The organism is Pseudomonas sp. PMCC200344, from assembly GCF_030053095.1.
Taxonomy (GTDB): Bacteria; Pseudomonadota; Gammaproteobacteria; order Pseudomonadales; family Pseudomonadaceae; genus Aquipseudomonas; species Aquipseudomonas svalbardensis.
Genome location: NZ_CP125618.1, coordinates 5466716 through 5581424 on the forward strand (window position 1 = coordinate 5466716; position 114709 = coordinate 5581424).

The window sequence follows — 114709 nt, forward strand, 5'->3', positions numbered from 1 at the left end:
TGCCCGCACCGTGGCGTCGGGCTGGAATGGAAGCCCGACCAGTTTCTCGACCCCAGCAACAGCCTGATCCAGTGCGCGACCCACGGCGCACTGTTTCTGATCGAAGACGGGGAATGCGTTGCCGGCCCTTGCGCTGGACAGTCCCTGACCACGGTCGTCTGCCGCGAAGACGAGCAAGGGATCTGGGTCAATCTTTAGCCGTTCAGCAACACATCCAGACGCCGATCCACCACCATTTCTTCGTGGGTCAAGTGCACGCCATAGGCCAGCACCTCGACCCCGCACGACACCGCCTCACGCAAGGCGGCGGCGTAGGCCGAATCGATTTCTTCTGCAGGACGCACGGCGTCGATGCCGGTGAGATTGACGCAATACAACTGCACCGCACGAATTCCGTCCCGGGCCAGATGCGCCAATTCGCGCAAATGCTTGGCCCCGCGCTGGGTCACCGCATCGGGAAACGCTGCCACCGAAGAACCATCGAAGCCCAAAGTGACGCTTTTGACTTCCACATAAGCCGGCCCGCTCGGGTAATCGAGGCGAAAATCGATGCGGCTGCTTTCCTGACCGTAGGCCACTTCGCGCTTCAGCTCGGTAAAGCCGTTCAACTCGGTGATGACACCGGCTCGCAGTGCCTCGTCGATCAAGCCGTTGGCCCGCCCGGTGTTCACACAGAACAAGCGCCCCTGCGGCGTTTCGCCGATTTCCCAGGTACCGGGCAACTTGCGCTTGGGGTCGTTGGAACGGCTGAACCAGACCTGCCCGCCCTCAACTTGGCAATTGAGCATCGAGCCGGTGTTCGGGCAGTGAATGGTCAGCAACTCGCCGCTAACGGTTTCGATATCGGCGAGAAAGCGCTTGTAACGACGAATCAAACGGCCTTCTTCGAGTGGAGGATGAAAACGCATCAGCTTTGCCAGCTCTTCAAGCCGCGCGCAATCCGCTCGACCGCTTCCTGTAGGCGCGGAAGACTTTGGGTGTAGGCAAACCGCACATGGTGACCGGCCTGATAACGACCGAAGTCCAGACCCGGAGTAATCGCAACGTGTTCGGTTTCGAGGAAATGTCGGCAGAATGCGAAGGCATCGCCGCCGAACTTGCTGATATCGGCATACAAGTAGAACGCGCCTTCAGGCTCAACGGCGATACCAAAGCCCAACTCTCGCAGGGCTGGCAGCAGGAAATCCCGACGACGGCCGAATTCGGCGCGACGCTCTTCCAGAATGCTGATCGTGGCCGGTTCGAAGCAGGCCAGAGCGGCGTGCTGAGCCATGCTCGGGGCGCTGATGTAGAGGTTCTGCGCGAGCTTTTCCAGCTCACCGACCGCCGCTTCAGGCGCCACCAGCCAACCAAGTCGCCATCCCGTCATGCCGAAATACTTGGAAAAACTATTCAGTACAAAGGCACTGTCATCGACTTCCAGCACGCTGGCCGCATCAGTGCCGTAGGTCAGACCGTGATAGATCTCATCCACCACCAGATGACCGTGACGCTCCTTGATCGCGGCCGACAGACCCGCCAGCTCATCGCGGGTCAGGATCGTCCCGGTCGGATTGGCTGGCGAAGCCACGAGGGCACCGACGCTGTCGTGATCCCAATGGCGCGCAATCAGGTCCGGCGTCAGTTGATAGCGCACGTCCGGACCTACAGGAACAAGCTGCGCCGCGCCTTCCACCAGCCGCAAAAAGTGCCGGTTGCACGGGTATCCCGGGTCCGCCAGCAGCCAGTGCTTGCCCGGATCCACCAACAAGGCGCTGGCCAGCAGCAGCGCACCAGAACCGCCAGGCGTGATGAGGATTCGCTGCGGGTCGATGTTCAAACCGTAACGCTGCTGATAAAAGCCGGAAATGGCCTCACGCAACTCGGGAATGCCGCGCGCGGCGGTGTAACGGGTCTTCCCCGCCGTCAATGCGGCCTGGCCGGCCTGAATGATCGGCTCGGCGGTGGTGAAGTCAGGTTCGCCGATTTCCAGGTGGATCACGTCGTGGCCAGCGGCTTGCAGTTCATTGGCCCGCGCCAGCAGCGCCATGACATGGAAAGGTTCGATCGCGCGACTGCGGGCACTGTAGGACTGAGCCATTAGCCTTCCTTCTACGGGGAAAAAAACTGATTCTACCCAAGCGCAGGAACGAGCGAGAACCTAAAGCGGTCAGACCGTTATAACGCTGGTCTCAAACGACTCAAGCGTGTGCCCCAGGTTTGACTAAAATCAATAATTGATCAGGTCTCCAGCGCCACCAGACAAGGCTTTGCAATCATTTGCAAGCACAGCGGGCCACTACCTCGACATCCGGGAGTAGCGCGGCCCGATTTGATCTGGTAAGTTCGCCCGCTTGCAGCCGCAGGGCCGGCAGGTGTCGGTGATGGAGCAATCCTGCGCAATGGATTACAAGAGTAGAGGCGGTCCATTTCATGCCCACCCAAGCAAAGCAGCAAAACCAGTCGATCAGCGGCTTCGAACCCTACAAAGAAGTAAAGGGCGAGGAATACATGGGCAAGCCCATGCGCGCTCACTTCACCAAGATCCTGAATAAGTGGAAACAGGACTTGATGCAGGAAGTCGACCGTACGGTTGATCACATGAAAGACGAAGCGGCCAACTTCCCGGACCCGGCAGACCGTGCCAGCCAGGAAGAAGAATTCAGCCTCGAGCTGCGTGCCCGCGACCGCGAGCGCAAGTTGATCAAAAAGATCGACAAGACGCTGCAACTGATCGAAGACGAAGAGTATGGCTGGTGCGAGTCCTGCGGCGTCGAAATTGGCGTCAAGCGACTGGAAGCCCGCCCTACCGCCGATATGTGCGTTGACTGCAAGACCCTGGCGGAAATCAAGGAAAAGCAAGTCGGCAAGTAATCTCGACTTGAACGAAAAACGGAGCGTGCGAACGCTCCGTTTTTGTTTCTGATATTTGCCTCGGCAACAAACCTGTGGGAGCGAGCCTGCTCGCGAAGGGGGCCATCAGTTTCAACAATAATGTTGCCTGACACACCGCTTTCGCGAGCAGGCTGGCTCCCAAAGGGACTTGCGCATGACCAGACAAAGTAAACTTGCCCCATGACCGCCATCGTTTCCCCCACCTACATCGGGCGCTTCGCCCCCACGCCCAGCGGGCATCTGCATTTCGGTTCGCTGGTCGCAGCGCTGGCCTCGTACCTCGACGCGCGCTCGGTGGGTGGCCGTTGGCTGATGCGCATGGAGGATCTCGATCCACCACGGGAGGAGCCCGGCGCTCAAGCGGCCATTCTCAAGGCGCTGGAAAGCTACGGCTTCGAGTGGGATGGCGAAATGGTCCGACAGAGTGACCGGCACGATGCCTACGCCGAAGTCCTCAATCGACTGTTCAATCACGGCCTGGCCTACGCTTGCACCTGCTCACGCAAAACACTTGCGCCCTATCACGGGATTTATCCAGGGCTGTGCCGCAACGCCGGTCATGACACTGAAGATGCTGCGATTCGCCTGCGTGTCCCCGAGCTGGAATATTACTTCATCGACCGGGTGCAAGGCGAATACCGCCAACACCTGGGCCGGGAGGTCGGTGATTTCGTGATTCGTCGCCGCGACGGGCTCTACGCCTATCAACTGGCGGTGGTGCTGGACGACGCCTGGCAAGGCATTACCGATATCGTCCGTGGTGCCGACCTGCTCGACTCCACACCGCGCCAGCTCTACCTGCAAGAACTGCTTGGCCTGCCGCAACCGCGTTATCTGCATATCCCGCTGATCACCCAGCCCGATGGCAACAAGCTCGGGAAGTCCTATCGTTCGCCGCCGTTGACCGAAGATCAGGCAACCCCCTTGTTGCTGCGTGCGTTGCGCGCACTGGGGCACAATCCCGGTGCCGAACTGGCTTACGCCACCCCACGGGAAGTGTTGAACTGGGGCATCGCCCACTGGGATGCAGTGTTGATCCCGCGCACACTCAACCTGCCCGAAGCACAACTACAGTGATCACACTTGCAGTGGCGCGCCCATCCGTTACCATCGCCGCACGTTTTCGGGCACGCGCATAAAAAAGAGAGGCCGGGATGTACATCTATCGCTTGGTCCTGCTCCTGGTAGTGGGGATTTATCTGTTCTCCCCGGCCATCATGGATTGGTGGATCGACGCCACTGGCGCCTGGTATCGCCCTTATCTGCTCTGGCTGATTCTGATCGTCGTGACCTTCATCCTGCAGAGCCAAAAAGATGCCGATGAGCTTTAGCCTGACCCAGATGATCCTGATCAGCGCCGCATACCTGGCGGTGCTGTTCGGCGTAGCCTGGGTCAGCGAACGGGGCATGATCCCCCGGGCGATCATTCGCCACCCGCTGACGTACACCCTGTCGTTGGGCGTTTACGCCAGTGCGTGGGCGTTTTACGGCACGGTGGGCCTGGCCTATCAATACGGCTACGGATTTTTGTCCAGCTATCTAGGCGTCTCCGGCGCGTTTCTGCTGGCACCGGTGCTTTTGTATCCGATCCTGAAAATCACCCGCACGTATCAGCTGTCGTCCCTGGCCGATCTGTTCGCCTTCCGCTTCCGCAGCACCTGGGCCGGCGCACTGACCACAATCTTCATGCTGATCGGCGTGCTGCCGTTGCTGGCGTTGCAAATTCAGGCGGTGGCCGACTCCATCGGCATCCTCACCCGCGAGCCGGTGCAACATCGCGTGGCCCTGAGCTTCTGCGCACTGATTACGCTGTTCACGATTTTCTTCGGCTCGCGCCACATTGCCACCCGCGAGAAACACGAAGGCCTGGTGTTCGCGATTGCCTTCGAGTCGGTGATCAAACTGATCGCCATCGGCGGCGTTGGTCTCTATGCGCTGTACGGCGTGTTCGACGGCCCGCAACAGCTGGAACTGTGGCTGCTGCAAAACCAGACCGCGCTCGCCGCTTTGCACACGCCATTGCAGGAAGGCCCGTGGCGTACGCTGCTATTGGTGTTCTTCGCTTCGGCGATCGTGATGCCGCACATGTACCACATGACGTTTACCGAAAACCTCAACCCGCGCTCGCTGGTCAGTGCGAGCTGGGGCTTGCCGCTGTTCCTGCTGTTGATGAGCCTGGCGGTACCGCTGATTCTCTGGGCCGGACTCAAACTCGGCGCCACCACCAACCCGGAATACTTCACGCTGGGCATTGGTATCGCGGCCAACAGCAAGGCTTTGGCGCTATTGGCCTATATCGGTGGATTGTCGGCGGCCAGCGGTTTGATCATCGTCACCACCCTGGCCCTGTCCGGGATGGCGCTGAACCATTTGGTACTGCCGCTCTATCAGCCGCCGGCCGAAGGCAATATCTACCGCTGGCTGAAATGGACCCGCCGGGGGCTGATCGTCGCGATCATCATGGCCGGTTACGGTTTCTACCTGCTGCTGGGCGCGGAACAGGATCTGGCGAATCTGGGCATCGTCGCCTTCGTCGCCACCCTGCAATTCCTGCCAGGTGTGCTGTCGGTACTGTACTGGCCGACCGCCAACCGCCGCGGTTTCATCGCCGGCTTGCTCGCGGGGATTCTGGTGTGGCTGGTGACCATGCTGCTGCCGCTGGTCGGCAATCTGCAGGGTTTCTACATACCGCTGCTGAACATGATCTACGTGCTGGACGACACCAGTTGGCACATGGCGGCGATCGCCTCGCTGGCGGCCAACGTGCTGATGTTCACCCTGATTTCGCTGTTCACCAACGCCAGCCCGGAAGAAGCCAGCGCCGCCGAAGCCTGCGCCGTGGACAACGTGCGTCGCCCGCAACGCCGCGAATTGCACGCCGCATCGCCTCAGGAATTCGCCACGCAGCTGGCAAAACCCTTGGGCGCCAAGGCTGCGCAGAAAGAAGTCGAACAGGCTCTGCGTGACCTCTATCTGCCTTTCGATGAGCGCCGGCCTTACGCCTTGCGCCGCTTGCGCGACCGTATCGAAGCCAACCTCTCCGGCCTGATGGGGCCGAGTGTGGCTCAGGACATGGTCGAGACATTCCTGCCTTATAAGGCCGGCGGCGAAAACTACGTCACCGAAGACATCCACTTCATCGAAAGTCGCCTCGAGGATTACCACTCGCGCCTGACCGGGCTTGCCGCCGAACTCGATGCCCTGCGCCGCTATCACCGCCAGACCTTGCAGGAGTTGCCGATGGGCGTTTGCTCGCTGGCCAAGGATCAGGAAATCCTCATGTGGAACAAGGCCATGGAGGAGCTGACCGGGATTGCCGCGCAGCGTGTGGTCGGTTCGCGGTTGAGTACTATTGCCGATCCCTGGAAAGAGCTGCTGCAAGGCTTCATCAATCTGCCGGACGAGCATTTGCACAAACAGCACCTGGCCCTCGACGGCCAGACCCGCTGGCTGAACCTGCACAAAGCGGCGATCGATGAACCGCTGGCCCCGGGTAACAGCGGCCTGGTTCTACTGGTGGAAGACCTGACCGAAACCCAGATGCTCGAAGACAAACTGGTGCACTCCGAGCGCCTGGCAAGCATTGGCCGACTCGCCGCCGGCGTGGCCCATGAAATCGGCAACCCGATCACCGGCATTGCCTGCCTGGCGCAGAACCTGCGCGAAGAGCGCGAAGAAGACAGCGAACTGAAGGAAATCAGCGGGCAGATCCTGGAGCAGACCAAACGCGTGTCGCGCATCGTTCAGTCGCTGATGAGCTTCGCCCACGCTGGCAGTCATCAGCACAGCGACGAGCCCGTCTGTCTGGCCGAAGTGGCCCAGGATGCCATCGGTTTGCTGGCCCTGAACCGACGTAATTTCGAAGTGCAGTTCTACAACCTGTGCGATCCCGATCACTGGGTCGAAGGCGACCCGCAGCGGCTTGCACAAGTACTGATCAACTTGCTCTCAAACGCCCGCGACGCCTCGCCTCCCGGCAGCGCGGTGCGGGTCAAAAGCGAAGCCGGCGAACACACGGTCGATTTGATCGTGGAGGACGAAGGCAGCGGTATTCCGAAGAACATCATGGATAGATTGTTCGAACCTTTCTTCACCACCAAGGATCCTGGCGAAGGCACCGGTCTGGGCCTTGCACTGGTCTATTCCATCGTTGAAGAGCATTATGGACAAATCACCATCGACAGCCCGGCTGATGTTCAAAGCCAACGCGGCACCCGTATCCGGGTGACCTTGCCGCGTCATGTCGAAGCGACGTCCGCTGTGAACTGAGACCGTCGAGAGTATCGAATCAATGCCGCACATTTTGATCGTCGAAGACGAAACAATTATCCGCTCCGCCTTGCGCCGCCTGCTGGAACGTAACCAGTACCAGGTCAGCGAAGCCGGTTCAGTGCAGGAAGCACAAGAACGCTTCACCATTCCCACGTTCGACCTGATCGTCAGCGACCTGCGTCTGCCTGGCGCGCCTGGCACCGAGTTGATCAAACTCGGCCAGGGCACTCCGGTGCTGATCATGACCAGCTACGCCAGCCTGCGTTCGGCGGTCGACTCGATGAAGATGGGCGCGGTGGATTACATCGCCAAGCCTTTCGATCATGACGAAATGCTCCAGGCCGTCGCGCGAATCCTGCGTGACCGTCAAGCTGTACAGGCCAGCGGTGAGCCGGTCGCCGGTAAAGCCGGTAATGGCGCCGCGAAACCGGGTGCCAGCAACAACAACGGCGAAATCGGCATCATCGGTTCCTGCCCGCCTATGCAGGATCTGTACAGCAAGATCCGCAAAGTCGCGCCAACCGACTCCAATGTCTTGATTCAGGGCGAATCCGGCACCGGTAAAGAACTGGTGGCGCGCGCCCTGCACAACCTGTCCAAACGTGCCAAGGCGCCGATGATTTCGGTGAACTGCGCGGCCATTCCAGAAAGCCTGATCGAGTCCGAACTGTTCGGCCACGAAAAAGGCGCGTTCACTGGCGCCAGCGCCGGGCGTGCCGGCCTGGTCGAAGCGGCCGACGGCGGCACCTTGTTCCTCGACGAAATCGGCGAACTGCCACTGGAAGCCCAGGCCCGCCTGCTGCGCGTGCTGCAGGAAGGCGAAATTCGTCGTGTGGGTTCGGTGCAGTCACAGAAAGTCGATGTGCGCCTGATTGCTGCGACTCACCGGGACCTCAAGAGCCTGGCGAAGATCGGCCAGTTCCGTGAAGACTTGTATTACCGCCTTCACGTGATCGCCCTGAAACTGCCAGCCCTGCGCGAGCGTGGCGCCGACGTCAACGAAATTGCCAATGCGTTCCTGGCGCGACAGAGCGCGCGGGTCAACCGCACCGACCTGAAGTTCGCCCCGGATGCCGAGCAGGCGATTCGTCATTACTCCTGGCCGGGTAACGTTCGGGAGCTGGAAAACGCCGTAGAACGTGCCGTCATCCTGTGCGAGAGCCCGGAGATTTCCGCCGAGCTGCTGGGGATCGACATCGAACTGAGCGATCTGGACGATGACGATTTCATCGGCCTGCCTCCACAACAGGGTAGCGCCGCCGGTAACAATAGCCATGAGCCGACCGAAGACCTGTCACTGGAAGACTACTTCCAACACTTCGTTCTCGAGCATCAGGACCACATGACCGAAACCGAGTTGGCGCGCAAACTCGGTGTCAGTCGCAAATGCCTGTGGGAACGCCGTCAGCGCCTGGGCATTCCGCGGCGCAAGACCGGGGTGGCCAGCGAGAGCTGAACCTCGCCTGTCTGATGCGCGGGTAACACGTGACCTTGTGAAAAAACTGTTACCTCAGCTTTTTCACGTAACAGAAGCCGGGGCTTACGGTAACGAAGCCCCGGTTTTTTTTGGCCTCTGAAAACCTCATCAGCCGGCCTAACCCCTTGTTTTACTGGGCCTCGCAAAAGTTGGCACGCACCCTGCTATATGTTTGATACAAGAACAATAACAAGCAATGCACAAGACAATAAAAATAAGACGTATCGACTCACGCACAACAAAAACAAGACGGCGAGAGGCGCAGCTAACTGATTCTTTTGGAGAGGCGTTGTATTTGGGGCTTGCCCCACGACCAGGCCGAGAACAACAAAAAACTGTCACAAGACAGAGCCTGAACTGGTTGGATCGCAAGATCACTGCAACACAGCGACCAAAGCAATCCGTTTGCTCTTGGCTCCCGATTGGGAGGGTCATGAAGGAAAAACTTCATGGCGAGGGCACTCAACAAAAACAAGAAGCCCGAATCAAAAATAAAAATAGAGCACGCAACTACTTTCTTGGGGAGCTTCGGCTCCCCTTGTAGTTTCTGCAATTCGGCTTTCACGCTGCCCCTGTAGCAGCTGCCGAGCAGCGCGAGGCTGCGTTCGATTGCGAAGCAGTCGCAATACAGGCACCCGGTTTCTTCTGACACACCGCAATCTCTGGTTTTACGACTACTGCGTAGTCGAACGCAGCCTCGCAGGCTCGGCAGCTGCTACACAAAGCCAATCCGCACCAACAAGCCCCTGCTTCAAGCGCTTGCGCAGCTTCCTACACCATCCCCCGACTAAATGCTAGAATCCCCGCCCATCATGCGGTCATTCTTCGTTTTGGCCGAACATTCCTTCAAACAGTGCATCCCATGCTGAAGAAGCTGTTCCAGTCATTCCGTTCTCCCAAGCGTCATACGCAACACATTCGCAGTACGCCTGAAGTGCTCAACAGCGGCCAACATTCGCTGCAAAAGGCCCAATTCAGTCGCTACGCGGTGAACATCGTCGAACGCCTGCAGAACGCCGGTTACCAGGCATACCTGGTCGGCGGCTGCGTGCGTGACATGCTGCTCGGCATCACGCCAAAAGACTTCGACGTCGCCACCAGTGCAACGCCTGAACAGGTTCGGGCCGAATTCCGCAACGCGCGGATCATCGGTCGTCGCTTCAAGCTGGTGCACATCCACTTTGGCCGCGAAATCATTGAAGTCGCGACCTTCCGCGCCAATCACCCGCAAAACGATGAAGAGGAAGACAGCAACCAGTCCTCGCGAAACGAGAGCGGGCGCATCCTGCGCGATAACGTCTATGGCACGCTGGAAGAAGACGCGCAACGCCGCGACTTCACCATCAACGCCTTGTATTACGATCCGGTCAGCGAGCGCATCCTTGATTACGCCAACGGCGTACACGACATCCGCAATCACCTGATCCGCCTGATCGGCGATCCGAAGCAACGCTACCAGGAAGATCCGGTACGGATGCTGCGAGCCGTGCGTTTCGCCGCCAAGCTGAATTTCGGCATCGAAAAACACAGCGCCGCGCCAATCCGCGAGCTGGCGCCGATGCTGCGCGAGATTCCATCGGCCCGCCTGTTCGAAGAAGTGCTCAAGCTGTTCCTCTCCGGCCATGCCGCGGACACCTTTGAGATGCTGGTCGACCTGCAGCTGTTCGATCCGCTGTTCCCGGCCAGTGCAGAGGCCCTGGAATACAACCCGACGTACGCTCACACGCTGATCAGCGAAGCGTTGATCAACACCGATCTGCGGATCAAACAGAACAAACCGGTGACCCCGGCGTTCCTGTTTGCGGCGCTGCTTTGGCCTGCCCTGCCGGCCCGCGTATTGCGCCTGCAAGAACGTGGCATGCCGCCGATTCCGGCGATGCAGGAAGCGGCTCATGAACTGATCGCCGAACAGTGCCAGCGCATCGCGATTCCGAAACGCTTCACCATGCCGATCCGCGAGATCTGGGACATGCAGGAGCGTCTGCCACGCCGCAGCGGCAAGCGCGCCGACCTGTTGCTGGACAACCCACGGTTCCGTGCCGGTTACGACTTCCTGCTGCTGCGCGAAAGCGCCGGCGAGCAGACCGATGACCTGGGCGAATGGTGGACGGATTATCAGGACGCCAACGACAGCGAACGTCGCGACATGATCCGCGACCTCAGCGGCAAGGATGACGGCACCGGCGCTCCACGCAAACGTCGCCGCAGCGGTGGCGCCAAGCGCAAACGCACCGCCGGCGCACCGAGCGCCACGGGCGAGTAATCCATGGAACGCATCTACATCGGCATGGGCAGCAATCTGGCTGACCCCGCCGAACAATTGCGCAGCGCCGTCGAGGCGCTGGCGCAGTTGCCGCAGACCGAACTGATCGGGGTTTCCGCGTTTTATCAGAGCGACTCGCTGCTGCCCGGCCAACCGCGTTACACCAACGCCGTTGCCGCCCTCGACAGCACACTCCCGCCGCTGGAGCTGCTTGATGCGCTGCAAGCCATCGAAAACGAACAAGGCCGCGAGCGTATTGAACGCTGGGGACCACGCACACTTGATCTCGACATCGTGCTGTTCGGTAATCGACTGATCGACGAACCTCGCCTCAAGGTGCCTCACTACCATATGCAAGAACGAGCTTTCGTTCTCTATCCTCTGGCCGAACTGGCGCCTGCGGATTTGCGTCTGGCTGATGGTCGCTGCCTCAGCGAATTGCTCGCAGCCTGCCCGTTCATCGGGTTGGAGCGCCTCTCCCACAATTGACAACCCGCTCCCACATTGGTTTTGTGTCGAACACAAGATCTACAGTTGCTGAATCGCATCAGTTACCCCGGTAACACCCCACGCGTAACAATGCGGTAACACACGCAATTGACTTCCCGAGTTCTCCTCACGACTATAGGCGTCCCGCTGCCGCCAACACGGCGCTGAAGGGCGCAATCCAGGCCTTAAAAGCACGACAACAGACCGTGCGCCTGTATTTAACGACGAATCACGCGCGTTACTCGCAGTAGTTTCCACAGCGCCTGAATGAGGAACTTTTCATGCCAGCCATCACCCTGACCACTCTGCAAGGTCTCAAGCAAAAAGGTGAAAAAATCACCATGCTGACCTGCTATGACGCGACCTTCGCCCACGCCTGCAATGAAGCGGGCGTCGAAGTGTTGCTGGTGGGCGACTCCCTTGGCATGGTGTTGCAAGGTCACGACAGCACCCTGCCGGTCACCACCGCTGAAATGGCTTACCACGTGGCGTCCGTCAAACGCGGTAACACCGATGCGTTGATCCTCGCCGACCTGCCCTTCATGGCCTACGCCACCACCGAACAAGCCATGAGCAACAGTGCCCTGTTGATGCAAGCGGGTGCGCACATGGTCAAGGTTGAAGGTGCGCTGTGGCTGGCGGACTCGATCCGTCTGCTGGCCGAACGCGGTATCCCGGTGTGCGCGCACATGGGGCTGACACCGCAATCGGTGAACATTCTGGGCGGTTACAAAGTCCAGGGTCGCAGCGAGAACCAGGCGCGGCAAATGCGTGCCGACGCCATCGCACTGGAGCAGGCCGGTGCATCCATGTTGCTGCTCGAGTGCGTACCGAGCGAACTGGCTCAGGAAATCACCCAGGCTGTGGGCATTCCGGTAATCGGCATCGGTGCCGGCAGCGGCACCGACGGCCAGGTATTGGTTCTGCACGACATGCTCGGCCTGTCGATCACTGGCCGTGTGCCGAAGTTCGTGAAGAACTTCATGGCCGGGCAACAAAACATTCAAGCGGCGATTGGCGCTTACGTCACTGAAGTCAAAGCGGCGACTTTCCCAGGTATCGAACACGGATTCTCTGCATGAACACCGTAAAAACCGTACGCGAATTGCGGGCCGCCGTGGCCCGTGCCCGTGGCGAAGGCAAGCGAATCGGCTTCGTGCCGACCATGGGCAACCTGCACAGTGGTCATGTTGCACTGGTGACCAAAGCCACCCAACGGGTGGATTTCGTGGTCGCGAGCATTTTCGTCAACCCGCTGCAGTTCGGCGCCGGCGAAGACCTCGACAAGTACCCGCGCACCCTCGCGGCCGATCAGGAGAAACTGCTCCAGGCCGGTTGCCACTTGCTGTTCGCGCCAACCGTTGAAGAAATGTATCCCGACGGCATGGTCGGCCAGACCCGCGTCAGCGTTCCGCAACTCTCCGAAGGCCTCTGCGGCGCCAGCCGTCCCGGGCATTTCGAAGGTGTGGCGACGGTAGTCACCAAGCTGTTCAACATGGTCCAGCCGGACCTGGCGATCTTCGGCCAGAAAGACTTCCAGCAACTGGCGGTGATCCGCGCCCTGGTGCATGACCTGAACATGCCGATCCAGATCATCGGCGAACCGACCGTACGTGCAGCCGATGGCCTGGCGCTGTCGTCGCGCAATGGTTTCCTCAGCGAAGAACAGCGGGCCGTTGCGCCGGTTGTGTATCGCGGTTTGAACCAGATTGCCGACGCGATCAAACAGGGTGAACGGGATTTCCCGGCGTTGATCGGTGCGCAGATCAAGCAGCTTGAAGCGGCGGGCTTGCGCCCTGACTATCTGGAGATTCGTCATGCGCTGACCTTGCGCCCGGCAACTGCGCAAGATCAGGATCTGGTGATTCTGGTGGCAGCGTTCCTGGGCACTACGCGGTTGATCGATAACCTGCATCTGAACCTCGACGCTACTGCCTGAACACCACAATCCCCCTGTAGGAGCCGAGCTTGCTCGCGAAAGCGGTGTGTCATTCAGCATTGATATCGACTGATCCACCGCTTTCGCGAGCAAGCTCCGCTCCTACAGGGTCCTGCGCTGCCTCGCCCCCTTATTGCCGCCCTTTAAGCCTTTGGGCACAATGCCCGCCGTTCGATTCCGACCTGGGGAAACACTCATGCACGCCATCATGCTCAAGGCCAAGCTGCATCGCGCCGAAGTCACCCACGCTGTACTCGATTACGAAGGTTCTTGCGCCATCGACGGCGAATGGCTGGACCTGTCCGGCATCCGTGAGTACGAACAGATCCAGATCTACAACGTCGACAATGGTGAACGCTTCACCACCTACGCGATTCGTGGCGAAGAAGGCTCGCGCATGATCTCGGTCAACGGTGCCGCCGCACACAAGGCCAAGGTCGGTGATCGCGTGATCATCTGCGCATACGCCCACTACAGCGAAGCCGAGTTGCTCAACTTCAAGCCACGCATGCTCTACATGGCGAAGGGTAATGAACTGAGCCATACCAGCAATGCCATTCCGGTTCAGGTCGCCTGATCCCGTCTTAGCCCCTCCCCCTTCCGTTTGTCGGACCGCTCACTGCTTGATGTATAAAAAAGTACCGGGAACGGGTCAGACAAAGTCAAGACAGATCGCAGCGCGAGGTTTACTGTATTCGCCCTGTGTCATGAAATCGTGTCGACGCAGTTGACCGGACGCCCACCCACAGCGCTCCGGTATTTTTAGTGTTCAAAAGGCCGTTCAAGTAAAAAGGAAACCCGCAGCGATGGCGTATTACCGCACCCCTCAAGACGTTACCGCTCTGCCCGCCTGGCAAGCGTTGAATGACCACCGCCAAGCCATGCAAGATTTCAGCATGCGCGAAGCCTTTAATGCCGATCCGCAGCGCTTTACCCAATTCACCCTCAGCAGCTGCGGCCTGTTTCTCGACTACTCGAAGAACCTGATCAACGCTCAGACCCGCGATCTGCTGGTGGGCCTGGCCAACGAAGTCGACCTTCAGGGCGCGATCAAAGCGCTGTTCGAAGGCGAAATCGTCAACTCCTCCGAAGGTCGTCCGGCCTTGCACACCGCCCTGCGCCGTCCGGTCGGCGACAAGCTGAAGGTCAACGGCGTCAACGTGATGCCGGAAGTGCACAAGGTCCTGAACCAGATCACCGACCTCGTGGGCCGTATCCACGACGGTTTGTGGCGCGGCTACTCCGAGAAGCCGATCACTGACGTGGTGAACATCGGCATCGGTGGCTCGTTCCTCGGCCCGGAGCTGGTCTCCGAAGCGCTGCTGTCCTACGCCCAGAAAGGCGTGCGCTGCCATTACCTGGCGAACATCGACGGCAGTGAATTCCACGAACTGACCATGAAGCTGCGTGCCGAAACCACGCTGTTCATCGTTTCGTCGAAATCCTTCAACACCCTCGAAACCCTGAAAAATGCTCAGGCCGCACGTGCCTGGTACCTGGCTCAGGGTGGTTCGGAAGCCGAGCTGTATCGTCACTTCATCGCCGTCTCCAGCAACAATGCAGCGGCTGTGGCCTTCGGGATCCGCGAAGAAAACATCTTCCCGATGTGGGACTGGGTCGGCGGTCGTTACTCGCTGTGGTCGGCCATCGGTTTGCCGATTGCCCTGGCCATCGGCATGTCGAACTTCAAGGAACTGCTGTCCGGTGCCTACACCATGGACCAGCATTTCCAGAGCGCACCGTTCGACCAGAACATGCCGGTGCTGCTGGCGTTGCTCGGCGTCTGGTACGGCAACTTCTGGGGTGCACAGAGCCACGCGATCCTGCCGTACGACCACTACCTGCGTAACATCACCAAGCATTTGCAACAGCTGGACATGGAATCCAACGGCAAGAGCGTGCGTCAGGACGGCACTCCAGTGTCCACCGACACGGGCCCGGTGATCTGGGGTGGCGTGGGCTGCAACGGTCAGCATGCGTATCACCAGTTGCTGCACCAGGGCACTCAACTGATCCCGGCCGACTTCATCGTGCCGATCGTCAGCTTCAACCCGGTGTCCGACCACCACCAGTGGCTGTACGCCAACTGCCTGTCGCAAAGCCAGGCGCTGATGCTGGGCAAGACCCTTGCCGAGGCCGAAGCCGAGTTGCGCGACAAAGGCATGAGCGAAGAAGAGGTGCAAAAACTCGCGCCTCACAAGGTGATCCCGGGCAACCGTCCGAGCAATACGTTGGTGGTCGAACGCATCAGCCCGCGTCGTCTCGGCGCATTGGTGGCGATGTACGAACACAAAGTCTTCGTGCAAAGCGTGATCTGGGGCATCAACGCCTTCGACCAATGGGGCGTGGAGCTGGGTAAAGAACTGGGCAAAGGCGTCTACAACCGCCTGGTCGGCAGCGAAGAAACCCCGGCTGACGATGCCTCGACCCAAGGCCTGATCAACTACTTCCGCGGTCGTCACCGCGGCTAACGCCATCCCTGTAGGAGCGAACGGTGCGGCGATCCGACTTGCTCGCGAAGAACGATAACTCGGTGTACCTGATACACCGAGCCGCCTTCTTCGCGAGCAAGCTTCGCTCCTACAGGGTTGTGTTTGTTTTCGGGTATTGAACCCGCCTCCCACTCGGCGCATCTTTATTACTTGTCGCAAAACAAGAATAAGGAACCGTCATGTTCGATATCAGCACGTTCCCCCAAGCCGATGCCGTCCGCCGGGCTGCACAATTAAGTCAAGACGACTACAAGCGCCTGTACCGCCAATCCATCGAGCACCCCAGCACCTTCTGGGCCGAACAGGCCACACGCTTTCTCGACTGGAGTAAGCCGTGGGATACCGTCCAGCGCTATAACCTGAAAACCGGTGAGGCGAGCTGGTTCGCCGGCGGAAAGTTAAATGTCAGTTACAACTGCATTGACCGTCACCTGGAAAAGCGCGGCGATCAAATCGCGATCATCTGGGAAGGCGACGACCCTGCCGAATCCGCGCAGATCAGCTACAAAAAACTTCATCACAACGTCTGTCGCCTGGCCAACGTGCTCAAAAGCCGTGGCGTGAAGAAAGGTGACCGCGTGTGCATCTACATGCCGATGATCCCCGAAGCCGCCTACGCCATGCTCGCCTGCACGCGCATTGGTGCGGTGCATTCGGTGGTGTTCGGAGGTTTCTCTCCGGACTCTGTGCGTGACCGGATTCTCGATGCCGACTGCCGCACCGTGATCACCGCCGATGAAGGCGTGCGCGGCGGTAAAGTCGTGCCGCTCAAGCAGAAGGTCGACAAGGCGCTGCACAGTTGCCCGAACGTCAGCACCGTCATCGTGGTCGAGCGCACTCAGGGCGAAGTGGACTGGGTCGAGGGCCGGGACATCTGGTATCACCAGGCGCTGCGCGACGTCAGCGACCATTGCCCGCCGGAACCGATGGACGCCGAAGACCCGCTGTTTATCCTCTACACCTCCGGTAGCACCGGCAAACCCAAAGGCGTACTGCACACCACCGGCGGCTACCTGCTGCAAGCGGCGATGACCTTCAAGTACGTGCTCGACTACCGCGACGACGAAGTCTTCTGGTGCACCGCCGATGTCGGCTGGGTCACCGGCCACAGCTACATCGTCTATGGTCCGCTAGCCAACGGCGCGACCACGCTGATCTTCGAAGGCGTGCCGAGCTACCCGAGCAGCTCGCGCTTCTGGCAGGTGATCGACAAGCACCATGTGAACATTTTCTATACCGCCCCGACCGCGCTGCGCTCCCTGATGCGTGAAGGCCCCGAACCGCTGAAGGAAACTTCCCGCGCGAGCCTCAGATTACTCGGCAGTGTCGGTGAGCCCATCAACCCGGAAGCGTGGGAGTGGTACTTCAATGCTGTCGGCGAACAGCGTTGTCCGATCGTCGATACCTGGTGGCAGACCGAAACCGGCGGCATCATGCTCAGCCCTTTGGTCAGCGCTCAACGGATCAAACCCGGCTGCGCCACGCAACCGATGTTCGGCGTGCAACCGGTGTTGCTCGATGAAGTGGGCAAGGAAATCAAAGGCGCCGGCAGCGGCGTGCTGGCGATCAAATCCAGCTGGCCGGCGCAGATCCGCAGCGTCTATGGCGACCCGCAACGAATGGTCGACACCTACTTCAAGCCCTACCCCGGTTACTACTTCACCGGCGACGGTGCCCGGCGCGATGAGGATGGTGATTACTGGATCACCGGGCGCATCGACGACGTGATCAACGTCTCCGGACACCGCATCGGCACCGCGGAAGTGGAAAGCGCGCTCGTGCTGCACGACAGCATCGCCGAAGCGGCGGTGGTCGGCTACCCGCACGACGTCAAGGGTCAGGGCATCTACGCCTTCGTCACCCCCATGAACGGCACCGAGCCCAGTGACGAACTGAAGAAAGCACTGCTCGCTCACGTCAGCGAGGAAATCGGCAGCTTCGCCAAACCGGACCTGATCCAGTGGGCGCCGGCCTTGCCGAAAACCCGTTCGGGCAAGATCATGCGGCGCATTTTGCGCAAGATCGCCTGCAACGAACTGGACAGCCTGGGCGACACCTCGACCCTGGCTGACCCGAGCGTGGTCCAGGAGTTGGTCGATAAACGCCTGAATCAGTAAGTTCATGCTTTAAACTTCCCGGCGCGGCCCATCACGGCCGCGCCTTTTTGTCGCCACTGAGTCGCCATGGAATTCATTCGAACCCGCATCGAAACCCAGATCATGAGCCTGACCGGTCTGTCTCTGGGCAAGCTCGACCTGGAAAACCCCAAGGGCGATCCCGGCCTGTTCGGCCCCGATTCGGTGAGTTGGCAAGTGCATGGCGACTTCAGCAGCATGCTGATCGGCGGCATCAGCGCCCTGATGCTGCAAGCTCTGCATCCACTGGCCCTGGCCGGGGTCTGGGACCATTCGAATTTTCGCGAGGACATGATCGGCCGACTGCGTCGCACCGGGCAGTTCATTGCCGGCACCACCTTCGGTTCGCGAAAGGACGCCGACTGGCTGATCGAGACAGTCCGCACCATCCACCTGCAAGTGACCGGCACAGCACCGGATGGCCGGCCCTACGCCGCCAGCGATCCCGATCTGTTGACCTGGGTGCACGTGGCCGAAGTCAGCAACTTCCTCGCGGCCCATTTGCGTTACCGCAATCCGAACCTTTCCCTTGCTGATCAGGACCGTTACTACGCGGAAATCGCGCTGGTCGCCGAACGGCTCGGCGCCCGTGACGTGCCGCATTCGCGGCAGGAAATTGCCGATTACCTTGAGCGCATTCGCCCACAGCTACTGTGCGATGAGCGCAGTCGAGAGGTGTTACGGCTGTTGTTGAACGCCCCGTCCCCCAGCCGTTTGGCCAGACCTTTCGGCGGTTTGATGATGAAGGCCGGGATCGACCTGCTGCCGGACTGGGCCAGTGAGATGCTTGGCGTCAGCCAGAGCCCGCTGCAACGCAAGCTGATCCGCGCCAGCGTCAATCGCAGCGTGCCGATGATGCGCTGGGCGGTGCGTAATGGCTCGGTGCACCGGGCCAAACGACGAATGGGTTTGCTGACCTGAAAACCGCTTAAAAGCTTCGCGAGCAGGCTCGCTCCCACAGGGGATTTTCGGTGCACATTTTGAGTTCGACACAAATCTAGTGTGGGAGCGAGCCTGCTCGCGATGGCAGCACCGCGGTCCCGTGCCAAGCTGTTAAACTCCCGCGCCAAATTCCCTCCTGCAAGGCGCCCAGCATGTCTTCCTTGAATCAGGCGCTGCGCGCCGCCCTCGATCGTCGTCAGGACCTGCTGGCCGAACTGCATCAGCAAGGCACCGATTGCTATCGCCTGTTCCATGGCAGCCAGGAAGGCGCCGGCGGCCTGACGATCGACCGCTACGGCCCGCAATTGCTGGTGCAAAGCTTTCACCAGTCGCTGGAACGCGATGCGCTGCTGCAACTGCACGACACCATCAATCAGCACCTGGGCCTCGAAACGCTGCTGGTCTACAACGATCGCTCCCGTGGTAATTCGCGTATCGACCGTGAAGACACCGTCTACCGCGCCGACGAGGCCGCCCTGCAAGACTTGATCGGTCACGAATGGGGCTTGAATTACCGGGTTCGCGGCCGCCACGCCGGCCAGGATCCGCTGCTGTTCCTCGACCTGCGCAACACGCGCGGCTGGGTCAAGCAGCACAGCAAAAACAAAAGCGTGCTGAACCTGTTCGCCTACACCTGTGGCGTCGGCCTGAGTGCTGCGGCCGGTGGCGCGAGCGAAGTCTGCAACCTCGACTTCGCTGAGGGCAACCTGGCTGTCGGCCGTGAGAACGGCCTGCTCAATCCGCAGCTGCCGACCATGGACTTCATCCAGTCCGACTATTTCCCGGCGATCCGCCAGTTGGCCGGCCTGCCGATCAGCCAGCGCCGCGGGCAGAAACTGCCGAGCTATCAACGTCTGGAACAGCGTCAGTACGACCTGGTGCTGTTGGATCCGCCAGCCTGGGCCAAGAGTGCTTTCGGCACCGTCGACCTGCTGCGCGACTATCAGAGCCTGCTGAAGCCGGCACTGCTGACCACCGCCGACAATGGCGTGCTGATCTGCTGCAACAACCTGGCAAAAGTCAGCATGGACGACTGGCGCGAGCAAGTTTTGCGTTGTGCAGAGAAAGCCGGCCGGCCGGTGCGCGAGTGGACAGTGATGAAACCGGGCGGCGATTTTCCGTCAATGGATGAGCAGCCGCCGCTGAAAACCCTGATTCTGCAGCTCTGAGATTCGTCCGGAAAATCAGATAAATCCTATAAAGCATGATCACTTCGGAACCGGAAACGCGTGCCATACTCCAACGCACTCCGATTCAGACAGATGAAGCCACACATGCCCAAAGGATTGATTCGCGCTATTGGCGCTCTGTTGACCGCTCTAGCCCTCTACAGCCTGCTGGGGTTTCTGATTTTGCCGGGCATCGCGTTACGAGTGGCCAACCAACAATTGGCCAACTACGCGACGACGCCCGCGACGATTTCGCGGATCGAACTCAACCCATTCAGCCTTGAAGTGACCCTGTGGGGCCTGATCATCGGCGAGCCGGGCAAGGAACAGGTCGGCTTCGAGCGCCTGTACGCCAACCTGCAGATCGACAGCCTCTGGACCAAAGCGCTGCACCTGTCCGATATAGAAATAGACAAACCCAAGACCGAAATCCTCTTCGGCAAGGACGGCAAGCTCAATCTGCTTGGCCTGTTCAAAATCCCCGCCAGTGAACCGACGCCAGCCGACCCGAACGCCAAACCGTTCCCGTTGCGCATCGAGCGGATCAAACTGGCCGGCGGTGTCGTGCACTTCCAGGATCAACGCCCCAGCGAACCCATCGAATTCCTCTACGACAAACTCGACTTCGAACTGAAAAACCTCAGTACCCTGCCTGAAGACAGTGCCGACATGACCTTGGTGGCCATCGGCCCGGCAGGTGGACAGATCGACTGGACCGGCAATTTCAGCCTGATCCCGATCGCCTCCGAAGGTAAGCTGAAGATCACCAACGGCAAGATGAAATCCTTTTGGCCCTACGTGCGTGACTCGGTGCCACTGGTACTCGAAGACGGCATCATGAGCCTCAGCACTGACTACAAACTGAACCTGTCCAAGGAAACTGAACTGCTGTTGAGCAACGTCGCCGTCAGCATCGCGCCGTTCGCGATCAAGGCACCAGACGGTCGACCGCTGGCGAAACTCGAGCGTCTGGACATTAGCGAAACCACCGTCGACCTGGCCAAGCAGCAAGTGGTCGTCGGCAAGATCCGCAGCCAGAAACTGGAAACCTGGGCCGCTCTCGAAGCCGACGGGCAACTCGATTGGCAGAAACTGTTCGCCAGCCAACCGTCCAAAGCAGCCGTCAAAGCCAAGGCCGAACCGGCCAGTACCCCGGCAGCCGCCGATTCACCGAAACCCGACCCGGCACCACCGAGCAAGCCATGGCAGGTGCTGCTCAAAGACGTGCAACTGCGCAATTACCAGGTGCATCTGGCTGACCGCAAGGCGCAACCCGCCGTCGCGTTGGACGTCGGCCCGCTGAACCTGGACCTGCAGAATTTCGACAGCCTCAATGGCTCGCCTTTTAACCTCAAGCTCGATACGGGCGTGGGCAAGCAAGGCAAGATCACGGCAGACGGTATCGTCAATCTCGCCCCGGTCAGCGCCAGGTTAAAAGTACAAACCAAGGACATCGACCTGCGCGTTGCCCAGTCCTATATCAACCCGTTCATTCGCCTGGAACTGCGCAGCGGCATGCTCGGCAGTGATCTGGCGGTCGATCTGAAAAACACCGAGCCGCTGGCATTCAGCGTCACCGGCCGTGCTCAGGTCGATCAACTGCATACCCTCGACACCCTCAAAACCCGCGACTTCCTCAAGTGGCAGCAGTTGGTGCTCGAAGGCCTGAATTATCAACACGGCGACAGCCTGTCGATCGACAAGGTCAACCTGTTCCAGCCTTATGCGCGCTTCATGATCAACGATGACCGCACCACCAACATCGATGACTTGCTGATCCCGCAACCGGCCGACTCAGGCGCCAAAACAGCTGCAGCCAAACCTGTCAGCAAGGAAAAACCGCTGGGCATTCACATTGGCGGCATTGCCATCAATGACGGCTCGGCCAACTTCGCCGACTTCAGCCTGACCCCGAATTTCGCCACGGCCGTTCAACAGCTCAATGGACAAATTGGCACCATCGACAGCCGTCAGGCGAAACCGGCCAGCGTCGATATCAAAGGCAAGGTCGACCGCTATGCACCCGTCACCATCAAGGGCTCGGTCAACCCGTTCGATCCGATGGCCAGCCTCGACATCGCCACCAGTTTCAAACGTGTTGAACTGACCACGCTCACGCCCTACTCCGGCAAGTTCGCCGGTTACCGCATCCGCAAGGGCCGGCTCAACCTCGACCTGCATTACCTGATCACCAAGGGCCAGCTCAAGGCCGAAAACAAAGTGGTGGTCGAGCAGCTGCAACTGGGTGAGAAAGTCGACAGTCCGGACGCCGTGGGCCTGCCGCTGAAACTGGCCATTGCGTTGCTCAAGGACGTCGACGGCAAGATTTCCATTGAACTGCCGGTGACCGGCGACCTGAACAACCCGCAGTTCAGCATCATGCCGATTGTCTGGCAGACCTTGCGCAACCTGATCGTCAAAGCCGCCGCGGCGCCATTCAAAATGATTGGCGGACTGGTCAGTGGTGGTGGTTCGGAAGATTTGGGCATTGTGTCGTTTGCCCCGGGTTCAAGCGACCTGAGCAAGGAGGCCGAGGGCTCGCTGGTCAAACTGTCCCAGGCCCTCAAGGAACGTCCGGCCCTGCGCCTGGAAATCGAAGGCACGGCAGCTGCAAGCAGCGATGGCCCGCTGATCGCCGAGCAACGTCTGGAGCGGGAATACCAGTACAACTACTACAAAATGCTCCAGCGTCGCGGTGACAAGGTGCCGGCTCAGGCTTCATTGCTGGAAGTACCGGATAACGAGAAAGGTCCGCTGCTGGAAGGGATCTATCGCACGCGCCTGAAGACTCAGCCACCCGCCGAGTGGAAGGATCTTGGCAAGGAAGAACGCACGGTAAAAATGCACGAAGGCGTGATCAAGTTCTGGAGTTCCAGCGACGTGCTGTTGCGTCAGTTGGGTCAGGAACGCGCCAGCAACATCAAGGACTATCTGGTCGACAAGGGTCAGTTGGCCGATGACCGCGTGTACTTCATCGACGCTAACCTCGGCGAAGCGCAAAGTGACGGTCGGGTGGTTACGCCGCTGCATCTGGACGCCGAGTGATGGGCGCGAAATGGCTGATGAGCCTGACTCTGGCGATAGCCGCCAGTCAGGCTTCGGCAGCCGATACCCTGCGCTGCGGCAGTCAACTGGTCAGTGTCGGGGACAGGTCCAGCGAAGTACTGCAGAAATGCGGTGAACCGGTCAGCCGTGATCTGTTGGGCTACAAGCGCAGCGCCAACCGACGGGAAGAGTTTCAGGTCGAGGAATGGACCTACGGGCCCAACGGCGGGATGTATCAGTACCTGCGTTTTGAAGGTAATCGTTTGAAGCAGATCACCAGCAAGCGCGGTAACTGAAGATCAAATAGAACAGGCCCCGACACGAATGCCGGGGCCTGTAATGGCCACATCCTTGTGGCCTTTCGCATGAACTCTCCTGAGGCGGCAGACGTATTGCTCGGCCCGTCTGTCGCGCCTTCTCCCAGTCCAGGCGAGAAGTCTTGCCTTACTCGGCTTTCAGGCCGTCAGCGGAGACCGCTTTGACGCCTTTGATTTTCTTGGCGATGGCCACTGCGACGTCTTTCTGAGAATCAGTCACTGCAGTGGTCGAAGACAGGGAAACTACACCTTTGTTGGTTTCAACCTTGATGTCAGTACCAGGAATGCCTTTTTCAGTCACCAGGTCTGCTTTGACTTTGGTAGTGATCCAGGTATCGGAAGTAGCTTCTTTAGCTTCGGTCACTTCACCGGCGGCCAGAACCATGGGTGCCTGGGTAGCCTGGGTTTGAGCAAATGCAGCGTTGGCCATGGTCAGGGTCAGCGCGGTAGCAGTAGCGGCAGCGATAGCGAACTTCTTCATACGAGTAACTCCTGTTTTTCATAAAGTCTGCTGCGTGTCTTGTCAGCAGGGTTACTGGAGATATTGCGAACGTTGTGCCAACTTTGAGACAGTCAATAAATACATATAAATCAACAGCTTACAGAAACACCTGATTTTCGGAATCATGCAAATTGCATGACTTCGAAATTATGTACATGCAAGTTGCGGGTTTTACCGCAGGCCTAAGGCCATGAATTGTTGGAAGTTTTCTCAATTACTCCAATTTGCCCCGAGCAGCGAACAAAAAAATGCCCCGTCAAACAGACGAGGCATCAGATCAAGCAGCCAGATTACGCGCCGCTGCCGGGACAGCCTTTTGGTGCGAAGTCAGCGTTAACATTGCTGGCACACGTCCAGGCGCCCGCCGTGTTTCCTGACGAGCGAGTCAGTGTGATGGTTTTGCCCAACACCGGTCCTGGGGCATTAACCAGCGTGCAAGTGATCGTGCCCGCACCTGTCGAAGCTGTGCCTGAAGCCGCCAACGTGCAATTGGAGGTCGTCGCCGCCGCGTTACCCGCAACCAAGAGCAATGTAGGGTCGGTGCCTTGGTTGATGGTGTCCTCGAAAGGCACTTTCAACGCGCTGATCTCAGCCAGCCCCGCCGTGACTTTGGCCCGGGCCTGGTACTTTGAATATTGTGGCAAGGCAAACGTCGCCAGAATCCCGATGATCGCCACCACGATCAGCAGTTCGATCAGGGTAAAACCTTTTTGAGTATTCATAGACAAGCTCCATGCATGAGTCGAAATCTCATGATCTGAACTAGCCACAGCACAGCCCATGCCAAGCCCTTCGCCCCCTGTTATAGGGGCACGAGGCCAACACAAAGCGCTTTCCTACCCCCAGAATCCGCACTATCTGACACTTTTTGTCACCTGAGCGGTGCTGGTTTGGTTCCTCCGCTTGACTAGGCTATAAGTCATGAACTGTCTGCGTCCGGTATCCCAATGAATGACATCGCCCTTAGCGGTCTGGCCAAGCAATTGGTCCTGGCCGAGTTGCTCACTGACAAAAGCGCGCAACAGGCGTATCAGCAAGCCCAGCGCAACAAAATCTCCCTGGTCACTTACCTGGTGCAGAACAAACTGGTGAAGAGTCGGCAGGTTGCCGAGATTGCCTCGGAACATTTCGGCATGACGCTGCTTGATCTCAGTTGCCTGGATAAGGAAACACAACCTAAAGGGCTGGTCAGCGAAAAACTGGTCCGTCAGCACCACGCCCTGCCCCTCTGGCGGCGCGGCAACAAGTTGTTCGTGGGCGTTTCCGACCCGACCAATCAGCAAGCCATCAATGACATCCAGTTCAGCACCGGGCTGAATACCGAAGCCATTCTGGTGGAGGACGACAAGCTCAGCGACGCCATCGAAAAATTCTTCGATACCCAAGGCACCGGCCTGGAAGACATGGCCGACGTTGACCTCGATGGCGTGGACATCGAGTCGATCGATGACAACAAACAAGACACCATCGCCGGCCAGGATGCCGATGACGCGCCCGTGGTGCGCTTCGTTCACAAGATGTTGCTGGACGCGATCAAAAGCGGCTCTTCCGACCTGCATTTCGAGCCCTACGAAAAAACCTACCGCGTGCGGATGCGCACCGACGGTATTTTGCGTGAAGTCGCCAAGCCACCGATTCACTTGGCCAATCGCATCGCCGCGCGGCTGAAAGTCATGGCCAGCCTCGACATCTCGGAACGGCGCCGGCCCCAGGACGGGCGGATCAAGATGCGCCTGTCCAAGAGCAAATCCATCGACTTTCGGGTCAATACGCTGCCAACTCTGTGGGGCGAGAAAGTGGTGATCCGGATCCTCGATCCGTCCAGCGCTCAAATGGGCATCGACGCCCTCGGCTACGAGCCCGACCAGAAAGAACTGTACATGGCCGCCCTCAAGCAGCCGCAGGGGATGATTCTGGTGACCGGGCCGACCGGCTCGGGCAAGACCGTATCGCTCTACACCGGGCTGAACATTCTCAACACCGTGGACATCAACATCTCCACCGCCGAAGACCCGGTGGAGATCAACATGGAAGGCATCAACCAGGTCAACGTCAATCCCAAGCAGGGAATGGACTTCGCCCAAGCGCTGCGCTCATTTCTGCGACAGGACCCGGACGTGATCATGGTCGGCGAGATCCGCGACCTTGAAACCGCCGAAATCGCCATCAAAGCCGCCCAGACCGGACACCTGGTGCTGTCGACCCTGCACACCAACAGCGCCGCCGAAACCCTGACTCGCCTGCACAACATGGGCATTCCGGGTTTCAACATTGCCACCTCGATCAGCCTGATCATTGCCCAGCGCCTGGCACGCAAGCTGTGCAGCCATTGCAAGAAACCCATAGAGATTCCCCGGGAGGCGCTGCTCAGGGAAGGCTTCCCCGAGGAACGCATCGGCTCATTCACGATCTATGAACCGGTCGGTTGCGATCAGTGCAACGGCGGTTACAAAGGACGAGTCGGGATTTATGAAGTGGTGAAGAACACACAGGACCTGCAACGGCTGATCATGGCCGAAGGCAATTCACTGGAAATCGACAGTCAGATGCGTAAAGACGGCTTCAACGACCTGCGGACGTCGGGCTTGCTCAAGGCCATGCAAGGCATCACCAGCCTTGAAGAAATCAACCGGGTCACCAAGGACTGAATATGGCGGTCAAAGCAGCAAAAATCAGCGTCTACGCCTGGGAAGGCACAGACCGCAAAGGCACCAAAATGACGGGCGAATTGAGCGGTCAAAATCCGGCGTTGATCAAGGCCCAATTGCGCAAGCAGGGCATCAACCCCGGCAAGGTACGCAAGAAGTCCACCTCGATTTTCAACCTGGGCAAGCGCATCAAGGCCCAGGACATCGCTCTGTTCACCCGGCAGATGGCTACCATGATGAAGGCCGGCGTACCGCTGTTGCAGTCCTTCGACATCATCGGTGAAGGCTTTGATAACCCGGCCATGCGCACACTGGTTGACGAGGTGAAACAGGAAGTCGCGGCGGGTAACAGCTTCGCCGCTTCCCTGCGCAAAAAGCCTCAGTATTTCGATGAGCTCTACTGCAACCTGGTCGATGCCGGCGAGCAGGCCGGTGCCCTCGATACCCTGCTGGAGAGAGTGGCGACCTATAAGGAAAAAAGCGAAAGCCTCAAAGCCAAGATCAAAAAAGCCATGACCTACCCACTGGCAGTGGTGTTCGTCGCGATCATTGTGTCCGGGATTCTGCTGGTCAAAGTGGTGCCGCAGTTCGAATCGGTGTTCAAAGGGTTTGGTGCCGAATTGCCAGCCTTCACGGTGATGGTCATCGGTCTCTCGGAATTCATGCAGGACTGGTGGTGGGCGATGCTCGGCGTGCTGATCGCGGCCATCTTCGGCGTGCGCCACGCCTTTAAAACGTCGCAAGGCTTTCGGGACCGAATGGACACCTGGCTGCTGAAATTGCCGCTGATTGGCACGCTGATGTACAAGTCCGCCGTGGCCCGTTACGCCCGCACGCTGTCGACTACCTTTGCGGCAGGTGTGCCACTGGTGGAAGCCCTGGATTCGGTGGCTGGCGCTACCGGCAACATCGTGTTCAAGCGTGCGGTGCTGCGCATCAAGCAGGACGTGTCGACCGGTATGCAGCTGAATTTTTCCATGCGCGCCTCCGGTATCTTTCCGAATATGGCGATCCAGATGACCGCGATTGGCGAAGAGTCCGGCGCGCTGGACGATATGCTCGACAAGGTCGCGAGCTTCTATGAGGACGAAGTGGACAACATGGTCGATAACCTCACCAGCCTGATGGAGCCGTTCATCATGGTGGTGCTGGGTGTTATCGTCGGTGGCCTGGTGGTTGCGATGTACCTGCCCATCTTCCAACTCGGCACAGCGATCTGACATGCCCTTGAACGACATTCTGACCCTCCACCCGCTGACCTTCGTGATCGCAGCCATGTTGGTCGGCCTGCTGATCGGCAGCTTTCTCAACGTGGTGGTCTGGCGCCTGCCAAAAATGCTTGACCGCGAATGGCGTGAGGAGGCCCGTGACGTGTTGGGCTTGCCAAGCGAAACACCACTGCCGACTTTCAATCTGCTACTGCCCCATTCCCAGTGCCCACATTGCGGCCATCGAATCCGTGCCTGGGAAAACATTCCGGTACTCAGCTATCTGTTCTTACGGGGTCGATGCTCGAACTGCACGGCAGCCATCAGCAAACGCTACCCGCTGACCGAACTGGCCTGCGGTCTGCTCTCGGCGTTCATCGCCTGGCATTTCGGTTTCGGCTGGCAGGCCTGCATGGCGCTGCTCCTGAGCTGGGGGTTGCTGACGATGAGCCTGATCGACGCCGAGCACCAACTGCTGCCGGATGTGCTGGTGCTGCCGCTGATCTGGCTGGGGCTGATCGTCAACAGCTTTGGGCTTTTCGTGTCCTTGCATGAAGCGTTGTGGGGTGCGGTGGCCGGCTACATGGCGCTGTGGTCAGTGTTCTGGCTGTTCAAGCTGATCACCGGCAAGGACGGCATGGGCCACGGTGATTTCAAGCTGTTAGCGATGTTCGGCGCCTGGGGGGGCTGGCAGATCTTGCCTCTGACCATCCTGTTATCGTCGATGGTGGGCGCCGTTGCCGGCGTGATATTGCTGCGTTTGCGCAACGCGAAAACCTCCACGCCGATCCCCTTCGGACCCTTTCTGGCAATTGCCGGCTGGATTGCCTTGCTCTGGGGTGGTCAAATAACCGACTTCTATTGGCAGTTTGTCGGTTTGAAATGAATACCCCTGTGGAAAAACCCTGGATTCTCGGCCTGACCGGCGGCATCGGCAGCGGCAAAAGCGCGGCTGCCCAGCACTTCATCGACTTTGGCGTGCACGTGGTGGACGCTGATCATGCGGCGCGTTGGGTGGTGGAACCGGGTCGCCCGGCGCTGGCCAGGATCGCCGAACACTTCGGCCCCGGCGTATTGCAAGCCGACGGGCAACTGGATCGCGCGGCGTTGCGCAAACTGATCTTCGAAGTACCAGAGGAACGCCGCTGGCTCGAAGCGTTGCTGCATCCGCTGATCGCCAAGGAAATCGCCGATCATCTGGCCAAGGCACAATCGTCTTACGCGATTCTGGTTTCACCGCTGCTGATCGAGTCCGGGCAGTACGCCATGACCCAACGAATCCTGGTGATCGATGCCCCGGAACAACTACAGATCGAGCGCACCCTGCAGCGTGACCAGACCAGCGAGCAACAGGTCCAGGCGATCCTCAAGGCCCAATCCAGCCGACAGGACCGTGTGAGCCACGCCGACGATGTGGTGGTCAACGACCGCGACCTCGCCTGGCTGCACAGCGAGGTCGAACGCCTGCATCACTTTTACCTTACTTTGCGTGGAGGCCAGTCATGAGCCAGACCCCAACCGTCAATTGCCCAACCTGTGGCGCCCCTGTCGAATGGGTCGCCAGCAACGTCAACCGGCCGTTCTGCTCGGATCGCTGCAAATTGATCGACCTCGGGGCATGGGCCTCGGAAGAACACAAGATTCCGGTCAGCCCCGATGCCGAAGACGACCTGTTCAGCGAAGACTTCGAGCCGCGTCACTGATCTTCAAGGCCGCATAAAACCGTAGTCCTGGCTGTCATCGAGGTTTTCCGCGAGAAAACGCAACTCATCGGCCAGGTCTTCGGCGCTGCGCACCGCCTTGCTCTGTTGCACCACTGCACTGAGCAAGGCGCGCAGGCTCAACCCCGGATCAAAACCCACTTCCTGCGCCCCATCCAGACTTTGACGCAACTCCTGCCTTGCCCATTCGTAGACACTCATTTCGATGCTCCTGAAGGTTTTCCAGAGCATGGATTCGTGAGCGATTTTTGCCTTTGATGTGGATCAAGATTTGGGATCGTCGTCTTTCCAGGGTGCCGAAAGGTAGCGCGTGCGATTGAACGTCTCCAGCCACTCGGGGCAAAACACCACCAGCGCGCTGACCACCATGCCGTTGATGAACGCTTCCGGAAAAATCAGCAGCCACAGATAACCGACAAAATCTTCCAGCCAGTACGGCATGGCGAAACGTTCGTTGAACCACAGCAACCACAGCGCCAGCAGCAGGCACAGCAACGCCGATAGCGCTGCGGCAAAGAAACCGGAAACGAAGATATACACAAAGGGATTACGCGGTTGCGCTCGCTCCACCAGGATCGCGCAGCACTCCGTGACCAGCACCGGCAGCAGAATCAGCAGCGCGCCGTTGACCCCCATCGCCGCCAGATCCTGCCGCCCGAGCAGCACTAGTCCCGTTTGCGCGACCAACCCGCCGACAATCGCCAGCGGCCAGTCGAGCAACAGGGTCACGGCGGTCATGCCGATAAAGTGGTAGGACACGCCGGTGTCGAAGTCTTGTCGCACCAGCCAGAGCATGAACAGCGCGAACACCGTGCCGAACAACAGATGCTGCCGGCGACTGTCGCTGAACAGTTCGACCCACGGTGCTCGCGCTACGGCCCAGATCAGCACCGGCACATAGATCAACCACCCCGCTGTGAGGGTTTCGGGTGAAAGTAACTCGGCGCCGATCATGGCTGGGCACACTCCTTTGTCTTGCCGAAAGAGAACAGGCCCTCAGTCTACACCGCCCCTCGAGCGCCCTTCGACTTCAGGCCCAATCTGTGATCGCTGCTTCATAGCAACGTCCACGTATAGCTGAGGATCAGACGGTTCTCGTCGATATCACTGCGATAGTTGGAGCGCGCCATCACGTTGCGCACACGGATCCCAAGGCCTTTGAGGCTGCCGCTCTGCAGCACATAGCCGAGATCGAGATCACGCTCGCGGTCCTTGCCCTCGAACCCTTTCCCGGTATCGACATTGTTGCCGGTGATGTAGCGCACGGTGCTGGTCAGCCCCGGCACGCCGAGGGCGGCGAAATCGTAGTCGTAACGCGCCTGCCAGGAGCGCTCATCGGTGAAGGCGAACTCGTAGGTCGGCACCTCGTTACCCAGTGGGCTGATGTTGGCAAACACTCGCGGGAAGGCGCTGTCGCCGAACATGCCCTGATAGCCGACATAGAACGTGTGGCCGCCACGCTTGGCCGACAGCAAGGAGAAGAACGCCTGGTTGTCGATGTTGCCCAGCAGTTTTTTGCCGTCTTCGCGCGAATCGTAATAACCAAGGTTGGCGCCCAGGATCCAGTTACCGAGTGGCTCGCTGTGCTTGAGGCCGAGAAAACGCTGGTTGTAGATATCTTCCAGTTGCCCGAACCAGGTGCTGACCGAGCTGCGTTTATCGTTGAAAGCGTAATCGGCGCCGGCAAAGTTGAAGCCATCACTGCTGACCTGACGCTGCGGTACATGACCGAGCATGGCTTGCATCTTTTCGTCGCCAGCCTCATTGCGCAGGCTGGTCGAGTTCAAGTGACCACCTTGCAACGTCAGGCCATTGATCTCGTTCGAGCTGATGCTCGCGCCCTGGTAGCTGGGCGGCAGCAAACGGATATCGCTGAAAGCCAGCACCGGCAGATTGGGTTGCAGCTCACCCACTTTCAGTTCGGTTTTGGAGTAACGCACCTTCAACGCGCCTTCCAGTCGGCTGTAATCATTCGCCGCGCGCCCGTCATCCTGCACCGGCAGTAAACCGGTATTGACCCGGTCCGGGCTGCTGTCGAGTTTGAGGCCGAGCAGGCCAATGACATCCACACCAAAACCGACGGGGCCTTGGGTATAACCGGATTTGACGTTGAGGATGAAGCCCTGCGCCCACTCTTCAGCCTTCGATTGTTGGTTGGCCCCGACGATGTCGGAAAAGTCCCGGCTGAAATAGTAATTGCGCGCTTGCAAGGTGGCGGTGGTGTCTTCGATGAACCCGCCCTCGGCCGCCATCGCACCGGCGGAGAAACTCGAGACGACAGCCATGGACAACACTGAACCGGTTGTTGGAAGAATCTGTTTCATCGTTTTTCTCTTATTTTTATTGATCGACAGGTTGAAGTGCTTCAGCCGCAGCGGACTCGCGGCGGGGAACGGGACGACGGACGTTTAACAACACGTGGGTGACCATGCCGAAAATCAGCGCCCAAAAGGCGGCGGACAAACCCAACAACGACATGCCCGACGCGGTGGTCAGAAAGGTCACCAACGCGGCTTCGCGATCACCCGGCACGGCCATTGCGCCGGCCAACGCCCCGGCAATCGCGGCAAACAGCGCCAGCCCGGCCAAGGCTGCGATCAGTTCTTTGGGGAACGCCGAAAACAGTGAAACCAGAGTGGCGCCGAAGATCCCCAGCACCAGGTAACACAGCCCGCCCACAACCCCGGCCACATAGCGCTTGCCGGGATCTTCATGGGCCTCGCGCCCGGTACAAATCGCCGCGGTGATGGCTGCCAGATTCAGCCCATGGCAACCGAACGGCGCCAACAGCGCCGTGCCCACCGCACTGCTGGCGATGATCGGGCCGGCCGGTGTTGCGTAACCGCTGGCGCGCAGCACCGCCATGCCGGGAACGAACTGGCCGGTCAGCGCCACCATCACCAGCGGCAAGGCGATATTCAGGGTCGCGCTCAGACTGAACGCGGGCGTGATCCACACCGGCGTGGCCAACCCGATCACCAATGCCTCGCTGTGCAAATCACCGGCGAGAAAAGCCATCGAGCAGCCCACCAGCAGCACCATCAACACCGCATAACGCGGCATCAGCCGTTTGCAGATCAGGTACGTGAGGAACATCGCCAGCACCAGCAGCGGCTTGCCCTGCAACGAGACGAATAACCCGGTACCGAAGCTGAACAGAATCCCCGCCAGCATCGCGGCCGCAATCGCCGCCGGCAGTTTGCCGATGATCCGGTCAAACGCTCCCGACACCCCGACCAGAAAAATAATCAGGCTGCTGACCAAGTAAGCACCCACCGCCTCCGACATGGAGATTCCCGGCAACAGTGCCACCAGCAACGCCGAACCCGGCGCCGACCACGCGATGATCACCGGGACGCGGTAACGCAGGCTCAGACCGATGCCGAGCACCGCGCTGCCGATGGAAATCGCCCAGACCCAGGAAGACAGCACCTCCCGCGAAAGGTGCGCGGTCTCGGCAGCCTGAAAGATAATCACCAAGGGGCCTGCGTAGGAAATCACCGTGGCGATAAATCCGGCGACTGCCGCAGACAGGGAAAAGTCCCGGACTAACGCTCTCATGAAACGTCGCCAACAGACCCGTCGAGCGAACCATGGCGCAGGCCCGACAGCGCTTGTTTAGCACTGCGCCGACTGCTAACGGCGAACACGGTCATGGCAATCGCGGCCACCGCACCGGGCAAGGCAAAGGCCATGAAGTTCAGTTGCAGCGGCAGGCTGATCCCGAGCAAGGCACCGCCCAGCAGCGGTCCGACGATGGCACCGTTGCGCCCGATGCCCGAGGCCCAGCCCAAACCGGTTGAGCGAATGGTCATGGAGTAGAACTGCGCGGCGCAGGCGTACAACAGAATCTGCGAGCCAATGGTGGTGGCGCCGGCAATGGCGATCAGCAGGTACAACAGCGGCATCGGGCTGTTGAATCCCAGCAAGGTGATCGACACCGCAGCCACGGCGAAGAACACCGCCAACACCCGCGGCAGGTTGAGTTTGTCTCCCAGCACACCGCCGCCGACCGCGCCGAAAATGGCACCGAAGTTGAGCACCAGCAGGAACGACAGACTCGAGCCCAGGCTATAACCGGCGTTGGCCATCAGTTTTGGCAGCCAGGAACTCAAGGCGTAAACCATCAGCAAGCAGCAGAAAAACGCCAGCCACAACATCAGCGTGCGCAACGCACGACCTTCGCGAAACAGTTGCAACACCGGGGTGCCAGTGCCCTTCACTTCGCTCATGTGCAGCTGATCGCCGGTTTGCGCGACGTAAGCCGGGTCAACCCGCTGCAGGATGTTGCGCGCCTCTTCATTGCGCCCCTGACGCAGCATGAAACCCACCGACTCGGGCAGGAAGTACATGATCAACGGCAATAACAGCAACGGCAGCACCGCCACGTAAAACACCGATTGCCAGCCAAAACTTGGGATCAGCACGATACCGAGCCCCGCCGAGAGCATGCCGCCCACCGAGTAGCCGCTAAACATGATCGCCACCAGCGTGCTGCGGATTTTCTTCGGCGCGTACTCGTTCATCAGCGCCACGACGTTGGGCATCACCCCGCCAATGCCAAGCCCGGCAATGAACCGGCACAGGCCGAACTCGGTGGGGTTGCGGGCAAAACCATTGAGCACGGTAAAACCGCTGAAGAGCATCACGCAGATCGTGATGGCTTTTTTGCGGCCGATCTTGTCCGACAGCGGGCCGAAGAACAGCGCGCCGAACATCATCCCGAACAGTGCATAACTGCCCAGTGCGCCCGCTTGCAGGGGACTGAGCCCCCACTCTTTCATCAGCATCGGCAACACCACGCCGTAGATCACCAAATCGTAACCGTCGAAGATGATGATCAGGGCACACCAGAACAGCACCATCCAGTGGAAGCGGTTGAATCGTGCGTTGTCGATAACCTCATGTACGTCGATCTTGCGCATGGCATCTATCTCTTGTTGTTGTTTTTAGAGCGTCGGTAAAGCGACTTACGTCCGTACAGCCGAGGGTAGAGAGGCCGGGCACGAGGAAATATCCGCTTTGCGCAGATCGCTATCCGTTTTGTGCAATGCCCTGAACCGGGCGCTGAATGAGGATTGTGGCGGGCGTGGCGCTATGAAGATCGGGCAGACTTTGACCCTCTCCGACAAATTGTCTTTTTTGCGATCGCATTTGAACGCTAAGCTTGGGCCTATGGATGACTCAGATTATTTACGCCTGCTGACCATCGCGGCCGAGCAAGCCAACGCGTTCCTGTCCAATGCCCGCAAATGGGAGCGTGAGCGTTGGGTCTGTCAGCGCCTGCTGCAAGGCCTGAACATTCCCTATCGCGCCGACGAATTTGCCCCGGCCGGGGAGCCGCCGGACGTGCTGTTTCGTGACGCCAGTTTCGAAGTGTTTTTCGTGCTCGATGAAGGCCGACGCCTCAACGACGAATGGCGCGATGAGCTGCAACGCCGGCGCAGCGCGTTTTCCCTGAGTTCGCTGGTGCGCCGCGAGGCCAAACCCCGGCGCATCCCGGCCAATGAGTTTCTGCTGAGGCTGGCGCCGACCTTGCGCAAAAAAGCGCACAACTACAAAGAACGCGGCATGGACCTGGGCGAACTGGACATCATCGCCTTCGCCAGCCTCAAGCGCGAAGTGCTGGACCTCAACAGCCACTTCCCTCCGCCGACCGAATACCTGCGTCAGGGCTGGCGCTCGTTGTCGCTGGTCGGTCCGACCTTCGCCCGTGTGCTGTTCGCGCACCCGGATGCGCCGGATTTCCTGCGCAGCAACCTGGGTCGCAGCATTGTTTTCGACGTCGGGATCAGCCTGTGAGTCCATTGCAGGAGCTGATTGCCGAAGTGCCGCAAACGGGTCGCGTTCGCTGGATCGGCGTGCGGCCGCAGTCACGTTCTCAGATGATCGAACTCGATGCCGTGGAGGCGCGGCTTGAAGCCGGTTTGACCGGTGATCACACGCGTCCCGGCATACGCAATGCGCGGCAGGTCACGCTGATTCAATGGGAGCATCTGGCGGTGATCAATTCGCTGATGGGCCGGCCGGCTAATCAGCCGGTGTTAGCGCAGGACTTGCGGCGCAACATCGTCGTCAGCGGCATCAATCTCTTCAGTCTCAAGGGCCGGCGCTTCAGGATTGGCCAGGCGATTTTCGAAACCACCGGCTGGTGCCAACCCTGCGCCCGCCTCGAGAACAACCTCGGCCCCGGGACCTTTCAGGCCGTTCGCGGACATGGCGGAATCACCGCCCGGGTGTTACAAAGTGGAATCATTCGCCTGGACGATACGGTGAGCGTCGAGCCCATTCCTGCCAGCGGCTATGCTCCGTTCAATGTGGGCTGACATGTTGCACAGCAGCCTGCTTGTAGCTTCTACACATTTAGCAACGTCTACCCCTGACGAGGCCCAATATGACCAGCCGCCTGAACCCCGACGACCAAAAGCATGTCGAAGAGTACCTGCAACTGTCCCAGCACCAAGTCGAGCGCCGGCCCTTCCGGCCGTGGATGCTCCTGGTGGTGGTATTGGCAGTGACCATTGGTTTAGGCCTGTTGAGCCGATTTATCAGTTACCTGACGCTATGAGCAGCATCGCGCTCGCTCGGGTAATTGCACCGATTTCTTTTAGCCTTGCGAGATATCCCCATGACTCATCGTATTGTCATCGTTGGCGGCGGCGCCGGCGGTCTGGAGTTGGCTACCCGTCTGGGTAAGACTCTGGGCAAGCGCGGCACGGCCAGTGTGATGCTGGTCGACGCGAACCTGACCCACATCTGGAAACCGCTGTTGCATGAAGTGGCGGCCGGGTCGCTGAACTCTTCCGAAGACGAACTCAACTATGTTGCCCAGGCGAAATGGAACCACTTCGAGTTCCAGCTGGGGCGCATGAGCGGGCTTGATCGCCCACAGAAGAAAATCCAGCTGGCCGCCACCTACGACGAAGCCGGCATTGAACTGGTCCCGGCGCGCGAAGTGGGTTATGACTCGCTGGTGATCGCGGTCGGCAGCACCACCAACGATTTCGGCACGCAAGGCGCGGCGCAACACTGCCTGTTCCTCGACACCCGCAAACAGGCCGAGCGCTTCCACCAGCAACTGCTCAACCACTACCTGCGCGCCCATGCCGGGCAGACCGACAAGGTCGAGCAGATCAGCGTGGCCATCGTCGGTGCCGGCGCCACCGGTGTCGAACTGGCTGCCGAACTGCACAACGCCGCCCATGAACTCGCGGCTTACGGCCTGGACCGGATCAAACCGGAGAACATGCACATCACGCTGATCGAAGCCGGGCCACGGGTGCTCCCGGCCCTGCCGGAACGTATCGGCGGGCCGGTGCATAAAACCCTGGAGAAACTCGGGGTCAACGTCATGACCAATGCCGCCGTCAGCGAAGTGACAGCCGACAGCCTGATTACCGCCGATGGCAAAGTCATCAACGCCAGCCTGAAAGTCTGGGCGGCCGGGATTCGTGCACCGGGCTTCCTCAAGGACATCGATGGCCTGGAGACCAACCGGATCAATCAGCTGCAAGTACTGCCGACCCTGCAAACCACCCGCGACGAGAACATCTTCGCCTTCGGTGACTGCGCGGCCTGCCCACAGCCGGGCACCGATCGCAATGTACCGCCGCGCGCCCAGGCTGCTCATCAGCAGGCTTCGTTGCTGGCCAAATCGCTGAAGTTGCGGATCGAAGGCAAACCCCTGCCTGTGTACAAATACACCGACTACGGCTCGCTGATCTCGCTGTCGCGTTTTTCGGCTGTGGGTAACTTGATGGGCAACCTCACCGGCAGCGTGATGCTTGAAGGCTGGCTGGCGCGGATGTTTTACGTGTCGCTGTACCGCATGCACCAGATGGCGCTTTATGGCGCGTTTCGTACGGCGATGTTGATGTTGGGCAGCAAGATCGGGCGCGGGACTGAGCCGCGGCTGAAGCTGCACTGATACAAAAACCTGTGGGAGCGAGCTTGCTCCCACATTTTTTAATCATTGCCCTACAGATCTGTGTCTCACTGTATCTCCCCTGTCGTTTCACCCCCTTCGCTTACAAACTCCCCCCTTGCGCGACACAGTAGCGATACACCCCGCCCGCTAAATGGCCACACCCGAGCAAGGCACCCCGCCAGCTACGGTTATCGCCGCACTTACGTGGCGTCCTTTATCGAACGGTTGTGTCGTGCAACCCAGGAGTATTGAAATGTCCCGTACCACCAAAAACACTATTGGTTTGCTCGGCGCTGTTTTGGCCGGTGGCATGATATTGACCGGCTCTGTGTTCGCCGCGCAACCTCTGACTCAGGGCTACCTGCTGGCCTCGGCCGAACAGGTCGTGAAGACGCCTGAAGGTAAATGCGGCGAAGGCAAGTGTGGCGATGCGTCGATGGCAAAAACCGACACGGATGGCGACGGCAAGGTATCCCGTGCCGAATTCCAGAAAGTCGCGCCAAAGTCCAATTTCGACAAGATCGACACCAACCATGACGGCTTCATCGACGAGCAAGAGGCTTACGACAACGTGAAAGCCAACTTCGAAGCCAATGGCAAAAAAATGCCAAAAGGCTTGTTCGAGCACTTGAAAGATCAAGACGGAGCTTAAGTTTCTGAGATCCAAGCCGCGCTTTTCCATCGAGAAGCGCGGCTTTTTTCCGTTTGGAGGTTTTACACCTCAAAGCGCTGCACCATGCCCTGCAAGGCATTTGCCAGTTTTGATAGCTCATGACTTGAAGGGAATCGCATTTCGAGCAGACAAAAAAAATCCCCGTATCTTTCGATACGAGGATTTTTAATATGGTCGGGGTAAGGGGATTCGAACTCCTGACATCCTGCTCCCAAAGCAGGCGCGCTACCGGACTGCGCTATACCCCGGTAATAAAAAGGCGACCTTTAAAAAGTCGCCTTCTTCGATCAGTGCTTTTGGCCTCTGACCTTAAGATCTGATCCCAGCATTAACTGGTTTCAAAAATGGTGGGTCGTGTGGGATTCGAACCTACGACCAATTGGTTAAAAGCCAACTGCTCTACCAACTGAGCTAACGACCCAAAAATGGTCGGGGTAAGGGGATTCGAACTCCTGACATCCTGCTCCCAAAGCAGGCGCGCTACCGGACTGCGCTATACCCCGGTTTGAAATTGGCTCCGTGACCAGGACTCGAACCTGGGACCCAATGATTAACAGTCATTTGCTCTACCGACTGAGCTATCACGGAACTACATATTTCAATTTACAACTGTGAAGCTTGCTTCACCTCTTCGACCCGTTCGCATCGCTGCGTTCGTGTGTCTGAGGCGCGCTATTCTACAATCTTAAGCACCTCTGTCAACCCCCTAAATTGCTTTCAAGTTAATGATTTGCAACTTATTTCAGATTCCTGCTTGGGGAGCTGGAACCCTTCAGGGCGACTTACTGCGGGGCGCACTTTACAAGCCTTTTCCTTTCAGTTCAACAGCCTGGCGAAAAAAAGGCCTCGCAATGCGAGGCCTCACAGGTTTTGCTGCCGCCGTGGATCAGACGAAGACGATTTCGTCGTTTTCCACGACACCCTTGGCGGTATCGCCGGGCATGAAACGACCGGACAGGATCAGCTGCGCCAGCGGGTTCTCGATCCAGCGCTGGATCGCTCGTTTGAGCGGCCGTGCGCCGTAAACCGGGTCGTAACCCACCGCGATCAGCTTATCCATGGCCTCAGGGCTGAGATCAAGCTTCAGCTCGCGCTCGGTCAGGCGACTGCGCAGGCGACCCAACTGGATCTCGGTAATGCCCGCGATCTGATCCCGAGCCAACGGCTCGAAGATCACCACTTCATCGACCCGGTTGATGAACTCCGGCCGGAAGTGCGTGGAAATCGCATCCATCACCGCCGCACGCTGCGCTTCACGATCACCGACCAGTTCCTGGATCTGCACCGAACCGAGGTTGGAGGTCATGACAATCACAGTATTTTTGAAATCCACCGTGCGGCCATGGCTGTCGGTCAGTCGGCCATCTTCCAGCACCTGCAGCAAGATGTTGAAGACGTCCGGGTGGGCCTTCTCGACCTCGTCCAGGAGGATCACCGAATAAGGTTTGCGACGCACCGCCTCGGTCAGGTAACCGCCCTCTTCATAGCCTACGTAGCCTGGTGGCGCGCCGATCAGACGAGCCACGGAATGTTTTTCCATGAACTCGGACATGTCGATCCGCACCATCGCCTCTTCCGTATCAAAGAGGAACTCGGCCAGCGCCTTGCACAGCTCGGTTTTACCGACACCGGTCGGGCCGAGGAACATGAACGAGCCGCTCGGCCGATTCGGATCGGACAACCCGGCACGGGAACGCCGCACGGCGTTGGAAACGGCAATCACCGCTTCGTCCTGGCCGATCACACGTTGGTGCAACAGGCTTTCCATCTTCATCAGCTTGTCGCGCTCGCCTTCGAGCATTTTCGACACTGGAATACCGGTCCACTTCGAAACGACTTCAGCAATCTCTTCTTCGGTCACCTTGCTGCGCAGCAACTGGTTTTCAGTTTTGCCGTGCTGGTCGACCATTTGCAGGCTGCGCTCCAGGTCCGGGATGATCCCGTACTGCAACTCGGCCATGCGGTTCAAGTCGCCTTTGCGGCGGGCAGCTTCCAGTTCCTGACGGGACTGTTCGATTTTCTGCTGTATCTGCGCAGAACCCTGAACTTCGGCTTTTTCCGCGTTCCAGATTTCCTCCAGGTCCGAGTACTCACGTTCGAGGCGGACGATTTCTTCCTGGAGTTTTTCCAGACGTTTTATCGCGGCTTCGTCGCTTTCTTTCTTCAGCGCCTGGGATTCCACCTTCAGTTGAATCAGACGACGCTCCAGACGATCGAGAACTTCGGGTTTGGAGTCGATCTCCATGCGGATGCGGCTAGCCGCTTCGTCGATCAGGTCGATGGCTTTGTCCGGCAGCTGACGATCAGTGATGTAGCGATGACTGAGCTTGGCCGCAGCGATGATCGCACCGTCAGTGATCGCCACTTTGTGGTGAACCTCGTAGCGCTCTTTCAGGCCACGCAGAATCGCGATGGTGTCTTCTTCGCTCGGCTCGTCCACCAGCACTTTCTGGAAGCGCCGCTCGAGGGCCGCATCCTTCTCTATATATTGGCGGTACTCGTTGAGCGTGGTCGCGCCGACGCAGTGCAGCTCACCGCGTGCCAAAGCTGGCTTGAGCATGTTGCCCGCGTCCATCGAACCTTCGCCTTTACCGGCGCCGACCATGGTGTGCAGTTCGTCGATGAACAGAATGATCTGCCCTTCCTGCTTCGACAGTTCGTTGAGCAGGGATTTGAGGCGCTCTTCGAACTCGCCACGGTACTTGGCACCGGCAATCAGCGACCCCATGTCCAGGGACAGCAGGCGTTTGCCTTTCAGTCCATCCGGCACTTCACCGTTGATGATGCGCTGGGCCAGGCCTTCGGCGATGGCGGTTTTACCCACGCCAGGCTCACCGATCAGCACCGGGTTGTTCTTGGTGCGGCGCTGAAGGACCTGAATGGTCCGGCGAATTTCGTCGTCACGGCCGATCACCGGATCGAGTTTGCCTTCTTCAGCGCGCTTGGTCAGGTCGACGGTGTATTTATCCAGTGCCTGGCGCGACTCTTCGTGGTTGGCGTCATTGACGGCCTCACCACCACGCAGGTTATTGATCGCGTTTTCCAGGGCTTTCTTGCTCACACCCTGGCCGAGCAACAATTTGCCGAGCTTGCTGTTCTCGTCCATGGCGGCGAGTAACACCAGTTCGCTAGAGATGAACTGGTCGCCCTTTTGCTGGGCCAGACGATCGGCCTGATTGAGCAGGCGCGCCAAATCCTGCGACATGTTGACGTCGCCGGTCGGGTTCTGGATTTTTGGCAGCTGGTCGAGCTCTTTGGTCAGCTCTTTACGCAGGCTGTTGACGTCGAAGCCAACCTGCATCAACAGGGGTTTGATCGAACCACCCTGCTGTTCAAGCATGGCTTGCATCAAGTGCGCCGGTTCAATGCCCGGATGATCGAGGCCGACGGCCAGGGATTGGGCGTCGGACAAGGCTAATTGCAACTTGCTGGTTAAACGGTCTATACGCATGGGTCACCTTCCTTTTGAGCAGGCCGGACCTATAAAACATCCTGAATGAAGAAACCTGCCAGATACCGTTATAGATGCGGTCGATTCTGGGAGTTTCAAGCGTCGTGACGTTGATGCAGGTCAGCTAAGTCTAGCGTTCGAGCCAGACCAAGGAGGCAAACCGACCGGTGCGTGGACTGCGGCGGTAAGAAAAGAAGCGAGGATCGGTCACGGTGCAGAAACCGCCACCATAAACAGCGGTGACACCGTGAGCCGCCAGACGTAAGCGCGCCAGCTCGTAAATGTCGGCCATGAATTTGCCAGCATTGGCACTCGGCTCAAAGGCTGTAGCGGCTTCGGGCAATTGCTCGACGAAGGTTTCGCGCACTTCAGGGCCGACTTCAAAGGCTTGCGGACCAATGGCCGGGCCCAACCAGACGAGCACTTCTTCTGGTGGCACGGCTAGCGTGTCCAGAGTTGCTTCCAGCACACCCGCCGCCAACCCGCGCCAACCGGCATGGGCCGCCGCTACGCGAGTGCCGGCACGGTCGCAAAACAATGCCGGCAGGCAATCCGCGGTCATCGCCGTGCAGGCAATACCGGGCGTTGACGTCCAGCTGGCATCGGCAGTGGCCGTAAGGCTTGGGTCTGCGTGGGCCACGGCGATGCCGTGAACCTGCTTTAACCAGGCCGGTTGAATAGAGAAATGATCGGTGAGGCGACGGCGGTTTTCGACAACAGCTTCGGGGCTGTCATCGACGTGATCGCCGAGGTTGAGGCTGTCGAACGGCGCCAGACTGACGCCGCCCGCACGGGTGGTAACGCAGGCTTTCACCCCGGCAGGCGCAGGCCAGTCGGGAATCAGCCAGTCACTCATCCGATGAACGCCTCGCGGTCTTGCTTGAGCAGCGTCAGCAACCAGACGAAATCGTCCGGCAGTGGCGATTCCCAGCTCATGCGTTTACCGGTGGTCGGGTGATCCAGCTCCAGGAACCGCGCATGCAGCGCCTGACGCGGGAACGCCTTCAACGATTCGATCATGGTCACACTGGCTGCCGGCGGAATACGGAAACGACCGCCGTAGGCAGGATCTCCGACCAACGGGAAGTTGATGTGAGCCATATGCACACGAATCTGGTGCGTACGACCGGTTTCCAGCTTCACCCGCACGTGAGTGTGGGAGCGGAAACGCTCGAGCACCCGGTAATGGCTGACGGCTTGCTTGCCACCTTCCATCACGGCCATGCGCTGGCGTTGCTGACCGTGACGACCGATCGGCGCGTTGATCTTGCCGCCGGCAGTCACCACACCGATCACAATGCACTCGTAGATCCGGCTTACGCTGCGACTCTGCAATTGCGTGACAAGCTGTGTCTGCGCCTGAATGGTCTTGGCCACCACCATCAGACCGGTGGTGTCCTTGTCCAGGCGATGCACGATACCGGCGCGGGGCACATTGATGATGTCCGGCACGTGGTGTAGCAGGGCGTTGAGCAAGGTGCCATCAGCGTGACCGGCGGCCGGATGCACCACCAGACCCGCGGGTTTGTTGATCACCAGGATGTCGTCGTCTTCATAGACGATGTCCAGCTCGATGTCCTGAGCGATCCATTCGCCCTGAGCTTCCTGCTCGGCAGTGAGTTCAAGAATGGCACCACCATGAACGATGTCTCGCGGGCGGATAACCGCCCCATCCACAGTCAGGCGGCCGTCTTTGATCCAGGCGGAAAGGCGCGAGCGCGAGTGCTCAGCGAATAATTGTGCGGCGACTTGATCGAGGCGTTGGCCGCCCAATTCGGACGGCACCTCTGCGCGAAGTTCAATTTTATCGGACATGCTCAGACTAGGCGTCGGCACAGCCTTTGGTTTCGGCTGCGCGCTTGTGGTTAAATACGGCGTCTTTTGCCCCGAGGCTATTCAACGGGGCGCTCATCATAACAGGACGGCCCCGCCCAAGACAGCGGCCGTCATAGGGACGCAAGCCGCCATGCAAGTGAAACACCTGCTGCTGATCGCCATCCTCGCATTGACCGCTGCTTGCTCATCGAAGGAAGTCGTAGACGAAAACCTGAGCGAAGTCGAGCTGTACCAGCAGGCTCAGCACGATCTGGACAACAATAGCTACACCGCCGCCACAGCCAAGCTGAAGGCGCTGGAGTCGCGTTATCCGTTCGGTCGCTACGCCGATCAGGCTCAACTCGAGCTCATCTATGCCAACTACAAGAACACCGAGCCTGAAGCTGCGAAGTCCGCCGCCGAGCGCTTCATTCGCCTGCACCCGCAGCACCCGAACGTGGATTACGCGTATTACCTCAAGGGTCTGACTTCTTTCGACCAGGACGTTGGCCTGTTGTCGCGCTTCCTGCCGTTGGACATGACCAAGCGTGACCCGGGCGCCGCTCGCGACTCCTACAACGAGTTCGCCCAGCTGACCAGCCGCTTCCCCAACAGCCGCTACTCGCCGGACGCCAAGCAGCGCATGATCTACCTGCGCAACCTGCTGGCGGCCTACGAGATTCACGTTGCCGACTATTACCTGACCCGTCAGGCCTATGTCGCCGCCGCGAACCGTGGTCGCTACGTGGTGGAAAACTTCCAGGAAACCCCTGCGGTCGGTGACGGCCTGGCGGTGATGACAGAGGCTTACCAGCGTCTGCACCTGGACGACCTGGCTGCCACCAGCCTCGAAACCCTGAAGCTCAACTACCCGAACCATCCAAGCCTGGTCGACGGTCAGTTCAAGCCTTCGGTGGCCGAAGCCGACAACCGTTCGTGGTTGAGCAAGGCGACCCTGGGCCTTATCGAATCCCGTCCACCGTTGCCGCCGGGCGAAACCCGCGCCAACCAGGACGTGCAGAAGCAGTTCCAGGACGCCAAGGACGCGATTCCGAACGATCTCAAGCCTAAAGATGAAAATGGCGACGTGATCGAAGAAGAGGAACACGAGTCCGAAGCCAATAACAGCGACCGCTCATGGTTCAGCTACATGACCTTCGGCGTGTTTGACTGACACATCGGGTTGTACAATAAGGAGCCTTTCGAGGCTAATGCCGATCAGTTAAGCCCTCTCGCTTGACCTTTGGCCGCAAGAAATCAAAATCCGATGCCTGTACTGGCATCGGATTTTTTTATGCGTCTCGCTCGGGCCCTGGAACTGACCCACAATATCGCCTCCACCCCTAACTCAATCGAGGGACTGGATTCTTTACTCGATCCATCTTTGGTCGAGCAGGCACTTGAACAGGCCGGCGTGGCGACCCTGCGCAAGCGGCGTTTGCCACTGGAAATGATGCTCTGGTGCGTGATCTCCATGGCCTTCTTTCGCCGCATGTCGGCGTGGGATGTGGTCAGCCGCATGAACATCATGCTGCCGGGCCAACGTCCATTGGTGGCACCCAGCGCTGTGGTTCAAGCCCGTCAGAGATTGGGCTGCGAGGCTGTACGACAAGTCTTCCATCTGACTCAGAAAAGTTGGCATGAGGCCGTGGATCACCCAACTTGGGCAGGCTTGCGTTTGCTGGGGGTCGACGGTGTCGTATGGCGAACGCCCGATACACCCGAAAATCGGGCGCGCTACGATTCCGCCAGCAACCAGCATGGCGACACCGGTTTCCCCCAGGTGCGCATGGTCTGCCAAATGGAGTTGACCAGCCACATGCTGATCGGCAGCGCGTTGGATGGCTATCGCAGCAACGAAATGAAACTGGCGGAGCAACTGATCGAAACCACGCCCGATCACTCGCTGACGCTGTTCGATCGCGGTTTTTACTCCTTGGGTTTGCTGCATCAGTGGCAGCAAGCAGGCATCGAGCGACATTGGCTGATGCCTCTGCGCAAAGGTGCGCAGTACGAAGTGATTCAGCGCTTGGGGCGCCAGGACGCTGTGGTCTCGTTGAGCACTTCGCCGCAGGCCCGCACGCAATGGCCGGGGCTGCCGGAGCGCCTGACCGCGCGATTGCTGAGCAAAACCGTCAAGGGCAAGGTTTGTCAGATCCTGACGTCGATGGCCGATCCGCTACGCTTCCCGTCCGACGAAATCGTCGACCTGTACAGCCAGCGATGGGAGATCGAATTAGGGTTTCGCGAGATGAAACAGACGCTGCTCAACAGCAGCTATACATTGCGTAGCAAGACGCCCGAGATGATCGAGCAGGAACTGTGGGGTGTGTTGCTGGGCTACAACCTGCTGCGCTACCAGATGGTGGAAATGAGCCGCCACTGTCCAGGTATTTACCCGTGCGAAATGAGCTTTGCCGCGTGTACTTGGGCAATTTTAGGGTTTATCAACAGCGTTTCGGCCGACCGTTCCGGGAACATCCCCAAATATCTGGCCGAGCTGCACGCCTCTGCCCCGCATTATGTTCTGCCGCATCGACGGGAAGAGCGCATTTATCCCCGCGCCATAAGGCTCAAATCACCGAAATATCCGATCAGAAAGAAAAATGCCAGTCAGCTTAACTGACTGGCATTAGCCTTTCGAGGCTCCTTTTTTATGGGCTCGATTATTACGCTGTGCGCTGGTCATGTCCTTGGCTAAACTGGCTCATCACTCGTCGAATAGCTGCTCATCATGCTTCGTTTACTGTTCTGGATCGCCCTGATTGCCGCTGCGGTATGGTTCTGGCGCAAGTTCAAGGGCCAGGCTTCTGTGCCCAAGTCCTCTGCCGAGCTGGAAGCGGCCCCCATGGTCCGCTGCGCCCATTGCGGCGTACACCTGCCACGCGACCGCGCGCTGAGCCTTCAACAACAGTGGTATTGCAGCCAGGCTCATCTTGAGCAAGGCCCGGGCTCCAGTGATCGCTGAGACCTCCAGTCCCGGCAGCAAACAGGCCCAGCGACTGCTGCGCCTCTATCACCTTTACCGTTTGAGCATCGGCATCACCCTGGTGCTGTTGATCTCCAGCAACATGGACAATCAGCTGCTGACGTTCAGCAATGACGACCTGCTGCGCAGTGGCAGCTGGTTTTACCTGGTGCTGAATATCCTGCTGGTGGTATTCCTCGGGAACACCCGGCGCCCGGCGCAACTGTTCAGCCTGGCGCTGTCCGACGTCCTGCTGCTGTGCGGTCTGTTCTACGCCGCCGGCGGTGTGGCCAGCGCCATCGGCAACTTGCTGATCGTATCGGTAGCCATCAGTAACACCTTGTTGCGCGGGCGCATCGGCCTGCTGATTGCCGCCGTTGGCGCGCTTGGCATCGTCGGGCTGAGCTTCCTCCTGAGTTTCAGCCATCCCGCCACCCCCAACGATTACCTGCAAGTCGGCACGCTCGGCGCCTTGTGTTTTGCTGCGGCATTGCTGGTGCAAGGGCTGATCCGACGCCTGGAGGTCAGCGAAACCCTCGCCGAACAACGGGCCAGCGAAGTCGTCGGCCTCGAAGCCCTCAACGCCCTGATTCTGCAACGCATGCGTACCGGCATCCTGGTACTCGACGACAAGCGGCGGGTTCAACTGGCCAACCACAGCGCCTTGAACCTGTTAGGCAGGGAAAATCTTGCAGGCCAGCTGATCGACGACTACTTACCCAGCCTGGTCGAACGCCTGCAACTGTGGCTCAACAATCCGACGCTGCGCCCCCAGAGCCTGAAAGTCGCCAGTAGTGGTCTGGAGCTGCAACCGAGCTTCATTGCCCTGGACCAAAGCCCTCACCACCAGACCCTGGTTTTTCTCGAAGACCTCGCGCAAATCGCTCAACAAGCCCAGCAATTGAAGCTCGCCGCCCTCGGTCGCCTGACCGCCGGTATCGCCCATGAAATCCGCAATCCACTGGGCGCCGTTAGTCATGCCGCGCAGCTATTGCAGGAATCAGAGGAACTGAACCGCGCGGATCGACGTCTGACACAGATTATTCAAGACCAATCTCAGCGAATGAATCGGGTAATCGAAAACGTCCTGCAACTGTCCCGCCGCCAGCAAACCGTAGCGCTACGGCTTGATCTGAAGCCGTGGCTGGAGCAGTTCGTCAACGAAACCCGCGAGGGGGCGACCGAGCATCAGCAGATTCATCTGCGCATTGGCTCAGGGGACTTCAAAACCCTGATGGATCCAGACCAGCTGACCCAGATTCTCGACAATCTGTTGCGCAATGCCTGGCGCCATAGCGCCTTGAATCACGAACTGGCGCAGGTCTGGCTCGAGTTGTTCGTCGACCCGGACAGCCAGCTACCGATCCTCGAGATCCTGGACGATGGCCCCGGCGTGGCACCGGAGCATCATGTGCACTTGTTCGAACCGTTCTTCACCACCAGCCCCCAAGGCACCGGCCTGGGGCTTTATCTGTCCCGTGAGCTGTGCGAAAGCAACCAGGCCCGCCTAGACTTCAAACCACGCCAAGGCGGCGGCTGCTTTCGCATCACTTTTGCTCACGGACGGAAACAAAGTTGAACATGAGCCCACGGCAAAAAGTCCTGATCGTCGACGACGAACCGGATATCCGCGAACTCCTGGAAATCACCCTGGGACGGATGAAACTCGACACCTTCAGTGCCCGCAACCTCGGCGAAGCCCAGGCCCTGCTGTCGCGAGAGACGTTCGATTTGTGCCTGACCGACATGCGCTTGCCGGACGGCACCGGCCTTGAGCTGGTGCAACACATCCAGCAACGCCACCCAAACGTACCGGTGGCAATGATCACCGCTTACGGCAGCCTGGAAACGGCGATCAACGCCCTCAAGGCCGGCGCGTTCGACTTCCTGACCAAACCGGTGGACCTCACTCGCCTGCGGGAACTGGTCAGCAGCGCACTTCGGTTGCCTGCGCCGGGCGGCACCGGCATCGCCATCGATCGCCGGCTGCTGGGCGATTCACCGCCGATGCGCGCCTTGCGCAAACACATCGACAAACTGGCCCGCAGCCAGGCGCCGGTGTACATCAGCGGCGAATCCGGCAGCGGCAAGGAATTGGTTGCGCGACTGATCCATGAGCAAGGACCGCGCGCCAGCCAACCGTTTGTCCCGGTCAATTGCGGGGCGATTCCGTCGGAATTGATGGAGAGCGAATTTTTCGGGCATCGCAAAGGCAGCTTCAGCGGTGCCATCGAAGACAAACCCGGACTGTTCCAGGCTGCCCATGGCGGCACCCTGTTCCTAGACGAAGTGGCAGATTTGCCGCTGGCGATGCAGGTCAAACTGCTACGGGCAATACAGGAAAAAGCCGTTCGCGGTGTCGGCGAGCAACAGGAAACCGTGGTCGACGTGCGTATCCTTTGCGCCACCCACAAAGACCTCGACGCCGAAGTCGCCGCCGAACGCTTTCGCCAGGATTTGTACTACCGGTTGAACGTGATTGAACTACGGGTGCCGCCCTTGCGCGAACGCCGTGACGACATCGAATCCCTCGCCAGCCATGTGCTCAAACGCTTGGCCATCAGCACTGGCCAACCCGCCGCAAAACTCCACCCCCAAGCCCTCGACGCGCTGAAAAGCTACCGCTTCCCCGGCAACGTGCGGGAACTGGAGAACATGCTCGAACGGGCGCACACGTTGTGCGAAAACAAACAGATTGAAGCCAGCGACCTGCGACTGGCCGAAGGCAACTGCAACCCGGAAGGTGGTGTGCCGGACCTGACACAGATCGACAACCTGGAAGACTACCTGGAAAACGTCGAACGCAACCTTATCCTCCAGGCCCTGGAAGAAACCCGCTGGAACCGCACTGCGGCGGCTCAGCGGTTGAATTTATCGTTTCGGTCGATGCGCTACAGGCTGAAGAAATTCGGGTTGGATTGAGGACCCCTTCGTCGGAACGCCGCCCGGAGCAAGCTCGCTCCCACAGGGTTCAGTGGTGTGGACATAATCTGAACACACCTCAGATCAATTGTGGGAGATTCTATGTTGCAGGGCAACCCCGCAACCTCAGGCCGGGTGGTATTCGCTCTGATTTTTCATCAGGGCAAATGCCACCCGGCAGAGTTTCCGGGCAAGGGCCACCAAGGCCTGGGTTTTCGAGAAGCCTCTTGCCAAATACGACTCGTAAAACGGTTTCCATTTAGCTGAGCGACAGGCTGCCATTGCGGCGTTGTAAGCCAACCGGCGGACTTCCGGATCCCCTTTTTTTGTCAGGTGCCGGGGGCCGTTCTTCTTCCCGGAGTCATCGACCGTAAGGTCCATCCCTAGAAACGCGATGAACGCATCACTATTGGCAAAATCACCGCGCATAAAGGTCGTCGCCAACCCGGTTGCAGTCAGTTCGCCAACCCCTTCGATGGCTTTGCAGCGGTCGATATTCTCTTCAATACCCGCCTCTTTGCTGACCTTGCGCAGCAGTTTCTGAATGGCCTGATCCGCTTGCTTGAAGGCCTTTTGCTGGGCGCTCTGTACTTTCTTCAACAAGGGTTCATTGGCCCAGCTCAGCATCAGACCGGCATGGTTCTGGATCAGCGTTGCACGTCTGTGGAGCAGGCTTTTCAGCGAGGTGTAGGCCTTGGGTGGTGGGCTCCAGATCCGCAGTCCGTCTTGTTCGTTCGTCAAATAACGCGCCAGCAGACGGGCATCGCAGGGATCGTTCTTGGCTCGTTGGCCGATGCCGCGGCGATAGTTGCTCACCCGATAAGCATCCACGACATAGACCTGGTGCCCCATCGCATGGGCCAGCTCGACGGTGTCCAGGTGGTAGATGTTGGTGGCTTCAACGGCGATAGCGCTTTGGGCGGGCAATGTTTTAAGCCAGCGTTTGAGGGCTGTTCGATCGTTCTTGATGGTGTCAGTGGTTAGCCGGTCGGAGCGATAGACAACTATTTCGGCCTTGGCGATATCGACGCCAACCACCGTCTGCGAAGTAAGGATTGTCATGACGAATCCTCGGAGCTAGGGTTTAAGAGCTTGTCGGGGTCTACCGTTGCGCTGGCTTGCCTCTATCGTCGGTTTTACCGATGAATTCCTTATCGGCGCTTTGGGTAGAAGGGGCGGGATGAGAAGTCTCCCACGGTCTGTACTGGTCAGAGTCAGAATCGAGCTTTTAGTCCCGCCCACCCCTTCAAGTCTAAACATACAAGCGAGCTTGCTCCGGGCGGCGTTCCGACGATGGCGATCGGGCAAGCAATCAATATCTAACGGTTAAATACGTCCAGCCGGTGCATACGGCGCCGGATCAATGATCGGCTCACGCCCCAGCATCACATCCGCAAACAACTGACACGACGCTGGCGCCAGCACCAAGCCATTACGGTAATGCCCGCAATTGAGCCAAAGCCCTTCGAACCCTGGCACCCGACCGATGTAGGGAATGCCTTCCGGTGAGCCCGGTCGCAACCCGGCCCAGTGGCCGACGACCTCGGCATCCGCCAGTGCAGGAATCAACTCCACCGCTGACGCCTTCAGGCTCTCCAGGGCAGATTCGGTCGGCGTCTTGTCGAAGCCTTGATGCTCCAGCGTACTGCCGATCAGAATGTGCCCATCGCGCCGAGGAATCGCATAACGCCCCTTGGCCAGAACCATGCTCGGCAGGAAATCCGATGCGCATTTGTAGAGAATCATCTGCCCTTTCACCGGCTCTACCGGCAGGTCCAAGCCCAGGAGTTTAAGTAAATCACCGCTCCAGGCACCCGCGGTCAGCACCACCTGATCGCCATGAATCGCTCCCGCCGAGGTCTGCACCCCGACCACCGTAGCGCCTTCACGGATAAACCCGCTGACTTCACACTGCTCATGAATCGTCACGTTCGGCAGCGCCAGCAACGCAGCCTTGAGGGACTTCACCAGCCGCGGATTACGCACATTGGCCACATCGGCCATGTAGATCGCCCGGGAAAAACCGCTCCCCAGCACCGGCACCGCGTCGTGAGCCGCCGAGATATCCACAGCCCGCAAGGGACGGTTTTCCCGCTCGGCCCATGCCAGCGCCTCGGCCTCATCATCCAGATCCAGCCAGTACAACCCGGTGGTATGCACTTCGGGATCGACACCGGTGGCGGCAAATAGTCGCTCGCCCAGCTGTGGATAAAAATCCTGGGACCAATGCGCCAACGCGGTGACCGCCGGGCTGTAGCGCCATGGGTAGAGCGGCGAGACGATGCCGCCGCCCGCCCAGGACGACTCCCGACCGACGTTCGAGCGATCCAGCAGCACAACGTTTTGCACTTCGGACGCGAGATTGAACGCTGTCAGCAGGCCAATCACGCCGCCGCCGACAATCACCACTTGCTGTTGCCTGGTCATGTTCTGATCCAACCGTTAAATAGACAGAGGGCACAAAAGGCGCCCGAAAAAGGAACTCAGCGACCCCAGCAATCTTTAGTGACGAGCCCGGACTGCGCATTGACCATGCTTCTGACACCGGTGTTTGTGATAGTGAAATCCCCACACTTGTCAGTTGCCATGGCTTTGCCAGACTTGCGCACGGCCGTCAGCAGGAAGGTCTGATCGGTCAGTGTCTGGGTAATGGTGTAAAAGTCATTGCCTGGGCTCAGGCCGGCGGCGTTGGTGTAAACATTGTTCTGCGAATAAAAACGCTCGAGGATCTGCGCCTGCTCCGAGAGCAGCCCGGCCACTTCAGTTCGACGGCCCTTTTTTACGTACTCGGTGAGGCTCGGGTAGCCAATGGTGATGACGATCCCGATGATCGCAATCACGATCATGATCTCGATCAGGGTAAAACCTCGGTTGGATCTGCGCATGCCTCAACTCTCACTTACTGTATTTGTCGCCACATGATGCGACGGCTGCCGCCGCTGCCGGGCTTTTCCACCAGGGAGCTGATGCCACCGCTGGAGTCGTTCACAATCTTGCGGGACGCATTGTTGACGATCGCGTTCAGCGTCGGAATACCACCGGTGAAAATCACCCCGCTGGAAATCGAATCCTTGATGTCGACCAGACCGTCGCCATTGGTGTCGAGCACCGCGTAGTTGAGCATCTTACCGCTGAATGCATCGAGTTCGACCAGTTTGCCGGTACCGAAACTGGCGCAAGGGTCGGTGGTGTCCACGCTGGCCGTGGTGAACACGATCCGGCCGGCCACCAGACTGGCCTGATTGATCACCCGCTCACCAGTTAGCACGTTGTTGTACACCAGCGGCAGGTACCAGCCTTTTTTCGCCGGATAGGTCACGTCGTTCTGGCTGGTGGTGATGAATTGCCCGGTGCTGCCCGAGAAAACGCCGGTCACCGCCTGCGCCTGCAAGCTGGAAGTGGTGATTTGCCCCGTGCCACCCTCCGCATCCCATACCGCGTAGAACGCCTGTAGATCCTTGTTGGTCTTGTCGGCGACCTCATTGAATTTGCCGGTGCCGAAAAACACTTCCTTGCCGCCCAATGCGTGATCGGCGAGCAATGGTTGTACGGTGATCGGCTGGGTCGCGCCGCCCGCCGTGGTGAATAACGGCTTGCCGGAAAACGCCACACCCCAGGTGTCAGTGGCGGCGCTACTCAAATCGAACTTCCACAACCGTCCTTTCAGGTCGCCACCATAGGCAGCCTGCACTACATTCTGCGAGTTGACCCGAAGTTTTACCGATGACAAGCCGTTGGTAGTTTCGGCGCTGTCGACCACTATTTTCTTGATCAGCGAGCCGTCACGAATGTCGACCACGTACAACGCTGCCACCCCGGAGTTGCTGCCATAACCGTTGGAGATGAATGCCGCCCATCGACCGTCCGCCAAGCGTGCCACTTCCGGTCGTGCGTAGGCATAACCCAGATCATTGAAAACGTTCACCGTGTTTGCTGCGGCCGGTGCGCTGATTTCCCACAACGCCTTGGTCACGTTACCGGCCGAGGCGTCGAACAACTGCAACGCGTAGAAGGTCCTGCCCCCCGCCCCTGTTCCACCCAATGCCAAGGTCTTCCAGGCGCTGTTGAATTGGGCATCGAATACCGCGACCTGACCGTCAACCAGAAACTTGTGGCTGACACCGTTGATGTAATTGGTGTCGGCGATCAAACGCAGCGAAGGCAACACACTGGAAGGCATGTAGGCATAACGCCTGGCGCCATTGGCCGCGCTGATGACATTTACAAAACCGTCGTTGGCATTCACCACCAGGCTGGCGTTCATGCTGGCCGATTTGGTTGCCAAATAGGTGCTGTAGGTGGAGTCGGACGACAGATCGGACGCGGTTTTATCCGTGGGCGATGCCAGGGCCAACGGCGAATTGATGATGTCGCCAAGCAGCACACTGCGCACTTTCAGGCCAACCTTGTTGGTGCCCTTGCTCCAGTCCACCAGATCGCTGCCGGTGATGCCGATGGGCAAACTCTGGCTGAGGGATGTTTGCTGGGCAGGGGAAAAACTGGCGTAAGCCAGCGTCACGGCCGCGTTGGTCAGGGTGTTCCAGGATTGATAGGTCGGCGCGGTGGCACCGGGCACGATGGCGGTATCGGTGGTCCATAACACCGAGGTGGTGTTGACCGCGCCAGCGGAGGTAAATCCATAGGACTTGATCGTACCGCGCCAATCCTTGGGATCGTAACTGGTCTGAAAGTAACTCGAACCGCTGGCCAGAATGGTCCCGCTGGTGACGCCACCCCCACCGGAGCCGGCCTTGGAGGTGATGTCGCCCAGCGCCGACGACAGTGCACTGTTGAGTCCTGCACTGTCGGTCGCTTGGTAATACTTGCCCTGCCCGTAAGTCGCAGCGTCCGACAACATCTGGTTCGCGATGGCGAACCCCACGGTGTAGGTGTTCATCTTCTGTTTGGGAAAATCCACTGCGTCCCAGTTTTTGCCCGCAGCATCAGTGCCGGTCGTGCGCATGTCGATGTCGAAGGCGAACTTGGCGATGTCATCCAGATAAAGGGTGTCGCCCTCATCGTCGCCACCGGGACCGTCGTTGTTTACACCGTCCCAATTGGGTAGCCGGGTATCGCCCAAGGGATCGGTAGTCGGGAAGGTCCGGTCATAGGTGGGCAGGCCATCGGTAATCACCACCCCGTAATTTTTCTGGCAACGGTACTGAATCGGACTGGTATAGGTGGCGGGCGTCGAGTTGTTGTATGGCGCCATGCCACGGAAATAGCGGGTGATTTCGTAATAGGCTTCTGCCAGCGGTGTATTGGCTTTCGCGCTCAGTTCATTGATCGCGTCGATCAGTGCGTTGTAGTTGGTATTGGCCTGAGCTTGGGTCACGGTGCCGCTGACCGCCGACATATCACTGACCGAACGGGCAATGTAACCGCCGTCATTCTTGTGGTTGCCGACCGCCAGATTGAACGTCGACAGGCCGATGCGCAACGCGCGGTTGCTGGCCACCAACATCTTGGAAACGTTGCGCGCCACGTTCATCCGGTAATCATTGGGGATCGAGCCATCAGTGAAATCCCGATCTGAATTGTTGGCCAGACTTATCAGATAGGACAAGTAATTTGCCGTATACCGCGTGTCCTCGCTCCCCACCGGATCGGGAAGCTTGAGGCAAAGCGAATCCGGACCGGAAGAACTGTTGTTATAAAAACCGTACCAATCTTTCAAACATGTTCCTCGAGTTAAACTCGACAAAGCAATATTGGTATCGGTCATATCAAGCTCGCGGCCTTTCTTGCACGTACCATTGGAGAGGCAAATAGTCACCGGGGTGCGCGCGACCGTCGGGTCAAAGCCTGCCGCCCAGATAATGTTGTTCATACTCCCCGAGTCGTCGAGTAACAGCATCACATTGGGTGCGACGGCGGCGGCGCTCAACAGCGGCGAATCCGAGGGCGTGAAGGCGTAAGTCGGCACTGCCAGAAGAAGACTCAACGCCGCGCCGTAGAGCAGCTGCAACAACCAACGGCGCCAGCCTGTGCGGGCCTCAGAACTTCGCATAAATACTCTCCACCACACTGCGCGAGTTGCCCGCGATGCCGACTGCGGTCACCCGGTACAGCGTTGTCGAGGTGTTGCTCGGCACATTCACGGCGGTCAGGGTGGTGCCGATGTTCTGCACCCCGTAAAAACCGCTGCCGGAGGCGATCCAGGTTACCCCCGAGGTGGAATGGAAGCCGGCGCCGGTGACTGTCGACGACTCGGCGGGTGGCGCGCATTGGGCGGTGCCGCTGCAGACCGGCAACGAAAAGGTCTCCAGTTGCACCGCGCTTTCACCTACGCGCAACGCCGACTCGGCGCCCTGGAACGACTGATTGCGCAAGGTCACGCTGGCGGCCATTTTTTCCTGCAGGGTGGCGTTTTGCATCGATGAAAGGCCGATCAGTGTCAGCAACAGAAGAAACACCAGGCTGACCAGCAGCGCCATGCCCCGCTGGGCGTGAGGGGTCACGGGAGAAATACTCATCGGCCCTCCCCTCATGGCAAGCGGTTGCGCAGCGCGGCAACCACGTTGAAGGTTTGATTGCCTACCCGGTTGATCGGGTCGGTGAGGGTCAACGTCAGGCGAACACTACGGATGCGCGCCGGATCAGTGGGGTTGTTGCTGTAACTGGAGGCGGCCACGTCAGTGGCGGAACTGGCGAGGCCGAAGCTCACGTTGAAGGCACTGACGTTGTTCACCAGCACCGCTTGAGCCGGCGTGCCGGTGCCGACACCCATCAGCAGTTGATTGTTGCTGAAGCTGTAGATCAAGCGCCGGATCGGAAACGCCAGCTCTCCCGCCCCCGGAACTCGGACGCTGGTGTAGGCCGTTGCATTGTTCCGACAATCGGAAACCACCGTCCAGGACGGCACCCCACCACTGCCGCCGACATCCGCTGTCACCAGGGTCAGTTTGAGGTTGGCGTTATCCCAACTGATGGGCGTTGACTGGCTGGCATTGAAGTCACCCGCCGAGCTTGAATCGGTGACCGCCCCCAGACATCCGAACATGCCGACCATGCGAATTTCCTGAATCATCTTGCTCAGCACGAACCGCGCATCTTCCTGCATGGCGGCAGCGGCGTTCTGGCTGACATAGGTGTTCTTGGCCGCGATGAAAATCTGCGCCACACCCAGAACCACGACCAAACTCAACGCCAGGGCGATCAGTAACTCGATCAGGCCGAAACCTCTGTTGGTCTGGTTCATGGCGTCGACACCGGATCGACGGTGGCGCGACTGGTCAGGACGAAACTGCGTCGCGAATTGGCGATGTTCGCAGCCCGCGAGTCATCCCAGGTGATGGTGATGGTGTACACCCGCTGATTGAGCGTAACGCTTCCGGTGGCAGTGGCGCCGCCGAAATTGACAATGTTGGTGGTGAAGTCGTAGAGGTCCTGATCCCGGGCGACGCTCAGGTTGCCGGAGGTCGGTGGCGTGACGGTGTAGTCGGCACCGGAGTTGGCGCGAATGCGGTCCATCATGTCGTAGGCGATAAAACTCGCCTGGCTGGTCATCCGGGCGCTGTCAGTGTACTTCAGCGCATTAAGCTGAATCGCTGCCGCCCCCAGCAGCCCCACGCTCAGAATCAACAACGCAACCAAGACTTCGATCAGCGTCATGCCCTCCTGTGCACGCTTGCTCCATCCCCTCATCCGCAACTTCCACCCAATAGAATTCGTCCGTTCAAACACACATTCAGCGTTCTGCTTTGTGCCCCCCGTACGTAGCTGATCACCACCGCCGTGGACGGTGCCGACAACCCGCCAAGGTTGTTGAAATCGATGGCGGTCACTCCTGAGGTTAGCGCCAGAGTCGCGCCGCTGCTCATCGCTGGAACAACCCGCAATACATTGGCCGGATTGCCAGTACCGTCAAAGACCGTTAATTCTCCGGTCCAGACGCTGCCGCCGGCCGTCGGGCGCAGCCGGGTGGTGACACCACGGTCGATGGCCTCAAGTCGGGCGAAATTCAGACCCCGTTGCAGATCGCCGATTTCGGTGTCGGCCTTGGTGATTTGCACCGAACGAGTAAACGCCGGTACGGCCAGAGTGATCAGGACCAGAAACACCGCGAGCGCGATCAGCAACTCGATCAGCGTGAAACCTTTTGTACGATGATCCATCGGTGCCCTCCGTTGCCGTCGGCTATACCTGCTTCTACACGCTAGAACATTCGACCGGCAGGTGTTCGGTTGTTTTGCCATTACTCGCGCAGGGATCGCGCGGGCCGCAGCACTCCAGGGAGGGAGATGACATGCATCAGCGAGGTTTCAGCCTGATCGAACTGCTCATGGGACTGACAATTGTCGGGATTGTTCTGCTATTGGTCAGTCCGGCGTTTGCTGCACTGACTGAATCGAACCATCGCGAGCAGGTGGCAGAGTCGCTTATCAGCGGTATACGCAACGCCAGAACCGTTGCCATCACACGCAACCAGAACGTCGTGATTCACGCCATCAACGGCGACTGGAGTCAGGGCTGGCGGATCATTCTGGATATCAGTGGCAAAGGGGCGGAGGACAACAGCAATCCGCTGCTGGTTGAGCGCGCGAGTGGCACTCGGGTGCCGATTGTCGGCAATTGGCCGGTCAGGCGATACATCCGTTTCAACAGTATTGGCGAGCCACAGATGCCCGGACGGGCCTTTCAAGCGGGGACATTGCACATTTGCGCAACCCGCGAACCGGTCACTCAGCTCCAAGTGGTACTGGCCGCGACCGGCCGCGTCAGCCTGCGCAGCCATAAGGCTGAGCAGGCGCTGTGCCCCGGAGGCAAAAGCGTTAAAGCAGGGAGCGGACGCGCAACTCTTTAGGCATGGAGAAGGTAATGTTCTCCTCGCGACCGGCCAGTTCATCGGCGCCGGTAGCGCCCCACGCCTGCAACTGCTGGATCACGCCACGCACCAGGACTTCCGGTGCTGAAGCGCCAGCGGTGATGCCGATACGCTCGACACCGTCGAACCAGCTCTTTTGCAGGTCCTCGGCGCCGTCGATCAGGTAGGCCGGGGTGGCCATGCGCTCGGCCAGTTCACGCAAGCGATTGGAGTTGGAGCTGTTCGGGCTGCCGACCACCAGTACCACGTCGCACTCGTCGGCCAGTTGCTTGACCGCATCCTGACGGTTTTGCGTGGCGTAGCAGATGTCGTCCTTGCGCGGGCCACCGATCGCAGGGAAGCGTGTACGCAGGGCGTCGATGACGCGGCTGGTATCGTCCATGGACAGGGTAGTCTGGGTCACGAACGCCAGTTTTTCAGGGTTGCTCACCTGCAAGGCGGCGACGTCTTTCTCGTCTTCGACCAGGTAGATCGCGCCACCATTGCTGCCATCGTACTGGCCCATGGTGCCTTCGACTTCCGGGTGACCGGCGTGGCCGATGAGAATGCATTCACGGCCGTCGCGGCTGTAGCGTGCAACTTCGATGTGTACCTTGGTCACCAGCGGGCAAGTGGCGTCGAACACCTTCAGGCCACGACCGGCGGCTTCGGTACGCACGGCCTGGGAAACACCGTGGGCACTGAAGATCACGATGACGTCGTCCGGCACCTGATCCAGTTCTTCGACGAAGATAGCCCCGCGAGCACGCAGGTCTTCGACGACGAATTTGTTGTGGACCACTTCGTGGCGCACGTAGATCGGCGGCCCGAAGACTTCCAGGGCGCGGTTGACGATTTCGATCGCCCGGTCCACACCGGCGCAGAAGCCACGGGGGTTGGCGAGTTTGATTTGCATGCTGTGCCTCGTGTCTTGCGCGCAAGAAGTTAGATCGTTACAACCCTGTAGGAGCAGAGCTTGCTCCTACATTGGACCGCATTCGGTCAGTTACAGCGCTACGACGTTGATGATCTCGACGTCAAAGATCAATGTCTTGCCGGCCAACGGGTGGTTGAAGTCGATGGTCACTTGCTCGTCATCGAATGTCTTCACCACGCCGGGCAACTCAGTATTGGCCGCATCGTTAAAGATCACCAGCAAGCCAGGCGACAGCTCCATGTCCTTGAACTGCGAGCGCGGGATGATCTGTACGTTCTGCGGATTGGGTTGGCCAAAAGCGTTTTCCGGCTGAATCGTCAGCGTACGCTTGTCACCAGCCTTGAAGCCGAACAGCGCAGCTTCGAAACCTGGCAACAGGTTGCCGTCACCGACCTTGAAGGTCGCCGGGGCTTTGTCGAAGGTGCTGTCGACGGTGTCGCCGTTCTCCAGGCGCAGTGCAAAGTGCAAAGTGACTTCCGTGTTCTGGCGGATGCGTTGCTCAGCCAATACCTGTTCAGTCATGGACGGCTTCTCCGGTCTTTTTGCTTTTGAACATATCCAGCGCAAGCATTACGGCACCGACAGTGATTGCACTGTCGGCAAAGTTGAACGCCGGGAAATACCAGCGATTCTGCCAATGCACCAGAATGAAATCGATCACATGACCCAGGGCAATGCGGTCATACAGATTACCCAGCGCGCCACCCAGCACCAGCGCCAAAGCGACGGCCAGCCAGGTTTCGTTGCGCCCCAGACGCTTGAGCCACACTACCAGCACCGCACTGACCACGACCGCGATCAGGGCAAACAGCCAGCGCTGCCAGCCGGAGCTGTCGGCCAGGAAGCTGAACGCCGCGCCCGTGTTGTAGGCCAGGGTCCAGCTGAACAAATCGGGGATCACCACGATCTGCTGGTACATCTCGAGCTTGCCTTCGAAGTAGAACTTGCTGGCCTGGTCGATGACCAGGACCAGCAAACTCAACCAGAGCCAGCTCAGCCGTCCGAAACGGCCAGCCGCATTAGGCATAGTGACGAACCTCGCCAGCGCCGCTGATGTTGTCGACGCAACGACCGCAGATTTCCGGATGCTCCGGGTTCACGCCGACGTCTTCACGGCAGTGCCAGCAACGGGCGCACTTGGCGTGGCTCGACTTGACCACTTGCAGTTTCAAACCGCTGACTTCGGTGACCACGGCATCGGCCGGCGCCTGAACGAACGGTGCAACGGTGGCGGTCGAGGTGATCAATACGAAGCGCAGTTCGTTGCTCAGCTTGGCCAGGTCGGCGCTCAAAGCCTCTTCGGCGTACAGCGTCACTTCGGCTTGCAGGTTGCCACCGACGGCCTTGGCCGCGCGCTGGATTTCCATTTCCTTGTTGACCGCGACCTTCACCGCCATGATCCGCTCCCAGTAGGCGCGGTCCAGCTCGACGTTTTCCGGCAGCTCGGTCAGGCCTTCGTACCAGGTGTTGAGCATTACCGATTCGTTACGCTCGCCCGGCAGGTATTCCCACAGTTCATCGGCGGTGAATGCCAGGATCGGCGCGATCCAGCGCACCAGCGCTTCGGAGATGTGGTACAGCGCGGTTTGCGCCGAACGGCGGGCCTTGCTGTTGGCGCCAGTGGTGTACTGACGGTCCTTGATGATGTCGAGGTAGAAACCGCCCAGCTCCTGCACGCAGAAGTTGTGGATTTTGGAGTAGACGTTCCAGAAGCGGTATTCACCGTAGTGCTCTTGCAGCTCGCGTTGCAGCAGCAGGGTACGGTCCACAGCCCAACGGTCCAGTGCCAGCATTTCTTCGGCCGGCAGGATGTCGGTGGCCGGGTTGAAACCGGTCAGGTTCGAGAGCAGGAAGCGCGCGGTGTTACGGATCCGCCGGTAGGCGTCCGCACTGCGCTGCAGGATCTGCTCGGAAACCGCCATTTCACCCGAGTAATCCGTAGATGCAACCCACAGACGCATGATGTCGGCGCCCAGGGTGTCGTTGACCTTTTGCGGCGCGATCACGTTGCCCAGGGACTTGGACATCTTGCGACCGGACTCATCAACGGTGAAGCCGTGAGTCAGCAGTTCGCGGTATGGCGCGTGGTTGTCGATGGCGCAACCGGTCAGCAACGACGAGTGGAACCAGCCACGGTGTTGGTCCGAACCTTCCAGGTACAGGTCGGCACGTGGACCGGTCTCGTGGCCCATCGGGTGCGAACCGCGCAGAACGTGCCAGTGCGTGGTGCCCGAATCGAACCAGACGTCCAGGGTGTCGCTGATCTTGTCGTACTGCGGCGCTTCGTCACCGAGCAGCTCGGCGGCGTCCATCTTGAACCAGGCTTCGATGCCTTCGACTTCGACGCGCTTGGCGACTTCTTCCATCAGTTCGGCAGTACGTGGGTGCAGCTCGCCGCTTTCCTTGTTCAGGAAGAACGGGATCGGCACGCCCCAGTTGCGCTGACGGGAGATGCACCAGTCCGGACGATTGGCGATCATCGAGTGCAGGCGCGCCTGACCCCAGGCCGGAACGAACTTGGTCTCTTCGATGGCTTTGATCGCCCGCTTGCGCAGGGTGTCGCCGGTCACAGGTTCTTTGTCCATGCCGATGAACCATTGCGCGGTGGCGCGGTAGATCAGCGGGGTCTTGTGACGCCAGCAGTGCATGTAGCTGTGTTCGATGATGCTGGTGTGCAGCAGCGCACCCACTTCGGTCAACTTGTCGACGATGGCCGGGTTGGCCTTCCAGATGAACTGGCCGCCGAAGAACTCCAGCGACGTTGCGTAAACGCCGTTGCTCTGTACCGGGTTGAGGATGTCGTCGTTGACCATGCCGTACTTCTTGCAGGTCACGAAGTCGTCTACGCCATAGGCCGGCGAGGAGTGAACCACGCCGGTGCCAGCGCCCAGTTCAACGTACTCGGCCAGGTAAACCGGCGACAGACGGTCGTAGAACGGGTGACGGAAGTTGATCAGTTCCAGCTCTTTACCGGTGGTGGTCGCGATGACCGAGCCTTCCAGGCTGTAACGGGCCAGGCACGACTCGACCAGCTCTTCAGCCAGCACCAGCAGTTTGTCGCCGACATCGACCAGGGCGTAGTTGAATTCCGGGTGAACGTTCAACGCCTGGTTGGCCGGGATGGTCCACGGGGTAGTGGTCCAGATCACGATCGAAGCGGGTTTGCCCAGCGACGGCAGGCCAAAAGCGGCAGCCAGCTTGGCTTCGTCGGCAATCGGGAACGCCACGTCGATGGTCGAGGACTTTTTGTTCTCGTACTCGACTTCCGCTTCAGCCAATGCCGAACCGCAGTCGAAGCACCAGTTCACAGGCTTCAGGCCCTTGAACACGAAACCGCCCTTGACGATTTCGGCCAGGGCGCGGATTTCACCGGCCTCGTTTTTGAAGTCCATGGTCTTGTACGGGTTGGCAAAGTCGCCCAACACGCCCAGACGGATGAATTCGGACTTCTGGCCTTCGATCTGCTCGGTGGCATAGGCACGGCACAGTTCGCGGGTCTTGTCCGCGCCCAGGTTTTTACCGTGGGTCACTTCGACTTTGTGCTCGATCGGCAGACCGTGGCAGTCCCAGCCCGGAACATAAGGCGCGTCGAAACCCGACAGGGTTTTCGAGCGGATGATCATGTCCTTGAGAATCTTGTTCAGCGCATGACCGATGTGAATCGTGCCGTTGGCGTAGGGAGGACCGTCGTGCAGAACGAACTTCGGACGATCCTTGCCAATCTCGCGCAACTTACCGTACAGGCCAATGCTGTCCCAGCGCTGCAGAATCTGCGGTTCGCGCTGAGGCAGGCCGGCCTTCATTGGGAAGGCGGTGTCCGGAAGGTTTAGCGTGGCTTTATAGTCGGTCATTTAAGGCTCTTCATTAGCGATTGGCGCTAGGTGCGACAGGGCACGGGCGGCGGCAACATCCGCATTGATCGCCGTCTTAAGCGCCTCCAGAGAGGCGAAACGCTGCTCTTCACGCAGCTTGTGGTGGAAAACCACCGTCAAACGCCGGTCATACAGATCGCCGGCAAAATCTAAAAGATGCACTTCGAGGTGGGCTTTGCCATCCCCTTGGACCGTTGGCCGCACGCCGATATTGGCGACGCCTGGCCAGGTCTTGCCGTCGATGTCGACGTTGACCAGGTAAACCCCGGTCAACGGCACGCGACGGCGCTTGAGTTGTATGTTGGCCGTGGGCGTACCCAACTGGCGCGCCAGCTTCTGGCCGTGCAGGACCCGCCCGGCAATCCGGAACGGACGACCGAGCAGTCGCTCGGCCAAGGCAAAATCGGCAGCGGCCAAGGCATTGCGGACCTGGGTGCTGCTGACGCGAATACCGTCCAGCTCGACGGTTTGCGCCGCTTCCACGGTAAAGCCCTGCAGAACGCCGGCCTGTTGCAGGAAATCGAAATCCCCTACCCGGTCGCAGCCGAAACGGAAATCGTCACCGACCTCAAGATGTTGAACACCGAGGCCGTCCACCAGAATGGTGTCGACGAATTCGCTGGCGCTGAGCTTGCTCAGGCGGTGGTTGAAGGCCAGGCACAGGACCCGGTCGACACCTTCCTCGGCCAGCATCTGCAGTTTATCCCGCAGCCGGGCCAGACGGGCCGGCGCCGTATCAGGGGCGAAAAACTCTCGCGGCTGCGGCTCAAAAATCACCACGCAGCTTGGCACGCCCAACTCGAGCGCACGCTCACGGAGCCTCGCCAGGATAGCCTGGTGGCCACGGTGAACACCGTCAAAGTTGCCAATAGTGGCGACACAGCCCCGATGCTGGGGGCGCAGGTTGTGGAGGCCTCGAACCAGCTGCATAACGCGCTTCTTGCTCATAAAGTGGTCGATTATAACCACACCCGGCGGCCGACGACAGGCAACACCGTAACCCAAAGTGATCGAGCCGACAAAACCGTCGATTCGCCCGTGTTTATCGAGGTCGTGACCTCAGCTCAGCGCTTTGCGATTGAAGTCGCGCAAACGGAAGCCCATCAACAGCAACATGCCGAAATAAGCCACCACGCCGGCAACGACCAATGCGCCCAGACGCAGGAACCTCTCCAGCATATGCCCCTGATCCCAGGCAGGCATGAAATGCATCCCGCCCATTAACACAGCAGACATCACCAACACTGCAATCACTAGCTTGAAGCCGAACTTCGCCCAACCCGGTTGCGGCTCATACATCTGCTGCTTGCGCAGTTGATAGAACAGTAGGCCGGCGTTAATGCACGCGCCGATGCTGATGGCCAGCGCCAGACCGGCGTGGGCCAGCGGGCCGATCAACACCAGGTTGAACAATTGGGTAACGATCAGGGTAAAAATCGCGATTTTTACCGGCGTGCGGATGTTTTGTTGCGCATAAAAGCCCGGCGCCAGCACTTTGATCACGATAATTCCGAGCAAACCGACAGAATAAGCGATCAGCGCCCGTTGGGTCATGGAGGCGTCAAATGCGCTGAACTGGCCGTACTGGAATAAAGAAACCGTCAGCGGCTCGGCGAGAATCCCCAGCGCCAGGGAGCACGGCAACACCAGCATGAAACACAGGCGCAGCCCCCAATCGAGGATCCGCGAGTATTCCTGGCGATCCTTGCTGGCGTAGGTCTTGGCCAGGGTCGGCAGGAGAATCGTACCCAGCGCCACACCCAGAACACCGGACGGCAATTCCATCAAACGGTCGGCGTAGTACATCCATGACACGGAACCGGCGACCAGGAACGAGGCGAAAATGGTATTGATGATCAGCGAAATCTGGCTCACGGACACACCGAGAATGGCCGGCAGCATTTGTTTCATGACCCGCCAGACGCCGCTGTCACGCAGGTTCAGTCGCGGCAACACCAGCATGCCGATCTTTTTCAGGTGCGGCAGCTGATAGAGCAATTGCGCCAGACCACCCACCAGTACTGCCCAGCCCAGCGCCATGACCGGCGGATCGAAGTACGGCGTCAGGAACACCGAAAAGATGATCATGCTGACGTTGAGCAGGGTCGGCACGAAGGCCGGCACCGAGAAGCGGTTATACGTGTTGAGGATCGCCCCGGCCAATGAAGACAGGGAGATCAGCAATATATAAGGAAAGGTCACGCGCAACAGGCTGGCCGTCAGCTCGAATTTTTCCGGCGTATCGGTGAAACCCGGCGCGGTCGCCCAGATGACCCACGGCGCAGCAATCATGCCCAACGCGGTGACCAACGCCAGCACCAGCGTCAGCAGACCCGAGACGTAGGCAATGAAGGTTCGCGTCGCCTCCTCGCCCTTCTGGCTTTTGTATTCGGCAAGAATCGGCACGAACGCTTGGGAAAATGCCCCCTCGGCAAAGATCCGCCGCAGCAGATTGGGCAATTTGAAGGCGATAAAGAAGGCGTCAGTCGCCATCCCGGCGCCAAATGTGCGCGCAATGAGAGTGTCACGAACGAACCCCAGAATCCGGGAAAGCATCGTGATAGAGCTGACGGCGGCCAACGATTTGAGCAGATTCATTGAAAGAGTTTGTGCCTGTCGATAAACAGCAGGCGAACAAAGCGCCTACTTATGCGATACTCCGCGCCGCAGCAGCACAGAGCCAAAGCTCGCGAGTTTACAGGTCAAGCGCCGGAAATAAATATCCCGCCTCTTTATACCTACCACTTAGCGGAACGTCTCAACCGCCCTTGACAAGACATCAACTCATCGGCATGATTCGCGGCCTATTTTGTTTGCTATTTCCTAAAAAGTCTTTCGAGGAGCTCGACGGTGGCCAACACACCTTCCGCCAAAAAACGTGCAAAACAGGCTGAGAAGCGTCGCAGCCACAACGCCAGCCTGCGTTCCATGGTTCGTACCTACATCAAGAATGTAGTTAAGGCCATCGACGCAAAAGACGCTGAAAAAGCTCAAGCTGCTTACGTTCTGGCCGTGCCAGTTATCGACCGTATGGCCGATAAAGGCATCATCCACAAGAACAAGGCTGCTCGTCATAAGAGCCGCCTGAACGGTCACGTCAAGGCTCTGAACCTTGCTGTTGCCGCATAAGCGATAAGCTTGTTAAAAAACCGACCCCAGGGTCGGTTTTTTATTGCCTGCGATTTAGTAAATCCAGCGCAAAAAAAATGGGAAGGGGCAGCCCCTAATGCCAGTCAGTTAAGCTGACTGGCATTTTTCTTTCTGATCGGATATTTCGGTGATTTGAGCCTTATGGCGCGGGGATAAATGCGCTCTTCCCGTCGATGCGGCAGAACATAATGCGGGGCAGAGGCGTGCAGCTCGGCCAGATATTTGGGGATGTTCCCGGAACGGTCGGCCGAAACGCTGTTGATAAACCCTAAAATTGCCCAAGTACACGCGGTAAAGCTCATTTCGCACGGGTAAATACCTGGACAGTGGCGGCTCATTTCCACCATCTGGTAGCGCAGCAGGTTGTAGCCCAGCAACACACCCCACAGTTCCTGCTCGATCATCTCGGGCGTCTTGCTACGCAATGTATAGCTGCTGTTGAGCAGCGTCTGTTTCATCTCGCGAAACCCTAATTCGATCTCCCATCGCTGGCTGTACAGGTCGACGATTTCGTCGGACGGGAAGCGTAGCGGATCGGCCATCGACGTCAGGATCTGACAAACCTTGCCCTTGACGGTTTTGCTCAGCAATCGCGCGGTCAGGCGCTCCGGCAGCCCCGGCCATTGCGTGCGGGCCTGCGGCGAAGTGCTCAACGAGACCACAGCGTCCTGGCGCCCCAAGCGCTGAATCACTTCGTACTGCGCACCTTTGCGCAGAGGCATCAGCCAATGTCGCTCGATGCCTGCTTGCTGCCACTGATGCAGCAAACCCAAGGAGTAAAAACCGCGATCGAACAGCGTCAGCGAGTGATCGGGCGTGGTTTCGATCAGTTGCTCCGCCAGTTTCATTTCGTTGCTGCGATAGCCATCCAACGCGCTGCCGATCAGCATGTGGCTGGTCAACTCCATTTGGCAGACCATGCGCACCTGGGGGAAACCGGTGTCGCCATGCTGGTTGCTGGCGGAATCGTAGCGCGCCCGATTTTCGGGTGTATCGGGCGTTCGCCATACGACACCGTCGACCCCCAGCAAACGCAAGCCTGCCCAAGTTGGGTGATCCACGGCCTCATGCCAACTTTTCTGAGTCAGATGGAAGACTTGTCGTACAGCTTCGCTGCCTAATCGCTGACGGGCCTGGACTACGGCGCTGGGCGCCACCAGCGGACGTTGTCCCGGCAGCATGATGTTCATGCGGCTGACCACATCCCAGGCCGACATGCGTCGAAAGAACGCCATGGAGATCACGCACCAAAGCATCATTTCCAGCGGCAAACGCCGCTTGCGCAGGGTCGCCACGCCGGCCTGTTCAAGTGCCTGCTCGACCAAAGATGGATCGAGTAAAGAATCCAGTCCCTCGATTGAGTTAGGGGTGGAGGCGATATTGTGGGTCAGTTCCAGGGCCCGAGCGAGACGCATAAAAAAATCCGATGCCAGTACAGGCATCGGATTTTGATTTCTTGCGGCCAAAGGTCAAGCGAGAGGGCTTAACTGATCGGCATTAGGGGCAGCCCCTTCCCATACTTTTGAGCTTCTTTAGATTACTGAGCCTGCGCCCACGGCAGGATAGGGATGGCGGTGACCGCATTCTGCGGACTACCTTCGATCACACGATCGCTGTAGACCAGGTACACAAGCGTATTGCGCTTCTTGTCGAGGAATCGCACCACCTGCATAGTCTTGAACACCAGCGACGTGCGCTCCTTGAATACCTCGTCACCATCCTTCAACTCGCCTTTGAAGCTGATCGGCCCGACCTGACGACAAGCGATAGACGCTTCTGCGCGATCCTCAGCCAATCCCAAACCACCCTTCACGCCACCCGTCTTGGCCCGCGACAGGTAACAGGTCACACCCTCAACCTTTGGATCATCAAACGCCTCAACGACGATGCGGTCGTTCGGGCCGACAAACTTGAACACCGTTGACACCTGACCAATCTCCTCGGCCGAGGCCAGCAGCGGCACCGCCAACAGCAGACCCAACAATCCTTTTGCCACGCGCATTCAGGTACTCCTTCAGACCAGGATCAGGTTATCGCGGTGAACCAGTTCCGGCTCCGCCATGTAACCCAACAGACCGACAATCGCCTCAGACGACTGACCGATGATTTTTTGTGCTTCCAGCGCGCTGTAGTTGGCCAGGCCTCGGGCGATCTCACGACCGTCCGGTGCCACGCAAACCACCATCTCGCCACGACGGAAGCTGCCCTGGACCAGCTTGACACCCACAGGCAGCAAACTTTTGTTGCCTGTGGACAGCGCCGTCACCGCACCAGCATCCAGCACAAGCGTGCCACGGGTTTGCAGGTGCCCGGCCAGCCATTGCTTGCGCGCCGCCAACAGACCGCGCTCAGGCGACAGCAAGGTGCCGATGCGCTCGCCTGCCTTGAGACGATCCAGCACGCGCTCAATACGTCCGCCGACGATGATGGTATGCGCACCGGAGCGAGCCGCCAGCCGCGCAGCACGCAATTTGGTCTGCATGCCGCCACGACCCAGCGCACCACCTGTACCGCCCGCCACCGCATCCAGCGCCGGATCATCGGCGCGCGCTTCGTAAATCAGGTTGGCGTTAGGGTTGTTGCGCGGATCGGCGTCGAACATGCCATCGCGATCCGTGAGGATCACCAACAGATCAGCCTCGACCAGGTTGGCCACCAGCGCCGCGAGCGTGTCGTTGTCGCCGAAACGTATTTCATCAGTGACCACGGTGTCGTTCTCGTTGATCACCGGAATAACTTTCAGCTCGACCAGCGCGCGCAAGGTGCTGCGGGCATTCAGGTAGCGCTTGCGGTCAGACAAGTCGTCGTGGGTCAGGAGAATCTGCGCGGTATGCCGGCCATGCTCGGCAAAGCTCGACTCCCAGGCCTGCACCAACCCCATCTGACCGATGGCGGCAGCGGCCTGCAACTCGTGCATCGCACTGGGTCGTACGGTCCAGCCCAAACGGCTCATGCCGGCCGCCACCGCCCCGGAGGACACCAGCACCAACTCGACGCCAGCCTCATGCAAAGCCACCATCTGCTCGACCCAAACACCCATTGCCGCGCGATCGAGGCCCTTGCCGTCCGCCGTCAGCAAAGCGCTGCCGATCTTCACAACCCAACGCTGCGCACCTGTCACCTTGCTCCGCATCATCTTCAACCTTAGCTTGAGGACAGCGCGACCCAGCGCTGCCCGTAACGTTATTCGTGACTACCGATTTCCAGATACTAAAACGCCGCTCGATTGAGCGGCGCTTAAGTTTACTGCAACGAATCAGTCACGCACGTAAATGATTTCCGGACCGTCTTCGTCATCCACATCTTCTTCGTCCCAATCATCGTCGCCGATGTCATGGACCGACTTCACGCCGCTACGGCGCAGAGCACGCTGGTCATCCAGGGCCTGCAACTGAGCACGGGCTTCGTCTTCGATGCGCTGATCGAGTTCGGCCAACTCTTCTTTGTAAACCGGGTCGTTAGCCAAGCGATCAGCACGATCTTCCATGTAACGCATGATGTCGTGGCAAAGACGCTCGGTGCCCAGCTTGGAGATGGCCGAGATCACGTAGACCGGACCGGTCCACTCCAGGCGATCAACGATTTCCTTGACGCGAGCATCATGCTCTTCTTCGAGGATCTGGTCGCACTTGTTCAGCACCAACCAACGATCACGCTCAGCCAGGGACGGGCTGAACTTGGTCAGTTCGCTGACGATCACTTCCGCAGCATCCGGGGCGCTGGCGTCATCGAGCGGCGCCATGTCCACGAGGTGCAGCAGCAGACGCGTACGCGACAAGTGCTTGAGGAAGCGAATCCCCAGGCCTGCGCCATCGGAAGCACCTTCGATCAGACCCGGAATATCCGCGACCACGAAGCTTTTCCAGCGATCAACACTGACCACACCCAGGTTCGGCACCAGCGTGGTGAACGGGTAGTCGGCGACTTTCGGCTTGGCGGCCGACACCGAACGAATGAAGGTACTTTTGCCAGCGTTCGGCAAGCCCAGCAGGCCGACGTCAGCCAACACCTTCATTTCCAGCTTCAGATCACGCGCCTCACCCGGCTTGCCCGGAGTGGTCTGACGCGGAGCACGGTTGGTACTGGACTTGAATCGGGTGTTACCCAGACCGTGCCAGCCGCCGTGAGCCACCAGCAGTTTCTGGCCAGCCTTGGTCAGGTCGCCAATCACTTCCTGAGTCGCGGAGTCGATAACCGTAGTGCCGACCGGAACACGCAGGACCAGCTCCTCACCTTTCTTGCCGGTGCAGTCGGTGCTGCCGCCATTGGAACCACGCTCGGCATCAAAGTGCCGGGTGTAACGGTAGTCCACCAGGGTGTTGAGGTTTTCGTCGGCGATCATATAGACCGAGCCGCCATCACCACCGTCACCGCCGTTCGGGCCGCCGTTTTCAATGAATTTTTCGCGACGGAAGCTCATGCAACCGTTGCCGCCGTCGCCGGCCTTTACTCGAATAGATACTTCATCAACAAACTTCATAACAAAACGCCTCTCGTCATACGGACGAGCCGAAAAACACTAAGACATAAGACTCTTGCAAAAATGAGCGTAGCGACCTCAAGCAACTACCGCAATTCCAGCTGCTTTCGCCCATCACAAACAGCTTTGCAAGAGACTCACCCCACAAACGAAAAAGCCCCGTCGCGAGACAGGGCTTTTCCAGCAACTACGTAATTATGCCGCGACGACTTCAGTCTTCGGGACAATGCTTACGTAACGGCGGTTGAAAGCGCCTTTTACTTCAAACTTGATCACGCCGTCGATTTTAGCGAACAGAGTGTGATCTTTACCCATGCCAACACCGTAACCGGCGTGGAATTGGGTGCCGCGCTGACGCACGATGATGTTGCCCGGAATGATAACCTGGCCGCCATACATCTTCACGCCAAGGCGTTTGGCTTCTGAGTCGCGACCGTTACGGGTACTACCACCAGCTTTTTTGTGTGCCATGAGTCAATTCTCCTAGTGAGGAATTAGGCTGAAATTAAGCCTGAATACCGGTGATTTTGATCTCGGTGTACCACTGGCGGTGGCCCATACGCTTCATGTGGTGCTTACGACGACGGAACTTGATGATGCGGACTTTATCGTGACGACCTTGGGAGATCACTTCAGCCACAACGGTAGCGCCGGCAACAACTGGAGCGCCGATGTTCACGTCATCGCCATTGGCGACCAACAGAACGCGATCAAAAGTAACGGATTCGCCGGTAGCGATTTCCAGTTTTTCGATCTTCAGGTATTCACCTGGGGCGACCTTGTATTGCTTGCCACCAGTAACAATTACTGCGTACGACATGGTATTTCTCCGATAATCCTGCTCACCCAGCTCTTTATAAGAAGAGGTATTGGCTGGCATGGCTGCATTGGGCTGGAAGGCCTGTTTGCAATTGCGTAAGGCAGGTGCTGCCCAGGAAGTTCAGGGTGCGCGATTGTACGCAAGCTGCCGGGGCGATGCAAGAGGCCGTCCATCGTACCTTGACACCCGCCGACGTGGGTCCTAGCATGCCGCGCAACCCTTCTGGAGCAACTGTCGCTGATGCAACCCCAAGCTTTCTACCGCGCGGTGGCGGACGATTTTAGCGCCGTCGACGGCATCATCAAGAAGCAGCTGACTTCCCGAGTGCCGTTGGTATCGAAAATCGGCGATTACATTACCTCGGCTGGCGGTAAACGCCTGCGCCCTCTATTAGTGTTGCTGTGTGGCAAGGCTCTGGGTCGCGAAGGCGATGACCTGCGCCTGCTGGCCGCGACCATCGAGTTCCTGCACACCGCCACCTTGCTGCATGACGACGTGGTCGACATGTCCGGCATGCGCCGGGGCCGCTCGACGGCCAACGCCATGTGGGGCAACGCCCCTAGCGTGCTGGTGGGCGACTTCCTGTATTCGCGGTCCTTCGAAATGATGGTCGAACTGGGCTCCATGCCGGTGATGAAAATCCTTTCGCAAGCCACGCGCATCATCGCCGAAGGCGAAGTGTTGCAGCTGTCCAAGGTTCGTGACGCCAGCACCACCGAAGAAACCTACATGGAAGTCATCCGCGGCAAGACCGCGATGCTCTTCGAAGCCTCGACACACAGTGCTGCAGCGCTCTGCGAAGCGACATCGGAACAGACAGAAGCCCTGCGTACATTCGGCGATCATCTGGGCGTGGCGTTCCAATTGGTCGACGACCTGCTGGACTACAAAGGCGACGCCGAAACCCTGGGCAAGAACGTCGGTGACGATCTTGCTGAAGGCAAACCGACCCTGCCACTGATCTACACCATGCGCGAAGGCACGCCGGAGCAGGCTGCACTGGTGCGCAAGGCGATCCAGAAAGGCGGTATCGAAGACCTGGAAAGCATCCGCGAAGCCGTGGAAGCGTCTGGTTCGCTGGATTACACCGCGAAACTGGCCCGTGACTACGTGGCCCGCGCGATCAAGTGCCTCGACGCGCTGCCCGCCAGCGAATACCGCGATGCTCTGGTCGAATTGAGCGAATTTGCGGTCGCCCGTACGCACTAACACGCCCCCTGTAGGAGCAGAGCTTGCTCGCGAAGGCGATCTACCAGTCGACACCCATCTGACTGATAGATCGCCTTCGCGGGCAAGTCGGGACGCCGCACCGCTCGCTCCTACAAATCATGCGTCGCCCCTCGCCCACCTAAAACCCTATATAATGTGCGACTTTTAGCGGTCCTGAATCCAAGGAGCTTTAGTGAGCACGTTGCCACCCTGCCCAAAATGCAATTCCGAATACACCTACGAAGACGGCGCCCAGCTGATCTGCCCTGAGTGCGCCCACGAGTGGTCCGCCAGCGGCGAAGCTGAGGCAGTGTCCGATGACACCGTGAAAAAGGATTCGGTCGGCAACGTCCTGCAGGACGGCGACACCATCACCGTGATCAAGGACCTCAAGGTCAAAGGCACGTCGCTGGTAGTCAAGGTCGGCACCAAGGTCAAGAACATCCGCCTGTGCGATGGTGATCACGACATCGACTGCAAGATCGACGGCATCGGCCCGATGAAGCTCAAATCCGAGTTCGTCAGAAAAGTCTGAGCCTGCTGTATTCCATCCCGCGTCCTGCGTGGGATGGTGCTTCGCCCTCCCCCGCTTCGCCCAACAATCCCTCGCAATAGCCAAACGCCAGCCGCTTTGACCTTACGCAATCTTTACCCTTAAAAAAACACAAACCACCAATAGGTCCTTGCTATTTGATGAATAAGAATTATTCTCATTGAAACCCATCAATGGAGATGAGACCCATGACTTATTTGATCGACGCCTGGCTGGACCGCCCACACCCTTACCTCAGGATCCTGCATCGGGAAACCGGGGAAGTCTGTGCGGTGCTTGAAGAAGAAGCCTTGAACGAGCTGCAGGATCAGGGTGATCTGGACGTCAACGGCTTGAGTTCCAGCGAGCCGGTGGTACTCAAGGAACTGGTGCGCAATCTGTTTCTGTTCTGCTATGCCCGGGCATTGCGCCCGACAAGCGAACTGCACCACAAGATCGAGGTATGAGAAACGCTGAAAAACCCTGTAGGGGCAGAGCTCCTACAGGGTTACGGTCTTACAGAACGTCGAGCAGTTCGACGTCGAATACCAGTACGCTGTGCGGCGGAATGCTGCCAACGCCTTGAGCGCCGTAAGCCAGCTCGCTCGGCACGTACAGACGCCATTTGCTGCCGGCGTTCATCAGTTGCAGGGCTTCGGTCCAGCCAGCGATCACGCCGCCAACCGGGAATTCTGCAGGTTGACCACGATCATAGGAGCTGTCGAACACAGTGCCGTCGATCAGAGTGCCGTGGTAGTGAGTGCGCACTTGATCTTCACGGGTTGGCTTGGCGCCTTCACCCTGAGTCAGCACTTCGAATTGCAGGCCGGAAGCCAGGGTGGTGATGCCATCACGCTTGGCGTTTTCAGCCAGGAATGCCAGGCCTTCGCCAGCAGCGGCTTCAGCTTTGGCAGCTGCTTCAGCTTGCATGATTTCGCGAATGACCTTGAAGCTCGCGGACATTTCTTCCTGACCCACACGGCTTTCCTTGCCGGCGAAAGCGTCGGTCAGGCCTGCCAGGATCGCGTCCAGGCTAACGCCCGGTGGCGGGTTGTCGCGCAGTTGGTCGCCCAGCTGACGGCCAATACCGTAGCTGACGCGGGTTTCGTCGGTGGACAGATTTACTTCGGACATGACACTGCTCCGCTGTGCGGACGGCCCTGGAACTTGCCGTGCGTACACAGCGCGTCCCGGAGCGCCCGGAACCAAAAGGGCCAGCAGACTAGCACAGATGCCATTGCGTTGATGAGGGGCGTCAGTGCTGACACCCGATCGGGACCTTCAGACTCTCTTCGGTGCTGGCCCCCAGCCCGCACATTTCATCATGTACCGAGGTGTGCACAAGGTTGAATGGCAAGTTGGGGAAGGAATGAAGCACTTCACGCGCATGCTCGACCGATCGCAGATGAAACGTCTCGCCGTGGGCATCACTCAATGGATACGCCGCGCCATGCATCCGCGCCTCCAACAGATAGATCCCGCCTTCCATCGAGATCAGGTTTAGTTCATCGACCTTCCCGGCGATGGCATAGGCATTCAACTCTTGCAGGTTCATGAACACACCTCACACAGTGGCGAGCCAAGATCCTTACAGGCATAGGCCTCGGCGCATCAAAGTACAAGCCACAAACGACACCGCCCGTCTGTTTCGCAACAGACGGGCGGTTGGGTATAGCGATAAAAAGCGATCAGTGCTTGGTCAGCTTATCCAGATAACCCATGGCAAACGCCGAAATCACGAAGGTCATGTGGATGATCACGTACCACTTCAAGTGCTCGGGATCGAGGTTCTGGGCGTCCATGAAAACCCGCAGCAGGTGAATGGACGAAATCGCCACGATGGAGGCTGCTACTTTCATCTTCAGCGAAGAAGAATCCATGGTGCCCAACCAGTTGAGCTTCTCCTTGCCTTCGTCGATATCCAGTTGGGAAACGAAGTTCTCGTACCCGGAGATCATCACCATCACCAGCAGGCCGCCCACCAGCGCCATGTCGATCAGCGACAGCAGCACCAAAATCAGATCCGACTCGGCCATCGAGAACACGTTAGGGATGACGTGGAAGACTTCCTGGAAGAATTTCAGCGCCAGGGCCAGCAGCCCGAGGGACAGACCAAAGTAGATCGGCGCCAGCAGCCAGCGGCTGGCGTACATTGCATTTTCGATAAAGCGTTCCATTGACTCTCACACGTGGACTGGACATGGCCGCGAGTATAACAGCCGCCTGTCTATACCCAGAAGCAGCCAGAAACCGTCGGGAAATCCGCAACCTGCGCGTGTGTGTGACAAGGTTTTTCTGCTAGTGTCCAAAGCATTGACAGCTCAGCGACATCGGATAGGAAGACGGGAAATGGATGTGCGATTGCCTTTAACGAGCGCCGGTATTTGCCTGGCCTTGCTGATGAGCGCCTGCTCACCCAGCGATGAGAAGCGCCAGGTCAGCCTCGAGGAAAAGACTGCGCAGTTCGAGAAGTCTCTGGATGCGATTCAGGATCCGAAACTCAAGGATGCCGTGGCTGAACTCGGTGGCTCACTGTTGTTGCTCGAGCGTGCGCAACTCAAGCTCGACAGCAAACCGGTGGAAACAGAATATGGCGAAGACGCCCTCGCCGTCCTCAAGCACTATCCGACGCCCCAAGCCTTGGTCGACACGTACATCAACGGTCTGTTCGTGCTGCACAAGGACTCCAGTTCCGACTACCTGACCGACCTGCAACCGGTGTTCCCCTTCAACTTCAACATTCCGGCCGCGTTTCTCTTTCCCCATGACCTTGAATGGCAATCGGTGACCCTGAGCAACAAACGCGTCATCCCGTTTCAGCCGGAATGGTCAGAAACCGATCCTGGAATTCAACTGAGCCCATCGAGTTCAAACCTGACCAACCCCGACGACCTGACGGTGACCTACCCCTTCATCGATGGCCTGGATGTCGAAAACAAAAACCAGCCACAACCGGTGAGCCTACAAGGCAAAGTGGAAGTCATCGCGCCGCGCCGGCTCTACAGCTTCGACCTGACGAAAAAGGACGTTGGCCAGACTCGCACCAACGACAACCTCAGCGTCACCCTGCTGAACCTTGCGAACAACTACGCCGAAATCGAATTCAACAACAGCGCGCCACAGGCCCCCGAGGTTGGCGAGACACCGCTGAACCCGCTGATCGTCCAAGCCAAGGACAGCACCGGACAATTTCTCTCGCGCTCAGGCTCGATCAACGAAACCTCCGCACAAATAGCCTTCTACCAAAAGCAACTGGCGAAAATGCAACAGCAGAAAACCTGGAGCGAGAGCTTCGAGAAACAGATGGATGAAGAGCAGCGCGCCTTTGAGAAGCAACAGAGCCACCATTATTCAAAGGTGTACTTCAACGGACCGATCGAAACTCTTGAGGTCAGCATACTGGACTTTTCAACCGCCACGGTGACCCGCAAGGACCTGAACCTGCCGGTACTTCGCTTTGACCCACGCACCGCGCAAAAGGCCATCCAGCCACTGACGCTGCCGGTGGTGGTGTACGACGACCAGGCCCCGATCTGGCTCAAGGGCGCCACACTTGGCGAGGAACAACTGAAAAAGAGCGTCCGCATCAGTCAGTCGGTCGAAGACCCCAGCGCCGCGCGTATCGAGTTCGATCACCCCAAAAGCTTCAATGATGAGCTACTCGGCACCTCCTTCAACCCCGGCGAAAGCCCGGTCAGTTTCTTTACCGAGGACGGTAACGGCAAACGCGATGAGCCGATCGAATTGCCGCCTGAGGCTTACCAGGTCGATCCCCTGCGCGGCACCATCACCTACGACTTGAACCTGTTTCCAGAAACTCCGGCATACGCGGTGGGCTCCATGCCGCTGTTTCTCGCCACCGTCGAAAAGAAAACCATCGACGCCCACCAGTTGCCCAAAGGGCTGGCGCTCAAAGGCAATGCGCTGGTGGTCGATCTGAAGCAGTTTCCCGCCCAGGACTGGCGTTTCTTCGCCAAGGACGACAGCGGCAATTATCTGAAGGATATTCTTTCGGTCAGCCACGATGCGAGCGCAGAAGGCCCGGCATTATTGGGGGTGCATTACTTCTACGGGCAGCCTGTCCGTCTGGAAACCTATCAACGAACCGATCTCTCCACCGTGCAATATGGCTTCGAGGTCAAACTCGACAAGGCGGACACGTCCAACCTTGCTCAATAGCCTGTTCAGTGCTCGGGCCGAAACTCGAAACCTCCAGGGTTGCGGCAGCGGCCACCATTGATTTCCCGCAGCTGAGCTTGCAGGTGCAGGCACCAGATTTGCGGATCATCGGCCAGCTCATAGCCGTGCAGGGTGAGACTTTCAACAATGGTGTCGAGGATCGACTCAGCCACAAAGGGGCCATGAAACGGGCCTTGGGCTTTGATGGCAGAAGGTTGTTCCCCGGCCATTCCGGCGGCGAAGAGTAAGGTCCACATGCCCGTATCCCCCGCCAATGGGCGGATGGCACACTCGATACGGGTCACAAGGCCCAGGCATTGACGGGTGAGGCAGAGGTTGCGCGACATGGCGGCGACCCTCGGTAGATCCGGTATTCAGCCCCCACGGGAGGGCTGTCTCGATCCAGTGATTACTGTCGATATCCTTGAGCTGAGAATAGAAGAAAAGTCTGACTAGCACGTCAGGTGAGACCAGAAGGCGCCGAATGGTCATTGTGTGAATATTGACGCCAGACTGATGGCACTTTTTAACTGAATGTGTTCGTTCCCACGCTCTGCGTGGGAACGAACACTTTAGGCAGGCTTGGTTTCCACCAAGGCTTCCTGCGCCATCTCTTTCTCGGCTTCCTTGAGGTCTTCTTCGCTGATCATTTCTGCGATGACCCGCAAGCGTTCCACCACCCGCGCGTTAACGCTGCCATCAGGGAACTGGCCATCGGCGTCCGGCGCACCGGCCGGCTCGCCGACCAACAGGCTCAGGGCTTCATCAGCCTGGCGCACGGCGTAGACGTGGAACTGCCCCGCGCGCACCGCCGTCAGCACTTTCTCGTCGAGCATCAGCGTGGCAACGTTGGCGTGGGGAATGATTGCTCCCTGCTCCCCGGTCAGCCCACGGGCTTCGCAGAGTCGGAAGAAGCCTTCGATCTTCTCGTTGACCCCACCCACCGCCTGCACTTCACCGAACTGGTTGATCGAGCCAGTGATCGCAAAGCACTGCTTGAGCGGGGTTTTCGACAGCGCCGAAATCAGCGTGCAAGCCTCGCCTAGCGATGCACTATCACCATCGACGTAACCGTAGGACTGCTCCAGGGCGATACTCGCGGAAATCGCCAGCGGGAATTCCTGGGCGTATCGGCTGCCCAGATACCCCGTGAGGATCATCACGCCTTTGGAGTGAATGGGCTGACCGAGGTTGACCTCGCGCTCGATGTCGACGATGCCGCTACCGCCCGGATAGACCGTGGCGGAAATCCGCGCCGGCACACCGAATGCCGAATCGCCAACCTCCAGTACTGTCAGCCCGTTGCATTTGCCCACCGCCGCGCCGTCCGTGTCGATCAGGATGATCCCGGCCAGCATGTCATCGAGAATCCGCGCAGAGACGCGCCCGGTACGCGTGGCCTTGGCCTTGAGCGCACGTTCGATGTGCCCGGCGTCGGTCATTTCATCACCGGCCAGTTGGCGAATGAAATCCGCCTCGCTGACCAGCTGGAACAGATCACCGATCCGCGCCGACAAACGCCCCTGGTGCTCAGCCAGGCGAGCACTGTAAGTTGCCAGACGCGCCACCGCATCAGCGGTCAGGGGCGCCATGCCTTCTTCGGAGGTGCGGGTTTTGAGCAACTGGGCGAACTGCTCCAGGCTTTCGTCGACCATCGGGATGTCTTCGTCGAAGTCCACCAGGACGCGGAACAACTCCTGGAAGTCCGGATCGAGGTCCTGCAGCGTGTAGTAGAGCTGTCGGGCGCCAATGATGACGACTTTGACCTGCAACGGAATGTGTTGCGGAGCAAGGGTCACGGTGGCGAAACGGCCCATCTCGCCCAGCGGCGATTCCATTTTCAGTTTGCGCGATTGCAGCGCGCGTTTGAGCGCATCCCACACGAATGGCTCGCTAAGCATTTTTTCCGCTTCAAGAATCAAGAAGCCGCCATTGGCGCGGTGCAGCGCACCCGGACGCAACTGTCGATACGTGGTGTAGAGCGCGCCCTGATCGGTTGTGTACTCGATGCGGCCGAACAAATTTTCGTAAGTCGGGTGCGGCTCAAAGACCACTGGCGCACCGCCGCTGAACGGATGACCGACCACCAGGCTCGGCGCGTATTGCTCTTCCAGCAGCTTGCGGGCGATGGCGTCAGTCTTGCTGTCGTCCACCAGTTGCTCGACCACGGTCTTGAGCAGATACACCTGCATGGCTTGCAGGTAACCGCAGACCGCCGCGTTTTCTGCATACTTCTCCGACAACGGAGAAAGCAAAGGCTGCAAGGCCAGAGTGATGGTTTCTTCGTTGAGCTGGCGCAGTTGATTGCTCGACTCACGCTTCCACTGCGGCAGGCTGGCGAGCTCTTCGTTCAGCCGCTCTTCCAGCCACGAAATGTCGTCGTGAAAACGCTCTCGATCGGCTTCCGGCAACTGGGCAAATTCGGCTTCGTCCACGGCTTTGCCTTCACTCATCGGGGTGAAGGCGATATTGCTGCTGTCGCGGTACAGCGCAACGTCCTTCTCCAGCGCCAGGCGCTCGATCACGTCCAGCGCCTTGTCGTAACGCTGGTTGAAGGCGCGGTCGATGGCGCTTTTCTTCTGCTGGTAGGACGGGTGCTCGAACACGGCCGGAAAAGTCGCCAGCAGGTTGTCGATCAAGCCGTTGATGTCATCGATAAAGGCGCCGGCGGTGCCCGACGGCAACTCCAGTGCGCGAGGTTCGCGAGGATCATCGAAATTGTTGACGTAGACCCAGTCCGCCGGGGTTTGCAGGCGTTTGCCTTCGGCTTTCAGGTAGCGTTTGACGAACGAAAACCGGCCAGTGCCGGGCTCACCCATGACGAATACGTTGTAACCGGGGCGTGGCATGGCCACACCGAACTGCAAGGCTTCGACCGCACGTTCCTGGCCAAGCACACCGCGGAAGGGCTCCAAATCATTAGTGGTAGAGAAGCTGAACTGTTCAGCGGAAAACGGACGGGTCAGCGCGTCGGGCGCTAAACGCAAGCTGGCAGCTACAGGATCAGGCATCGGGCTTCCTTACATCAGGCGGGGCAGATAGCGGCATTCTGGCGCTGCCCATACCTCACTTGCAAGGCGCACCTCTAGCCAAAGCATAGACAAAGCAGCATCGCTAAGCGGGCCGGGTCTAAATCAATGTTTTCAACGAATGTTATGCAAAAAATAACGGAACCTCAGGAACGTGCCTAAACTCCAAACTGCGCGGCTGGAACAATAACCGGCCCACTGGCGCCAGATCGGGCCAGACCCCTTGTCCATTGGTATGCACATAAAGAGAACAAAGCTATGAAACGGATTCTTCTCGGTACTCTCTTCACCGCTGTATCCCTCAATGCCATGGCTCAGGCGCCAGGCGGCCCGGATTGCGGTTGGGGCAACATGCTGTTCGAAGGTCAGCGTGGCACCCCGGCTCACTTCCTGGCATCCACCACCAACGGCACTTCCGGCAACGCAACGTTCGGTATGACCTCTGGTACCAACGGTTGCTCGACCAATGCGTCGCTGACCTATGGCGGCAAATCCTGGATTGCCATGAATGGCATGATGAACGAGCTGTCTGAAGACATGGCTAAAGGTCAGGGCGAAGCGCTGACCACTTACGCCGTGGTACTGGGCGTGGCGCCGGAAGACCGTGCGCATTTCGCCGCCGTCACTCATGAGCACTTCCAGCAGATCTTCAGCAAGGCTGACGTGACCGCTGACGACGTGCATACCAACACCCTGGCCGTTCTGAAGAGCGATCCTCGTCTGGCCAAGTACGCTACTCAAGCTTAAGCTCGACCCGCCCGCTCCTTTCGGGGAGCGGGTTTTATTTTTTGGACCTGTCCCTCTTTGGGTCTTTGTTTCTTTCGACTTAAGTTGCTCACTATGCTCAAACGCCTTGTCTGGCTGGCGCTCTGTGTCTGCGCCCCGCTGTCTGCCACGCCCAAAATCGACAATCAACGTTTGCAGCAATTGGCCAATGACCCCTTCTGGATTTCCCTGGGTCACTACGAAACCGCCAAACTCGGTGGCTGGCGCAGCTATGTCAGCGACAAGAAGTTCTTCCTCGCCGCCGATGGCAATGAACATCCTGACCGTGAACTGGCGGCGACCGTGCAAGCGCTGTACGCCCCGGCCAGCGCCGGTGAAAAACATGCGCAATGCGTCTACCCAGCCCGCACCCGCTGGCTGAAGGCGCAGCTCAACCTGAGCGATCTGCCGAAGCTTCCCTGCACTGAATTCAAGCAATGGTTCAAGGATGTTTCGCCCCACAGTGCGGTGATGATTTTCCCGGCAGCGTATCTGAACAGTCCGTCATCGATGTTCGGCCACACATTGCTGCGCATCGACCAGGCCAATGTACAAAGCGATCAAACCGCCCTGCTCAGTTATGCAATCAACTTCGGCGCGTACATCGAAGGCTCGGACAACAGCATCCTGTATGCATGGAAAGGCTTGATGGGCGGCTATCCCGGTTTGTTTGCCCTGGTGCCATATCAAGAAAAACTCTCGGAGTACCGCAGCCTCGAGAATCGCGATCTGTGGGAATACCGCCTGAACCTGACCCAGGCAGAAACCGAGCGCATGGTCGAGCACGTCTGGGAGCTCAAGCAGATCCAGTTCGACTATTTTTTCTTCGACGAAAACTGCTCTTATCGCCTGCTGGAATTGCTGCAAGTCGCCCGCCCGAGCCTGCGATTGACCGAACAATTCCCGCTGACCGCGATTCCTACCGACACCGTCAAAGCGGTAAAAGAAGCCGGACTGGTGGAATCCATTCAGTATCGACCGTCCCGCGAACGTGAACTGCTGAGCCGCGCCGAGCCGTTGACCCATTCAGAACAGGAATGGGTGCTGAAAGTCAGCGCCGACCAGAAGCAGTTGCAGGAACCGGCGTTCAAGGCTCAACCCAAGGATCGTCAGGCGTTGATCATCGACGCTGCCTATCGCCTGGAGCGCTACCGCGCCAACGGCCAGGAACGTGATCCGCAACGGGCGCAGCGCAGTTTCGAACTTCTGCGGGCGATCAACCAGAACCCGGCACCGGAACTGGACATCCCGCAACCTGGCCTGCCAGAGGATGGCCATGAATCGCGCACCTGGCAGGCCGGTATCGGCACTCGAGGCGACAAGGCGTTTGGCGAATATGGCCTGCGCATGGCGTATCACGACCTCAACGACAACGCCGAAAGCTTCCCCCTCGGCGCGCAGATTGAAATCCTGCAAATGAAACTGCGCCAGTACGAAGGCAATCACTGGCAGTTGCAGCAATTGGACCTGGCGACCATTCGCTCCCTGACTCCGCGCAATGAATTGCTGCAACCACTCTCGTGGCAAGTCACCGGCGGCCTGGAGCGCGTGCCGGGCAAGCATGACGACGAAACCCTGGTCAGCCACGTCAATGGCGGTGGCGGCGGGACCTGGCAACTGGGCGACGACATGCTCGGCTTTGCTTTGGGCACCGTGCGCGTTGAACACAACAACGACTTTGCCGGCTTCATCGCGCCAGCGGCGGGCTTCAACAGCGGTTTGCTGTGGAAAAACCCGCTGGGCAACTTCAGCCTGGAAGCCAAGGGCGACTTCTTCACCAACGGCGAAGTGCGCCGTAGCGTGAGTCTGAATCAGCAGTGGGAATTGTCGCGCAACCTGGGTTTACGCCTGAGTGCCCAGCGCGAATTCAGCCACCTGGCTTCGCCCGAGAATGAAGTGATGCTTGAGGTGAAGTGGTATCACTATTGACCTTTTGATCTTTCTTTCACATCCCGCTCACAAATCCACTCTTAGACTTCTCCTATAGGCCGTTGACGGTCTGGGAGTCTGAGATGTGGCGTTGCGTGGTTGTGGTGGGTTTGCTGATGTTGATCGCGGGTTGCCAGACGACCCACGAGGATCTGATCGCCAAGGGTTATCCACCGGCATTCGCCGATGGCTTCGATGACGGTTGCAGCAGTGGCCGGCAAGCGGCGGGGGCAATCACCGGAGAGTTTCGTAAAAACGTTCCGCGTTACCTCAAGGACAAGCTGTACGCCGAGGGCTGGAGCGATGGCTTCCGGCAGTGTCAGGCGATGCGCGAAAGCGAGGACCGTGAGGATTATCGCAGCCACCATTGGGACGACCGGGACAAAGCCTGGCAGCAGCAGAAGGATCAGGACGCCGCTCGTGCTTTTCGCTCGCAATAAGTCGCCCACAGATATCTGTCGAAACTAAAAGCCTGCGACCATGGCCCAAACCCTATAACGGGAGAAAACCATGAGTCGCGCCTTCGTCAATGAAGATAACGCCGCCGCGCAAGCTGATCAGCCCGTCGAACGGCAGGTCAGCACGCAGCCCAATTACGTCACGCCCGCCGGACTTACGCAGCTTCAGGCGAAAGTCGCCGAAGTGCAAAACCTGCTCAATGAACAGAGTTCGCGGGGTGAACTGGCGGACAAACAGCGTCAGGCCGATCTTGAGCGTGACTGGCGGTATTTCAATCAACGCCTGCAAAGCGCTCAGTTAGTCGTACCGGCCTCCTCGACCAACAAAGTGCAGATGGGCGCCTGGGTGACCTTTGCCGATGAACAGGGCAACGAACAACGCGTGCAGTTGGTGGGCGAAGATCAGGCGGATGCCGCGAACGGGTTGATCAACTGGGGCTCGCCGCTGGGGCGGGCGTTGCTGGGCGCGCAGGTCGGGGATGAAGTGCTGTGGAAGCGGCCGGCGGGGGACTTGTTGATTGAGGTGTTGGGCCTGGAAATCGGGTGACCCATCCCTGTGGGAGCCGAGCTTGCTCGCGATGGCCGCGCCGCGGTCTCACTGAAAAACCATAAAAAAACGGAGCCCCGAAGGCTAATTCCGATCAGTTAAGCTGACTGGCATTTTTCTTTCTGATCGAATATTTCGGTGATTTGAGCCTTATGGCGCGGGGATAAATGCGCTCTTCCCGTCGATGCGGCAGAACATAATGCGGGACAGAGGCGTGCAGCTCGGCCAGATATTTGGGGATGTTCCCGGAACGGTCGGCCGAAACGCTGTTGATAAACCCTAAAATTGCCCAAGTACACGCGGTAAAGCTCATTTCGCACGGGTAAATACCTGGACAGTGGCGGCTCATTTCCACCATCTGGTAGCGCAACAAGTTGTAGCCCCTGTGGCGAAGTGCTTAACGAAACCACCGCATCCTGGCGACCCAAGCGCTGAACCACTTCGTACTGCGCACCTTTGCGCAGTGGCATCAGCCAATGGCGCTCGGTGCCGGCTTGCTGCCACTGGTGCAGCAAACCCAGGGAATAAAAGCCGCGATCGAACAGGGTCAACGAGTGATCGGGCGTGGTTTCGATCAGTTGTTCCGCCAGCTTCATTTCGCTGCTGCGGTAGCCATCCAACGCACTGCCGATCAGCAAGTGGCTGGTCAACTCCATTTGGCAGACCATGCGCACCTGAGGAAAACCAGTGTCGCCATGCTGGTTGCTGGCGGAGTCGTAACGCGCACGGTTTTCGGGGGTATCGGGTGTTCGCCAGACGACGCCGTCGACACCCAGTAAGCGCAAACCGGCCCAAGTTGGGTGATCCACGGCCTCATGCCAACTTTTCTGAGTCAGATGGAAGACTTGTCGTACAGCTTCGCTGCCTAATCGCTGACGGGCCTGGACTACGGCGCTGGGCGCCACCAGCGGACGTTGGCCCGGCAGCATGATGTTCATGCGGCTGACCACATCCCAGGCCGACATGCGTCGAAAGAACGCCATGGAGATCACGCACCAAAGCATCATTTCCAGCGGCAAACGCCGCTTGCGCAGGGTCGCCACGCCTGCCTGCTCCAGTGCCTGTTCGACCAAAGAAGGATCGAGCAAGGAATCCAATCCCTCGATTGAATTCGGAGTGGAGGCGATGTTGTGGGTCAGTTCCAGTGCCCAAGCGAGACGCATAAAAAAATCCGATGCCAGTACAGGCATCGGATTTTGATTTCTTGCGGCCAAAGGTCAAGCAAGAGGGCTTAACTGATCGGCATTAGCCCCGAAGGCTCCGTTTTTTATGCAACCCACCCGATATCAGGCCAGTTTCTTGTGCCGTACACGATGCGGCTGAGTCGCGGCTTCGCCCAGGCGTTTGCGGCGATCGGCTTCGTACTCGGTGTAGTTGCCTTCGAAGAACACCGCTTGCGAGTCGTCTTCGTACGCCAGGATGTGAGTCGCGACGCGGTCAAGGAACCACCGATCGTGAGAGATCACAATGGCAGCGCCCGGGAAGTCCAGCAGGGCTTCTTCCAGGGAACGCAGGGTTTCAACGTCGAGGTCGTTGGACGGTTCATCGAGCAGCAGGACGTTGCCGCCTTCTTTCAGGGTCAGCGCCAGGTGCAAGCGACCGCGCTCACCACCGGACAGGTCCTTGACGAACTTCTGCTGATCGCCGCCCTTGAAGTTGAAGCGACCGACGTAGGTGCGCGACGGAATCTCGTAGTTGCCGATGCGGATCTGATCCGAACCGTCGGAGATTTGCTGGAATACAGTCTTGCTGCCGTCCAGGTCTTCGCGGCTCTGATCGACGCATGCCAGTTGCACGGTTTCGCCGACTTCGATGCTGCCCGAATCCGGCGTTTCCTTGCCCATCAGCATGCGGAACAGGGTCGATTTACCGGCACCGTTACCGCCGATCACGCCAACGATGGCGCCTTTAGGCATGGAGAACGACAGGTTGTCGATCAGCACGCGATCGCCATAACCCTTGGAAACGTTCTTGAATTCGATGACCTTGTCGCCCAGGCGTGGACCGGCCGGGATATAGATCTCGTTGGTTTCGCTGCGCTTCTGGAATTCCTGCGATTGCATTTCTTCGAAGCGTTGCAGACGAGCCTTGGATTTGGACTGACGAGCCTTGGCGCCTTTGCGAACCCACTCCAGTTCTTCCTTCATGGCTTTTTCGTGGGCCGACTGCTGCTTGGATTCGGCAGCCAGACGATCGGACTTGGCTTCGAGCCAACCCGAATAGTTACCCTCGTACGGGATACCGGCGCCGCGGTCGAGCTCGAGGATCCAACCGGCAACGTTGTCCAGGAAGTAACGGTCGTGCGTGATCGCGACCACGGTGCCCGGGAAATCGTGCAGGAAGTGCTCCAGCCAGGCGACGGAATCGGCGTCCAGGTGGTTGGTGGGTTCGTCGAGCAGCAGCATGTCCGGAGCAGACAGCAGCAGGCGGCACAGCGCCACACGACGCTTCTCACCACCGGACAGGAATTCGACCTTGGCATCCCAGGCCGGCAGACGCAGCGCATCGGCGGCGACTTCCAATTGGCGATCCAGGTTGTGACCGTCGCTGGCTTGCAGGATGGCTTCGAGTTTGGCTTGTTCAGCGGCCAGTTTGTCGAAGTCGGCATCTTCATCAGCGTAAGCCGCGTAGACCTCGTCCAGACGAGCCTGGGCGTTCTTGATCACGCTGACCGCTTCCTCAACCACTTCACGCACGGTCTTGGTCGGGTCCAGGATCGGTTCTTGCGGCAGGTAGCCGATGTTCAGGTCCGGCATCGGACGGGCTTCGCCGTCGAACTCGGTGTCGACGCCCGCCATGATTTTCAACAGCGTGGACTTACCCGAACCGTTAAGGCCGAGTACGCCAATCTTGGCGCCCGGGAAGAACGACAGCGAAATGTTTTTCAGGATTTCCCGCTTCGGCGGAACAACTTTACCCAGCCGATGCATGGTGAATACGTATTGAGCCATGGAGAACCTAGGGTCAGTGAACGATGAATGATTGGGGCGCGGGCGATGCCCGGCCAGGCCGTGCGCGTCGTCCGATTGATGGGTATCAATGCGTGCGCGCTAAAAAAGCCTAGGAGCTGGAACGCTCCCGCGTAACCGGCAAAGCTACCTGATTGACGGAAGGCAGTCCAGCCGAGCGGGACTGGCACTTTGCCACAACTCAGGGCATGCTAGCCGCCCTCCGGGCGTCCGGCTTATAGTGCACGTCGCGCCAGTCCAGCCAAACCGCAGGATTACAGTTTGTCTAATGTCACTCCCTCATCTTCCGTGAGCGCACTCAATCCTGCGACCGGCTCACCCCTGCGTGGATCCTTGAAGGGCGCGCTGGCGGCGCTCGTCCTGTTGTTGCTCGCGTTGCTGTTCTGGCAGTTGCTGGATCAGCTGCGCGATGCCCAACGACACCAGCGTCAGTACACCATCGACTACACCGCCGATCTGGCCTCGCAAGTCAGCCTGAACATGGCGCTCAACGCCCAGATCGCCCTCAACCTGCTACCGATCGTCGAACAACCGCAAAGCGCCGACGAACAGCAGGCGCTGTTGCGCAAACTGCAAAAGTCCTTGCCCGGCCTGCGCAGCCTCGCGCTGCTCAGTCCTTCCGGGAAAGTCCTCACCGACAGCGCCGACAACAGCGACGATGCCGACTACCTGAGCGAACTGGTCCGGCGCAGTCACGCCCAGGCCCATTATTTCAGCAACGCCAATGACGGCTCGGTGGTGCATCTGCTCCTGCATCAAGCCAGCGGTAGCACCCGCGGCTACTGGGTTCTGCGCCTGACGCCGACATTTTTCTCGTCGCTGACCAAACCAAACGAAACCGGTATTCGCCCGCTGTGGCTGGTGGAAAACCGTGTCAATCACCAGATCATCAGCCGCGACGATGGGGAGCCCTCGGCCACTCCGGCGGTGATGACAGCGGATGAGCTGGCCAACAGCGTGCTGACCGTGCCCCTGAGCAGCAGCGACTGGCAACTACGCGCGCTGTTCGATCGGCAACGGGTGATCGAACAGCTGCTGCCGGCGTTCATCGGCAAATGCCTTCTGGGTCTGGCCTTCTCGCTGCTGCCATTCATCGCCCTGCTGAACATGCGCCGCCGCCAACGCCAGGTGCACGAAGGCCGTCGACGCTACCAGGATATTTTCGAAGGCACCGGCGTCGCCTTGTGTGTACTCGACGTGTCCGGGCTCAAAAACTTCTTCGACAAGGCTCAGTTGCACAGCAGCGAACACCTGAAGGTCTGGCTCGAGACACCGGAACAACGCCAGCACCTGTTGCAGGAACTGCGCATCACCGAAGTCAACCTGGTCGCCCTGCAACTGCTCAACGTCAACACGTGCGATCAAGCCTGGAAACTGCTGATCGACGGTAACCCGCAGGACGGCACCGCCATCGGCATTCAAGTGCTCGACGCGGTGCTCAACCAGCAGAAACAGCTTGAACTCGAAATCAAACTGCAAGACGCCAATGGCCGTGACCAGCACTTGTGGCTGGTCCTGCGTCTGCCGGAAGACCAGGACGACTATAAAGCGGTGATCCTGAGCATCACCGACATCACCAGTCGCAAGCTTGTCGAACTGTCGCTATTGGAGCGCGAAGGATTCTGGTCCGACGTGGTACGCACCGTGCCGGATCATCTGTACGTGCAGGACGTGATCAGCCAGCGAATGATTTTCAGCAACCACCACCTGGGCCAGACGCTCGGTTACAACCGTACCGAACTGCACCAGATGGGCGAGTATTTCTGGGAAATTCTGCTGAACCCCGAAGATGCCGACTTCTACCACCGCTCGCGCCAAACCCAGCGCCAGGCCGGTTACAGACAATTGATGCAATGCCAGCTGCGCTTCCGCCACAGGGACGGCAAATGGCGGCGCTTCGACATCCGCGAACAGGCGCTGGCGCGGGACAAGCACGATCAGGTCACGCGAATCATCGGCGTGGCCAAGGACATCACCGATCAGATTGAAGCCAGTGAGTCCCTGCGCGACAGCGAGCAGCGTTACCGGATGCTCGCCGAAAGCATCAGCGACGTGATTTTCTCAACCGACAGCAAGATGGCGCTCAACTACGTCAGCCCGTCGGTGCAAGCCGTGCTGGGCTACGACGCCGACTGGATTTTCCAGAACGGCTGGCAATCGACCATCGCCAACCCGCAACAGCTAGCCGGCATTTACAGCCTGATGGACCGGGTCAGCAAAGCGCTGAATAAACCCGACCAACTGGCGCTGTTGCGCAGTCAGGTGCAGACCCAACTGTTTTTGTTCGACTGCCTGCGGGCAGACGGGCGCAAAATTCCTATCGAACTGCGGCTGGTGCTGGTCTGGGACGAACACGGTGCATTCGAAGGCGTCCTGGGCGTCGGTCGCGACATCAGCCAGCAACGCCGGGCCGAAAAAGACCTGCGCATGGCCGCGACCGTATTTGAGCACTCGACCTCGGCGATCCTGATCACCGACCCGGCCGGCTACATCGTCCAGGCTAACGAAGCCTTCAGCCGTGTCAGCGGTTATGCGGTGGAGCAGGTGCTCGACCAGTTACCGAACATGCTGACCGTCGACGATCAGCAGGAAGCCCATCTGCGTTATGTGCTCAAGCAATTGCATCAGCACAGCACGTGGGAAGGCGAAGTCTGGCTCAAACGACGCAATGGCGAGCATTACCCGGCCTGGGTCGGCATCACGGCGGTGCTGGATGACGAAGGCGATCTGGCCAGCTACGTGTGCTTCTTCAGCGACATCAGCGAACGCAAGGCCAGCGAGCAGCGGATTCACCGCCTCGCCTATTACGACGCCCTGACCCACCTGCCCAACCGCACGCTGTTCCAGGATCGCCTGCACACGGCGCTGCAATCAGCCGAACGGCAGAAGTCCTGGGTGGTGCTGATGTTCCTCGACCTGGACCGCTTCAAACCGATCAACGACTCCCTGGGCCACGCCGCCGGCGATCGCATGCTCAAGGAAATGGCCACGCGCCTGCTCGGCTGTGTCGATGATGACGACACCGTGGCGCGCATGGGCGGCGATGAATTCACCTTGCTGCTGCAACCGCGGGCCAACCGTGAAATTGCCTTGAACCGGGCGATTCACGTGGCCGAACAAATTCTCGCGAGCCTGGTGAAACCGTTCGTACTTGAAGGCCGCGAATTCTTCGTCACTGCCAGTATCGGCATCGCCCTGAGCCCTCAGGACGGTAATGAACTCAGCCAACTGATGAAAAACGCCGACACCGCGATGTATCACGCCAAGGAGCGTGGCAAGAACAACTTCCAGTTCTATCAGGCCGATATGAACGCCAGCGCCCTGGAGCGTCTGGAGCTGGAAAGCGACTTGCGTCACGCCCTGGAACAGAACGAATTCGTCCTCTACTACCAACCGCAGTTCAGCGGCGATGGCAAACGCCTGACCGGCGCCGAAGCCTTGCTGCGCTGGCGACATCCGCGACGCGGTCTGGTGCCGCCGGGAGACTTCATTCCGGTGCTCGAAGAGCTCGGTCTGGTGGTGGATGTCGGCGACTGGGTGATCAGCGAGGCCTGCCGTCAACTCAAGACCTGGCATCAGGCCAAGGTCCGGGTACCCAAGGTGTCGGTGAACATTTCGGCCCGGCAATTCTCCGATGGCCAACTCGGGACGCGGATCGCCACCATCCTCAAGGAAACCGGCCTGCCGCCGGCATGCCTGGAGCTGGAGCTGACCGAAAGTATCCTGATGCGCGAAGTCAGCGAAGCGATGCAGATTCTCGCCGGGCTGAAAAATCTCGGCCTGAGCATCGCGGTCGACGACTTCGGCACCGGTTACTCATCGCTCAACTACCTCAAGCAGTTCCCGATCGACGTGCTGAAAATCGACCGCACCTTCGTCGACGGCCTGCCGTCGGGCGAGCAGGATGCGCAGATCGCCCGCGCGATCATCGCCATGGCCCACAGCCTCAATCTGGCGGTTATCGCCGAGGGCGTGGAAACCCACGAGCAACTCGACTTCCTGCGTGAGCATGGTTGCGACGAGGTTCAGGGGTATCTGTTCGGCCGTCCGATGCCGGCGAACCGGTTTGAAGCGCAGTTCAGCAATGATGCGTTGTTCGTGTTCGACTGAAATCTTGTGGTGTTGCGGGAGACCCCTTCGACTTGCTCGCGAAGGGGCCCGCACAGGCACCGCATATCCGGTCATGAAGCCCACTTGTCTGCGACATGATGTCCTTTCATATGCCATCTAAAACCCATTGGGTTAGAATGCCCCCCTTTTCTGCCCCGATCCTTGAGGACCGCCATGTTCAGCCGTGATTTGACTATTGCCAAGTACGACGCCGATCTCTTTGCCGCCATGGAGCAAGAAGCTCAGCGCCAGGAAGAACACATCGAGCTGATCGCTTCGGAAAACTACACCAGCCCTGCGGTCATGGAAGCTCAAGGCTCGGTACTGACCAACAAGTACGCCGAAGGCTACCCGGGCAAGCGCTACTACGGTGGTTGCGAGTTCGTCGACGTGGTCGAGCAACTGGCCATCGACCGTGCAAAAGAACTGTTCGGCGCTGATTACGCCAACGTTCAGCCACACGCCGGCTCCCAAGCCAACAGCGCCGTTTATCTGGCCCTGCTGCAAGCGGGCGACACCCTCCTGGGCATGAGCCTGGCGCACGGTGGTCACCTGACCCACGGTGCCAGCGTTTCCTCCTCCGGCAAGCTGTACAACGCCGTTCAGTACGGTATCGACGGCAACGGCCTGATCGACTACGACGAAGTCGAGCGTCTGGCGGTTGAACACAAGCCGAAAATGATCGTGGCCGGTTTCTCTGCCTACTCGCAGATCCTCGACTTCCCGCGTTTCCGTGAGATCGCTGACAAGGTTGGCGCCTATCTGTTCGTCGACATGGCCCACGTGGCCGGTCTGGTCGCCGCTGGCGTCTACCCGAACCCGGTGCCTTTCGCTGACGTCGTGACCACCACCACGCACAAGACCCTGCGCGGTCCACGTGGCGGCCTGATCCTGGCTCGCGCCAACGCCGACATCGAGAAAAAGCTGAACTCCGCGGTATTCCCGGGCGCCCAGGGTGGCCCGCTGGAGCACGTGATCGCCGCTAAAGCGATCTGCTTCAAGGAAGCACTGCAACCTGAGTTCAAGACTTACCAGCAACAAGTGGTGAAAAACGCCAAGGCCATGGCCGGCGTGTTCATCGAGCGCGGTTTCGACGTAGTTTCCGGCGGTACTGAAAACCACCTGTTCCTGCTGTCGCTGATCAAGCAGGAAATTTCCGGTAAAGACGCTGACGCCGCTCTGGGCAAAGCGTTCATCACCGTGAACAAGAACTCCGTGCCAAACGATCCACGCTCCCCGTTCGTCACCTCCGGTCTGCGCTTCGGTACTCCGGCTGTGACCACTCGTGGCTTCAAGGAAGCAGAGTGCAAAGAACTGGCCGGCTGGATCTGCGACATCCTGGCGGACCTTTCCAACGAAGCGGTGATCGACGCCGTTCGTGAGAAGGTCAAGGCCATCTGCAAGAAGCTGCCGGTATACGGCGCCTAATCAGCCCGCTAAACCGTAGCAATGAAAAACCGGCCAGTGATGGCTAATGCCAGTCAGTTAAGCTGACTGGCATTTTTCTTTCTGATCGGATATTTCGGTGATTTGAGCCTTATGGCGCGGGGATAAATGCGCTCTTCCCGTCGATGCGGCAGAACATAATGCGGGGCAGAGGCGTGCAGCTCGGCCAGATATTTGGGGATGTTCCCGGAACGGTCGGCCGAAACGCTGTTGATAAACCCTAAAATTGCCCAAGTACACGCGGCAAAGCTCATTTCGCACGGGTAAATACCTGGACAGTGGCGGCTCATTTCCACCATCTGGTAGCGCAGCAGGTTGTAGCCCAGCAACACACCCCACAGTTCCTGCTCGATCATCTCGGGCGTCTTGCTACGCAATGTATAGCTGCTGTTGAGCAGCGTCTGTTTCATCTCGCGAAACCCTAATTCGATCTCCCATCGCTGGCTGTACAGGTCGACGATTTCGTCGGACGGGAAGCGTAGCGGATCGGCCATCGACGTCAGGATCTGACAAACCTTGCCCTTGACGGTTTTGCTCAGCAATCGCGCGGTCAGGCGCTCCGGCAGCCCCGGCCATTGCGTGCGGGCCTGCGGCGAAGTGCTCAACGAGACCACAGCGTCCTGGCGCCCCAAGCGCTGAATCACTTCGTACTGCGCACCTTTGCGCAGAGGCATCAGCCAATGTCGCTCGATGCCTGCTTGCTGCCACTGATGCAGCAAACCCAAGGAGTAAAAACCGCGATCGAACAGCGTCAGCGAGTGATCGGGCGTGGTTTCGATCAGTTGCTCCGCCAGTTTCATTTCGTTGCTGCGATAGCCATCCAACGCGCTGCCGATCAGCATGTGGCTGGTCAACTCCATTTGGCAGACCATGCGCACCTGAGGAAAACCAGTGTCGCCATGCTGGTTGCTGGCGGAGTCGTAACGCGCACGGTTTTCGGGGGTATCGGGTGTTCGCCAGACGACGCCGTCGACACCCAGTAAGCGCAAACCGGCCCAAGTTGGGTGATCCACGGCCTCATGCCAACTTTTCTGAGTCAGATGGAAGACTTGTCGTACAGCTTCGCTGCCTAATCGCTGACGGGCCTGGACTACGGCGCTGGGCGCCACCAGCGGACGTTGTCCCGGCAGCATGATGTTCATGCGGCTGACCACATCCCAGGCCGACATGCGTCGAAAGAACGCCATGGAGATCACGCACCAAAGCATCATTTCCAGCGGCAAACGCCGCTTGCGCAGGGTCGCCACGCCGGCCTGTTCAAGTGCCTGCTCGACCAAAGATGGATCGAGTAAAGAATCCAGTCCCTCGATTGAGTTAGGGGTGGAGGCGATATTGTGGGTCAGTTCCAGGGCCCGAGCGAGACGCATAAAAAAATCCGATGCCAGTACAGGCATCGGATTTTGATTTCTTGCGGCCAAAGGTCAAGCAAGAGGGCTTAACTGATCGGCATTAGCCTGTGATGGCCGGTTTTTTTTCGTCCGCGATTTTTTTCAAACAACGAAAAGGCTCAAGGTCGGGGCATTGCGCCCAACTGGTAAGACCGGTCATGCCAATCACTCAAAATTTGCTTGCGATCACCTAAAAACAGCGCCTAGACTGCGCCCGCACTGGACATACCGGTAAGACCACAATAATTAAGTCCTGAATCTGATGCGCGAAGCGCACGGCAGCCAGGACACCGACCAGGATTCCTCCCATGCTCAGATGGTGCTCGCGTTCAATCTTCCTCCAAGTGGTTCTCGGACTGGTGCTCGGCATCGTCTGCGGGCTGACCCTTCCTGAATACTCCGCCCAGCTCAAACCGCTCGGCGATGGCTTCATCAAACTGATCAAGATGCTCATCGGTCTGATCGTATTCTGCGTGGTGGTCAGCGGCATCAGCGGTGCCGGCGACCTGAAGAAGGTCGGACGCATCGGCCTGAAATCGGTGATCTACTTCGAAATCCTGACCACCATCGCCCTGGTGATTGGTCTGGTGTTCGCTTTCACCACCGGCATCGGCAGCGGCGCGAACATTCATCTGGATCAGCTTTCCGCTGCCGACATGGGCGACATCGCCCAGCGCGGTCAGCACATGCAAACCACCTCCCAGTTCCTGATGAACCTGATCCCGACCTCGGTAATCGGCGCCTTCGCGGAGAACAACATTCTGCAAGTCCTGCTGTTTTCGGTGCTGTTCGGCAGTGCGCTGAACCTGGTGGGCGAAGCAGCGTCAGGTATTTCCCGGCTGATCAATGAGCTGAGCCACGTGATCTTCCGCATCATGGGCATGATCGTGCGTCTGGCGCCGATCGGCGTGTTCGGCGCCATCGCTTTCACCACCAGCAAATATGGCCTGGATTCGCTGCAGCACCTGGGCAGCCTGGTTGGCCTGTTTTATCTGACCTGTGTGGCGTTTGTGACATTGATTCTCGGCCTGGTGATGCGCCTTTCGGGCCTGAAGATGTGGCCGTTGCTTAAATACCTGCGCGAAGAACTGCTGATCGTCATGGGCACCGCCTCCTCCGACGCCGTGCTGCCACAAATCATGCGCAAGCTTGAGCATCTGGGCATCGGCAGTTCGACGGTCGGGCTGGTCATTCCTACCGGTTACTCGTTCAACCTGGACGGTTTCTCGATCTACCTGACCCTCGCCATCGTGTTCATCGCCAATGCCACCGGCACGCCGCTGGCCATGACCGATCTGCTGACGATTCTGCTGGTATCGTTGATCACCTCCAAAGGTGCCCACGGGATTCCCGGCTCGGCGCTGGTGATTCTCGCGGCGACACTGACGGCGATCCCGGCGATTCCGGTGGTCGGCCTGGTGCTGGTGTTGGCAGTGGACTGGTTCATGGGCATCGGCCGGGCGCTGACCAACCTGATCGGCAACTGCGTCGCCACCGTGGCCATCGCGCGCTGGGAAAAGGACATCGATATTCAACGGGCGAACAAAGTACTTTCTGGCCAGGTGGGTTATACCTTCCAGCCGAGAAAGCCTGTCGGCCCGGCACATCAGCAGGAATTCTGAATAATCGCCGTGCCTGCCCACGGGCAGGCACGGTCATCAATCGTTTTGGATGCTCATGGAGCGAACAGTGATCACCTCGTCGACCGTTGTGAATTCAGTAGTAGAAAAACTCCGGGCCGCTTTGGCCCGTGGTCAGTGGCGCTCCGGCGAGATGCTGCCGGGGCAGCGTGAGCTGGCCGAACAACTGGGCATCAGCCGCCCGAGCCTGCGCGAAGCCGTCATCGTGCTGGAAACCCTTGGGCTGGTGCGCTCCATGCCGGGTAAAGGCGTGGTGGTGCTGGAGGCCAATCTTAGCGACAGCCAAAGCCACGACAGCGCGGTCGCCGGTGCGAGCCTGGAAGACGTGCTGCAACTGCGCTACACGCTTGAACCGTTCATTGTCGGCCTGGTGGCGCAGTCGATCAGCAGCAAGGAAGTCGGGCAACTGCGCTTGACCCTGATGGACATGCGCGAAGCGCTGGAAGCCAACGACAGCGAAGCCGGCGTGAACGCCTACATCGCGTTCCACGAAGAGCTGTTCACGCTGACCTCGAACCCGATTTTCCAGAGTGTGGTGCAACAGACCAGCAACGCCCTCAAGCAAAGCGCCGACGTGCTGCGCAACTCCCCGGAGCATTTGGCTGAGCGCCTTGAGGAGAACGAAGCCGTGGTGCGCGCTATTCGCAGCAAAAACAGCGCCCAGGCCAGCGCCGAGATGCGTCGGCACATCCTTCGGGAAGGCCAGCGGATGGGCATCGAATTGAATATTCCGGACGACAATCTGGGCAAATAGCTGTACTGAAAAAAACCCTATCGGCAACCGGACTGGAGACAGGCCATGAGTTCCTACGCCTTGAAGATTCCCGTTTTCTCGATTTCCACCGCCCTGCCCTTGCGCCACCAGAGCGACAAGAAGCGTTGCGTCGACGACATCTATCCGCAGATTTTCGATGCCATTCTCGAACAACGCATTGCCCCGGGCAGCCGTTTCACCGAAGCAAGCCTTGGCCAGGCATTCGGTGTCAGCCGCAGTATCATCCGCCAGGTACTGGCGCGATTGTCTCATCAGCAGGTCATCATTCTGCGGCCCAATCATCGCCCGCAAGTCGCGACCTCCGATGCCGAACAAACCCGTCAGATTCTCCATGCCCGCCGGCTGACCGAAACCACTCTGGCGCGACTGGCCTGCCAGCAACCGTCTTCCCGGCACCTGCCGCAGTTACGCGAATTGATAGAGCGCGAACGCCGCTATATCGAACAAAACCAACGCGGGCCGGCTATTCGTCTGTCGGGCGAGTTCCACCTGCAACTGGCGCAAGTCGCAGGCAACGTGCCATTGGCACAATTTCTCGGCAGCCTGGTGCCGCTGACCTCATTGGCCATCGCCCACTACGAAGAACAAGCGCGTAGTTACTGCGCGTGGCAAGAACATGCGGAGATCGTCGAGGCGGTGGAGTGCGGAGATGCCAAGGTTGCCGAGGGCTTGATGGCCCGGCTTCTGGAGCATCTGGAGGAGAAGTTGCTGAACCCGTAATCGGCTTGTGTAACGGCTTGCGCACAACATTTCTGACCGTCCCGAGACTCGGTTCTTTAACCGGTTTTTTCGCCTTGAAACTATTGAAACTATTGAAACCTGCTATCACTTTGCAACCGCCGCCATTAACTGCCAACGAATACTTTATACGCGCCACATAAAAACCTCACTCATACCGCCAACTTCCCGAAACAAAGAAACGAGCACAACCTATAAAAAACAATTTAATCTCTGGTTCTACTTTTACTGAAAACCAACTAATCAAGATGTAAATGTTTGAGATAACTTCATGATCACCGCCCATCAGAAATACTTCCGCGCCTGTCTTGAAAAGCCGTTCGCAACCTCGCATGGCTATCTTGTCATGACCCGCCCGCCCCTAAGCAGTGACGGGTACTTCGTTGGCCGGTGCACATTGGATCATTACCTTGCAACCAAGTAAAAACACAACAAAACCCCAGAGACACCGCATCTAAACCTTAACAACCTCGACACGCTTAATCTGTTTGATGAGGACAATAAATCTGTAAGTGGACGACCTCCACGACCATTATCATTGCGTAAAATTCAAAGTCAAAAACTGACCAAACACCTGAACATCAATTTCTTATCAAGGAAGATATAACCATGACCGTTGAAAAATCCTTTATTGCAGAACTGGCTAGTGATTACGGCCACCTGCATTTCCCTAGACTGACACACGGCCGCGAAGTCACCATCCCTGTCACGGGCTTCTTCGACTTCTCTCCCACTGACGTATACGTATCAGATACTCTATTCGCAAAGAAAGGCCTGCCGGGTTCCACCTTGCAGTTCTACTTTTATAATCTTGGAGGTACGCATATCTATTTTATGCTTGTTATTACTCCCGGCCCGCTCTTTGGCAGACTAGTCGGCATCGATGAAAATGACTGTCTCACCGCCATGGAAGGGCCCACGGCAGGCCCTAAGAGACTCGCCACGTTTTCTTTTTTAGACAATAACGGCAAACTCGCTTCTCTCGACAATCCCCAATCAAACACTCTATTCGTGACCATTAAAGTTAACGACAAATCGCTAACGCGCAGCAAGAATTCGCCGGAAGGATTTATTATCTCTGCAGGCATGGGAATCCAGATGAACTTCAGTCTGAAGATCATTAAACGCAACGTAGACTCGAGCATCCTCAACGCCTAATCATTTCAGCACCTGCCTTTTCATATAACAAGAAAAGGCAGGACAAACTTACCATCGAGCAGCTACCTCGGCAGTTATGCTTCTACGCGAGAAAAGCCCTCACGAATCTTCTCTTCCGGCAAATCGTCGGCAATGAACACGATCACGCTTTCGCGCGTTTCATCGTCTGCCCATTCCGTGTCCCAATCGAATCCGTATAACTTCAACACACCCTGAAACACCATGCGCCGCGGCTCGCCAAGGATGTTCAACACGCCTTTGTAGCGCAGCAATTGCTTGCCATGGTCCTCCAGCAGTTCGTTCATGAACTCGCTGAGTTTGTCGATATCCAGCGGCTTGTCGGTGCGCAGCACCAGGCTGGAAATGCGGTCGATGGACGGCGCTTTGCTCACCGGGCGCAGGCTGACACCACCACCCAGGTCGGCATTGAGATTGAAGCCGCGCACGTCGAGCAATTCGGCCAGATCGATCTTGCCGTGCTCGACCACGCGGATCGGTGCGCGACGGTTGATGCGGGTCAGGCGCTCGCTCAGCGCGGTAAAGGTCGCCTCGTCCACCAGATCGCGCTTGCTCACCAGTAAGCGGTCGGCGAAACCGATCTGCGCCTGGGCGATGGTTTGAGTCAGGTGAGTGTCAGCGTGCGCCGCATCGACCAGGGTAATGATGCCGTCGAGGATGTAGCGCTCGCGCAGCTCTTCATCGATGAAAAAGGTTTGGGCCACAGGTGCCGGGTCGGCCAGGCCGGTGCATTCGATCACCAGACGGTCGAAAGCAATTTCTCCGCTGTCCAGGCGCTCGAGCAGCAAGTACAAGGCTTTGGTCAGATCGGTGTGGATGGTGCAGCAGACGCAGCCGTTGGACAGCGTCATCACTTGCACCGGTTCGTCGCCCAACAGCTGGGTGTCGATACCGGCGTCGCTGAATTCGTTCTCGATCACGGCGATTTTCAGGCCGTGTTCGGCTTTGAGCAGGTGGCGCAACAGCGTGGTTTTTCCCGCGCCGAGAAAGCCACTGAGGATTGTTACCGGGATGGGAGAGGACAACTGGAGTCTCCTGTTTCACAAAATGAGAATTCAACACAAAACAAATGTGGGAGCGAGCCTGCTCGCGAAAGCGGTCTATCAGTCAACACAGTGTCGAATGACAGATTGCCTTCGCGAGCAGGCTCGCTCCCACAGGGGGATTACGTCAACCTGGCGTCAAATCAACAGCACTTGGGCCCACCCTTGCCACCGTAACGAGCCTCTTGGCGTTCCCGGAAGAACATTTCGTAGGTCATCACCGGTTTGTCCGGGTGGTTGGTTTGCATATGCTCGACGTAATTGTCGTAGTCGGGCATCCCGACCATCAGGCGCGCGGCCTGACCGAGGTATTTACCGAGGCGACTCAGGTCATTGAACATGCTGCAATCCTCGATTACGCATCTGGCAGAGCCTGGAATGGCGCTTCTTTATCCGTACGTTCTTTGCTGCCCCAGGCGGAAATACCGACCTTGAGCGCATAGAACAGGATACTGAATACCACGAACAGGAACAGCGCCGTCAGCGTTGCGTTGGTGTAGGCGTTGAAGATCACGTGCTGCATCTGCGTAATGTCCTTGGCCGGTGCGAGGATCTGACCGTTGGCCAGCGCATCGCTGTACTTCTTGGCCAGCGACAGGAAGCCGATCGCCGGGTTGGCGTCGAACAGCTTGATGAAGCCGGCGGTGGTGGTGCAGATCAGCAGCCACACGGCGGGCAGTATGGTGACCCAGACGTAGCGCTGGCGTTTCATTTTGATCAGCACAACGGTCGCCAGCATCAGCGCGATACCGGCCAGCATCTGGTTGGAGATACCGAACAGCGGCCACAAGGTGTTGATGCCACCCAGCGGATCGATCACGCCCTGGTACAGCAACCAACCCCACATCGCCACACAACCGGCGGTTGCGATCAGGTTGGCGGTCCAGGATTCGGTGCGTTTCAGCGCTGGCACGAAGGAACCGAGCAAGTCCTGCAGCATGAAGCGGCCGGCACGGGTACCGGCGTCGACGGCCGTCAGGATGAACAGCGCCTCGAACAGAATCGCGAAGTGGTACCAGAACGCCATGGTGTTTTCACCCGGCAGGACACTGTGCAGGATCTGTGCGATACCGACCGCCAGGGTCGGCGCACCGCCAGCACGGGCCAGGATCGTGGTTTCACCGATGTCCTTGGCCACCGCCTGCAGCGCTTCCGGGGTAATTGCAAAGCCCCAACTGCTAACCATCTGCGCGACCGAAACCACGTCACTGCCGACGATGGCCGCCGGGCTGTTCATGGCGAAATACACGCCTGGCTCGATCACCGACGCGGCAACCATGGCCATGATGGCGACGAAGGATTCCATCAGCATGCCGCCGTAACCGATGTAACGGGCGTTGACTTCGTTATCCAACATTTTCGGTGTGGTGCCCGAAGCAATCAGCGAGTGAAAACCCGAGACCGCGCCACAGGCGATGGTGATAAACAGGAATGGGAACAGACCGCCCTTCCACACCGGCCCGGTGCCGTCGATGAACTGGGTCAGTGCCGGCATTTTCAGGTCGGGCATGGTGATCAGAATGCCGATCGCCAAGGCCACGATGGTACCGATTTTGAGAAACGTGGACAGGTAATCACGCGGTGCCAGAATCAGCCAGATCGGCAACACTGCGGCAACAAAACCGTAGCCGATCAGCATCCAGGTTATTTGTACGCCGGTGAAGGTGAACGCTTTGGCCCACACCGGATCGGCAGCCACTTGCCCGCCCAGCCAGATCGAACCCAGCAACAGCAATACGCCAATCACCGAGATTTCACCGATGCGGCCCGGACGGATGTAGCGCATGTAGATGCCCATGAACATCGCGATCGGGATGGTCGCCATGACCGTGAAAATCCCCCAAGGGCTTTCAGCCAGGGCTTTCACGACGATCAGCGCCAGCACCGCGAGGATGATGACCATGATCAGGAAGCAGCCAAACAGCGCGATGGTGCCGGGGATGCGGCCCATTTCTTCACGAACCATGTCGCCGAGGGAACGGCCGTTGCGGCGGGTGGACATGAACAGGACCATGAAGTCCTGAACGGCACCCGCCAGCACCACGCCGGCAATCAGCCACAGCGTACCGGGCAGATAGCCCATTTGCGCCGCCAGAACCGGACCGACCAGCGGCCCCGCGCCAGCGATGGCGGCGAAGTGGTGACCGAAGAGGATGTGTTTATTGGTGGGGACGTAGTCCAGACCGTCATTGTTAAGCACGGCGGGGGTGGCCCGTCGCGGGTCGAGTTGCATCACGTTGTTAGCGATGAACAGACTGTAGTAACGATAGGCAACCAGATAGATGGCCACGGCGGCGACCACAATCCACAAGGCGTTGATCGCCTCGCCTCGGCGCAATGCCACTACACCGAGGGCACACGCCCCTACGATTGCCAGCAGCAGCCAGGGTAGGTGGCGTAGCAGGCTATTATTATTTTTCATTTTATGATTCCAGCCAGGGTGGACAAGAAAGACAGCCATCCCGAGTTTAGCGCTAACGGCCGCAAAGGCCATCCCCCGACATGGGTTGAGCCATCACTTTGCTGGCAGCCTTTGCCAATGCGGGTCTATAGTCAGCGAACATTTACGAGGATTGCGCCATGAGCGAGCACCCTGCCGATCGCCGCCGCTTCAAACGTATTGCGTTCGATGCCCGAACCGAGCTGAGTCAGGGGGAATTCATCTGGCCGGTGAAGTTGATCGACCTGTCACTGAAGGGACTGTTAATCGAAAAGCCCGAACCGTGGCTGGGGAATCGGGAGTGGCATTTCCTGGTCGATATTCATCTCAACGAGGACGTCGCCATCAAGATGGATGTGCAACTGACCCACGATGATCATGGTCAGCTCGGGTTCGTCTGCAAACACATCAGCCTCGAATCCATCGAACGCCTGCGGCGGTTGGTTGAACTCAACCTTGGCGATCCGCAAGAGCTTGAGCGCGAACTGGGCGCCCTGATCGAAATCTGACAGCCCAACACTAATCCAATGTGGGAGCGAGCCTGCTCGCGAATACGGTCTGACATTCAACATTTAAGTCGACTGACATACTGCTATCGCGAGCAGGCTCGCTCCCACAGGTTTTGTAACGACCTGAAAGTTATTCGAAGAGGGCGTCCAACGCCTGCTCCAGACGCGTCACGGCAATAATCTGCAACCCCGGCGGCGCCTCTTTCGGCGCATTGCCCTTGGGCACGATGGCGCGTTTGAAGCCGTGTTTGGCGGCTTCTTTCAAGCGTTCCTGGCCGCTCGGCACCGGGCGTACTTCGCCGGAAAGCCCGACTTCGCCGAACACCAGCAGATCGTGGGGCAGTGGCCGGTTACGCAAACTGGACATGACTGCCGCCATCAGCGCCAGATCGGATGCCGTTTCCAGCACCTTCACCCCGCCAACCACGTTGAGAAACACATCCTGATCGTGGGTCGGAATGCCGCCGTGACGGTGCAGCACCGCCAACAACATCGCCAGTCGGTTCTGGTCCAGCCCCAGCGTTACCCGACGTGGATTGGCCAGGTGACTGTCGTCCACCAGCGCCTGGACTTCCACCAGCATCGGCCGCGTCCCTTCCCACGTCGCCATGACCACACTGCCCGGCACTTCTTCCTGCGCACGGGTGAGAAAAATCGCCGAAGGGTTGGAGACTTCTTTCAGCCCCTTGTCGGTCATACCGAATACGCCCAGTTCGTTGACGGCGCCGAAACGGTTCTTCACCGCTCGCAGCAAACGCAAACGCCCATCGGATTCGCCTTCGAAATACAGAACCGTGTCGACCATGTGCTCCAGCACTCGCGGTCCCGCCAATGCACCTTCTTTCGTCACGTGACCGACCAGGAAAATGGCCGTGCCGCTCTGCTTGGCATAGCGCACCAGCAACGCCGCGCTTTCCCGAACCTGCGAGACGCCGCCTGGTGCCGATTGCAGCTGCTCGGTGAAGATCGTCTGAATCGAGTCGATCACCATCACCTTGGGTTTTTCCTGCCGGGCGGTGGCGATGATGGTTTCGATGCAGGTTTCGGTCATCACCCGCAGTTGATCCTGAGGCAAACCGAGACGGCGGGCGCGCATGGCCACTTGCTGCTGGGATTCTTCGCCGGTGACGTACAGTGCCGGCATGACTTTGGCGAGGTTGCACAAGGTTTGCAGCAGAATGGTCGATTTGCCGATGCCCGGATCACCGCCGATCAGCACCACCGAACCGTCTACCAGACCACCGCCCAGCACCCGATCCAGTTCACTGGAGGCTGTGGAAAAACGCGGAATCTCTTCGACGCTGACTTCGGCCAGGGTCTTGATCTGCGCCTGTTGGCCGGTCCAGCCGGTGCGACCGCTGGGGGCTGCGGCACCACCGCTCTCCACCATGGTTTCGGTCAGGGTGTTCCAGGCCCCGCACTCGCCGCACTGGCCAGCCCACTTGGGGAAGGTTGAGCCGCACTCGGTGCAGCCATACATGCGCTTGGCCTTGGCCATCTGAACTCCCGGCAAAAACCGCGATGATAGCTCAGCTGGTGCGGATCAGCGCGGCGCCGCGTTGCGGATTTGACCGCTGGCCAGACGCGCGGCGCTGTTGCCCAGCGGATCCTCAGCGTAAAGGTCCGCCCCCTTGGCTTTGAGCGCGTCGAGCAACTCAACTCGCTTGAACAATCCGGCGTACATCGCTGCGGTCTGCCCGGCGCCATTACGTTGATCGGGGTTGCAATTGGCTGCTAACAAGGTTCGAGCAATCTGTACTTCGCCCTTGAAAATCGCGCCCATTAGCGCCGTGTTGCCACGCAGGTCCTGAGCACAAGCGTCCGCCCTGGCAGCGAGCAATCGGTCCACTGCCGCACTCTGCCCGTGATAAGCCGCCAGAATCAGTGCGGTGTAACCTTTGCTATCGCGAGTATTGAGGGAGTATCCAGCCTCGATGAAGGTCTCGAGCATCGGCACATCGCCGCGACGGGCAGCATCGAAGTAGTAGTCCTGCAATTGGGCTTTCAGCGCAGAAGGATCTTTCGTGACTTGCGTGGCCGGCCCGGCGAACACGCCGAACGGCAGACACACCAGAAAAAAAGACAGATAAAAACGCATGACAAAGCTCCCTGGCCAGACGGGACCTCGCATGAGGCCCCGCTTCAGGTTGAAAAATCAGTCGACCAGTTTGGCCGCCAGCGCCTTGACCCGGCTCAGATCCCCCTTGGCAACCTTGGTCACCCCGGTCCCGTACTCCGGGTCGGCCTTATAGAGGAAGGACAGCATGATGTGTTTGCTCTCATCATCGGTGGTGACCAGCGAACCACCGAAGCTCTCAATCAGGTCGTTGCGTTCTTTCTTGCTGAAGGAGCGATACAGATCGCCGGCTTGCTTGAAGTTTTGTTCACGCTGAATCTTCGCCTGCTGCGTGCTGCCCGACAGCGCCGATTGGCTGTAGCGTGCGGTTTGCAGCTCTTCACGAGGCAGCAAACGGCTTGGCTGGTAATTCACCCCAGTGCTGCTGTGGCCGATGTTCATTGCGCCGTCCTGATTGCCGTTGTTTACCGCAATCTTTGGAGCATTGATCGGCAACTGCATCGCATTGGCCCCCAGGCGATACAGTTGCGTATCGGCATAAGAGAACACTCTACCCTGTAACAATCGGTCTTCCGAAGGTTCGATACCGGGAACAAGATTGGTCGGCGCCATGGCAACTTGCTCCGTTTCCTGGAAGACATTCGCAGGATTACGGTTCAAGACCATCTGTCCAACTTTTCGCTCTGGAACGCCGGGCCAAATCTTGGTCGCGTCCAATGGATCGAAATCAAACTTGTACAAATCCTGAGGATTTAAAACCTGGACGTACAAATCCCACTTCGGAAAGTCACCTTTATTAATATGAGCCACCAAGTCGTTGGTCATATGACTGTAGTCTTTACCTTGAACATTGGTCACCGTTTTCGGATCTAGATTATTAATTCCCTGCAAACTTTTCCAGTGGAACTTCACGTAGTGAACTTCACCCTTGGCGTTAATTAACTTATAGGCGTGAACACCATTACCATCCATTTCCCGATAACTGGCCGGTGTACCGGAGTTAGAGTACAACTCGGTCAGGGTACGAGTCGCTTCCGGAACATGCGAGAAGAAATCGAAACGACGGGCGTCGTCGTCGAGGTTGGTACGCGGGTCAGGCTTGAAGGCATGGACCATGTCCGGAAACTTGATGGCGTCACGGATGAAGAAAGTCGGGAAATTGTTGCCGACCAGGTCCCAATTGCCGTCCGCAGAGTAGAACTTGGTGGCGAAACCGCGAGGGTCACGCAGGGTTTCCGGCGAATGGTTGCCGTGGACCACCGCCGAAAAGCGTACAAACACCGGAGTGTTCTGGCCAGCAGCGAATACCTTGGCCTTGGTCAGATCGCTGAGGTCGTCAGTCACGCTGAAGGTGCCATGGGCGCCGGTGCCGCGGGCATGCACTACTCGCTCAGGAATGCGTTCACGGTCAAAGCGCTGGAGCTTCTGGATCAATTGCACGTCTTGCAGCAACACCGGGCCGGTCGCGCCAGCGGTTTGCGAGTTCTGGTTGTCGCCCACCGCGGCACCGTTATCGCGAGTCAGGGTTGCTGCGTTGACGGAGAAGGACAGCAGACTGGCGGTCAAAACGCCAAGGGTGCGCCGATGTGAAAAAGCCCCGAGGCCAATGGTCGAATTCATTTCAGGTTCCTCTGTTTTTTTAGGCGCAATCCAAGTGCGCTTTTCAGAGGCTAGAGGTCGAAGCCGCAGAACATAAATAGAAAGAACGTAACGCTATGATTTAGAATTTTATGTGGATAATCAGCTGGTTAACGCGTATACGTGCGCGATTGATGGCACTTTACAAACTAATTACCGGCAAATGTGTCGATAACAACGAGCATTGTAAGAAGGTGTTTCGAGCAAGACCCGTTTTGCTGATTTACACTGCGCTCACCAACCTCATCTGTAACAAGGAAATAACCTATGGGCGTGATAACTGAGTTCAAGGCCTTCGCGGTCAAAGGTAACGTGGTCGACATGGCCGTCGGTATCATCATTGGCGCCGCCTTCGGCAAGATCGTTTCATCGTTTGTCGGCGACGTGGTGATGCCACCCATTGGCCTGCTTATCGGGGGGGTGGACTTCAGTGACCTGGCCGTCACGCTCAAAGCAGGCAACGGCGATATCCCGGCGGTAATGCTGGCGTACGGTAAATTCATCCAAAGCCTGATTGACTTCATCATCGTCGCCTTCGCGATCTTCATGGGCGTCAAAGCCATCAACCGCCTGAAACGCGAAGAGGCCGTTGCGCCAACGCTGCCGCCGGTTCCGACCAAGGAAGAAGAGTTGCTGGAAGAGATCCGCGATCTGCTCAAGGCTCAGAACAATCGGCCCTGAACGCGTTAGTCAAACAAGAAACGGCGCCCTTGAGGCGCCGTTTTTCTACCAGTAGTTTTCCACCGCCACTTGCCCGGGTCGGCGACTGAGGCTCAAGTGCATGTGGCGCTGTTTGAGCAATTTGCGCGTGTCATCGATCATCTGCGGATTGCCGCAGAGCATGACCCTTGAGTGCTCGGCCGTCAGCGCCAGGCCTGCCGCCCGCTCCAGCTCGCCATTTTCGATCAACGCAGTGATCCGGCCGCTCAGAGCGCCATGATACTGCTCGCGCGTGACCGTGGTGATGAACTGCAGCTTGTGCGCAAACTCCGCTAAATAGTCGCGCTGGACCAACCCGCTGATAAGGTCCTGATAAGCCAGTTCCCGGGCTTCGCGCACACTGTAGACCAGGATGATTCGTTCGAATTTCTCCCAGACTTCGAAGTCCTGCAGGATCGAAAGAAACGGCGCCAGGCCGGTGCCTGTGGATAACAGCCAGAGATCACGGCCGTCGACAAAGCGATCCAGCGTCAGGTAACCAAAGGCCTGACGCTCGACCAGCAGCGTATCGCCGACTCCGAGCCGACTCAGCTCGCTGGTGAACTCCCCCCCTGGCACCACAATGGAAAAGAATTCGAGGAACTCGTCATAGGGCGACGACACCATGGAATAGGCCCGCCATACGGTGCTGCCGTCAGCCTTGGTAACGCCCAGCCGGGCGAATTGCCCTGCACGAAAACGAAAACCCGGATCCCGGGTAGTCCGCAGGGTGAACAGACTGGGGGTCAGCGACTGGACGTCGAGCAAGGTCTGGCGAGTGAATTTTTCTGCACTGGCGGTCATGGGGTGCTCCATTCAACAGATAGCCACAGTGTCCCGCAAAGCGGAGGGCTTAAACACCGGTGATTTGTAGTGGCTTTAGCCAGGGCCTCATTCGTATTAACTTCATAGTACGACTTAATATTAACCACCCGGTTAACACACAAGTCCAAGCCTGATTGTAATAAGCCAGACATTTCGTTATCTAGGCCAGTACGCCCTAACGTTAGAACCAGATACTTGCTTAAAAATCGCAAACAAAGCCAAAAATTCTCACGCGCACATAGGAAACATCCTACACTCGGCTCGTGTCAGATCTTGGATCCAAAAAGGCACCCCCAAATAACATCACACTTGGAGAGGCACAATGGAGAGGTGGAAGGAATCACAACTCAACCAATTATCGCGAACAACGGAGATTGATATTGCCTACCGGATTTCACTGGGTTTCGCGAAAAATATAGGCTTTAAATTTTTCGCCTTTTCAACAACATACCAAGTAAAAACTGACGACTTTAATACAGTCCAGCTCAACAACTACCCTACGGACTGGAACATTGAATATGAACAAAAAAATTTTAGCGCAATAGACCCGGTAGTGGCTCACTGCAATCACTCCAGGCTGCCTGTCCTTTGGAGCGAAGGACTTTTTTCCAAGACCCCGCGCTTGTGGGATGCGCTTGAGAAACAAGGATTGCAGCACGGCTGGTCACAATCGGTCCATGACGAGGACAGTGGTGTTTGCAGCATTCTGAGCCTGGCCAGAAGCCATTGCCCGATCACTGCGTTTGAGCTGTATGAAAATCTCGGTTTTTCAGTATTCATCGGGCGCCACCTGCATGCGTTGATCGCACAGACACTGCCCAGGAAATCGACCAAGCCACCCGTGCCGCATTTGTCCCCCCGCGAGATCGATGTACTGAAACTGGCGGCTGATGGCAAAACTGCGTATGAGAGTGCCAGAATCCTCAATCTCAGCGCACGCACGGTCAATTTTCATGTGCAAAGCGCGATTCTGAAACTGGGGGTCAATAACAAGATTTCGGCAGTCATCGCCGCCACCAAGGACGGTTTTCTAAGTAGCAGCGCGATGCGTTGACCCAAAAAATCCTGCAAGTAATCCAAAAGAAAAAAACGTACCATTTGCGGTCCTTCTTGAGTGTTGACGTGCGAACCTTCACGACGCAGTACACTCGGACGGTCTCGCCCGCTACAACGCCCTTGGGCCGCGGGACACCTGTTGATGACCCCGTTGATTACCCAGAGCCCCGCCTCATGCCCTTGCTCGAAACACCCTTCGCCCGACTCGACCTGATCCGCCAGCCCGAACAGCAGAACGAACCGCTGCAGGCATTTGATGCCGCAGACGAATACCTGCTCACCCATCTGGCTGACCAACAGCCCTCGGCCGACACTCGGGTTTTGGTGCTCAACGACAGCTTTGGCGCATTGGCTGCCAGCCTGGCGGGAAAGGTTCAAGTGACCAGCAGCGGTGACTCGTTCCTGGCCTTTCAGGGACTGGAAAAAAATCTGATCCGTAACGGCCAGGCATTTGATGCGGTGCCAAGCGTACCTGCCAGTGAAGCCTTTTCAGGCCCCTTTGACCGGGTACTGATCCGGGTCCCGAAAACCCTGGCCTTGCTGGAAGAACAACTGATTCGTTTGCAGGGTCAACTGGCGCCAGGGGCTCAGGTGATTGCTGCGGCGATGATCAAGCATTTACCCCGAGCCGCGGGCGATCTGCTGGAACGCTACATCGGCCCGGTGCAAGCCTCGTTGGCGGTGAAGAAGGCTCGGCTATTGATCGCGACCGCTGAAGTCAAAGCGCCCGTTGTGTCCCCCTACCCAACTCGCTATCGACTCGACGCCCCTGAGATCGAACTGCTGAATCACGCCAATGTGTTCTGCCGTGAAGGGCTGGATATCGGCACGCGAGCGTTTTTGCCGCACCTGCCAAAGAACCTTGGCTCAGCGCGGGTTGCCGACCTGGGATGTGGCAACGGGGTTTTGGCCATCGCCAGCGCCCTGCAAAACCCCGAGGCCCACTTCACGCTCGTGGACGAATCGTTTATGGCCGTGCAATCGGCAGCCGAGAACTGGCGCGCGGCGCTCGGTGACCGGGAAGTGGTTGTACGTGCCGGTGATGGATTGGCGGGTCAGGAACCTCAGTCTCTGGACGTGGTGTTGTGCAACCCACCGTTTCACCAACAACAAGTCGTCGGCGACTTCCTGGCCTGGCGCATGTTCCAGCAGGCCCGAGAGGCTCTGGTGGTGGGTGGCGCGTTGTACATCGTCGGCAATCGTCATCTGGGGTATCACAGCAAGCTCGCGCGGTTGTTCCGCGGCGTCGAGCAAGTGGCGGCCACACCCAAGTTCGTGATCCTTAAAGCCCGAAAATAGTCCCAGGCAAAAAAACCCTCCAGCAAATGGAGGGTTGTAAATCCCTGCCGCAAGGCAACGGGATGGGATCTGGTGCAAAAAATCAGTGGGTCGTCAGGCCCGCGGCATTCATGAACATGCGCATCAGGCTGGCCACGATGAACAGCGCCACCACGCTGCCAGTCCAGATCATCGCCAACCAGCCGAGTCGCTGCCAGAGCGGCTTTTTCTCTGCTGCTTCGATTTCCTGCAAGGAATGTTTACCCGTCTTCATCGCAATCTCCTCTGAAGAAATGACGCGGGTCTCAGCCCTGCGCCAATGTCGCGTGCTCTAGTGATAGCCATCTTCGTGGGTGACCTTGCCGCGGAACACGTAGTAGCTCCAGAAGGTGTAACCCAGGATGAACGGGATGATGAACAGCGTGCCCACCAGCATGAAGCCCTGGCTTTGCGGCGGTGCGGCGGCGTCCCAGATCGAGATCGACGGCGGCACGATGTTCGGCCACAGGCTGATGCCCAAACCGCTATAGCCGAGGAAGATCAGCACCAGGGTCAGCAGGAATGGCGTGTAGTTCGCATTGCGAGCCACCGCGCGGATCAGACCGTACATGGTCACCAGCACCAGAATCGGCACCGGCAGGAACCAGAACAGGTTCGGCAGGGTGAACCAGCGAGCGGCAATCTCGGCGTGGGCCAGCGGGGTCCAGATGCTGACGATACCGATCACCGCCAGTACTACGAAAGCCAGTGGCCGAGCCAGGTCATGCATCTGCTCCTGCAACTTGCCTTCTGTCTTCATGATCAGCCAGGTGCAACCGAGCAACGCATAAGCCACCACCAGCGCCAGGCCGCAGAACAGGGTGAACGGCGTCAACCAGTCCAGTGAGCCACCGGCAAATTGGCGATTGACCACCGGCAATCCATCAATGAACGCACCCAACGCCACGCCCTGGAAAAAGGTGGCGGCGACCGAGCCACCGATGAACGCCTTGTCCCAGAGATGGCGCTTGTCGTCCCTGGCCTTGAAGCGGAACTCGAAGGCCACGCCGCGGAAGATCAGCCCGATCAGCATAAAAATCAGCGGCAGGTACAACGCCGAGAGCACCACCGAATAGGCCAGTGGGAAGGCCCCGAACAACGCTGCGCCGCCCAGTACCAGCCAGGTTTCGTTACCGTCCCAGACAGGCGCGACGGTGTTCATCATGACGTCACGATCGGTCTTGCCCGGAATGAACGGGAAGAGAATCCCGATCCCCAAATCGAAACCGTCCATGACCACGTACATCATGATGCCGAAGATGATGATCACGGCCCAGATCAGCGGAAGATCAATACCCATGAGTCAAATCTCCTTGGTCAGGCTGGGGCTGTGGTCGCTGTCACCGTTGTCATCGGCGGCGGACAGCGGGCGGGCCGGCGTGCGTTTCTGGCCAGGACCACCCTCGTTGGTTTCCTTGCCTTCGTCGATCTTCGGCCCTTTGCGCACCAGGCGCATCATGTAGCCCAGACCGGCACCGAACAGCGCGAAATAGACCACGACGAACATGATCAACGTGATGCTCATTTGCATGAAGCTGTGATTGGAGGACGCGTCTGCCGTGCGCATCAGGCCGTAGATCACCCACGGCTGACGGCCGATTTCAGTGGTGAACCAACCGGCCAGGATTGCGATCAGGCCGGATGGCCCCATCCACAACGCCAGGTACAGGAATGGCCGCGAGGTATAGAGCTTGTCGCGTTTACGCAGCCACAGGCTCCACAAACCGGTGAAGATCATCAGGAAGCCGAGCCCGACCATGATCCGGAACGACCAGAACACGATGGTCGAATTCGGTCGGTCTTCAGGCGGGAATTCCTTGAGCGCCGGGACCTGTTTGTCCAGCGAGTGCGTGAGGATCAGGCTGCCCAGATACGGGATCTCTACCGCGAGTTTGGTCCGTTCTTCTTTCATGTCCGGCCAGCCGAACAGGATCAGCGGGGTCGGCTCATCGCCATGGTTTTCCCAGTGACCTTCGATCGCGGCGATTTTCGCCGGCTGATGCTTGAGCGTGTTGAGGCCGTGGAAGTCACCGATGACCGCTTGAATCGGCGCCACGATCAAGGCCATCCACATGGCCATCGAGAGCATGGTGCGGATCGCCGGGTTGTCCTTGCCGCGCAGCAAGTGCCAGGCCGCCGAGGAACCGACGAAGAAAGCAGTCGCGACAAACGCCGCCGTCGACATGTGTAACAGACGGTAAGGGAACGACGGGTTGAAAATCACCGCCAGCCAATCCACCGGAATCACCTGGCCATTGACGATTTCATAGCCCTGCGGTGTTTGCATCCAGCTGTTGGAAGCGAGAATCCAGAAGGTCGATATCAGTGTGCCGATGGCGACCATGACCGTGGCGAAGAAGTGCAGATTGCGCCCGACCTTGTTCCAGCCGAACAGCATGACACCGAGGAAACCGGCTTCGAGGAAGAAAGCGGTGAGTACTTCGTACGTCAGCAGTGGCCCGGTCACCGAGCCGGCGAAGTCCGAGAAGCGGCTCCAGTTGGTGCCGAACTGATAGGCCATGACCAGCCCGGAGACCACGCCCATGCCGAAGTTGACGGCAAAGATCTTCGACCAGAAGTGGTACAGGTCGCGGTACGTGTCGTTATGGGTTTTCAGCCACAGACCTTCGAGCACCGCCAGGTAACTCGCCAGGCCAATGGTGATGGCGGGAAATAGAATGTGAAACGAAATGGTGAACGCGAACTGAATCCGGGCGAGATCAAGTGCCTCCAAACCGAACATAAGTCTTCCTCTGTCAGGTAATACCGGCTGAAGGCTTGTGGCCTACACCCACTGCCCCCACGGATATGGAGTGTGGCGAATTTGAATTCGTTCTTTTTTTACAAACATCACAACGTAGGGAGTCTGGCCATCTGGCCGCCGGATCATTTCCAAGAGCGGTCTTGATCTGGATCAAGCAACGTTAAAAGAGTAGTCCCATTTTTGACGATGGACGGTGTGGTCTTTTGCCGCGTGACAGGTTGCCTCACCGATGCGAGCCAGGCATATCGGTGTCTAGCTAACGAAATTCCCAAGCCCTGCAACTTTTGGTTACAGCTGGGTAATAATCTCCCCGGATGAAATGCGCGGACGGGTCAGTGCCGTGAACGGTTTGTTCATAGGCGCTTCGAACCAGTTGGGCGAGTTTGAATCAGGCTTGACCGCCCACTGGTTCGGCACCGTGCCAGCGGTGGTCATGGGCGGTATTGGCACTTTGGTGGTGACGGGGTGTGGATCAAGCTGTTCCCGACCCTGGCTAACCGCGACCGCTTGCATGTGTCGGTGGAAGAAGTGAAGGCCTGAAGCAGTTGCCGATCACACTTTTGCCGAGCAGGTGCAATACATAGATAGTGCATCAGGTGTAATGTATCGCCTTACACTTTTCCCATGATCAAATCCTTTCAGCACAAAGGCCTTCGTGGCTTCTATGAAACAGGTTCGACTCGTGGGATCCGCGCAGACCATGCGAAGCGTCTGTCTCGAATGCTTCAGTTCATGGACCGCGGCGAACTGGTCGACTATCTGGACTACCACTGACAGGAGGCAGGACATGCCCATGCACAACCCGCCACACCCTGGCGAAACCCTTTTGATGGATGTATTGCCTGAACTTGGTATCAGCGTCACAGAGCTGGCCCGGCACCTGCGATTTGCGCGCCCGCATCTATCGCGAGTGCTGCATGGCCACGCGCCGATCAGTCCTGATTTGGCGGTACGCCTGGAGCGGGCTGGAATTGGCAAGGCCAGAATGTGGCTAGGTGTTCAGACTGACTACGATCTCTGGCAAGCAGAGCAGCGAGAGCAACCGGTCATCGAACCCATTGCCGTCCACGCCTGACACTCTCTAGACCACCAACTCCCCCGCCACCGCCGCTCGCCTGGCTTTGCCGCAGAGTTGTTCCACCAGCGTCAGGGCGAATTGCAACGCCGCCCCTGAACCTTGGGCAGTGATGCAGTTGCCATCGACCACCACCGGTTGATCGACGAAGTTGCACCCCAACAGTTGATGGCTGGCCGATGGCAGGCAGGTCATGCGCCGCTGACGCAGTACGCCAAAGGCTTGCAGCGCCAGCGCCGGGGCCTCGGCGATGCCGGCGAACAGGCGCCCGGCCGCCGCCTGATCCTTGATCAATTGTTGCAGGGGCTGATGCGCCGCCAGATGTTGCGCCCCTACGGCACCGCCGGGCAGGACGATCAGATCGAACGGCTGTGCCAGCACGTCTACCAGCATCGCATCGGACGTCACTCGGGTGCCGCGCGCGCAGGTGAGCATGCGCCGTCCCTCGATGCTGGCCACCACCACTTCAACCTTGGCACGGCGCAGCACATCGATCAGGGTCACTGATTGCAGGTCATCGATGCCCTCGGCGAGGGTAATCAGAGCTCTAAAGGTCATGGGCGCAGTCCACTGGATGATCTTTAAAGCGTAGTCAGCTTTCCTGCCCCTTGTTCGAGCCCGCCGTTACTTGATGTAAAGCTGCGTCGACAGCGTATTGCCTGGCGCGTTGATCGACGTGTTGCTGAAGGTAAACGTGCCTTCCTGTTTACCCGCCAGATCGAAGACATACAAATAGCCGACGGTTTTTTTCCCGACGGTGCACTCAGTCAGGTTGCCATTATCAAAAGCACAGACCGGGGTCCGGGTGCCGTTCACTTCAAAACCGTCCAGCGCGACATGCGCCGCACGTCCGTAGCCCACCTCCAGCACGTAGACCTTGATGTTCGGTCCGCTGTGATTGCAGCGGGTTTGCTCTTGCCCCTGCGCAATGTCTTCAAAGCCACAGCCCGGTGATTCGACCTTCAGTACCTTCAGCTGACTCAACGGCGCTGCCGATGCAGCCGAAGCGGTATGTGCCCCCAGGAACAAGGCGGTCGCCATTGCGAATACGGCAATCAGACG

General features: G+C 58.6%; 103 protein-coding genes, 4 tRNA genes and 4 pseudogenes (2 of these 111 cut by a window edge). 55 read left to right on the forward strand and 56 right to left on the reverse strand.

The features are described from left to right. Positions 1-198, forward strand: partial view of a Rieske 2Fe-2S domain-containing protein gene (locus QFW87_RS25010; RefSeq protein ID WP_283189128.1) — the 3' portion only. The gene continues 120 nt to the left of window position 1, outside the view; the window shows 198 of its 318 coding nt (coding positions 121-318); its start codon lies off the left edge, out of view; the stop codon is at positions 196-198. Here QFW87_RS25010 and sfsA read toward each other — a convergent pair. Together sfsA and QFW87_RS25020 are read right to left on the reverse strand one after the other, a co-directional pair. Continuing rightward, positions 195-908 (reverse strand): DNA/RNA nuclease SfsA, encoded by a 714-nt coding sequence (gene sfsA, locus QFW87_RS25015; protein ID WP_283189129.1) that lies wholly within the window; start codon positions 906-908, stop codon positions 195-197. The genes QFW87_RS25010 and sfsA overlap by 4 nt on opposite strands. Further along, positions 908-2080 carry a pyridoxal phosphate-dependent aminotransferase gene (locus QFW87_RS25020; RefSeq protein ID WP_283189130.1) on the reverse strand — a complete coding sequence of 391 codons (1173 nt, stop codon included), beginning with the start codon at positions 2078-2080 and terminating at the stop codon, positions 908-910. The genes sfsA and QFW87_RS25020 overlap by 1 nt, the downstream gene beginning before the upstream one ends. Before the next feature lie 332 nt (positions 2081-2412). Between QFW87_RS25020 and dksA the strand changes: the two genes are divergently transcribed. The 16 genes from dksA to QFW87_RS25100 all read left to right on the forward strand — a co-directional run bounded on the left by dksA (position 2413) and on the right by QFW87_RS25100 (position 23393). Beyond that, positions 2413-2853 (forward strand): RNA polymerase-binding protein DksA, encoded by a 441-nt coding sequence (gene dksA / locus QFW87_RS25025; protein WP_007902025.1) that lies wholly within the window; start codon positions 2413-2415, stop codon positions 2851-2853. Between the two features lie 201 nt (positions 2854-3054). Beyond that, complete coding sequence (gene gluQRS, locus QFW87_RS25030; protein ID WP_283189131.1) at positions 3055-3951, forward strand: tRNA glutamyl-Q(34) synthetase GluQRS; 897 nt, start codon at positions 3055-3057, stop codon at positions 3949-3951. Between the two features lie 77 nt (positions 3952-4028). Next, the gene (locus QFW87_RS25035; RefSeq protein ID WP_003176118.1) at positions 4029-4205 is read left to right on the forward strand and encodes a hypothetical protein; all 177 of its coding nucleotides are present in this window, start codon (positions 4029-4031) and stop codon (positions 4203-4205) included. Further along, positions 4189-7143: a sensor histidine kinase gene (locus QFW87_RS25040; protein WP_283181693.1), complete on the forward strand. Its 2955-nt coding sequence runs from the start codon at positions 4189-4191 to the stop codon at positions 7141-7143. Before QFW87_RS25035 ends, QFW87_RS25040 begins: the two co-directional genes overlap by 17 nt. A gap of 22 nt (positions 7144-7165) precedes the next feature. Then, positions 7166-8602 (forward strand): sigma-54 dependent transcriptional regulator, encoded by a 1437-nt coding sequence (locus tag QFW87_RS25045; RefSeq protein WP_283181694.1) that lies wholly within the window; start codon positions 7166-7168, stop codon positions 8600-8602. 883 nt (positions 8603-9485) lie between these two features. After that, positions 9486-10886, forward strand: coding sequence for a polynucleotide adenylyltransferase PcnB (locus QFW87_RS25050; RefSeq protein WP_283189132.1), 1401 nt, complete (start codon positions 9486-9488; stop codon positions 10884-10886). Positions 10887-10889: 3 nt separating this feature from the next. After that, positions 10890-11375, forward strand: a complete 486-nt coding sequence (gene folK / locus QFW87_RS25055) for a 2-amino-4-hydroxy-6-hydroxymethyldihydropteridine diphosphokinase (RefSeq protein ID WP_283189133.1) — start codon at positions 10890-10892, stop codon at positions 11373-11375. A gap of 281 nt (positions 11376-11656) precedes the next feature. Continuing rightward, the gene (panB, locus tag QFW87_RS25060) at positions 11657-12457 is read left to right on the forward strand and encodes a 3-methyl-2-oxobutanoate hydroxymethyltransferase (protein ID WP_283189134.1); all 801 of its coding nucleotides are present in this window, start codon (positions 11657-11659) and stop codon (positions 12455-12457) included. Beyond that, entirely contained in the window at positions 12454-13314 is an 861-nt protein-coding gene (panC, locus tag QFW87_RS25065) for a pantoate--beta-alanine ligase (protein ID WP_283181698.1), read from the forward strand. The genes panB and panC overlap by 4 nt, the downstream gene beginning before the upstream one ends. A gap of 196 nt (positions 13315-13510) precedes the next feature. After that, entirely contained in the window at positions 13511-13891 is a 381-nt protein-coding gene (gene panD, locus QFW87_RS25070) for an aspartate 1-decarboxylase (RefSeq protein ID WP_283189135.1), read from the forward strand. A 229-nt stretch (positions 13892-14120) separates the two neighbouring features. Further along, the gene (gene pgi, locus QFW87_RS25075) at positions 14121-15785 is read left to right on the forward strand and encodes a glucose-6-phosphate isomerase (protein WP_283189136.1); all 1665 of its coding nucleotides are present in this window, start codon (positions 14121-14123) and stop codon (positions 15783-15785) included. 200 nt (positions 15786-15985) lie between these two features. Then, positions 15986-17923 (forward strand): acetate--CoA ligase, encoded by a 1938-nt coding sequence (acs, locus tag QFW87_RS25080; protein ID WP_283189137.1) that lies wholly within the window; start codon positions 15986-15988, stop codon positions 17921-17923. 66 nt (positions 17924-17989) lie between these two features. Then, on the forward strand, positions 17990-18862 hold the full coding sequence (locus QFW87_RS25085; protein ID WP_283189138.1) for an oxygenase MpaB family protein: 873 nt from the start codon (positions 17990-17992) through the stop codon (positions 18860-18862). A 173-nt stretch (positions 18863-19035) separates the two neighbouring features. Continuing rightward, a complete protein-coding gene (locus QFW87_RS25090; protein ID WP_008153314.1) occupies positions 19036-20052 on the forward strand; it encodes a class I SAM-dependent methyltransferase in 1017 nt (338 codons plus the stop codon). Positions 20053-20145: 93 nt separating this feature from the next. Then, entirely contained in the window at positions 20146-23097 is a 2952-nt protein-coding gene (locus QFW87_RS25095) for a DUF748 domain-containing protein (RefSeq protein WP_283181702.1), read from the forward strand. After that, the gene (locus QFW87_RS25100) at positions 23097-23393 is read left to right on the forward strand and encodes a DUF2845 domain-containing protein (protein WP_283189139.1); all 297 of its coding nucleotides are present in this window, start codon (positions 23097-23099) and stop codon (positions 23391-23393) included. Before QFW87_RS25095 ends, QFW87_RS25100 begins: the two co-directional genes overlap by 1 nt. Positions 23394-23541: 148 nt before the next feature. Here the strand turns inward: QFW87_RS25100 and QFW87_RS25105 are convergent, their stop codons facing one another. Further along, positions 23542-23895, reverse strand: coding sequence for a BON domain-containing protein (locus tag QFW87_RS25105; protein ID WP_283189140.1), 354 nt, complete (start codon positions 23893-23895; stop codon positions 23542-23544). Between the two features lie 311 nt (positions 23896-24206). Then, positions 24207-24638 (reverse strand): pilin, encoded by a 432-nt coding sequence (locus QFW87_RS25110; protein WP_283181704.1) that lies wholly within the window; start codon positions 24636-24638, stop codon positions 24207-24209. Positions 24639-24863: 225 nt separating this feature from the next. On the opposite strand from QFW87_RS25110, the gene pilB reads away from it, so the two are divergent. From pilB to yacG, 5 genes are read left to right on the forward strand one after another with little or no spacing between them, the layout of a single operon-like run. Next, positions 24864-26564: a type IV-A pilus assembly ATPase PilB gene (pilB, locus tag QFW87_RS25115; RefSeq protein ID WP_283189141.1), complete on the forward strand. Its 1701-nt coding sequence runs from the start codon at positions 24864-24866 to the stop codon at positions 26562-26564. Positions 26565-26566: 2 nt separating this feature from the next. Continuing rightward, positions 26567-27784 (forward strand): type II secretion system F family protein, encoded by a 1218-nt coding sequence (locus QFW87_RS25120; protein ID WP_283189142.1) that lies wholly within the window; start codon positions 26567-26569, stop codon positions 27782-27784. Position 27785: 1 nt separating this feature from the next. Then, positions 27786-28658, forward strand: coding sequence for an A24 family peptidase (locus QFW87_RS25125; RefSeq protein ID WP_283189143.1), 873 nt, complete (start codon positions 27786-27788; stop codon positions 28656-28658). Next, the gene (gene coaE, locus QFW87_RS25130) at positions 28655-29278 is read left to right on the forward strand and encodes a dephospho-CoA kinase (protein ID WP_283189144.1); all 624 of its coding nucleotides are present in this window, start codon (positions 28655-28657) and stop codon (positions 29276-29278) included. Before QFW87_RS25125 ends, coaE begins: the two co-directional genes overlap by 4 nt. Continuing rightward, positions 29275-29475, forward strand: a complete 201-nt coding sequence (gene yacG / locus QFW87_RS25135; protein ID WP_008153323.1) for a DNA gyrase inhibitor YacG — start codon at positions 29275-29277, stop codon at positions 29473-29475. Before coaE ends, yacG begins: the two co-directional genes overlap by 4 nt. Before the next feature lie 3 nt (positions 29476-29478). Here the strand turns inward: yacG and QFW87_RS25140 are convergent, their stop codons facing one another. The 5 genes from QFW87_RS25140 to QFW87_RS25160 all read right to left on the reverse strand — a co-directional run bounded on the left by QFW87_RS25140 (position 29479) and on the right by QFW87_RS25160 (position 34418). After that, positions 29479-29694 carry a hypothetical protein gene (locus QFW87_RS25140; protein ID WP_033054332.1) on the reverse strand — a complete coding sequence of 72 codons (216 nt, stop codon included), beginning with the start codon at positions 29692-29694 and terminating at the stop codon, positions 29479-29481. A gap of 63 nt (positions 29695-29757) precedes the next feature. Then, positions 29758-30447, reverse strand: coding sequence for an energy-coupling factor ABC transporter permease (locus QFW87_RS25145; RefSeq protein ID WP_283181709.1), 690 nt, complete (start codon positions 30445-30447; stop codon positions 29758-29760). Positions 30448-30548: 101 nt separating this feature from the next. Next, positions 30549-31817 (reverse strand): OprD family porin, encoded by a 1269-nt coding sequence (locus tag QFW87_RS25150; RefSeq protein ID WP_283189145.1) that lies wholly within the window; start codon positions 31815-31817, stop codon positions 30549-30551. Positions 31818-31833: 16 nt separating this feature from the next. Next, positions 31834-33054 (reverse strand): benzoate/H(+) symporter BenE family transporter, encoded by a 1221-nt coding sequence (locus QFW87_RS25155; RefSeq protein ID WP_283189146.1) that lies wholly within the window; start codon positions 33052-33054, stop codon positions 31834-31836. Further along, a complete protein-coding gene (locus QFW87_RS25160) occupies positions 33051-34418 on the reverse strand; it encodes an aromatic acid/H+ symport family MFS transporter (protein WP_283189147.1) in 1368 nt (455 codons plus the stop codon). The genes QFW87_RS25155 and QFW87_RS25160 overlap by 4 nt, the downstream gene beginning before the upstream one ends. 250 nt (positions 34419-34668) lie before the next feature. Here QFW87_RS25160 and QFW87_RS25165 point away from each other — a divergent pair, with 250 nt between their 5' ends. The 5 genes from QFW87_RS25165 to QFW87_RS25185 all read left to right on the forward strand — a co-directional run bounded on the left by QFW87_RS25165 (position 34669) and on the right by QFW87_RS25185 (position 38072). Further along, positions 34669-35295: a DUF1780 domain-containing protein gene (locus QFW87_RS25165; RefSeq protein WP_008154887.1), complete on the forward strand. Its 627-nt coding sequence runs from the start codon at positions 34669-34671 to the stop codon at positions 35293-35295. Then, positions 35292-35819: an MOSC domain-containing protein gene (locus QFW87_RS25170; RefSeq protein WP_283181713.1), complete on the forward strand. Its 528-nt coding sequence runs from the start codon at positions 35292-35294 to the stop codon at positions 35817-35819. The genes QFW87_RS25165 and QFW87_RS25170 overlap by 4 nt, the downstream gene beginning before the upstream one ends. Positions 35820-35887: 68 nt before the next feature. Further along, a complete protein-coding gene (locus QFW87_RS25175; RefSeq protein ID WP_074870992.1) occupies positions 35888-36061 on the forward strand; it encodes a DUF3094 domain-containing protein in 174 nt (57 codons plus the stop codon). A gap of 60 nt (positions 36062-36121) precedes the next feature. After that, positions 36122-37420: an NAD(P)/FAD-dependent oxidoreductase gene (locus tag QFW87_RS25180; RefSeq protein ID WP_283189148.1), complete on the forward strand. Its 1299-nt coding sequence runs from the start codon at positions 36122-36124 to the stop codon at positions 37418-37420. Between the two features lie 253 nt (positions 37421-37673). Then, entirely contained in the window at positions 37674-38072 is a 399-nt protein-coding gene (locus QFW87_RS25185) for an EF-hand domain-containing protein (RefSeq protein ID WP_283181715.1), read from the forward strand. Positions 38073-38264: 192 nt separating this feature from the next. Here QFW87_RS25185 and QFW87_RS25190 read toward each other — a convergent pair. From QFW87_RS25190 to rluD, 7 genes are all read right to left on the reverse strand, one after another. Then, a tRNA-Pro gene (locus QFW87_RS25190) sits at positions 38265-38341 on the reverse strand. Between the two features lie 97 nt (positions 38342-38438). After that, positions 38439-38514, reverse strand: a tRNA-Lys gene (locus tag QFW87_RS25195). Between the two features lie 5 nt (positions 38515-38519). After that, positions 38520-38596, reverse strand: a tRNA-Pro gene (locus QFW87_RS25200). A gap of 9 nt (positions 38597-38605) precedes the next feature. Then, positions 38606-38681: transfer RNA gene (locus QFW87_RS25205), tRNA-Asn, on the reverse strand. Between the two features lie 298 nt (positions 38682-38979). Continuing rightward, positions 38980-41544, reverse strand: a complete 2565-nt coding sequence (clpB, locus tag QFW87_RS25210; protein ID WP_095130594.1) for an ATP-dependent chaperone ClpB — start codon at positions 41542-41544, stop codon at positions 38980-38982. 130 nt (positions 41545-41674) lie between these two features. After that, positions 41675-42400: a peptidoglycan editing factor PgeF gene (gene pgeF / locus QFW87_RS25215; protein ID WP_283189149.1), complete on the reverse strand. Its 726-nt coding sequence runs from the start codon at positions 42398-42400 to the stop codon at positions 41675-41677. Next, entirely contained in the window at positions 42397-43359 is a 963-nt protein-coding gene (gene rluD, locus QFW87_RS25220; RefSeq protein WP_046048807.1) for a 23S rRNA pseudouridine(1911/1915/1917) synthase RluD, read from the reverse strand. Before rluD ends, pgeF begins: the two co-directional genes overlap by 4 nt. Positions 43360-43510: 151 nt before the next feature. Between rluD and QFW87_RS25225 the strand changes: the two genes are divergently transcribed. From QFW87_RS25225 to QFW87_RS25245, 5 genes are all read left to right on the forward strand, one after another. Then, entirely contained in the window at positions 43511-44533 is a 1023-nt protein-coding gene (locus QFW87_RS25225) for an outer membrane protein assembly factor BamD (protein ID WP_283189150.1), read from the forward strand. Positions 44534-44653: 120 nt separating this feature from the next. After that, the gene (locus QFW87_RS25230; RefSeq protein WP_283182085.1) at positions 44654-45985 is read left to right on the forward strand and encodes an IS4 family transposase; all 1332 of its coding nucleotides are present in this window, start codon (positions 44654-44656) and stop codon (positions 45983-45985) included. Positions 45986-46093: 108 nt separating this feature from the next. Continuing rightward, positions 46094-46327, forward strand: coding sequence for a PP0621 family protein (locus QFW87_RS25235; protein ID WP_008154904.1), 234 nt, complete (start codon positions 46094-46096; stop codon positions 46325-46327). Continuing rightward, entirely contained in the window at positions 46317-47906 is a 1590-nt protein-coding gene (locus tag QFW87_RS25240) for an ATP-binding protein (protein ID WP_283189151.1), read from the forward strand. Before QFW87_RS25235 ends, QFW87_RS25240 begins: the two co-directional genes overlap by 11 nt. 2 nt (positions 47907-47908) lie before the next feature. Next, entirely contained in the window at positions 47909-49249 is a 1341-nt protein-coding gene (locus QFW87_RS25245) for a sigma-54 dependent transcriptional regulator (protein ID WP_283181720.1), read from the forward strand. A 100-nt stretch (positions 49250-49349) separates the two neighbouring features. Here the strand turns inward: QFW87_RS25245 and QFW87_RS25250 are convergent. The 8 genes and pseudogenes from QFW87_RS25250 to QFW87_RS25285 form a co-directional block, all read right to left on the reverse strand. After that, positions 49350-50311: pseudogene (locus tag QFW87_RS25250) on the reverse strand (IS110 family transposase). Positions 50312-50575: 264 nt separating this feature from the next. Continuing rightward, positions 50576-51676 (reverse strand): glycine oxidase ThiO, encoded by a 1101-nt coding sequence (thiO, locus tag QFW87_RS25255; protein WP_283181721.1) that lies wholly within the window; start codon positions 51674-51676, stop codon positions 50576-50578. 56 nt (positions 51677-51732) lie between these two features. Beyond that, a complete protein-coding gene (locus tag QFW87_RS25260; RefSeq protein ID WP_283181722.1) occupies positions 51733-52134 on the reverse strand; it encodes a type IV pilin protein in 402 nt (133 codons plus the stop codon). Between the two features lie 14 nt (positions 52135-52148). Beyond that, entirely contained in the window at positions 52149-55259 is a 3111-nt protein-coding gene (locus QFW87_RS25265; RefSeq protein ID WP_283189152.1) for a PilC/PilY family type IV pilus protein, read from the reverse strand. After that, entirely contained in the window at positions 55246-55725 is a 480-nt protein-coding gene (locus tag QFW87_RS25270; RefSeq protein ID WP_283189153.1) for a PilX N-terminal domain-containing pilus assembly protein, read from the reverse strand. Before QFW87_RS25270 ends, QFW87_RS25265 begins: the two co-directional genes overlap by 14 nt. Positions 55726-55736: 11 nt before the next feature. Further along, complete coding sequence (locus QFW87_RS25275) at positions 55737-56450, reverse strand: prepilin-type N-terminal cleavage/methylation domain-containing protein (protein ID WP_283189154.1); 714 nt, start codon at positions 56448-56450, stop codon at positions 55737-55739. Next, positions 56447-56896 (reverse strand): type IV pilus modification protein PilV, encoded by a 450-nt coding sequence (gene pilV / locus QFW87_RS25280; RefSeq protein WP_046048797.1) that lies wholly within the window; start codon positions 56894-56896, stop codon positions 56447-56449. The genes QFW87_RS25275 and pilV overlap by 4 nt, the downstream gene beginning before the upstream one ends. Continuing rightward, entirely contained in the window at positions 56893-57366 is a 474-nt protein-coding gene (locus QFW87_RS25285; protein WP_283181726.1) for a GspH/FimT family pseudopilin, read from the reverse strand. Before QFW87_RS25285 ends, pilV begins: the two co-directional genes overlap by 4 nt. Before the next feature lie 131 nt (positions 57367-57497). Here QFW87_RS25285 and QFW87_RS25290 point away from each other — a divergent pair, with 131 nt between their 5' ends. Beyond that, positions 57498-58055 carry a GspH/FimT family pseudopilin gene (locus tag QFW87_RS25290; RefSeq protein ID WP_283181727.1) on the forward strand — a complete coding sequence of 186 codons (558 nt, stop codon included), beginning with the start codon at positions 57498-57500 and terminating at the stop codon, positions 58053-58055. Here the strand turns inward: QFW87_RS25290 and ispH are convergent. From ispH to murJ, 6 genes are all read right to left on the reverse strand, one after another. Beyond that, positions 58024-58971, reverse strand: coding sequence for a 4-hydroxy-3-methylbut-2-enyl diphosphate reductase (ispH, locus tag QFW87_RS25295; RefSeq protein WP_283181728.1), 948 nt, complete (start codon positions 58969-58971; stop codon positions 58024-58026). The two genes, QFW87_RS25290 and ispH, sit on opposite strands and share 32 nt — an antisense overlap. A gap of 90 nt (positions 58972-59061) precedes the next feature. Beyond that, a complete protein-coding gene (gene fkpB, locus QFW87_RS25300) occupies positions 59062-59499 on the reverse strand; it encodes an FKBP-type peptidyl-prolyl cis-trans isomerase (RefSeq protein WP_283190953.1) in 438 nt (145 codons plus the stop codon). Between the two features lie 7 nt (positions 59500-59506). Further along, positions 59507-60019 carry a signal peptidase II gene (gene lspA / locus QFW87_RS25305; RefSeq protein WP_033054294.1) on the reverse strand — a complete coding sequence of 171 codons (513 nt, stop codon included), beginning with the start codon at positions 60017-60019 and terminating at the stop codon, positions 59507-59509. Continuing rightward, positions 60012-62843, reverse strand: coding sequence for an isoleucine--tRNA ligase (ileS, locus tag QFW87_RS25310; protein WP_283189155.1), 2832 nt, complete (start codon positions 62841-62843; stop codon positions 60012-60014). Before ileS ends, lspA begins: the two co-directional genes overlap by 8 nt. Then, positions 62844-63794 (reverse strand): bifunctional riboflavin kinase/FAD synthetase, encoded by a 951-nt coding sequence (gene ribF, locus QFW87_RS25315; RefSeq protein WP_283181730.1) that lies wholly within the window; start codon positions 63792-63794, stop codon positions 62844-62846. It lies immediately after the preceding gene. A 129-nt stretch (positions 63795-63923) separates the two neighbouring features. Then, positions 63924-65462, reverse strand: a complete 1539-nt coding sequence (gene murJ / locus QFW87_RS25320) for a murein biosynthesis integral membrane protein MurJ (RefSeq protein ID WP_283181731.1) — start codon at positions 65460-65462, stop codon at positions 63924-63926. A 252-nt stretch (positions 65463-65714) separates the two neighbouring features. Between murJ and rpsT the strand changes: the two genes are divergently transcribed. Continuing rightward, positions 65715-65993: a 30S ribosomal protein S20 gene (gene rpsT / locus QFW87_RS25325; RefSeq protein WP_008154937.1), complete on the forward strand. Its 279-nt coding sequence runs from the start codon at positions 65715-65717 to the stop codon at positions 65991-65993. A 104-nt stretch (positions 65994-66097) separates the two neighbouring features. Here rpsT and QFW87_RS25330 read toward each other — a convergent pair whose 3' ends face one another. The 6 genes from QFW87_RS25330 to rplU all read right to left on the reverse strand — a co-directional run bounded on the left by QFW87_RS25330 (position 66098) and on the right by rplU (position 71314). Then, positions 66098-67429: an IS4 family transposase gene (locus QFW87_RS25330; RefSeq protein ID WP_283188801.1), complete on the reverse strand. Its 1332-nt coding sequence runs from the start codon at positions 67427-67429 to the stop codon at positions 66098-66100. 122 nt (positions 67430-67551) lie between these two features. Beyond that, entirely contained in the window at positions 67552-68016 is a 465-nt protein-coding gene (locus tag QFW87_RS25335) for a CreA family protein (protein ID WP_282381077.1), read from the reverse strand. 12 nt (positions 68017-68028) lie between these two features. Then, on the reverse strand, positions 68029-69147 hold the full coding sequence (proB, locus tag QFW87_RS25340; RefSeq protein ID WP_283184633.1) for a glutamate 5-kinase: 1119 nt from the start codon (positions 69145-69147) through the stop codon (positions 68029-68031). 123 nt (positions 69148-69270) lie between these two features. Beyond that, positions 69271-70494, reverse strand: a complete 1224-nt coding sequence (gene cgtA, locus QFW87_RS25345) for an Obg family GTPase CgtA (protein WP_010467530.1) — start codon at positions 70492-70494, stop codon at positions 69271-69273. A 195-nt stretch (positions 70495-70689) separates the two neighbouring features. After that, complete coding sequence (gene rpmA, locus QFW87_RS25350; RefSeq protein WP_003215862.1) at positions 70690-70965, reverse strand: 50S ribosomal protein L27; 276 nt, start codon at positions 70963-70965, stop codon at positions 70690-70692. Positions 70966-70999: 34 nt separating this feature from the next. After that, positions 71000-71314 carry a 50S ribosomal protein L21 gene (gene rplU / locus QFW87_RS25355; RefSeq protein ID WP_003176051.1) on the reverse strand — a complete coding sequence of 105 codons (315 nt, stop codon included), beginning with the start codon at positions 71312-71314 and terminating at the stop codon, positions 71000-71002. A 240-nt stretch (positions 71315-71554) separates the two neighbouring features. On the opposite strand from rplU, the gene QFW87_RS25360 reads away from it, so the two are divergent. From QFW87_RS25360 to QFW87_RS25370, 3 genes are all read left to right on the forward strand, one after another. Beyond that, positions 71555-72523 (forward strand): polyprenyl synthetase family protein, encoded by a 969-nt coding sequence (locus QFW87_RS25360; protein ID WP_283189156.1) that lies wholly within the window; start codon positions 71555-71557, stop codon positions 72521-72523. A 193-nt stretch (positions 72524-72716) separates the two neighbouring features. Then, entirely contained in the window at positions 72717-73058 is a 342-nt protein-coding gene (locus tag QFW87_RS25365; protein WP_008154270.1) for a zinc ribbon domain-containing protein YjdM, read from the forward strand. 206 nt (positions 73059-73264) lie between these two features. Continuing rightward, the gene (locus QFW87_RS25370; RefSeq protein WP_283181734.1) at positions 73265-73522 is read left to right on the forward strand and encodes a hypothetical protein; all 258 of its coding nucleotides are present in this window, start codon (positions 73265-73267) and stop codon (positions 73520-73522) included. Between the two features lie 49 nt (positions 73523-73571). On the opposite strand, the gene QFW87_RS25375 is transcribed toward QFW87_RS25370, so the two are convergent. The 3 genes from QFW87_RS25375 to QFW87_RS25385 form a co-directional block, all read right to left on the reverse strand. Next, a complete protein-coding gene (locus QFW87_RS25375) occupies positions 73572-74189 on the reverse strand; it encodes an FKBP-type peptidyl-prolyl cis-trans isomerase (RefSeq protein ID WP_046048787.1) in 618 nt (205 codons plus the stop codon). A gap of 121 nt (positions 74190-74310) precedes the next feature. Beyond that, positions 74311-74610: a DUF6482 family protein gene (locus tag QFW87_RS25380; protein WP_283181735.1), complete on the reverse strand. Its 300-nt coding sequence runs from the start codon at positions 74608-74610 to the stop codon at positions 74311-74313. A 133-nt stretch (positions 74611-74743) separates the two neighbouring features. Beyond that, positions 74744-75232 (reverse strand): TIGR00645 family protein, encoded by a 489-nt coding sequence (locus QFW87_RS25385; protein WP_283189157.1) that lies wholly within the window; start codon positions 75230-75232, stop codon positions 74744-74746. 172 nt (positions 75233-75404) lie between these two features. Between QFW87_RS25385 and QFW87_RS25390 the strand changes: the two genes are divergently transcribed. Then, positions 75405-77234: a hypothetical protein gene (locus tag QFW87_RS25390; RefSeq protein ID WP_283189158.1), complete on the forward strand. Its 1830-nt coding sequence runs from the start codon at positions 75405-75407 to the stop codon at positions 77232-77234. 5 nt (positions 77235-77239) lie between these two features. Here QFW87_RS25390 and QFW87_RS25395 read toward each other — a convergent pair whose 3' ends face one another. Continuing rightward, positions 77240-77581: a hypothetical protein gene (locus tag QFW87_RS25395; RefSeq protein WP_046048783.1), complete on the reverse strand. Its 342-nt coding sequence runs from the start codon at positions 77579-77581 to the stop codon at positions 77240-77242. A gap of 225 nt (positions 77582-77806) precedes the next feature. Beyond that, positions 77807-80245 carry an ATP-binding protein gene (locus QFW87_RS25400; RefSeq protein ID WP_283189159.1) on the reverse strand — a complete coding sequence of 813 codons (2439 nt, stop codon included), beginning with the start codon at positions 80243-80245 and terminating at the stop codon, positions 77807-77809. A 276-nt stretch (positions 80246-80521) separates the two neighbouring features. On the opposite strand from QFW87_RS25400, the gene QFW87_RS25405 reads away from it, so the two are divergent. From QFW87_RS25405 to QFW87_RS25420, 4 genes are all read left to right on the forward strand, one after another. Further along, entirely contained in the window at positions 80522-81010 is a 489-nt protein-coding gene (locus tag QFW87_RS25405; protein ID WP_017340868.1) for a DUF3015 domain-containing protein, read from the forward strand. A gap of 93 nt (positions 81011-81103) precedes the next feature. Then, a complete protein-coding gene (locus tag QFW87_RS25410; RefSeq protein WP_283189160.1) occupies positions 81104-82957 on the forward strand; it encodes a DUF4105 domain-containing protein in 1854 nt (617 codons plus the stop codon). Between the two features lie 83 nt (positions 82958-83040). Next, positions 83041-83397 carry a hypothetical protein gene (locus QFW87_RS25415; protein WP_283189161.1) on the forward strand — a complete coding sequence of 119 codons (357 nt, stop codon included), beginning with the start codon at positions 83041-83043 and terminating at the stop codon, positions 83395-83397. A 70-nt stretch (positions 83398-83467) separates the two neighbouring features. Continuing rightward, complete coding sequence (locus QFW87_RS25420) at positions 83468-83962, forward strand: GreA/GreB family elongation factor (protein ID WP_283181741.1); 495 nt, start codon at positions 83468-83470, stop codon at positions 83960-83962. 94 nt (positions 83963-84056) lie between these two features. Here QFW87_RS25420 and QFW87_RS25425 read toward each other — a convergent pair. Both QFW87_RS25425 and ettA read right to left on the reverse strand, forming a co-directional pair. After that, positions 84057-85125: pseudogene (locus tag QFW87_RS25425) on the reverse strand (IS4 family transposase). A 123-nt stretch (positions 85126-85248) separates the two neighbouring features. Further along, the gene (gene ettA / locus QFW87_RS25430) at positions 85249-86913 is read right to left on the reverse strand and encodes an energy-dependent translational throttle protein EttA (RefSeq protein ID WP_059402021.1); all 1665 of its coding nucleotides are present in this window, start codon (positions 86911-86913) and stop codon (positions 85249-85251) included. 279 nt (positions 86914-87192) lie between these two features. Here ettA and QFW87_RS25435 point away from each other — a divergent pair, with 279 nt between their 5' ends. Together QFW87_RS25435 and glyA are read left to right on the forward strand one after the other, a co-directional pair. Next, complete coding sequence (locus QFW87_RS25435) at positions 87193-91041, forward strand: bifunctional diguanylate cyclase/phosphodiesterase (RefSeq protein ID WP_283181743.1); 3849 nt, start codon at positions 87193-87195, stop codon at positions 91039-91041. 174 nt (positions 91042-91215) lie between these two features. Further along, complete coding sequence (glyA, locus tag QFW87_RS25440) at positions 91216-92469, forward strand: serine hydroxymethyltransferase (protein ID WP_283181744.1); 1254 nt, start codon at positions 91216-91218, stop codon at positions 92467-92469. Between the two features lie 53 nt (positions 92470-92522). On the opposite strand, the gene QFW87_RS25445 is transcribed toward glyA, so the two are convergent. Next, positions 92523-93854: an IS4 family transposase gene (locus tag QFW87_RS25445; protein ID WP_283181584.1), complete on the reverse strand. Its 1332-nt coding sequence runs from the start codon at positions 93852-93854 to the stop codon at positions 92523-92525. 329 nt (positions 93855-94183) lie between these two features. Between QFW87_RS25445 and QFW87_RS25450 the strand changes: the two genes are divergently transcribed. The 4 genes from QFW87_RS25450 to QFW87_RS25465 all read left to right on the forward strand — a co-directional run bounded on the left by QFW87_RS25450 (position 94184) and on the right by QFW87_RS25465 (position 98186). After that, on the forward strand, positions 94184-95497 hold the full coding sequence (locus QFW87_RS25450) for a C4-dicarboxylate transporter DctA (RefSeq protein WP_008154240.1): 1314 nt from the start codon (positions 94184-94186) through the stop codon (positions 95495-95497). A gap of 67 nt (positions 95498-95564) precedes the next feature. After that, positions 95565-96269, forward strand: a complete 705-nt coding sequence (locus QFW87_RS25455) for a FadR/GntR family transcriptional regulator (protein WP_074871066.1) — start codon at positions 95565-95567, stop codon at positions 96267-96269. 45 nt (positions 96270-96314) lie between these two features. Further along, positions 96315-97010 (forward strand): GntR family transcriptional regulator, encoded by a 696-nt coding sequence (locus QFW87_RS25460; RefSeq protein ID WP_283181745.1) that lies wholly within the window; start codon positions 96315-96317, stop codon positions 97008-97010. Positions 97011-97637: 627 nt separating this feature from the next. Then, the gene (locus QFW87_RS25465; RefSeq protein ID WP_283189162.1) at positions 97638-98186 is read left to right on the forward strand and encodes a hypothetical protein; all 549 of its coding nucleotides are present in this window, start codon (positions 97638-97640) and stop codon (positions 98184-98186) included. Positions 98187-98260: 74 nt separating this feature from the next. Here QFW87_RS25465 and yjiA read toward each other — a convergent pair whose 3' ends face one another. The 3 genes from yjiA to QFW87_RS25480 all read right to left on the reverse strand — a co-directional run bounded on the left by yjiA (position 98261) and on the right by QFW87_RS25480 (position 101669). Continuing rightward, a complete protein-coding gene (gene yjiA / locus QFW87_RS25470) occupies positions 98261-99229 on the reverse strand; it encodes a GTPase (protein WP_074871071.1) in 969 nt (322 codons plus the stop codon). 161 nt (positions 99230-99390) lie between these two features. Then, the gene (locus QFW87_RS25475; RefSeq protein WP_283181748.1) at positions 99391-99588 is read right to left on the reverse strand and encodes a YbdD/YjiX family protein; all 198 of its coding nucleotides are present in this window, start codon (positions 99586-99588) and stop codon (positions 99391-99393) included. Positions 99589-99602: 14 nt separating this feature from the next. Further along, positions 99603-101669 (reverse strand): carbon starvation CstA family protein, encoded by a 2067-nt coding sequence (locus tag QFW87_RS25480; RefSeq protein WP_283189163.1) that lies wholly within the window; start codon positions 101667-101669, stop codon positions 99603-99605. Between the two features lie 158 nt (positions 101670-101827). Here QFW87_RS25480 and QFW87_RS25485 point away from each other — a divergent pair, with 158 nt between their 5' ends. Further along, complete coding sequence (locus QFW87_RS25485; protein ID WP_283189164.1) at positions 101828-102196, forward strand: PilZ domain-containing protein; 369 nt, start codon at positions 101828-101830, stop codon at positions 102194-102196. 130 nt (positions 102197-102326) lie between these two features. Here the strand turns inward: QFW87_RS25485 and radA are convergent, their stop codons facing one another. From radA to katB, 3 genes are read right to left on the reverse strand one after another with little or no spacing between them, the layout of a single operon-like run. Next, entirely contained in the window at positions 102327-103694 is a 1368-nt protein-coding gene (gene radA, locus QFW87_RS25490) for a DNA repair protein RadA (RefSeq protein WP_008149143.1), read from the reverse strand. A gap of 45 nt (positions 103695-103739) precedes the next feature. Continuing rightward, complete coding sequence (locus QFW87_RS25495) at positions 103740-104294, reverse strand: ankyrin repeat domain-containing protein (protein ID WP_283181751.1); 555 nt, start codon at positions 104292-104294, stop codon at positions 103740-103742. Between the two features lie 57 nt (positions 104295-104351). Beyond that, the gene (katB, locus tag QFW87_RS25500) at positions 104352-105893 is read right to left on the reverse strand and encodes a catalase KatB (RefSeq protein WP_283189165.1); all 1542 of its coding nucleotides are present in this window, start codon (positions 105891-105893) and stop codon (positions 104352-104354) included. Between the two features lie 285 nt (positions 105894-106178). Here katB and mscL point away from each other — a divergent pair, with 285 nt between their 5' ends. Beyond that, positions 106179-106592: a large-conductance mechanosensitive channel protein MscL gene (gene mscL / locus QFW87_RS25505; RefSeq protein ID WP_283181753.1), complete on the forward strand. Its 414-nt coding sequence runs from the start codon at positions 106179-106181 to the stop codon at positions 106590-106592. A 45-nt stretch (positions 106593-106637) separates the two neighbouring features. Here the strand turns inward: mscL and QFW87_RS25510 are convergent, their stop codons facing one another. Continuing rightward, entirely contained in the window at positions 106638-107414 is a 777-nt protein-coding gene (locus tag QFW87_RS25510) for a ferredoxin--NADP reductase (RefSeq protein WP_283189166.1), read from the reverse strand. 343 nt (positions 107415-107757) lie between these two features. On the opposite strand from QFW87_RS25510, the gene QFW87_RS25515 reads away from it, so the two are divergent. Beyond that, the gene (locus QFW87_RS25515; protein ID WP_283189167.1) at positions 107758-108489 is read left to right on the forward strand and encodes a LuxR family transcriptional regulator; all 732 of its coding nucleotides are present in this window, start codon (positions 107758-107760) and stop codon (positions 108487-108489) included. Positions 108490-108665: 176 nt separating this feature from the next. Further along, complete coding sequence (locus QFW87_RS25520) at positions 108666-109790, forward strand: methyltransferase (protein ID WP_283181756.1); 1125 nt, start codon at positions 108666-108668, stop codon at positions 109788-109790. Positions 109791-109872: 82 nt separating this feature from the next. Here QFW87_RS25520 and QFW87_RS25525 read toward each other — a convergent pair whose 3' ends face one another. Genes QFW87_RS25525 through QFW87_RS25535 form a run of 3 tightly spaced genes read right to left on the reverse strand, consistent with a single transcriptional unit; the run spans position 109873 to position 112551 of the window. Further along, positions 109873-110043 (reverse strand): DUF2474 domain-containing protein, encoded by a 171-nt coding sequence (locus tag QFW87_RS25525; protein ID WP_283181757.1) that lies wholly within the window; start codon positions 110041-110043, stop codon positions 109873-109875. A gap of 57 nt (positions 110044-110100) precedes the next feature. Continuing rightward, positions 110101-111108 (reverse strand): cytochrome d ubiquinol oxidase subunit II, encoded by a 1008-nt coding sequence (gene cydB, locus QFW87_RS25530; protein ID WP_283181758.1) that lies wholly within the window; start codon positions 111106-111108, stop codon positions 110101-110103. 3 nt (positions 111109-111111) lie between these two features. After that, positions 111112-112551, reverse strand: a complete 1440-nt coding sequence (locus QFW87_RS25535) for a cytochrome ubiquinol oxidase subunit I (protein WP_283189168.1) — start codon at positions 112549-112551, stop codon at positions 111112-111114. Positions 112552-112879: 328 nt separating this feature from the next. Here QFW87_RS25535 and QFW87_RS25540 point away from each other — a divergent pair. The 3 genes and pseudogenes from QFW87_RS25540 to QFW87_RS25550 all read left to right on the forward strand — a co-directional run. Next, positions 112880-113112, forward strand: a pseudogene (locus QFW87_RS25540) (MFS transporter); the annotation flags it as partial. Between the two features lie 84 nt (positions 113113-113196). After that, positions 113197-113313: pseudogene (locus QFW87_RS25545) on the forward strand (type II toxin-antitoxin system RelE/ParE family toxin); the annotation flags it as partial. Positions 113314-113359: 46 nt separating this feature from the next. Next, complete coding sequence (locus QFW87_RS25550; protein ID WP_283181760.1) at positions 113360-113647, forward strand: HigA family addiction module antitoxin; 288 nt, start codon at positions 113360-113362, stop codon at positions 113645-113647. A 6-nt stretch (positions 113648-113653) separates the two neighbouring features. Here the strand turns inward: QFW87_RS25550 and QFW87_RS25555 are convergent, their stop codons facing one another. Continuing rightward, positions 113654-114205, reverse strand: a complete 552-nt coding sequence (locus QFW87_RS25555) for a DJ-1 family glyoxalase III (RefSeq protein ID WP_129441039.1) — start codon at positions 114203-114205, stop codon at positions 113654-113656. A gap of 66 nt (positions 114206-114271) precedes the next feature. Further along, positions 114272-114709, reverse strand: the 3' portion of a protein-coding gene (locus tag QFW87_RS25560; protein ID WP_283190954.1) for a DUF4879 domain-containing protein. 18 nt of this gene lie beyond the right edge of the window; 438 of the gene's 456 nt are visible here — the last part of the coding sequence; its start codon lies off the right edge, out of view — the gene reads right to left on this strand; the stop codon is at positions 114272-114274.

What these genes read in the sequence shown, in the direction of transcription:
- QFW87_RS25475 (WP_283181748.1), bottom strand. Translation starts at nt 99,588, where the DNA reads ATGTTCAATGACCTGAGTCGCCTCGGTAAATACCTCGGTCAGGCCGCG.
- cgtA (WP_010467530.1), bottom strand. Translation starts at nt 70,494, where the DNA reads ATGAAGTTTGTTGATGAAGTATCTATTCGAGTAAAGGCCGGCGACGGC.
- ispH (WP_283181728.1), bottom strand. Translation starts at nt 58,971, where the DNA reads ATGCAAATCAAACTCGCCAACCCCCGTGGCTTCTGCGCCGGTGTGGAC.
- QFW87_RS25095 (WP_283181702.1), top strand. Translation starts at nt 20,146, where the DNA reads ATGAAGCCACACATGCCCAAAGGATTGATTCGCGCTATTGGCGCTCTG.
- QFW87_RS25160 (WP_283189147.1), bottom strand. Translation starts at nt 34,418, where the DNA reads ATGCGCAAGATCGACGTACATGAGGTTATCGACAACGCACGATTCAAC.
- QFW87_RS25420 (WP_283181741.1), top strand. Translation starts at nt 83,468, where the DNA reads ATGAGTCGCGCCTTCGTCAATGAAGATAACGCCGCCGCGCAAGCTGAT.
- pilV (WP_046048797.1), bottom strand. Translation starts at nt 56,896, where the DNA reads ATGAGGGGATGGAGCAAGCGTGCACAGGAGGGCATGACGCTGATCGAA.
- QFW87_RS25400 (WP_283189159.1), bottom strand. Translation starts at nt 80,245, where the DNA reads ATGCCTGATCCTGTAGCTGCCAGCTTGCGTTTAGCGCCCGACGCGCTG.
- QFW87_RS25520 (WP_283181756.1), top strand. Translation starts at nt 108,666, where the DNA reads ATGCCCTTGCTCGAAACACCCTTCGCCCGACTCGACCTGATCCGCCAG.
- thiO (WP_283181721.1), bottom strand. Translation starts at nt 51,676, where the DNA reads ATGACCAGGCAACAGCAAGTGGTGATTGTCGGCGGCGGCGTGATTGGC.
- QFW87_RS25270 (WP_283189153.1), bottom strand. Translation starts at nt 55,725, where the DNA reads ATGAGTATTTCTCCCGTGACCCCTCACGCCCAGCGGGGCATGGCGCTG.
- QFW87_RS25120 (WP_283189142.1), top strand. Translation starts at nt 26,567, where the DNA reads ATGGCGGTCAAAGCAGCAAAAATCAGCGTCTACGCCTGGGAAGGCACA.
- QFW87_RS25465 (WP_283189162.1), top strand. Translation starts at nt 97,638, where the DNA reads ATGACCGTTGAAAAATCCTTTATTGCAGAACTGGCTAGTGATTACGGC.
- ettA (WP_059402021.1), bottom strand. Translation starts at nt 86,913, where the DNA reads ATGGCTCAATACGTATTCACCATGCATCGGCTGGGTAAAGTTGTTCCG.
- glyA (WP_283181744.1), top strand. Translation starts at nt 91,216, where the DNA reads ATGTTCAGCCGTGATTTGACTATTGCCAAGTACGACGCCGATCTCTTT.
- panC (WP_283181698.1), top strand. Translation starts at nt 12,454, where the DNA reads ATGAACACCGTAAAAACCGTACGCGAATTGCGGGCCGCCGTGGCCCGT.
- QFW87_RS25105 (WP_283189140.1), bottom strand. Translation starts at nt 23,895, where the DNA reads ATGAAGAAGTTCGCTATCGCTGCCGCTACTGCTACCGCGCTGACCCTG.
- QFW87_RS25225 (WP_283189150.1), top strand. Translation starts at nt 43,511, where the DNA reads ATGCAAGTGAAACACCTGCTGCTGATCGCCATCCTCGCATTGACCGCT.
- ribF (WP_283181730.1), bottom strand. Translation starts at nt 63,794, where the DNA reads ATGCAGCTGGTTCGAGGCCTCCACAACCTGCGCCCCCAGCATCGGGGC.
- QFW87_RS25045 (WP_283181694.1), top strand. Translation starts at nt 7,166, where the DNA reads ATGCCGCACATTTTGATCGTCGAAGACGAAACAATTATCCGCTCCGCC.
- QFW87_RS25035 (WP_003176118.1), top strand. Translation starts at nt 4,029, where the DNA reads ATGTACATCTATCGCTTGGTCCTGCTCCTGGTAGTGGGGATTTATCTG.
- QFW87_RS25525 (WP_283181757.1), bottom strand. Translation starts at nt 110,043, where the DNA reads ATGAAGACGGGTAAACATTCCTTGCAGGAAATCGAAGCAGCAGAGAAA.
- radA (WP_008149143.1), bottom strand. Translation starts at nt 103,694, where the DNA reads ATGGCCAAGGCCAAGCGCATGTATGGCTGCACCGAGTGCGGCTCAACC.
- QFW87_RS25330 (WP_283188801.1), bottom strand. Translation starts at nt 67,429, where the DNA reads ATGCGTCTCGCTCGGGCCCTGGAACTGACCCACAATATCGCCTCCACC.
- QFW87_RS25155 (WP_283189146.1), bottom strand. Translation starts at nt 33,054, where the DNA reads ATGAGAGCGTTAGTCCGGGACTTTTCCCTGTCTGCGGCAGTCGCCGGA.
- QFW87_RS25180 (WP_283189148.1), top strand. Translation starts at nt 36,122, where the DNA reads ATGACTCATCGTATTGTCATCGTTGGCGGCGGCGCCGGCGGTCTGGAG.
- QFW87_RS25510 (WP_283189166.1), bottom strand. Translation starts at nt 107,414, where the DNA reads ATGACCGCCAGTGCAGAAAAATTCACTCGCCAGACCTTGCTCGACGTC.
- QFW87_RS25260 (WP_283181722.1), bottom strand. Translation starts at nt 52,134, where the DNA reads ATGCGCAGATCCAACCGAGGTTTTACCCTGATCGAGATCATGATCGTG.
- proB (WP_283184633.1), bottom strand. Translation starts at nt 69,147, where the DNA reads ATGCGGAGCAAGGTGACAGGTGCGCAGCGTTGGGTTGTGAAGATCGGC.
- panB (WP_283189134.1), top strand. Translation starts at nt 11,657, where the DNA reads ATGCCAGCCATCACCCTGACCACTCTGCAAGGTCTCAAGCAAAAAGGT.
- QFW87_RS25335 (WP_282381077.1), bottom strand. Translation starts at nt 68,016, where the DNA reads ATGCGCGTGGCAAAAGGATTGTTGGGTCTGCTGTTGGCGGTGCCGCTG.
- yacG (WP_008153323.1), top strand. Translation starts at nt 29,275, where the DNA reads ATGAGCCAGACCCCAACCGTCAATTGCCCAACCTGTGGCGCCCCTGTC.
- panD (WP_283189135.1), top strand. Translation starts at nt 13,511, where the DNA reads ATGCACGCCATCATGCTCAAGGCCAAGCTGCATCGCGCCGAAGTCACC.
- QFW87_RS25290 (WP_283181727.1), top strand. Translation starts at nt 57,498, where the DNA reads ATGCATCAGCGAGGTTTCAGCCTGATCGAACTGCTCATGGGACTGACA.
- QFW87_RS25385 (WP_283189157.1), bottom strand. Translation starts at nt 75,232, where the DNA reads ATGGAACGCTTTATCGAAAATGCAATGTACGCCAGCCGCTGGCTGCTG.
- QFW87_RS25140 (WP_033054332.1), bottom strand. Translation starts at nt 29,694, where the DNA reads ATGAGTGTCTACGAATGGGCAAGGCAGGAGTTGCGTCAAAGTCTGGAT.
- katB (WP_283189165.1), bottom strand. Translation starts at nt 105,893, where the DNA reads ATGAATTCGACCATTGGCCTCGGGGCTTTTTCACATCGGCGCACCCTT.
- QFW87_RS25410 (WP_283189160.1), top strand. Translation starts at nt 81,104, where the DNA reads ATGCTCAAACGCCTTGTCTGGCTGGCGCTCTGTGTCTGCGCCCCGCTG.
- QFW87_RS25515 (WP_283189167.1), top strand. Translation starts at nt 107,758, where the DNA reads ATGGAGAGGTGGAAGGAATCACAACTCAACCAATTATCGCGAACAACG.
- QFW87_RS25090 (WP_008153314.1), top strand. Translation starts at nt 19,036, where the DNA reads ATGTCTTCCTTGAATCAGGCGCTGCGCGCCGCCCTCGATCGTCGTCAG.
- QFW87_RS25185 (WP_283181715.1), top strand. Translation starts at nt 37,674, where the DNA reads ATGTCCCGTACCACCAAAAACACTATTGGTTTGCTCGGCGCTGTTTTG.
- QFW87_RS25085 (WP_283189138.1), top strand. Translation starts at nt 17,990, where the DNA reads ATGGAATTCATTCGAACCCGCATCGAAACCCAGATCATGAGCCTGACC.
- QFW87_RS25450 (WP_008154240.1), top strand. Translation starts at nt 94,184, where the DNA reads ATGCTCAGATGGTGCTCGCGTTCAATCTTCCTCCAAGTGGTTCTCGGA.
- QFW87_RS25110 (WP_283181704.1), bottom strand. Translation starts at nt 24,638, where the DNA reads ATGAATACTCAAAAAGGTTTTACCCTGATCGAACTGCTGATCGTGGTG.
- sfsA (WP_283189129.1), bottom strand. Translation starts at nt 908, where the DNA reads ATGCGTTTTCATCCTCCACTCGAAGAAGGCCGTTTGATTCGTCGTTAC.
- QFW87_RS25230 (WP_283182085.1), top strand. Translation starts at nt 44,654, where the DNA reads ATGCGTCTCGCTCGGGCCCTGGAACTGACCCACAATATCGCCTCCACC.
- ileS (WP_283189155.1), bottom strand. Translation starts at nt 62,843, where the DNA reads ATGACCGACTATAAAGCCACGCTAAACCTTCCGGACACCGCCTTCCCA.
- QFW87_RS25050 (WP_283189132.1), top strand. Translation starts at nt 9,486, where the DNA reads ATGCTGAAGAAGCTGTTCCAGTCATTCCGTTCTCCCAAGCGTCATACG.
- folK (WP_283189133.1), top strand. Translation starts at nt 10,890, where the DNA reads ATGGAACGCATCTACATCGGCATGGGCAGCAATCTGGCTGACCCCGCC.
- murJ (WP_283181731.1), bottom strand. Translation starts at nt 65,462, where the DNA reads ATGAATCTGCTCAAATCGTTGGCCGCCGTCAGCTCTATCACGATGCTT.
- QFW87_RS25245 (WP_283181720.1), top strand. Translation starts at nt 47,909, where the DNA reads ATGAGCCCACGGCAAAAAGTCCTGATCGTCGACGACGAACCGGATATC.
- rplU (WP_003176051.1), bottom strand. Translation starts at nt 71,314, where the DNA reads ATGTCGTACGCAGTAATTGTTACTGGTGGCAAGCAATACAAGGTCGCC.
- acs (WP_283189137.1), top strand. Translation starts at nt 15,986, where the DNA reads ATGTTCGATATCAGCACGTTCCCCCAAGCCGATGCCGTCCGCCGGGCT.
- QFW87_RS25395 (WP_046048783.1), bottom strand. Translation starts at nt 77,581, where the DNA reads ATGTCGCGCAACCTCTGCCTCACCCGTCAATGCCTGGGCCTTGTGACC.
- gluQRS (WP_283189131.1), top strand. Translation starts at nt 3,055, where the DNA reads ATGACCGCCATCGTTTCCCCCACCTACATCGGGCGCTTCGCCCCCACG.
- pilB (WP_283189141.1), top strand. Translation starts at nt 24,864, where the DNA reads ATGAATGACATCGCCCTTAGCGGTCTGGCCAAGCAATTGGTCCTGGCC.
- rluD (WP_046048807.1), bottom strand. Translation starts at nt 43,359, where the DNA reads ATGTCCGATAAAATTGAACTTCGCGCAGAGGTGCCGTCCGAATTGGGC.
- QFW87_RS25145 (WP_283181709.1), bottom strand. Translation starts at nt 30,447, where the DNA reads ATGATCGGCGCCGAGTTACTTTCACCCGAAACCCTCACAGCGGGGTGG.
- QFW87_RS25150 (WP_283189145.1), bottom strand. Translation starts at nt 31,817, where the DNA reads ATGAAACAGATTCTTCCAACAACCGGTTCAGTGTTGTCCATGGCTGTC.
- QFW87_RS25285 (WP_283181726.1), bottom strand. Translation starts at nt 57,366, where the DNA reads ATGGATCATCGTACAAAAGGTTTCACGCTGATCGAGTTGCTGATCGCG.
- QFW87_RS25370 (WP_283181734.1), top strand. Translation starts at nt 73,265, where the DNA reads ATGACTTATTTGATCGACGCCTGGCTGGACCGCCCACACCCTTACCTC.
- QFW87_RS25550 (WP_283181760.1), top strand. Translation starts at nt 113,360, where the DNA reads ATGCCCATGCACAACCCGCCACACCCTGGCGAAACCCTTTTGATGGAT.
- QFW87_RS25380 (WP_283181735.1), bottom strand. Translation starts at nt 74,610, where the DNA reads ATGAACCTGCAAGAGTTGAATGCCTATGCCATCGCCGGGAAGGTCGAT.
- QFW87_RS25375 (WP_046048787.1), bottom strand. Translation starts at nt 74,189, where the DNA reads ATGTCCGAAGTAAATCTGTCCACCGACGAAACCCGCGTCAGCTACGGT.
- cydB (WP_283181758.1), bottom strand. Translation starts at nt 111,108, where the DNA reads ATGGGTATTGATCTTCCGCTGATCTGGGCCGTGATCATCATCTTCGGC.
- QFW87_RS25020 (WP_283189130.1), bottom strand. Translation starts at nt 2,080, where the DNA reads ATGGCTCAGTCCTACAGTGCCCGCAGTCGCGCGATCGAACCTTTCCAT.
- pgi (WP_283189136.1), top strand. Translation starts at nt 14,121, where the DNA reads ATGGCGTATTACCGCACCCCTCAAGACGTTACCGCTCTGCCCGCCTGG.
- clpB (WP_095130594.1), bottom strand. Translation starts at nt 41,544, where the DNA reads ATGCGTATAGACCGTTTAACCAGCAAGTTGCAATTAGCCTTGTCCGAC.
- QFW87_RS25555 (WP_129441039.1), bottom strand. Translation starts at nt 114,205, where the DNA reads ATGACCTTTAGAGCTCTGATTACCCTCGCCGAGGGCATCGATGACCTG.
- QFW87_RS25275 (WP_283189154.1), bottom strand. Translation starts at nt 56,450, where the DNA reads ATGAACCAGACCAACAGAGGTTTCGGCCTGATCGAGTTACTGATCGCC.
- QFW87_RS25485 (WP_283189164.1), top strand. Translation starts at nt 101,828, where the DNA reads ATGAGCGAGCACCCTGCCGATCGCCGCCGCTTCAAACGTATTGCGTTC.
- QFW87_RS25415 (WP_283189161.1), top strand. Translation starts at nt 83,041, where the DNA reads ATGTGGCGTTGCGTGGTTGTGGTGGGTTTGCTGATGTTGATCGCGGGT.
- QFW87_RS25125 (WP_283189143.1), top strand. Translation starts at nt 27,786, where the DNA reads ATGCCCTTGAACGACATTCTGACCCTCCACCCGCTGACCTTCGTGATC.
- QFW87_RS25100 (WP_283189139.1), top strand. Translation starts at nt 23,097, where the DNA reads ATGGGCGCGAAATGGCTGATGAGCCTGACTCTGGCGATAGCCGCCAGT.
- QFW87_RS25390 (WP_283189158.1), top strand. Translation starts at nt 75,405, where the DNA reads ATGGATGTGCGATTGCCTTTAACGAGCGCCGGTATTTGCCTGGCCTTG.
- QFW87_RS25040 (WP_283181693.1), top strand. Translation starts at nt 4,189, where the DNA reads ATGCCGATGAGCTTTAGCCTGACCCAGATGATCCTGATCAGCGCCGCA.
- lspA (WP_033054294.1), bottom strand. Translation starts at nt 60,019, where the DNA reads ATGCCTAATGCGGCTGGCCGTTTCGGACGGCTGAGCTGGCTCTGGTTG.
- pgeF (WP_283189149.1), bottom strand. Translation starts at nt 42,400, where the DNA reads ATGAGTGACTGGCTGATTCCCGACTGGCCTGCGCCTGCCGGGGTGAAA.
- rpmA (WP_003215862.1), bottom strand. Translation starts at nt 70,965, where the DNA reads ATGGCACACAAAAAAGCTGGTGGTAGTACCCGTAACGGTCGCGACTCA.
- QFW87_RS25360 (WP_283189156.1), top strand. Translation starts at nt 71,555, where the DNA reads ATGCAACCCCAAGCTTTCTACCGCGCGGTGGCGGACGATTTTAGCGCC.
- QFW87_RS25175 (WP_074870992.1), top strand. Translation starts at nt 35,888, where the DNA reads ATGACCAGCCGCCTGAACCCCGACGACCAAAAGCATGTCGAAGAGTAC.
- mscL (WP_283181753.1), top strand. Translation starts at nt 106,179, where the DNA reads ATGGGCGTGATAACTGAGTTCAAGGCCTTCGCGGTCAAAGGTAACGTG.
- dksA (WP_007902025.1), top strand. Translation starts at nt 2,413, where the DNA reads ATGCCCACCCAAGCAAAGCAGCAAAACCAGTCGATCAGCGGCTTCGAA.
- QFW87_RS25445 (WP_283181584.1), bottom strand. Translation starts at nt 93,854, where the DNA reads ATGCGTCTCGCTCGGGCCCTGGAACTGACCCACAATATCGCCTCCACC.
- QFW87_RS25460 (WP_283181745.1), top strand. Translation starts at nt 96,315, where the DNA reads ATGAGTTCCTACGCCTTGAAGATTCCCGTTTTCTCGATTTCCACCGCC.
- QFW87_RS25265 (WP_283189152.1), bottom strand. Translation starts at nt 55,259, where the DNA reads ATGCGAAGTTCTGAGGCCCGCACAGGCTGGCGCCGTTGGTTGTTGCAG.
- coaE (WP_283189144.1), top strand. Translation starts at nt 28,655, where the DNA reads ATGAATACCCCTGTGGAAAAACCCTGGATTCTCGGCCTGACCGGCGGC.
- QFW87_RS25535 (WP_283189168.1), bottom strand. Translation starts at nt 112,551, where the DNA reads ATGTTCGGTTTGGAGGCACTTGATCTCGCCCGGATTCAGTTCGCGTTC.
- QFW87_RS25480 (WP_283189163.1), bottom strand. Translation starts at nt 101,669, where the DNA reads ATGAAAAATAATAATAGCCTGCTACGCCACCTACCCTGGCTGCTGCTG.
- QFW87_RS25165 (WP_008154887.1), top strand. Translation starts at nt 34,669, where the DNA reads ATGGATGACTCAGATTATTTACGCCTGCTGACCATCGCGGCCGAGCAA.
- QFW87_RS25405 (WP_017340868.1), top strand. Translation starts at nt 80,522, where the DNA reads ATGAAACGGATTCTTCTCGGTACTCTCTTCACCGCTGTATCCCTCAAT.
- QFW87_RS25495 (WP_283181751.1), bottom strand. Translation starts at nt 104,294, where the DNA reads ATGCGTTTTTATCTGTCTTTTTTTCTGGTGTGTCTGCCGTTCGGCGTG.
- QFW87_RS25235 (WP_008154904.1), top strand. Translation starts at nt 46,094, where the DNA reads ATGCTTCGTTTACTGTTCTGGATCGCCCTGATTGCCGCTGCGGTATGG.